The 115343-nt window shown below is 66.6% G+C and carries 104 protein-coding genes, 3 tRNA genes and 2 riboswitches (2 of these 109 only partly in view); of the genes, 59 read left to right on the forward strand and 48 right to left on the reverse strand.

What is annotated here, in order from left to right; all coding sequences use genetic code 11:
* The 7 genes in view from VFW04_07130 to VFW04_07160 are tightly spaced (at most 2 nt apart) and all read left to right on the forward strand, a layout consistent with a single transcriptional unit that may run on beyond the window.
* A protein-coding gene (locus tag VFW04_07130; protein HEX5179085.1) for an NUDIX domain-containing protein crosses the window boundary here: on the forward strand, positions 1 to 292 show its 3' portion. It extends 170 nt beyond the left edge of the window; only the last 292 of its 462 coding nucleotides appear in the window; the start codon falls outside the window, past its left edge; its stop codon occupies positions 290 to 292.
* Positions 293 to 294: 2 nt separating this feature from the next.
* On the forward strand, positions 295 to 1983 hold the full coding sequence (locus VFW04_07135) for a phospholipid carrier-dependent glycosyltransferase (GenBank protein ID HEX5179086.1): 1689 nt from the start codon (positions 295 to 297) through the stop codon (positions 1981 to 1983).
* Positions 1980 to 3182 carry a DegT/DnrJ/EryC1/StrS family aminotransferase gene (locus tag VFW04_07140; protein ID HEX5179087.1) on the forward strand — a complete coding sequence of 401 codons (1203 nt, stop codon included), beginning with the start codon at positions 1980 to 1982 and terminating at the stop codon, positions 3180 to 3182. Before VFW04_07135 ends, VFW04_07140 begins: the two co-directional genes overlap by 4 nt.
* The gene (locus VFW04_07145; protein ID HEX5179088.1) at positions 3179 to 4183 is read left to right on the forward strand and encodes a glycosyltransferase; all 1005 of its coding nucleotides are present in this window, start codon (positions 3179 to 3181) and stop codon (positions 4181 to 4183) included. The genes VFW04_07140 and VFW04_07145 overlap by 4 nt, the downstream gene beginning before the upstream one ends.
* Complete coding sequence (locus tag VFW04_07150) at positions 4180 to 5127, forward strand: formyltransferase (protein HEX5179089.1); 948 nt, start codon at positions 4180 to 4182, stop codon at positions 5125 to 5127. Before VFW04_07145 ends, VFW04_07150 begins: the two co-directional genes overlap by 4 nt.
* On the forward strand, positions 5124 to 6158 hold the full coding sequence (locus tag VFW04_07155) for a bifunctional UDP-4-keto-pentose/UDP-xylose synthase (protein HEX5179090.1): 1035 nt from the start codon (positions 5124 to 5126) through the stop codon (positions 6156 to 6158). The genes VFW04_07150 and VFW04_07155 overlap by 4 nt, the downstream gene beginning before the upstream one ends.
* The gene (locus tag VFW04_07160) at positions 6155 to 7084 is read left to right on the forward strand and encodes a polysaccharide deacetylase family protein (GenBank protein ID HEX5179091.1); all 930 of its coding nucleotides are present in this window, start codon (positions 6155 to 6157) and stop codon (positions 7082 to 7084) included. Before VFW04_07155 ends, VFW04_07160 begins: the two co-directional genes overlap by 4 nt.
* Positions 7085 to 7092: 8 nt before the next feature.
* Here VFW04_07160 and VFW04_07165 read toward each other — a convergent pair whose 3' ends face one another.
* The 8 genes from VFW04_07165 to VFW04_07200 form a co-directional block, all read right to left on the reverse strand.
* Positions 7093 to 7551 (reverse strand): hypothetical protein, encoded by a 459-nt coding sequence (locus VFW04_07165; GenBank protein HEX5179092.1) that lies wholly within the window; start codon positions 7549 to 7551, stop codon positions 7093 to 7095.
* Positions 7548 to 8405: an acyltransferase gene (locus VFW04_07170; GenBank protein HEX5179093.1), complete on the reverse strand. Its 858-nt coding sequence runs from the start codon at positions 8403 to 8405 to the stop codon at positions 7548 to 7550. Before VFW04_07170 ends, VFW04_07165 begins: the two co-directional genes overlap by 4 nt.
* 81 nt (positions 8406 to 8486) lie before the next feature.
* Positions 8487 to 9146 carry a ribosome biogenesis GTP-binding protein YihA/YsxC gene (gene yihA, locus VFW04_07175; protein HEX5179094.1) on the reverse strand — a complete coding sequence of 220 codons (660 nt, stop codon included), beginning with the start codon at positions 9144 to 9146 and terminating at the stop codon, positions 8487 to 8489.
* Positions 9133 to 11523, reverse strand: coding sequence for an endopeptidase La (lon, locus tag VFW04_07180; protein ID HEX5179095.1), 2391 nt, complete (start codon positions 11521 to 11523; stop codon positions 9133 to 9135). Before lon (VFW04_07180) ends, yihA begins: the two co-directional genes overlap by 14 nt.
* Before the next feature lie 160 nt (positions 11524 to 11683).
* On the reverse strand, positions 11684 to 12934 hold the full coding sequence (clpX, locus tag VFW04_07185) for an ATP-dependent Clp protease ATP-binding subunit ClpX (protein ID HEX5179096.1): 1251 nt from the start codon (positions 12932 to 12934) through the stop codon (positions 11684 to 11686).
* A 134-nt stretch (positions 12935 to 13068) separates the two neighbouring features.
* On the reverse strand, positions 13069 to 13692 hold the full coding sequence (gene clpP / locus VFW04_07190) for an ATP-dependent Clp endopeptidase proteolytic subunit ClpP (GenBank protein HEX5179097.1): 624 nt from the start codon (positions 13690 to 13692) through the stop codon (positions 13069 to 13071).
* A 56-nt stretch (positions 13693 to 13748) separates the two neighbouring features.
* Complete coding sequence (gene tig, locus VFW04_07195; protein HEX5179098.1) at positions 13749 to 14993, reverse strand: trigger factor; 1245 nt, start codon at positions 14991 to 14993, stop codon at positions 13749 to 13751.
* Between the two features lie 94 nt (positions 14994 to 15087).
* Positions 15088 to 17007, reverse strand: coding sequence for a M1 family metallopeptidase (locus VFW04_07200; protein ID HEX5179099.1), 1920 nt, complete (start codon positions 17005 to 17007; stop codon positions 15088 to 15090).
* A 359-nt stretch (positions 17008 to 17366) separates the two neighbouring features.
* On the opposite strand from VFW04_07200, the gene VFW04_07205 reads away from it, so the two are divergent.
* The 6 genes from VFW04_07205 to VFW04_07230 all read left to right on the forward strand — a co-directional run bounded on the left by VFW04_07205 (position 17367) and on the right by VFW04_07230 (position 21758).
* The gene (locus VFW04_07205) at positions 17367 to 18206 is read left to right on the forward strand and encodes a hypothetical protein (protein HEX5179100.1); all 840 of its coding nucleotides are present in this window, start codon (positions 17367 to 17369) and stop codon (positions 18204 to 18206) included.
* A 33-nt stretch (positions 18207 to 18239) separates the two neighbouring features.
* Complete coding sequence (locus VFW04_07210) at positions 18240 to 18791, forward strand: hypothetical protein (protein ID HEX5179101.1); 552 nt, start codon at positions 18240 to 18242, stop codon at positions 18789 to 18791.
* Entirely contained in the window at positions 18773 to 19192 is a 420-nt protein-coding gene (locus tag VFW04_07215) for an energy transducer TonB (protein ID HEX5179102.1), read from the forward strand. Before VFW04_07210 ends, VFW04_07215 begins: the two co-directional genes overlap by 19 nt.
* Positions 19189 to 20175: a hypothetical protein gene (locus VFW04_07220; protein ID HEX5179103.1), complete on the forward strand. Its 987-nt coding sequence runs from the start codon at positions 19189 to 19191 to the stop codon at positions 20173 to 20175. The genes VFW04_07215 and VFW04_07220 overlap by 4 nt, the downstream gene beginning before the upstream one ends.
* Entirely contained in the window at positions 20172 to 21089 is a 918-nt protein-coding gene (locus tag VFW04_07225) for a hypothetical protein (protein ID HEX5179104.1), read from the forward strand. Before VFW04_07220 ends, VFW04_07225 begins: the two co-directional genes overlap by 4 nt.
* A gap of 246 nt (positions 21090 to 21335) precedes the next feature.
* The gene (locus tag VFW04_07230; GenBank protein ID HEX5179105.1) at positions 21336 to 21758 is read left to right on the forward strand and encodes a hypothetical protein; all 423 of its coding nucleotides are present in this window, start codon (positions 21336 to 21338) and stop codon (positions 21756 to 21758) included.
* 79 nt (positions 21759 to 21837) lie between these two features.
* On the opposite strand, the gene VFW04_07235 is transcribed toward VFW04_07230, so the two are convergent.
* The 5 genes from VFW04_07235 to dnaK form a co-directional block, all read right to left on the reverse strand.
* Positions 21838 to 22038 (reverse strand): efflux RND transporter permease subunit, encoded by a 201-nt coding sequence (locus VFW04_07235; GenBank protein ID HEX5179106.1) that lies wholly within the window; start codon positions 22036 to 22038, stop codon positions 21838 to 21840.
* Positions 22039 to 22090: 52 nt separating this feature from the next.
* Entirely contained in the window at positions 22091 to 22423 is a 333-nt protein-coding gene (locus tag VFW04_07240) for a response regulator (protein HEX5179107.1), read from the reverse strand.
* A 53-nt stretch (positions 22424 to 22476) separates the two neighbouring features.
* Positions 22477 to 22558: transfer RNA gene (locus VFW04_07245), tRNA-Leu, on the reverse strand.
* A 151-nt stretch (positions 22559 to 22709) separates the two neighbouring features.
* The gene (locus VFW04_07250) at positions 22710 to 24284 is read right to left on the reverse strand and encodes a Do family serine endopeptidase (GenBank protein ID HEX5179108.1); all 1575 of its coding nucleotides are present in this window, start codon (positions 24282 to 24284) and stop codon (positions 22710 to 22712) included.
* A gap of 233 nt (positions 24285 to 24517) precedes the next feature.
* The gene (gene dnaK / locus VFW04_07255; GenBank protein ID HEX5179109.1) at positions 24518 to 26461 is read right to left on the reverse strand and encodes a molecular chaperone DnaK; all 1944 of its coding nucleotides are present in this window, start codon (positions 26459 to 26461) and stop codon (positions 24518 to 24520) included.
* Positions 26462 to 26665: 204 nt separating this feature from the next.
* On the opposite strand from dnaK, the gene VFW04_07260 reads away from it, so the two are divergent.
* From VFW04_07260 to VFW04_07275, 4 genes are all read left to right on the forward strand, one after another.
* Entirely contained in the window at positions 26666 to 27421 is a 756-nt protein-coding gene (locus tag VFW04_07260) for a rhomboid family intramembrane serine protease (GenBank protein HEX5179110.1), read from the forward strand.
* A gap of 108 nt (positions 27422 to 27529) precedes the next feature.
* Complete coding sequence (gene deoC / locus VFW04_07265) at positions 27530 to 28285, forward strand: deoxyribose-phosphate aldolase (protein ID HEX5179111.1); 756 nt, start codon at positions 27530 to 27532, stop codon at positions 28283 to 28285.
* Positions 28286 to 28302: 17 nt separating this feature from the next.
* Positions 28303 to 28914: a DUF47 family protein gene (locus tag VFW04_07270; protein HEX5179112.1), complete on the forward strand. Its 612-nt coding sequence runs from the start codon at positions 28303 to 28305 to the stop codon at positions 28912 to 28914.
* 3 nt (positions 28915 to 28917) lie between these two features.
* Entirely contained in the window at positions 28918 to 29961 is a 1044-nt protein-coding gene (locus VFW04_07275) for an anion permease (GenBank protein ID HEX5179113.1), read from the forward strand.
* A gap of 94 nt (positions 29962 to 30055) precedes the next feature.
* Here VFW04_07275 and VFW04_07280 read toward each other — a convergent pair whose 3' ends face one another.
* Entirely contained in the window at positions 30056 to 30442 is a 387-nt protein-coding gene (locus VFW04_07280) for a metalloregulator ArsR/SmtB family transcription factor (protein HEX5179114.1), read from the reverse strand.
* A gap of 185 nt (positions 30443 to 30627) precedes the next feature.
* Here VFW04_07280 and ppk1 point away from each other — a divergent pair, with 185 nt between their 5' ends.
* Positions 30628 to 32865 (forward strand): polyphosphate kinase 1, encoded by a 2238-nt coding sequence (gene ppk1 / locus VFW04_07285; protein ID HEX5179115.1) that lies wholly within the window; start codon positions 30628 to 30630, stop codon positions 32863 to 32865.
* Here ppk1 and VFW04_07290 read toward each other — a convergent pair.
* The 12 genes from VFW04_07290 to udk form a co-directional block, all read right to left on the reverse strand.
* The gene (locus VFW04_07290; GenBank protein ID HEX5179116.1) at positions 32779 to 34257 is read right to left on the reverse strand and encodes a Ppx/GppA phosphatase family protein; all 1479 of its coding nucleotides are present in this window, start codon (positions 34255 to 34257) and stop codon (positions 32779 to 32781) included. The genes ppk1 and VFW04_07290 overlap by 87 nt on opposite strands.
* Positions 34258 to 34383: 126 nt before the next feature.
* Entirely contained in the window at positions 34384 to 35118 is a 735-nt protein-coding gene (gene phoU / locus VFW04_07295) for a phosphate signaling complex protein PhoU (GenBank protein ID HEX5179117.1), read from the reverse strand.
* On the reverse strand, positions 35115 to 35951 hold the full coding sequence (pstB, locus tag VFW04_07300) for a phosphate ABC transporter ATP-binding protein PstB (GenBank protein ID HEX5179118.1): 837 nt from the start codon (positions 35949 to 35951) through the stop codon (positions 35115 to 35117). Before pstB (VFW04_07300) ends, phoU begins: the two co-directional genes overlap by 4 nt.
* On the reverse strand, positions 35948 to 36775 hold the full coding sequence (gene pstB / locus VFW04_07305; GenBank protein ID HEX5179119.1) for a phosphate ABC transporter ATP-binding protein PstB: 828 nt from the start codon (positions 36773 to 36775) through the stop codon (positions 35948 to 35950). The genes pstB (VFW04_07300) and pstB (VFW04_07305) overlap by 4 nt, the downstream gene beginning before the upstream one ends.
* 1 nt (position 36776) lies before the next feature.
* Positions 36777 to 37643, reverse strand: coding sequence for a phosphate ABC transporter permease PstA (gene pstA, locus VFW04_07310; protein ID HEX5179120.1), 867 nt, complete (start codon positions 37641 to 37643; stop codon positions 36777 to 36779).
* A gap of 47 nt (positions 37644 to 37690) precedes the next feature.
* Positions 37691 to 38686, reverse strand: coding sequence for a phosphate ABC transporter permease subunit PstC (gene pstC, locus VFW04_07315; protein ID HEX5179121.1), 996 nt, complete (start codon positions 38684 to 38686; stop codon positions 37691 to 37693).
* Positions 38683 to 39759, reverse strand: coding sequence for a phosphate ABC transporter substrate-binding protein PstS (gene pstS / locus VFW04_07320; GenBank protein ID HEX5179122.1), 1077 nt, complete (start codon positions 39757 to 39759; stop codon positions 38683 to 38685). The genes pstC and pstS (VFW04_07320) overlap by 4 nt, the downstream gene beginning before the upstream one ends.
* A gap of 273 nt (positions 39760 to 40032) precedes the next feature.
* Entirely contained in the window at positions 40033 to 41211 is a 1179-nt protein-coding gene (locus VFW04_07325) for a hypothetical protein (protein ID HEX5179123.1), read from the reverse strand.
* 42 nt (positions 41212 to 41253) lie between these two features.
* Positions 41254 to 42300 (reverse strand): phosphate ABC transporter substrate-binding protein PstS, encoded by a 1047-nt coding sequence (gene pstS, locus VFW04_07330; protein ID HEX5179124.1) that lies wholly within the window; start codon positions 42298 to 42300, stop codon positions 41254 to 41256.
* Positions 42301 to 42533: 233 nt separating this feature from the next.
* Positions 42534 to 44312, reverse strand: a complete 1779-nt coding sequence (locus tag VFW04_07335; protein HEX5179125.1) for an ATP-binding protein — start codon at positions 44310 to 44312, stop codon at positions 42534 to 42536.
* A complete protein-coding gene (locus VFW04_07340; protein HEX5179126.1) occupies positions 44309 to 45034 on the reverse strand; it encodes a response regulator transcription factor in 726 nt (241 codons plus the stop codon). The genes VFW04_07335 and VFW04_07340 overlap by 4 nt, the downstream gene beginning before the upstream one ends.
* Positions 45031 to 45663, reverse strand: coding sequence for a uridine kinase (gene udk / locus VFW04_07345; protein HEX5179127.1), 633 nt, complete (start codon positions 45661 to 45663; stop codon positions 45031 to 45033). The genes VFW04_07340 and udk overlap by 4 nt, the downstream gene beginning before the upstream one ends.
* Before the next feature lie 156 nt (positions 45664 to 45819).
* Between udk and VFW04_07350 the strand changes: the two genes are divergently transcribed.
* Genes VFW04_07350 through VFW04_07365 form a run of 4 tightly spaced genes read left to right on the forward strand, consistent with a single transcriptional unit; the run spans position 45820 to position 49529 of the window.
* The gene (locus tag VFW04_07350) at positions 45820 to 47406 is read left to right on the forward strand and encodes a 5'-nucleotidase C-terminal domain-containing protein (GenBank protein ID HEX5179128.1); all 1587 of its coding nucleotides are present in this window, start codon (positions 45820 to 45822) and stop codon (positions 47404 to 47406) included.
* Complete coding sequence (locus VFW04_07355) at positions 47403 to 47648, forward strand: hypothetical protein (protein HEX5179129.1); 246 nt, start codon at positions 47403 to 47405, stop codon at positions 47646 to 47648. The genes VFW04_07350 and VFW04_07355 overlap by 4 nt, the downstream gene beginning before the upstream one ends.
* A gap of 1 nt (position 47649) precedes the next feature.
* Complete coding sequence (gene add, locus VFW04_07360) at positions 47650 to 48690, forward strand: adenosine deaminase (protein HEX5179130.1); 1041 nt, start codon at positions 47650 to 47652, stop codon at positions 48688 to 48690.
* Entirely contained in the window at positions 48681 to 49529 is an 849-nt protein-coding gene (locus VFW04_07365) for a purine-nucleoside phosphorylase (protein HEX5179131.1), read from the forward strand. The genes add and VFW04_07365 overlap by 10 nt, the downstream gene beginning before the upstream one ends.
* Here the strand turns inward: VFW04_07365 and thiD are convergent.
* Positions 49526 to 50308, reverse strand: coding sequence for a bifunctional hydroxymethylpyrimidine kinase/phosphomethylpyrimidine kinase (thiD, locus tag VFW04_07370; protein HEX5179132.1), 783 nt, complete (start codon positions 50306 to 50308; stop codon positions 49526 to 49528). The two genes, VFW04_07365 and thiD, sit on opposite strands and share 4 nt — an antisense overlap.
* A gap of 123 nt (positions 50309 to 50431) precedes the next feature.
* Here thiD and VFW04_07375 point away from each other — a divergent pair, with 123 nt between their 5' ends.
* Positions 50432 to 51331 carry a diguanylate cyclase gene (locus VFW04_07375; GenBank protein ID HEX5179133.1) on the forward strand — a complete coding sequence of 300 codons (900 nt, stop codon included), beginning with the start codon at positions 50432 to 50434 and terminating at the stop codon, positions 51329 to 51331.
* Here the strand turns inward: VFW04_07375 and VFW04_07380 are convergent.
* Positions 51328 to 52083: a M48 family metallopeptidase gene (locus VFW04_07380; GenBank protein ID HEX5179134.1), complete on the reverse strand. Its 756-nt coding sequence runs from the start codon at positions 52081 to 52083 to the stop codon at positions 51328 to 51330. The two genes, VFW04_07375 and VFW04_07380, sit on opposite strands and share 4 nt — an antisense overlap.
* 101 nt (positions 52084 to 52184) lie before the next feature.
* Here VFW04_07380 and VFW04_07385 point away from each other — a divergent pair, with 101 nt between their 5' ends.
* From VFW04_07385 to VFW04_07400, 4 genes are read left to right on the forward strand one after another with little or no spacing between them, the layout of a single operon-like run.
* The gene (locus tag VFW04_07385; GenBank protein ID HEX5179135.1) at positions 52185 to 52943 is read left to right on the forward strand and encodes an RNA methyltransferase; all 759 of its coding nucleotides are present in this window, start codon (positions 52185 to 52187) and stop codon (positions 52941 to 52943) included.
* Positions 52940 to 53785, forward strand: a complete 846-nt coding sequence (locus VFW04_07390; protein ID HEX5179136.1) for a prepilin peptidase — start codon at positions 52940 to 52942, stop codon at positions 53783 to 53785. Before VFW04_07385 ends, VFW04_07390 begins: the two co-directional genes overlap by 4 nt.
* Before the next feature lie 11 nt (positions 53786 to 53796).
* A complete protein-coding gene (locus tag VFW04_07395) occupies positions 53797 to 55008 on the forward strand; it encodes an AAA family ATPase (GenBank protein HEX5179137.1) in 1212 nt (403 codons plus the stop codon).
* Positions 54996 to 56309, forward strand: coding sequence for a hypothetical protein (locus VFW04_07400; protein HEX5179138.1), 1314 nt, complete (start codon positions 54996 to 54998; stop codon positions 56307 to 56309). The genes VFW04_07395 and VFW04_07400 overlap by 13 nt, the downstream gene beginning before the upstream one ends.
* Before the next feature lie 7 nt (positions 56310 to 56316).
* Here VFW04_07400 and lon (VFW04_07405) read toward each other — a convergent pair whose 3' ends face one another.
* Positions 56317 to 58797 (reverse strand): endopeptidase La, encoded by a 2481-nt coding sequence (gene lon, locus VFW04_07405; protein HEX5179139.1) that lies wholly within the window; start codon positions 58795 to 58797, stop codon positions 56317 to 56319.
* Positions 58798 to 58940: 143 nt separating this feature from the next.
* On the opposite strand from lon (VFW04_07405), the gene ffh reads away from it, so the two are divergent.
* The 10 genes from ffh (at position 58941) to VFW04_07455 (ending at position 68602) form a co-directional block, all read left to right on the forward strand.
* Positions 58941 to 60263, forward strand: coding sequence for a signal recognition particle protein (gene ffh / locus VFW04_07410; protein ID HEX5179140.1), 1323 nt, complete (start codon positions 58941 to 58943; stop codon positions 60261 to 60263).
* Positions 60264 to 60350: 87 nt separating this feature from the next.
* Positions 60351 to 60662, forward strand: coding sequence for a 30S ribosomal protein S16 (rpsP, locus tag VFW04_07415; protein ID HEX5179141.1), 312 nt, complete (start codon positions 60351 to 60353; stop codon positions 60660 to 60662).
* Between the two features lies 1 nt (position 60663).
* Positions 60664 to 61203: a ribosome maturation factor RimM gene (rimM, locus tag VFW04_07420; protein ID HEX5179142.1), complete on the forward strand. Its 540-nt coding sequence runs from the start codon at positions 60664 to 60666 to the stop codon at positions 61201 to 61203.
* A complete protein-coding gene (gene trmD / locus VFW04_07425; GenBank protein ID HEX5179143.1) occupies positions 61200 to 61907 on the forward strand; it encodes a tRNA (guanosine(37)-N1)-methyltransferase TrmD in 708 nt (235 codons plus the stop codon). The genes rimM and trmD overlap by 4 nt, the downstream gene beginning before the upstream one ends.
* A gap of 41 nt (positions 61908 to 61948) precedes the next feature.
* The gene (locus VFW04_07430) at positions 61949 to 63310 is read left to right on the forward strand and encodes an NAD-dependent succinate-semialdehyde dehydrogenase (protein ID HEX5179144.1); all 1362 of its coding nucleotides are present in this window, start codon (positions 61949 to 61951) and stop codon (positions 63308 to 63310) included.
* A 219-nt stretch (positions 63311 to 63529) separates the two neighbouring features.
* Positions 63530 to 63621: riboswitch (cyclic di-GMP riboswitch) on the forward strand.
* A gap of 27 nt (positions 63622 to 63648) precedes the next feature.
* Positions 63649 to 65385, forward strand: coding sequence for a S8 family serine peptidase (locus tag VFW04_07435; GenBank protein ID HEX5179145.1), 1737 nt, complete (start codon positions 63649 to 63651; stop codon positions 65383 to 65385).
* Between the two features lie 448 nt (positions 65386 to 65833).
* Positions 65834 to 66202: a 50S ribosomal protein L19 gene (gene rplS / locus VFW04_07440; protein ID HEX5179146.1), complete on the forward strand. Its 369-nt coding sequence runs from the start codon at positions 65834 to 65836 to the stop codon at positions 66200 to 66202.
* A 5-nt stretch (positions 66203 to 66207) separates the two neighbouring features.
* Positions 66208 to 66969 carry a ribonuclease HII gene (locus VFW04_07445; protein ID HEX5179147.1) on the forward strand — a complete coding sequence of 254 codons (762 nt, stop codon included), beginning with the start codon at positions 66208 to 66210 and terminating at the stop codon, positions 66967 to 66969.
* Entirely contained in the window at positions 66966 to 67802 is an 837-nt protein-coding gene (locus VFW04_07450; protein ID HEX5179148.1) for an SDR family oxidoreductase, read from the forward strand. Before VFW04_07445 ends, VFW04_07450 begins: the two co-directional genes overlap by 4 nt.
* A gap of 155 nt (positions 67803 to 67957) precedes the next feature.
* On the forward strand, positions 67958 to 68602 hold the full coding sequence (locus VFW04_07455; protein ID HEX5179149.1) for an OmpA family protein: 645 nt from the start codon (positions 67958 to 67960) through the stop codon (positions 68600 to 68602).
* Positions 68603 to 68679: 77 nt separating this feature from the next.
* On the opposite strand, the gene VFW04_07460 is transcribed toward VFW04_07455, so the two are convergent.
* Positions 68680 to 69693: a lysylphosphatidylglycerol synthase transmembrane domain-containing protein gene (locus VFW04_07460; GenBank protein ID HEX5179150.1), complete on the reverse strand. Its 1014-nt coding sequence runs from the start codon at positions 69691 to 69693 to the stop codon at positions 68680 to 68682.
* 203 nt (positions 69694 to 69896) lie between these two features.
* On the opposite strand from VFW04_07460, the gene VFW04_07465 reads away from it, so the two are divergent.
* From VFW04_07465 to VFW04_07480, 4 genes are all read left to right on the forward strand, one after another.
* Complete coding sequence (locus VFW04_07465; GenBank protein ID HEX5179151.1) at positions 69897 to 73574, forward strand: carboxypeptidase regulatory-like domain-containing protein; 3678 nt, start codon at positions 69897 to 69899, stop codon at positions 73572 to 73574.
* Between the two features lie 269 nt (positions 73575 to 73843).
* The gene (locus VFW04_07470; GenBank protein HEX5179152.1) at positions 73844 to 74476 is read left to right on the forward strand and encodes a ferritin-like domain-containing protein; all 633 of its coding nucleotides are present in this window, start codon (positions 73844 to 73846) and stop codon (positions 74474 to 74476) included.
* Positions 74477 to 74658: 182 nt separating this feature from the next.
* The gene (locus tag VFW04_07475; GenBank protein HEX5179153.1) at positions 74659 to 75426 is read left to right on the forward strand and encodes a hypothetical protein; all 768 of its coding nucleotides are present in this window, start codon (positions 74659 to 74661) and stop codon (positions 75424 to 75426) included.
* A 157-nt stretch (positions 75427 to 75583) separates the two neighbouring features.
* Positions 75584 to 77593 carry a CocE/NonD family hydrolase gene (locus VFW04_07480; GenBank protein HEX5179154.1) on the forward strand — a complete coding sequence of 670 codons (2010 nt, stop codon included), beginning with the start codon at positions 75584 to 75586 and terminating at the stop codon, positions 77591 to 77593.
* Between the two features lie 87 nt (positions 77594 to 77680).
* Here the strand turns inward: VFW04_07480 and VFW04_07485 are convergent, their stop codons facing one another.
* Positions 77681 to 78154 carry a nuclear transport factor 2 family protein gene (locus VFW04_07485; GenBank protein HEX5179155.1) on the reverse strand — a complete coding sequence of 158 codons (474 nt, stop codon included), beginning with the start codon at positions 78152 to 78154 and terminating at the stop codon, positions 77681 to 77683.
* Between the two features lie 235 nt (positions 78155 to 78389).
* Between VFW04_07485 and VFW04_07490 the strand changes: the two genes are divergently transcribed.
* Together VFW04_07490 and VFW04_07495 are read left to right on the forward strand one after the other, a co-directional pair.
* Positions 78390 to 78462 (forward strand) — tRNA-Lys (locus VFW04_07490).
* A gap of 414 nt (positions 78463 to 78876) precedes the next feature.
* Complete coding sequence (locus VFW04_07495) at positions 78877 to 79239, forward strand: hypothetical protein (GenBank protein ID HEX5179156.1); 363 nt, start codon at positions 78877 to 78879, stop codon at positions 79237 to 79239.
* Between the two features lie 67 nt (positions 79240 to 79306).
* On the opposite strand, the gene VFW04_07500 is transcribed toward VFW04_07495, so the two are convergent.
* Positions 79307 to 81949 (reverse strand): M1 family aminopeptidase, encoded by a 2643-nt coding sequence (locus VFW04_07500; GenBank protein HEX5179157.1) that lies wholly within the window; start codon positions 81947 to 81949, stop codon positions 79307 to 79309.
* Positions 81950 to 82308: 359 nt separating this feature from the next.
* Here VFW04_07500 and VFW04_07505 point away from each other — a divergent pair, with 359 nt between their 5' ends.
* The 4 genes from VFW04_07505 to VFW04_07520 all read left to right on the forward strand — a co-directional run bounded on the left by VFW04_07505 (position 82309) and on the right by VFW04_07520 (position 88531).
* Positions 82309 to 82638, forward strand: a complete 330-nt coding sequence (locus tag VFW04_07505; GenBank protein ID HEX5179158.1) for a helix-turn-helix transcriptional regulator — start codon at positions 82309 to 82311, stop codon at positions 82636 to 82638.
* On the forward strand, positions 82635 to 85358 hold the full coding sequence (locus VFW04_07510) for an ABC transporter permease (protein ID HEX5179159.1): 2724 nt from the start codon (positions 82635 to 82637) through the stop codon (positions 85356 to 85358). The genes VFW04_07505 and VFW04_07510 overlap by 4 nt, the downstream gene beginning before the upstream one ends.
* Positions 85359 to 85445: 87 nt before the next feature.
* Positions 85446 to 85787 (forward strand): PadR family transcriptional regulator, encoded by a 342-nt coding sequence (locus VFW04_07515; GenBank protein HEX5179160.1) that lies wholly within the window; start codon positions 85446 to 85448, stop codon positions 85785 to 85787.
* A gap of 11 nt (positions 85788 to 85798) precedes the next feature.
* The gene (locus VFW04_07520) at positions 85799 to 88531 is read left to right on the forward strand and encodes an ADOP family duplicated permease (GenBank protein HEX5179161.1); all 2733 of its coding nucleotides are present in this window, start codon (positions 85799 to 85801) and stop codon (positions 88529 to 88531) included.
* A gap of 295 nt (positions 88532 to 88826) precedes the next feature.
* Here the strand turns inward: VFW04_07520 and VFW04_07525 are convergent, their stop codons facing one another.
* The gene (locus tag VFW04_07525; protein ID HEX5179162.1) at positions 88827 to 89156 is read right to left on the reverse strand and encodes a PadR family transcriptional regulator; all 330 of its coding nucleotides are present in this window, start codon (positions 89154 to 89156) and stop codon (positions 88827 to 88829) included.
* Positions 89157 to 89391: 235 nt separating this feature from the next.
* Here VFW04_07525 and VFW04_07530 point away from each other — a divergent pair, with 235 nt between their 5' ends.
* Positions 89392 to 90291 carry a hypothetical protein gene (locus VFW04_07530; protein ID HEX5179163.1) on the forward strand — a complete coding sequence of 300 codons (900 nt, stop codon included), beginning with the start codon at positions 89392 to 89394 and terminating at the stop codon, positions 90289 to 90291.
* A gap of 74 nt (positions 90292 to 90365) precedes the next feature.
* On the opposite strand, the gene VFW04_07535 is transcribed toward VFW04_07530, so the two are convergent.
* The 4 genes from VFW04_07535 to VFW04_07550 form a co-directional block, all read right to left on the reverse strand.
* Positions 90366 to 91322: a GGDEF domain-containing response regulator gene (locus VFW04_07535; protein HEX5179164.1), complete on the reverse strand. Its 957-nt coding sequence runs from the start codon at positions 91320 to 91322 to the stop codon at positions 90366 to 90368.
* Between the two features lie 40 nt (positions 91323 to 91362).
* On the reverse strand, positions 91363 to 92526 hold the full coding sequence (locus tag VFW04_07540) for a sigma 54-interacting transcriptional regulator (GenBank protein HEX5179165.1): 1164 nt from the start codon (positions 92524 to 92526) through the stop codon (positions 91363 to 91365).
* Between the two features lie 90 nt (positions 92527 to 92616).
* Positions 92617 to 93696 carry a hypothetical protein gene (locus VFW04_07545; protein ID HEX5179166.1) on the reverse strand — a complete coding sequence of 360 codons (1080 nt, stop codon included), beginning with the start codon at positions 93694 to 93696 and terminating at the stop codon, positions 92617 to 92619.
* A gap of 258 nt (positions 93697 to 93954) precedes the next feature.
* Complete coding sequence (locus VFW04_07550) at positions 93955 to 94866, reverse strand: serine hydrolase (GenBank protein ID HEX5179167.1); 912 nt, start codon at positions 94864 to 94866, stop codon at positions 93955 to 93957.
* A gap of 120 nt (positions 94867 to 94986) precedes the next feature.
* Here VFW04_07550 and VFW04_07555 point away from each other — a divergent pair, with 120 nt between their 5' ends.
* Together VFW04_07555 and VFW04_07560 are read left to right on the forward strand one after the other, a co-directional pair.
* On the forward strand, positions 94987 to 95436 hold the full coding sequence (locus VFW04_07555; protein HEX5179168.1) for a hypothetical protein: 450 nt from the start codon (positions 94987 to 94989) through the stop codon (positions 95434 to 95436).
* A 25-nt stretch (positions 95437 to 95461) separates the two neighbouring features.
* Entirely contained in the window at positions 95462 to 97030 is a 1569-nt protein-coding gene (locus VFW04_07560; GenBank protein ID HEX5179169.1) for a transglycosylase SLT domain-containing protein, read from the forward strand.
* 79 nt (positions 97031 to 97109) lie between these two features.
* Here the strand turns inward: VFW04_07560 and VFW04_07565 are convergent, their stop codons facing one another.
* The 4 genes from VFW04_07565 to VFW04_07580 form a co-directional block, all read right to left on the reverse strand.
* Positions 97110 to 97799, reverse strand: a complete 690-nt coding sequence (locus VFW04_07565; protein HEX5179170.1) for a transglycosylase SLT domain-containing protein — start codon at positions 97797 to 97799, stop codon at positions 97110 to 97112.
* Between the two features lie 85 nt (positions 97800 to 97884).
* Positions 97885 to 98361, reverse strand: a complete 477-nt coding sequence (moaC, locus tag VFW04_07570; GenBank protein HEX5179171.1) for a cyclic pyranopterin monophosphate synthase MoaC — start codon at positions 98359 to 98361, stop codon at positions 97885 to 97887.
* On the reverse strand, positions 98358 to 99440 hold the full coding sequence (locus VFW04_07575; GenBank protein HEX5179172.1) for a hypothetical protein: 1083 nt from the start codon (positions 99438 to 99440) through the stop codon (positions 98358 to 98360). The genes moaC and VFW04_07575 overlap by 4 nt, the downstream gene beginning before the upstream one ends.
* A 54-nt stretch (positions 99441 to 99494) precedes the next feature.
* On the reverse strand, positions 99495 to 101504 hold the full coding sequence (locus VFW04_07580; GenBank protein HEX5179173.1) for a cation:proton antiporter: 2010 nt from the start codon (positions 101502 to 101504) through the stop codon (positions 99495 to 99497).
* A gap of 267 nt (positions 101505 to 101771) precedes the next feature.
* Here VFW04_07580 and VFW04_07585 point away from each other — a divergent pair, with 267 nt between their 5' ends.
* The 5 genes from VFW04_07585 (at position 101772) to VFW04_07605 (ending at position 104889) form a co-directional block, all read left to right on the forward strand.
* On the forward strand, positions 101772 to 102503 hold the full coding sequence (locus tag VFW04_07585; GenBank protein ID HEX5179174.1) for a cytochrome b/b6 domain-containing protein: 732 nt from the start codon (positions 101772 to 101774) through the stop codon (positions 102501 to 102503).
* A complete protein-coding gene (locus VFW04_07590; GenBank protein HEX5179175.1) occupies positions 102500 to 103201 on the forward strand; it encodes a molybdopterin-dependent oxidoreductase in 702 nt (233 codons plus the stop codon). Before VFW04_07585 ends, VFW04_07590 begins: the two co-directional genes overlap by 4 nt.
* 67 nt (positions 103202 to 103268) lie before the next feature.
* Complete coding sequence (locus tag VFW04_07595) at positions 103269 to 103631, forward strand: hypothetical protein (protein HEX5179176.1); 363 nt, start codon at positions 103269 to 103271, stop codon at positions 103629 to 103631.
* A gap of 63 nt (positions 103632 to 103694) precedes the next feature.
* Entirely contained in the window at positions 103695 to 104396 is a 702-nt protein-coding gene (locus VFW04_07600; GenBank protein ID HEX5179177.1) for an AcvB/VirJ family lysyl-phosphatidylglycerol hydrolase, read from the forward strand.
* A 10-nt stretch (positions 104397 to 104406) separates the two neighbouring features.
* Positions 104407 to 104889, forward strand: a complete 483-nt coding sequence (locus VFW04_07605) for a hotdog fold domain-containing protein (protein ID HEX5179178.1) — start codon at positions 104407 to 104409, stop codon at positions 104887 to 104889.
* Here the strand turns inward: VFW04_07605 and purK are convergent.
* Positions 104886 to 106052, reverse strand: coding sequence for a 5-(carboxyamino)imidazole ribonucleotide synthase (purK, locus tag VFW04_07610; protein ID HEX5179179.1), 1167 nt, complete (start codon positions 106050 to 106052; stop codon positions 104886 to 104888). The genes VFW04_07605 and purK overlap by 4 nt on opposite strands.
* Positions 106049 to 106567 carry a 5-(carboxyamino)imidazole ribonucleotide mutase gene (gene purE / locus VFW04_07615; GenBank protein HEX5179180.1) on the reverse strand — a complete coding sequence of 173 codons (519 nt, stop codon included), beginning with the start codon at positions 106565 to 106567 and terminating at the stop codon, positions 106049 to 106051. Before purE ends, purK begins: the two co-directional genes overlap by 4 nt.
* Before the next feature lie 219 nt (positions 106568 to 106786).
* Positions 106787 to 106874: riboswitch (cyclic di-GMP riboswitch) on the forward strand.
* A 24-nt stretch (positions 106875 to 106898) separates the two neighbouring features.
* On the opposite strand from purE, the gene VFW04_07620 reads away from it, so the two are divergent.
* Positions 106899 to 107090, forward strand: coding sequence for a hypothetical protein (locus VFW04_07620; protein HEX5179181.1), 192 nt, complete (start codon positions 106899 to 106901; stop codon positions 107088 to 107090).
* Between the two features lie 98 nt (positions 107091 to 107188).
* On the opposite strand, the gene VFW04_07625 is transcribed toward VFW04_07620, so the two are convergent.
* The 3 genes from VFW04_07625 to VFW04_07635 all read right to left on the reverse strand — a co-directional run bounded on the left by VFW04_07625 (position 107189) and on the right by VFW04_07635 (position 110487).
* Positions 107189 to 107260: transfer RNA gene (locus VFW04_07625), tRNA-Asn, on the reverse strand.
* Between the two features lie 70 nt (positions 107261 to 107330).
* Positions 107331 to 110264, reverse strand: a complete 2934-nt coding sequence (gene uvrA / locus VFW04_07630) for an excinuclease ABC subunit UvrA (protein ID HEX5179182.1) — start codon at positions 110262 to 110264, stop codon at positions 107331 to 107333.
* A complete protein-coding gene (locus VFW04_07635) occupies positions 110230 to 110487 on the reverse strand; it encodes a GlsB/YeaQ/YmgE family stress response membrane protein (GenBank protein HEX5179183.1) in 258 nt (85 codons plus the stop codon). The genes uvrA and VFW04_07635 overlap by 35 nt, the downstream gene beginning before the upstream one ends.
* 338 nt (positions 110488 to 110825) lie before the next feature.
* Here VFW04_07635 and VFW04_07640 point away from each other — a divergent pair, with 338 nt between their 5' ends.
* From VFW04_07640 to VFW04_07650, 3 genes are read left to right on the forward strand one after another with little or no spacing between them, the layout of a single operon-like run.
* Positions 110826 to 112034 carry an FHA domain-containing protein gene (locus tag VFW04_07640; GenBank protein HEX5179184.1) on the forward strand — a complete coding sequence of 403 codons (1209 nt, stop codon included), beginning with the start codon at positions 110826 to 110828 and terminating at the stop codon, positions 112032 to 112034.
* A gap of 46 nt (positions 112035 to 112080) precedes the next feature.
* Positions 112081 to 112830, forward strand: coding sequence for a Stp1/IreP family PP2C-type Ser/Thr phosphatase (locus tag VFW04_07645; GenBank protein ID HEX5179185.1), 750 nt, complete (start codon positions 112081 to 112083; stop codon positions 112828 to 112830).
* A 1-nt stretch (position 112831) separates the two neighbouring features.
* Positions 112832 to 113011: a hypothetical protein gene (locus VFW04_07650; protein HEX5179186.1), complete on the forward strand. Its 180-nt coding sequence runs from the start codon at positions 112832 to 112834 to the stop codon at positions 113009 to 113011.
* 1 nt (position 113012) lies between these two features.
* On the opposite strand, the gene VFW04_07655 is transcribed toward VFW04_07650, so the two are convergent.
* Complete coding sequence (locus tag VFW04_07655) at positions 113013 to 114224, reverse strand: HD domain-containing protein (protein HEX5179187.1); 1212 nt, start codon at positions 114222 to 114224, stop codon at positions 113013 to 113015.
* Positions 114225 to 114231: 7 nt separating this feature from the next.
* Positions 114232 to 115343: part of a phosphoenolpyruvate carboxykinase (ATP) coding region (pckA, locus tag VFW04_07660; GenBank protein HEX5179188.1), annotated on the reverse strand (this coding region is incomplete at its 5' end). Its footprint extends 519 nt past the window's final position; the window shows 1112 of its 1631 annotated nt.

The raw sequence follows: 115343 nt of genomic DNA on the forward strand, positions 1-115343 counted from the left end.
TGAAATCGCCGAGGAGACGGGTCTCATCGTGACGCACCTGTACAATGTCACGGTGCAGCCGTTCTACCTGCACACGTTGCACGTGGTCACGCTTGCGGTTGCGTTTGCCGGCATCGTGGGCGAGGGCAGTGTGCGATTGTCGGGCGAGCACGCGCGATCCGAGTGGGTGTCGATCGACGATGCGGTTCGGCGGTTCGCCTGGCCGCGCTCGGCGGTGGCGCTGCGGGAAGCCGCCTACTTGTTGCGCGGCGGGGATGGCGGCGCCGTGGACGACGTGCTGCGAGTGCGCTGAGCGTGACCGGCGCGGCCGGCCCTTTGCCTAACGGAGCGGCGGCGCGGGGCGAGCGGCGCGTGCTGCTCGTCCTGCTCTTCGTCTTCGCGGCACTGCTCATGCTCGAGCTGCCCGGGTCGTGGCTCATCGAGCCCGACGAGGCGCGCTATGCCGAAGTCCCGCGCGAGATGCTGGCGTCGCACGACTTCGTGACGCCGGAGTTGAACGGCGCGCACTACTTCGAAAAGCCTCCGCTCCTCTATTGGACGAACGCCCTGTCGATGCATGCGTTCGGGCTCACGGCCTACGCGGCGCGCTTGCCGACGCGCCTGGCTGCGTTGGGCACGGCCGCGCTGCTCGTCGTCGAGCTCGAGACGCCGGAGCTACCGGGGTGGGGCTTGTGGGCGGCGCTCATCCTTCTGTCGGCGCCGTTGAGCTTCGTGTTGGGCCGGTACAATCTCACCGACGGCATCCTGACGCTCGCGCTCACGGGGGCGTTCTTCGCGCTGCGGCGCTTTCTCGCTGCCGGCGAGCGAGGCGCCCGGGCCACCGGCGCCCTGGCTACGTTAGGCGCCTGCGTCGCCCTGGCGATGCTGGCCAAGGGACTCATCGGTATCGTGTTTCCGGGCCTCGTGCTGCTCGTATGGGCCGCCGTCACCGGCCGCTGGCGACGCGTCGGCGACGCGCTCTGGTCGCCCGCGCCAATCGTGTTTCTCGTCCTCGCCGCCCCCTGGTTCGTGCTCGTCCAACACGCCAACCCTGCCTTCGCCTCGATCTTTTTCGTACGGGAACATTTCGCACGCTTCGCCACCGGCGAGGCGAGACGGGCCGGCCCGATCTATTACTTTGTCGCCGCATTCATCGCCGGATTCGTCCCGTGGACGTTCGTCACGCCGCGTTCCGTTAGGCAGACGATGGACGCGTGGCGCGCCCGCGCCGCCGCGCACCCCGATGCGCTCTTCTTCTCCGTCTGGTTCTGCGTCGTCCTCGTGTTCTTTTCCCTGTCGCGCTCCAAGCTGCTCCCGTACATCCTCCCGGCCTTCCCGGCCGCTGCCGCGCTCGTCGCCCGCGCCGTGCTGACGCGCACCGAGAGCGTGAGGCGCGCGCTCGTCGTCCACGCCGTCACCGTGACCATCGTGGCGATCGGCGGCGTCGGGTATGGCCTGGCGAGCGGCGAGCTGCGCCGCTATCACGCCGTGGCGTTCGCGGTGTTGGGCGCGGCACTTCTCCTCGCCGGCGCCTGGATCGGAGTGTCACTCGCTCGCGCGCACGGTAGACGCGCGCTGCTGCCGGCCGTGTTGGGCTGGGGCGGCGTCTACCTCGCCATCATTCTCGCCCTGCCGCAGTTTGCCGACGACCTCTCCGCGCACAACCTCGCGCTCATCGCGGCGCGCACCACTGATGCGGAAGTCGTCTCGTATCGCTGCTACCCGCAGGAGTTCCCCTGGGTGCTTCGCCATCCGATCGCCGTCGCCGACTACGTGGACGAGCTCGGCTCCGACGGCGTGCGATCGCCCGAGTTGTATTGGTCGCGCGCAGAGTTCTGGAAACGATGGAACTCGCCCGAGCACCTGGTGGTCGTCATCAAGCGCCGCGCCCGCGCGGAGTTCGATGCCTCGCCGGCGCCGGGGACATCCCTCGGCGCAAATCGGAAGTATGTTGTATTGGCGAATTTTCCGGCACGAGCCGCGTCCCCGAACCCGACGAGATGACCGAATCCGCCCGCCCACCCGCGTTGCATCCCGCGGAGCGCACGACCTTCCTCCCGTTCTCGCGCCCAACGATCGGCGACGCGGAGATCGCCGAGGTGGTCGACAGCATGCGCTCGGGGTGGATCACGACCGGTCCCAAGGTGGAACGGTTCACGAACGAATTCGCCGCGTACGTCGGCGCGCGCCACGCGTCGGCGGTGTCGTCGGCCACCGCGGGCCTCCACCTCGCGCTTCTGGCGCACGGCATCGGGGTGGGGGATGAGGTCATCACGTCGCCCCTGACGTTCGTGGCAACGCTCAACGTCATCGAGCTCGTCGGCGCGACGCCGGTGCTCGCGGACATCGATCGGCACACGCTGCAGATTCGCGTCGACCACGTGGCGCGTCGCATCGGCCCGCGCACGCGCGCGATCATTCCCGTGCACTTCGTTGGGCAGCCCGTGGATCTCGACCCGCTGCTCGACCTCGCGCGCGCACACGATCTGGTGTTGATCGAAGATGCGGCGCACGCCGCGGGCACGGAATACAGAGGACGGCGCATCGGTTCGTTCCCGACCACGAGCGTGTTCTCGTTCCACCCGAACAAGAACATCACGACCGGCGAAGGCGGCATGGTGGTGTCGCACGACGAAGACGTGATGTCGCGCGTCACGCTGCTCAAGTTCCACGGATTGAGCCGCGATGCATGGAAGCGCTTCGACCGCGCCGGCTCGCCGCGGTACGATGTCGCGATCCCCGGCTTCAAGTACAACATGATGGACATGCAGGCAGCGTTAGGCATCCACCAGCTGCCGCAGCTCGACGCGTTCATCGAGGCGCGACGGCGCCTGGCCGAGCGGTATCAGGCGGCGTTCCGCGGGCTCGATGCGCTCCTCTTGCCCGAGCCGGTGCCATACCCGTCGCGCCACGCGTGGCACCTCTACACGCCGCTGCTCGATCTCGATGCGCTCACCATCGGTCGCGACGCGTTCATGGCCGAGCTCAAGGCGCGCAACATCGGTGTGGGATTGCACTACACGGCGGCGCACGAATTCTCGTACTATCGCGATCGCTACGGCTGGCGGCCGGATGATTTCCCGGATGCGCACTTCGTGTCCGACCGCATTCTCTCGCTGCCGCTGTATCCGACGCTCACCCACGCCGATCAGGATGACGTGATCGCCGCCGTGCGCGACATTGCCCAACGGAGCGCGCGATGAGCGGCGCGCCGCGGGCCAAGGTGTCGGTGGTGATCCCGGTCTACAACGAGGAAGCCAACATCCCCGAGCTGGTGCCGCGCGTGTTCGCGGTGCTCGACGCACTCGATCGGCCGTCGGAGGTGATCTGCGTGGACGACGGGAGCCGCGATCGATCGCTCGACCTGTTGCGGGACCTCGTGGATCGCTATCCCGACAGGCTCCGCGTCGTCGAGCTCAGTCGGAACTTCGGGCAGCACCCCGCCATCCTGGCCGGCTTTGCCATCGCCGGCGGCGATGTGGTGGTCACGCTGGATGCCGATCTCCAGAACCCGCCGGAGGAGATTCCGAAGTTGCTCGCGCTCTCCGACCAGGGATTCGATGTGGTGGGCGGCGTGCGCGAAGTGAGGCGGGACAGTTTGTTCCGCCGCGTCGCATCGCACGTCGTGAATCGTGTCACGACGGCCATCACCGGCATCCGCATGACCGACTACGGGTGCATGCTGCGCGCGTATTCGCGCGAGGTGATCGATCTCATCAATCGGTGCGAGGAGTCGTCCACGTTCATCCCGGCGCTCGCGCAAACGTTCTCGCGGCGGCCGGCCGAAGTGGCCGTCCGCCACGCCGAGCGACGCGCCGGCGCCTCCAAATATTCGCTCTATCGGCTGTTCCGCCTCAACTTCGATTTGATGACGGGATTCTCGGTCGTGCCGCTGCAGGTCTTCACCTTGTTCGGATTCCTCACGGCGAGCGGCGGCCTCGTGTTGGGCATATATCTCCTGATCCGCCGGTTCGTGCTGCTGCGGGCCTCGGAGGCCGACGGCGTGTTCACGTTGTTTGCGCTCGCGTTCGTGGTGATGGGCGTGCTCATGGCAGGGTTAGGCATCGTGGGGGAATACGTCGGACGCATCTATCAGGAGGTGCGCGGCCGTCCGCGCTATCTCGTGCGGCGCGTCTACGGCGCGACGGGTGCGCTAATGCGCCTCGAGGACGGCGGGGTCGAAGGATCGGTGCCCCGCCCATGAAAGGGCCGCGCATCGCGCTCTTCGCCTACGCCGACGTCGGTCACGCTTGTCTCTCGATGCTGCTGGAGCGGGACGCGCACATCGCCGTCGTGTACACGCACGCCGATGCGCCGGGCGAGTCTACGTGGTTTCCGTCGGTGGCGTCGCTCGCGGTGCGCAACGGGATCCCGGTGCGGCTCGACGCGCGCCTCGACGAACACGCCCAACTGGCCGGTCTGCGGTCGGCCGCGCCGGACCTGGTGCTCTCGTGCTACTACCGGTCGATGCTGCCCTTGGCCGCGCTCGCCGTGGCGCCGTTAGGCAACTTCAACGTGCACGGCTCGCTCCTGCCGCGCTACCGCGGACGCGCCCCCGTCAATTGGGCCGTGCTCAACGGGGAAACGGAGACCGGCGCCACACTCCACGTGATGACCGCGCGCGCCGACGCCGGCGATATCGTCGATCAGGAAGCCGTCCCGATCGGTCCCGACGACACGGCGTGCGAGGTCCAGGCGCGCGTGCGCGACGCCGCCGTGCGAATCCTCGATCGCCAACTCGACGCACTCGCGGCCGGATGCGCACCCCGCCGGCCCCAGGATGCCACGCGCGCCACCACGTTCGGCAAGCGCCGGCCCGAAGATGGCGCCTTCGTGTGGACGCAGAGCGCCACCGCGATCCATAATCTGGTGCGTGCGGTGTCGCACCCGTATCCCGGCGCCTTCACGCCGCACGCGAGACGAACGCTGTATCTCTGGCGAACGCGGAATGGCGGCTGGAGCGCGCAGGGCGCGCATCCGGGCGAGATGCGGATGATCGACGACCGGCTCTACGTCGCGTGCGGGTCCGCCGACCCCCAATGGCTCGAGATCGTGCGCGCGCAGATCGATGGCGATATCGAGCGCGATGGCGCAGACCTCGCGCGCCACCTCGCGCTCCACGCGCCTAACACTCAACCCGCCACATGAAAGTCCTCATCCTCGGCGTCAACGGCTTCATCGGCAACGCGCTGACCGAACGCATTCTCACCACCACGGATTGGGAAGTGTTCGGCCTCGACATGTCTGCCGAGAAGATCGAGCCATTCCTGGAGAACAAGCGCTTCCGCTTCCTCGAGGGTGACATCGCGATCAACAAGGAATGGATCGAGTACCACATCAAGCGGTGCGATGTCGTGCTGCCGCTCGTCGCGATCGCCACGCCGGCGACGTACGTGCGCGATCCGCTCTCGGTCTTCGAGCTCGACTTCGAGGAAAATCTGCGCATCGTCAAACAATGCGTGCGCTACACGAAGCGCGTCGTGTTCCCGTCCACGTCGGAAGTGTACGGCATGTGCCCGGACGCCGAGTTCGATGAGTATCGCTCGACGCTCGTGTACGGTCCGATCCACAAGCAGCGCTGGATTTATTCGACGAGCAAGCAGCTGCTCGATCGCGTGATCTTCGCCTACGGCCAGCAGGCCGGCTTGAAGTTCACGCTGTTCCGGCCGTTCAACTGGATCGGTCCGCATCTCGACAACGTGGACTCGCCCAAAGAGGGCTCGTCGCGCGTGCTGACGCAGTTCCTCCACAACATCCTGTACGGCGAGCCGATCAAGCTCGTGGATGGCGGGCGGCAGCGTCGATCGTTCACGCACATCCGGGACGGCATCGACTGCTTGATGCGCATCCTGGTGAACGAGAACGGCGTGGCCGACGGCGAGATCTTCAACATCGGCAATCCGGCCAACGACGTCTCGATCCGTGAGCTGGCCGAGCGCCTGCTCGCGGGAGTCGCGCGCTACCCGGGCTACGAGGATGCCGCCCAACGCACCTCCATCGTCGAGGTGCGCTCGGAGTCCTACTACGGCGACGGCTATCAGGACATTCCGACCCGCGTCCCGTCCGTCGCGCACGCCGCCGCGAAGTTAGGCTGGGCGCCCCGCATCGGGTTCGACGACGCCATTCGGTTGACGCTCGACTTCTACCTGGGGTCGCGCAAGCGCCCGTTGGTCCCGTGACGCATCCGGCGCCGGCGGCGCCGTCCGGCCGGCGCATTGCGCTCAAGGTGGACTGCGATACGTATCTCGGCACCCGCGCCGGCGTACCGAATCTGCTGCGCGTGCTCGGCGCGCGCGGCATCCGCGCGACGTTCTTCTTTACGTTAGGCCCGGATCGCTCGGGGCGGGCCGTGGCGCGGCTGTTCACGCGAAAGGGGTTTCTGCGCAAGATGCTCCGCTCGCGCGCGCTGTCGATGTACGGTCCCCGGACGGCGCTCTACGGGACGCTGCTCCCGGCGCCGCTGATCGGCAGGCGGTTGGCGTCGGACATCCGCCTGGTGGCCGACGGCCACGAGGTGGGCGTGCACGCGTGGGATCACGTGCGCTGGCACGACAAACTCGGCCGCCTAACGGAAGCGCAGATCGCCGCCGACTACAGTCGAGCGCACGACGCGTTCGCCGAGATCTTCGGCCGGCGCGCGCGGGCGTCGGCGGCGCCCGGCTGGCACGCCACGGCCCGGTCGCTTGCCGTCCAGGACCGCTACGACCTCGCGTACGCCTCGGATACACGCGGCGGCCCGCCGTTCTACCCCGAGGCCGGCGGAACGCGCTTTCGCACCATCCAGCTGCCGACCACGCTCCCGACGTGGGACGAGACGTACAACTCGCGGGAGACGCCGGATGATGCGTCGCTCATCGCGTTTTATCGGCGGGCGGTCTCCGGCACCGAGATCCACTCGATCCACACCGAAGTGGAAGGCACGGCGCTGCTCGGGCTGTTCGAGCGCCAGCTCGACGCATGGCTGGCCGATGGGGTCGCGTTCGTGGCCCTGGAGACGATCGCCGCCGAGTGCCTAACGCAACCCGGCCGCGTGCCGGTGCGCCGCATCGTCCGCGCCGAGCTGCCGGGACGCGCCGGGCAGATCACCGCGAGCGTGCCGCTCTGATGCGCCGATCAACCGGCCGCCGCGGCTCCCGAGCAGCGGTCCAGCAGCGCCTTCCCTGACTGCTGCACGGCCTGCGACGCCGGACGGCCGTCTTCGACCCAGCCCGAGCGCGTGTAGTGGCGGAGCACCGTCTCGGTGCGCACCTCGATCGTCGACCCGCGCTCGCCGTTGGCCTTCGTCTGCACGACCAGCTTGTCCACCTGCTGCTGCTCCTCGGGCAGCTGGCCCGACGCGTCCCGATTGATGCGTTGGGCATCGATCGAACCCTCGCGCTCGTTCCACGTGCGCGGCGTGTAGCCGAGCTCCTTGAGCTGGTCCATCGAGCACGTGAACGCGTCGCCGCGCGTATGCGCGCTCGTACCACTCAGCGTCGGCCAGTACGTGGCGCAGGCCGCAGTCATCGCGGCCAGAGCGACGCCGCCGAGCAGCCGGCGTGCGACACTCGCGAACCTGGAGCGATCCATCACGCGCGTCCGCCTCCTCCGGTAGACCGCTGCCGCGCCGTCGGCAGACACTCGTCGAGCTTGGCCGGCGCGTTCGGCTTGACGCGCACGCTCTTGGCCGGGATGCCAACGTTCACGTGGTGGGGCCGCACATCTTTGGTCGCCACCGCGACCGCGCCGACCATGGCGTCGCACCCGACGTGCACGCCCGCCAGCACCGTGGCGTGGTACGTGATGCGCACGCCGTCGTCGATGCGCGTGGTCGCGTTGGTCACGTCGCGCTGATCGACGATGCTGTGCGTGTGGCTGTACACGTTGGCGTAGTCGGAGATGGAGACCTTGTTGCCTAACACAATGCCGCCACGGTCGTCCAGCAGCACGTGGCGGTGGATCACGACGTCGTCGCCCACCTCCATGTTGTAGCCGAACGAAAATTCGACGTGTTGGAACGCCTTGAAATTCTCGCCGCAGCGCTTGAAGATGCGCGACGCGAGGAGCCGGCGCAGCCGCACCCCGATGTCCACGTTCTGACCGCCTAACGGAGACCGGTCGAAGCTGTACCAGAGCCAGAGCAGCGGTTTCACGCGCTGGTAGCGCGCCTGGTCGCAGTCCGCGTAGTACTCGGGCTCGAGGGTCACGTTGCGCGGATCGAGCGCCAGCAGTGCCGCCCGCGTGGCCAGGGGCAGCGCCTCGTCCTCGACCGCGCTGTCCCAATTGCGCGCGAACCCCGGATACCAGATCTCGCACAGCGCCCGGCGACACAGCGTGTTGCGATCGCCGTCCTCGTGCGAGAGGCCATCAGCGATCTGCTCGAGCCAGGCGTCGGCGACCTGCGCGCCCGGAGCGGGGGACAGCTTCTTGAGGGGCAGAAGAGCCATGTGGTACCGTAACACAAAAGCGTCGCAGGGGGAACGGACCGATCTGGATCTGCGACACGCCAGGTTGCATGCGGGCTCGCGCTACGGCTGCCGCCACGATGGCGCCGCGATGAGATCTTCGATGGCGCTCGCCAGCTCGTCGCGGCCCGCTCTCGTCACGGCGCTGAACGGAATCACCTGATCGGCCTCGAGCCCGAGTGCCGCCGTGATCTCGCGAACCCGCGCCGCCGCCTGCGCCCGCGACAACTTGTCCACCTTCGTGACGGTGACAATCGTCGGCGCGCCGAGCTCGGCGATGAACTCCAGCATCTGACGGTCGTCCGGCGACGGATCGCGCCGCACATCCAGAAGTTGGACGATACCGCGAAGCTGCACGCTCGACTCGAGGTAGGCGTTGATGAGCGGCCGCCATTTCGCGCGCTCTTCCTGCGATACACGCGCGTAGCCGTAGCCGGGCAAGTCCACGAGCACCAGCGCGTCGTTCACCGAAAAGAAGTTGATCTCGCGCGTCTTCCCGGGCTGCTGGCTGACCCGCGCCAACGAGTGGTGCCTCACGAGCGTGTTGAGCAGCGACGATTTCCCCACGTTGGATCGCCCGCTGAAGGCGACTTCGGGCAACCCGGCGTCCGGACGCCAACCATCGGGTGAGGCTTGTCCGCCCAGAAATTCCAGGCGTCGAATGACGAGCGCTTCCGATCGCGATCCGGACTGCGGTTCCTCGCTGCCGTCAGTGCGCGACATCGGACACCGCCATGCCGGTATCGACGTGGCGGTCCGCGCGCAGCGCGAGTGACAACACCTCGTCCATCGTCGACACCGGATGGAACGTCAGCCCCTCGCGAATGTCGGGCGCGATCTCGTCCAGCTCGCGTGCGTTGGCCGCCGGCATGATGATGTGCGCGACGCCCGCCCGCCGGGCCGCGACGAGCTTCTCCTTGAGTCCGCCGATGGGCAGCACGCGTCCGCGGAGGGTGACCTCGCCGGTCATCGCCGTGTCGCCGCGCACGGCCGCGCCGGTGAGCGCGCTCACGAGCGCGGTCGCGATCGCGATGCCGGCGGACGGGCCATCCTTGGGCGTCGCGCCGGCGGGAATGTGCACGTGGATGTCGCGGCCGCGGGCAAAATCCGCGTCGATGCCCAACAAGCTGGCGCGCGACCGCGCGTAGCTTAGCGCCGCGCCGGCGGATTCCTTGAGCACGTCGCCTAACGTACCCGTCAATTGCAGGCGGCCCCGCCCGCGCACCACCGCCACCTCGATCTCGAGCAGATCGCCGCCGACCGACGTGAACGCGAGGCCCGTGGCCACCCCCACCCGATCCTCGAGCTGCGTCCGATCGTCGTCATACGGCCGCACGCCCAGCAAGCCGACGAGATCCTGGGGCGCGATGGTGATCGGCGTCGCGGTCACGGCGGGGTTGGCGGCCGCGCGCCGGGCCAGCTTGCGGGCGATGCGCGCGATGCGGCGCTCGAGCTCGCGCACGCCGGCTTCGCGCGTGTAGCCCCGCGCGATTTCCGTGAGCGTATCCGGCTGGATGGTCACCAGGGCCGGGTCGATCCCGTGGGTCCGCAGCTGCCGCGGGACCAGGTACTGCCGCGCGATGGCGTGTTTCTCGTGGTCCACGTAGCCCGGGAGCCGGATGATCTCCATGCGGTCGCGCAGCGGCTCCGGAACCTGGCCTAACGAATTGGCCGTCGTGATGAACAGCACCTGCGACAGGTCGTATTCGACATCGAGGTAGTGATCGCTGAACGCGCGGTTCTGCTCGGGGTCGAGGACTTCGAGCAGCGCCGCCGCCGGGTCGCCGCGCCAATCCTGTCCCATCTTGTCGACCTCATCGAGCAGAATCACCGGGTTGACGACGCCGGCGCGCCGCATCGCCTGGAGCACGCGGCCGGGCAGCGACCCGATGTACGTGCGGCGATGCCCGCGGATCTCGGCTTCGTCGCGCACGCCGCCCAACGACATGCGGGCGAAGCGCCTGCCTAACGCACGGGCGATCGACCTGCCCAACGACGTCTTGCCGACCCCGGGCGGGCCGACCAGGCACAGGATCGGCCCCTCGAGCTTCCCGACCAACGCCAGCACCGCGATGTAGTCGAGGATCCGCTCCTTCACGTCCTGCAGCCCGAAGTGATCCTCGTCGAGCACCGCCTGCGCGCGCGACACGTCCAGCAAATCGTCCGTGCGCTCCGTCCACGGGAGCCCCAACAGCCAGTCGAGATAGTTGCGCCCAACGGTCGACTCGGGCGACAGCGGCGGCGTACGGCGCAGCTTTCTCAGCTCGCGCTCGGCTCGCTCCCGCGCGTGCTCGGGCAGCCCTTTCGACGCGATCGCCGACTCCAGCTCGTCGAAATCGTCGCTGTCTTCCTGGCCCAGCTCGCGGTGAATCGCCTTGAGCTGCTCCTGCAGGTAGAACTCGCGCTGATTCTGAAACAGCGAGCCCCGCACGTCGTTCTCGATCTTGCGCTCGAGCCGCAGGATCTCGATCTCGGCTGTGAGCACCGCCGCCAGCCGCTCGGTGAGCGACGCGAACGACGGCGACTCCAGGAGATTCTGCCGCACCATATGCCGCACCTGCAGATGCGCCGCGATCGCGTAGGCGAGCCGCTCGCGCGATTCGCTGCCCTGTACGAGCGACAACACTTCGGCCGGAAGCCGCCGGTGCAGCCCGACGTATTCCTCGAACAGGCTGGCCGCCCGCCGCGACATGGCGTCGTCCGAGGCCGCGGTCGACTCCGCCCGCAGCGGGTCCGCGGTCACCGCGGCCCGCAAGAGAGCGCCGCCCGGCGTGTATCGCGCCGCACGTGCGCGCGCGACGCCTTCCAGCAACACCTTCGTCGTCCCGTTGGCCAGCCGCGAGACCTGCAGTACCCGCCCAACGACGCCGGTGCGGTACAGAGTGGACGCGTGCGGTTCCTGCACGTCGCCGTCGCGTTGGGCAACCAGGAAAATCCAGCGGTCGCCGGCTATCGCCTGCTCGATGGCCGCGAGCGATCCCGGCCGCCCTACGAGCAGCGGGATGACCATGTACGGAAACACCACCACGTCCCGCAGCGGCATCACCGGCAGGCGGTCAGGAACGTCGAAGGTTTCGTCGCCGCGGACGATGGTGAGCATGGGAGGAATATAGGAACAGCGCCTCGCGTACGGCGCGCCACCGAACCGGATCAGGCGGGTCGCAGTCGCCTGGGCGAGCGAACTCGAGCACGGCCCCGGGTGCTGCCGTCGATTTCCTATTCCCAAAGCGTCGCGGCTACGCCGCGCGCTTGCCAGGTTTTCAGGCCTCTTTCTTCTGGCGCTTTGCCGAGAGCTCGAGCAATGGCGGCGTTCCGTTCAGCACGCACGACTCCGTGATCTTCACTTCGGTGATGTCGTCGCGGCTCGGCAGGTCGAACATCACGTCCGTCATGATCTCTTCGAGAATGGCGCGCAACCCGCGCGCGCCGGTGCCGCGCTTGAGCGCCTTTCCGGCGACGGCGCGCAATGCACTCTCGTCGAACGTGATTTTCACTTCCTCCAGCTCAAAGAGCTTGGTGTACTGCTTGGTGAGCGCGTTCTTGGGCTCCTTGAGGATGCGCACGAGCGCCTCGTCATCGAGCGCTTCGAGCGCGACGCACACCGGGAGACGCCCAACAAGCTCCGGAATCAGGCCGTAGCGGAGCAGGTCGTCCGGCTCGACCTCGGCGAACGGATTCTTCGCCAGATCCTGCACCTTGCCGTTCTGCACCTCTTCCTTGGTGAATCCGATTTGCCGGCGGCCGATGCGCGATTCGATGATCTTCTCGAGCCCGTCAAACGCGCCGCCGCAGATGAAGAGGATGTCCTTCGTGTTGATCTGGATGTATTCCTGCTGCGGATGCTTGCGTCCGCCCTGGGGCGGGACGGAGGCGACGGTGCCTTCCAGGATCTTGAGCAGCGCTTGCTGCACGCCCTCGCCCGACACGTCGCGCGTGATGCTCGGGTTCTCGCTCTTGCGCGCGATCTTGTCGATCTCGTCGATGTACACGATGCCGCGTTCGCATTCGGCGACGTTGAATTCGCCGGCTTGCAGGAGCCTAACGAGAATGTTCTCGACGTCTTCGCCGACGTAGCCTGCTTCGGTGAGCGTCGTGGCATCGGCGATGGTGAAGGGAACGTCGAGGATGCGCGCGAGCGTCTGGGCCAGGAGCGTCTTGCCGACTCCCGTTGGGCCGATGAGCAGGATATTGGACTTGTCGAGCTCGACGTCGTCCTCGCGTCCGCTCGCGGAATTGATGCGCTTGTAGTGGTTGTAGACGGCGACGGCGAGCGCCTTCTTGGCTTTTTCCTGCCCGATCACGTACTGGTCGAGGACTTCTTTGATTTCCTGCGGTGTGGGGACTTGCGTGATCGCTTCGGCGACCTCGCGCTCTTCATCCTCGGCGAGAATTTCGTTGCAGAGCGCGATGCACTCGTTGCAGATGTAGACGGAAGGACCGGAGATGAACTTCCGAACGGAATCCTTCGACTTGCCGCAGAACGAGCAACGCAAGTTTTTGTCGTGCGACATAGGGGTCCGCGGGAACAGGTGAAGCGGGCATCAGCTTGCTCCCCCATTGACGGGGGGTGCGGTGGGGTGGCGATACTTAACACCCCCAAAAATGACGGTCAAGCGTCGTCGTCGACACGTTCATGTGAACTAATTCACAAGGTCGCCTTCCGCTCCGTTGTCGCCAGCGCCCGGGCCTGTACGATCACGTTGTCGATCAGCCCGTACTGCTTGGCCTCGTCGGACGACATGAACCGGTCGCGGTCCACGTCGCGCTCGATCTGTTCTACCGTGCGGCCGGTGTGCTTCGCCATGAGCTCGTTCATCTTGGACCGCAAATACAGGATCTCTTTCGCCTGGATCTCGATGTCCGCCGCCGTACCTTGGGCGCCACCGGAAGGCTGGTGGATCATGATCCTGGCGTGCGGCAGCGCCGATCGCTTGCCCGAGGTCCCGGCCGCGAGCAGGAAGGCGCCCATGCTCGCCGCCATTCCCATGCAGATGGTCCGGATTGGCGAGTTCATGAACTGCATCGTGTCGTAAATCGCCATGCCCGCCGAAACGCTGCCGCCCGGCGAGTTGATGTAGAGATTCACGTCCCGTTCTGGATTATCGGCGTCGAGAAAGAGAAGCTGAGCGATGACGATGTTCGCGACGTCGTCGTTGATCGGCGTCCCCAGGAACACGATCCGGTCCATGAGCAAGCGCGAAAAGATGTCGTAGGTGCGCTCGCCGCGGCTCGACCGCTCGATGACGTACGGGGGATAAATGGTCGACATGGTGCTCCAGCTCCTTGATCGTGTGACCTGCAATGCCTGCCCGATGCCTTACGGACTCACCCTTCTTCGATCGTGTTCTTCTCTTTGAGCCACGAGAACACTTTGTCTTCCGTGATCGACCGCTCCAGTTCTTTGATTCTACCTGCCTTCTGTAACGACGCGTAGACCTGGCCAGGATCAACGCCGCGCTTGGACGCCATGTCCGCTACACGGTCATCGATGTCGGCTTCCGTCGCCTCGAGCTTCTCATTCTTGGCGATCGTGTCGACGACGAGGTCGCGCCGCACCTGGCGCTCGGCCATGGGGCGAAACTCGCGTTCGAAGCGCTCCTTCTCGCCCTCGGGGATCTGGTAGGCTTCCGCGTACGCCTGCATCAGCTGGCTGACCCAGCTGGGCGGGATCTCGAACGGGTTGGCGCCGATCACCTCATCCACGAGCTTCTGGCGCACCTGCGCGTCGGCCTCACGGTCGGCGTCCTTCTGGAGGTCTTCGCGAACCGTCTTGTTGAGTGCCGCGAGCGAATCGAAGTCGCCGACTTCCCGCGCGAATGCATCGTCGAGCGCGGGCAACGACTTTCGCTTCACGTCTTTGACGGTGACTCTGACCTGCTTCGTGGCTCCCCGCTGCGCCTCGTCGGGGAAATCCTCGGGCCACTTCACCGCGCGCTCCAGGGTGGCGCCCGTCGGCGTCTCCATGATCAGCTCTTCGATGCCGGGAATGGCCTGGCCCCCGCCTAACACAATCCTGTATTCGCTGCCGTCGCCCATCGCGCCCGACTCGTCGGCCGTTGCCAGCTGCACGGTGACCATGTCGCCGGGCTGGCCGCGCTCCTCGACTGGCGCCCATGCCGCTTTCTGCTCGCGCATTGAATCGATCTGCTCGCGTACGTGATCGTCGGTGACAACGCGCGGCGTGCGGGTGACGCGGAAGCCCACGGTGCGGGGCAGCTCGATGGACGGACGGATTTCGAGGTGCAGCTCGAAGGTGAGGGGCTGTCCATCGATGAATTTGAGCTCGTGCACGTGCGGCTGCGTCGCCAGCTCCACCTTCTCGCGCTCGAGCACTTCCTTGAACGCGTCTTGCACGGCGGACTCGATGGCTTCCTGACGAATCGCGACAGCGAACTTCTTGCGCACCATCGCGGCCGGTGCCTTACCGGGGCGAAAGCCGGCCAGCCTGACCTGCGACGCATAGCGTTTTGCCGCACGGTCCTCGCGCTCGCGCACTTCTTCGATCGGCACCGACACCTCGAGCAGGCGCTCGAGTCCCTCGGTCTTTTTCGGCGTGATGGCGATGTTCATGGGCGAAAAATAGGCGACGGGAGGGTCCGAGTGCAGAGGGGAGGGCCGCCCGAGTCCCTCTGGCGCGACGCGCTAGACGGGATCCGGCGCACGGTCACCCGTGCGTCCAACGATTGTCCTGCGGCTTGAGGTCCTGAAATCGATTTTCCGGATCGAGCTGTACTGAGCGAACCGCCTTACCCGACGACGGGACCGCGATCGTGAGCGTCGTGTCGCCGGCAAACCAGACGCTCGCGGGGCGGACCACCGTTTGCGAGGAGCCGTCGGACCACGTGATGCGCGCGATGACCGGCATGGCCATGGTGCCGTGGTCCGCCAAATCGATCACGACCTGGCCGTGTTGCTCGTGCACGCCGGTGATCGCCTGGTCGAACGTCTCGCTATTGAACCACCATGCATTCCAGAACCAGCCGAGGTCCTGTCCGAGCTCATGGTCCATGAACATGAAGAAATCCCAGGGCGCGGGATGCTTGAACGCCCAGGCGTGCGCGTACGCGGCGAACGCGTTCTTGACCGCCGAATCGCCCACCACGCCGCCTAACGCATACAGCGCGACCGGCGCCTTGGCGTACGCCTGCTCTTCGTAATACGGGCCGGCGTAATCCGACGGCCACATGAGCGTCGGCTCGAGATCCTGACCCGCGACGGCGCGATAGGCCTGGATCCATTCGCTGAAGGTCGGTGGTTGCTTTTCGTACGCGGCGTCGGAAAACAGATCGATGTAGTCGTTGAAGCCTTCATCCTGCCAGCCGTACCGCGTTTCGTCGGAGCTCACGGTCATCGGGAACCACTCGTGTCCCAGCTCGTGGGTGATCGTGCTCAGGTCGGCGCTGCAGAACACGATCATCGGATACTCCATGCCGCCTTCGGGTCCGTCGGCCACCGAGGCCTGCGGGAACGAGTACGGCATGACCATCTTCGAGTGGTGCTCGAGCGCGAAGCGCGCGTACTGGGCCGACCGGCGATAATCCGTGTGTTCGGGCAGATAGAACACCTGCACGAGCGTCGGCGCCGGCGTGTTCGCGTGCGTCGCATCCAACACGTAGTCCTTGGATGTCGCGAACGCGAAGTCGTTGACGCGCGGGGCGGTGAAGTGCCACGTGAGCGACGTCCCGCTCGCCGTTGCCGATCCCGCGCCGCGGCCGGCGGCGTCGACGACGTGCACGGTGGTATCGGCGTGCATGGCCAGCGCGAGCCGGTCGCGCGCGGCCGGCGACAGGACGTCGGCTGCGTTAGTCAGCGTGCCGGTGGCGCCGACCAGCCAGCCGGCCGGCACCGTGATCTTCACGTCGAAGCGGCCGAACTGGTTGTAGAACTCGCCGAGTCCGAGGTACTGATCGGTGTCCCATCCGCGGAGGTCGTCGTACATGGCCACCTGCGGGTACCATTGCGCCACCTGATACAGCGACGTGCCCCAGCGGCCCATGCGTTCGGCGCGTTGGTCCAACGGGACGTTAGGCACCTCGAAATGCCAAGCTGCGTCGATCGTCGCCGACGCGCCGGGCGCGATGGGACGGTCGAGCCGGATCGCGGCCACGGTGCCGTGCACGGCGAAGGCGTGGGGATCGGCGAGCGACACCGCGTCGCCGTTCACGCTCAGCCGCTCCATCACATCGCCCTGCGTGATGTCGGTGACGTAGTCGTCGCGCGATTCCATGGCCGTGTTGTAGTTCTGCAGCAGCCTGAGCACGATCGCGTGGAGCGTGTCGGGCGACGTATTGTGCAGCGTGACGTGCTCGGTACCGTGCAGCACCGCGCTGTCCACGTCGAGCCGCGCGTCGATATCGTAGTCCACGCTTTGCTGCCAGTAGGTCTTGCCGGGCGACCCGGTGGAGTCGCGGGTGCCGGCGCGGTAGGCGCGCTCGATTTCCGGGCCGAGGGGGATGGTGCGCTGGACGGGCCGCGCGGGCCAGCGCCCGGACTGCGCGGTCGACATGCCGGGGAAGGCAATGGTTAGGCACGCCGCCGCCGCCGCCAGGCGGCCAGTGGGCAACGAAATGCGTCGAGTGGTCATTCGGGAGGGCGAGTGCAGGGTGGTATGCGAACCGCATTGGACGCGAGCCTACGGACGCGTTCCGGCTTGACTAACGCATCCCGGGCCGCATATTGGGGCCGGCACGAATGCATCCCGCAGCGCACCCCGCCGGTCCGTCGTCACGTATCGATCCGTTGAATCATAGCATCCGCCCTTGCGCGGCGGGTTGTCAGGAGAGAGTCATGACACGCAGTGCGCCTCGCTGCAGTGGTGGGGTAGTCGCCGGTTCACGCGGGCGGTCTCTCGTTTTGGAGATCGCGCTGCTGCTGGTCCCGCTGTCCGGTAGTGCGGCGCAGGCTCCGCGGACCGATCCTGCCACGGGCGGCCCGGCGGCTTCGGTGAGCGCGCCCGACTCGACCTGGCTGGTCCAGGATTCTGTGGCAAGGGCGTGTCTGGACACGCTGTCTGACGGAAGTCTGCGCCCGGTCACCGTGTACCAGGTCGCGGCCGCCTCGGATACAAGCCGCGTCGTGCTGGACCAGGTCGCGCTCATGTCCGAGCGCATCGGCGAGCGCGTGCGTGCTACGTTAGGCGGCGACTCGAGTGCTGTGCCGAACGCCGACACGCTGGTGGCGTGGCGCCGCCTCGCCGGGAGTGTGCCGGTCAGAATGGTCGTGCACCGAGAAGCGGCCACAACCTGGACCACCGACAGCGGCGCCGACGCGGCCAAAGCCAAGCTTGCGACGCTCTACTCCACCGTGCTGCGGACCATCCCGAACGATGCACTAGGCATCGTCTGGCCGGACCGCCTGACGTCGGACTCGATAGTCGTCTCGTTTACGCTCACCAGCAGCCTGTCGTCGACACCACCGCTTACGCGGCCGGGCTATCCAATGGTGACGGTGTTCCGGACCACCGGTGTCGGATTCACGCCTGCCATTGCGCGGCGGACCAACCCGGTGCCGGAGTACCCGATGGACGCGATGCAGCGGCGGATCGGCGCGGACGTGATGGTGAGCGTGGTCGTTAGGCCCAACGGCCGTGCTGACGCGCAGGGGAGGACGGTCGTCATCTCATCGCCCGATCCGATCGACATCGGAACGCGCGGCCATTTTGAGCGCGAGTTCAGCTCGGTCGTCGAAGGTGTCGTGCGGAATATGCAATTCGAGCCGGCCCGCGTCGGTGGCTGCGTTGTGCCGCAGCAAGCGGACTTCCCCTTCACGTTCCGCCGTGGGTAAGGCCGACCGCGCCGGTGTTCACTTGGGTCCTCCATGCGTGTTGAGCAGTTCGGTCAACCGTCCGTGAGCCCGTCCCGGCGCCCGTTAGGCGTCGCCGCGCTGATGTTGCTGCTGGCCGTGCCGGTCGCAGCCTCCGCGCAAGCCGCATCGAGCGGCGTGATGGCCGACGACCGGGCCGGCCGCGCCTGCCTGGACACGTTGTCGGACGCCAACCTGACTCGCGTGACGGTGTCGCAGCGTGCGATCCTCATGGAAACCAATCCGGCGGTGCTGGCGCAGGCGGCGCTGATCTCGCAGCGCATCGCGGCGACGGCGCGCGCTGCGTTAGGCGGCGTCGGCGATTCGCTGCCCGCCGCCAACGCGCTCGGCGTCTGGCGGCAAGCGATCGAGCACCTCCCGTTGGTCATCGCGCTGCACCGGGACGGACCGTTTTCGTGGCATCGCGACCGCGGCGATGGATCGGCCACGGCCAAACTGGTTGCGTTCTACGAGCGCGTCCTGCGCTCGATTCCCGCCGACTGCTCTGGATCGTCTGGCCTGACGGCTACGCGCCCGACTCGGTCGCCATGCGCCTCGACGTTCTGAGCGACGATCCATTCGAGAATGCGCCGTCGATGCGCGCCACGCTGTTCCCCGTCTTCACAGCCGACGGTTTGGCTCGCACCTCGGCGGCGGTCGATGTGCGCGTCGATCCGGCGTATCCCCAGGACGCGATCGCTGACTCGATCACCGGCCGCGTATCGATGCAGGTCGTCATCGGCACCGATGGCAAAGCCGACTCGAGCACGATACACATTGTCGAGCCATCGCCAGCGCAATTGGCGACATCGCCTATGGCGCACTTCTACCGCGAATTCATCGATGCATCACGGGCCGTCGTGACGCGCGAGACCTTTCGCCCGGCCAGGATCGCGGGATGCGTCATCCGGCAAGTCGTGAACCTGAGCTTCGACTATCTGCCGCGAAAGAAGCCGGCGGCGCAATGACCGAGCATCGCATTCACCGGGCGTCAACGGAGACGGCCGTCGACCGGCTCCCGTGGACGCCCGTGCGCAGACAACGTTGGGCATGGGTGTTGGTCGCCGCGCTCGGACTGCCGGCGGCGAGCGCGCGACCGCAGTCTCCAGCCGCGCCCGCTTCGCCGGCGCGGGCCGTCGACGCAACGGCGTCGTGCCGACTCCCTCTCGAGAGTTGGGTCGGTGCGTTCGATCTCGTCGGTCAATCGCTCACCGCCGCCGACACCGCCAGCGTGGTGACCGGCGAGCTGCCGCGGCTCAACCGCCGCATCGCCGAGGCGGCGCGCGAGGCGTTAGGCGGCTCCGAAGCGGCGGTGCCGCGCGCCGACACGTTAGGCGGGCTCGACGGCGAGGTCGCGGTGCCGCTGCTGATCGTGCTGCATCGCGACGCACCGGCCACCTGGCACATCGCGCCGTCGGCCGACAGCGCCGGCGCGCGTATCGCCAAATTCTACAACGTGGTGCTCGGCGGCATGGCGCCTAACGACCAACGGATGCCGTGGCCGACGACCGCCCGCAGCGATTCGGCAGTGGTCCGGGTGTGGTTGAGCACCCAGCACTTCGGCCAACTCGATCTCGAACGGCCCGCGCCCAATGCTGTCCTGATCTTCAAGGCGCTGCATCCGATGGACCCGAACGGGCCGCCCGTGGTGGCGCATGGCGGATCGTTCCTGCCGTCATCGCACGTCATGGACGCGGGGATTGCGTGGCGGGTGGTGATGGAAGGGACCATTGATCCCGATGGCAAGCTCGAAAAGCACACCATCCAGGACATCCGGTCGTTGGCGACGGCCTCTGACTCGGCGCACTTCAAGGACTATTACAAGCAGGTGGTCGACGCCGCGCGCGACGCGATGCTGCACAGCATCTATGAACCCGCGCACCGCGGCGGGTGCGCCGTCGAACAGGTCATCCGTCAGTCGTTCTTCGTGAATTCCACCGGCAAACGATGACACGCCGAACGAGCGGTGCTGCAAGGGGCCGATGGGTCGCCGCGGCGGCGATTCTTGCATCGATTGCCTGTCCCGCTGCCGCCGCGTCGCAAGTCGCGGCGTTGGACATGAGCACGCTGGCGCACAACGCGTGCGCGGACACGGTGACGCCGCAGCGATTTGTCACGACGACGATTTTTCAGTCGGCGGTCTCGGCCGACACGCTGTCTGCGCTCACGGCGCAGCTCGACCTGATCTCGCAGCAGGTTGCCGAACGTGCGCGCGCAGCGTTGGGCGCCGCGCCGAACATGGTCCCCGAGGACGATACGCTGGCCAACTGGCGTCACCTCAGCGGCACCCTGCCGCTCGAGGTCGTGTTCTACCGCGACAGACCGTCCGTCTGGCGTGTGGACAGCGCCGCTGACACGTCGAGAGCGAGGCTCCTCGCGGTATACAGTGACGTGCTGCGCCAGATGTCACCCAACGACCTGTGGGTCGTGTGGCCGCCCGGCTTTGCGTCGGACTCGGTCGTGCTCCGCTTTGCGTTAGGACCTAACGGTCCGCCCCGGGCGACGCATCAGCCGCGGTTTGCCGTTTTCTCCCTGCCCATGGGCGCCGTTGCACAGTCGCACGCGCTGCCGAACCACGTCGCGCACCCCCAGTACCCGTACGACGCCGAGTTCCGCCGGGTGATCGCAACGCTGACAATGGATTTTGTGATCGATACGACGGGCCACCCGGATTCTACGACGCTCAAGGATGAAACACCGCCGCCCAAGGTGTTCGACTTCCCGCGGGCCGAGATGTATTACCGCGAATTCGTCGCCGCCGCGCGCAAGGCGATCCTCGCCAGCACCTTTCACCCGGCTCGCTACGGCGGTTGCGCGGTGCGCGAGCTCGTGCGGGCGCCGTACGCGTTTCGCTTTCGCCCATGAGGTGTAGGACAGTGAGATGCTTCCTCGTGACGTTAGTCGCGGTCCTCACTCAGTTGGTCGTTCCGTCACCGGCCCGTGCGCAGACGGCCGCCGTGCGTCCGGCGTGCCGACACCCGGTCACTGCCGCCGACGCCACCTATGACTTCGTCATGCAATCGCTCACGCCGGCCGACTCGGTGAAGGGAGCCGCAGGCGAGGTGTCGCTTCTCGACCAACGCATCGCCCACGCGATGCGCGGGTCGATCGGTGCTGCAGCTGAGTCTTCACGCCATTACACGAGGCCGGCCCGATTTCTTCCAGGTGACGAATACCTCGATGTTGGTGTTTGCGGCGCGGCACCCGGCCGACGCGGAGGCGCCGCCTATCTTCGAGCAAGAGGGTCGCTTCATTCCATCGTACAAAGTCATGGAGAGGGGCGTGGCGTGGCGGGTGGCGATGCAGGCGACGATCGACGATGAGGGTCGCGTGGAGAAGAGCACCGTGCACGACATCCGTGCGATGGCTTCGACGTCCGATTCGTCGCACTTCGAGGACTATTCCAGCAAGATCGTCGACGCGGCGCGTCAGGCGATGCTGGACAGCCGATTCGTTCCGGCGCATCGCGACGGTTGTAACGTCGAGCAGATCGTTCGGCAGGCGTATTACGTGAACCCGGCCGGCTATCGATGACCGCCTGAAAGTGGAAGGACGCGCCTATGCGGGTGAGGACCTGCGACCCGATTACTCAGACGTGAATCGGGGTGCGCGATCAGAGGGGTTCCGGAGCGGACACATCGCCGAATCGACCGAACTTGAGCGCGAGCGTCGGCAGCACGAAGAGACTGAGGGCCGTCGATGTCACCAGACCGCCCAGGATCACGACGGCGAGCGGCCCTTCTATCTCCCGCCCCGGATCGCCGCTGCCGATGGCGAGCGGCAGAAGCCCCAATCCAGTTGCCAGCGCCGTCATGGGTGTCAGATCGACTCGGCGCCCTGAGCGCTCGACGTGCCGCGTGCGGGGGTCACAGACGAGATCGCCGATTCGGAAGACGTCGGGTGCGCGCGCCGCCTGCGTCGAGGCCGCGCACACGGTCATCAACTGCATTCCTGGCGGTCAAGAAGAGAATCGGAGTTGTACATCCAGCGCGGCGGAGCTCTCCGGCGACCGAGAACCCGTCTCGCCCAGGGAGCATCACGTCGCAGACGACGAGATCGTACGCCGATCGTCGCGCCGCATCGAGACCCGAATCGCCGTCGAGCGCGGCGTCGACGACGTATCCCGCTTCCGCCAGTCCCTGGCGAAGGTACGCCGCGGCTTTGCGTTCATCCTCGATTACCAAGATCTTAATCGGCACGCCCGTTTCTCATGCCGCGGGTGATTCTGCCTAACGCCTGTGGATTCCGCGGATGCGAAGGGGGGGACTCGAACCCCCACGGATTGCTCCACTGGATCCTAAATCCAGCGCGTCTACCAGTTCCGCCACCCTCGCGACTTCGTCAGAACCTAACGGGCTCCAAATCACCGTGCCACCGCGCCCGTGGCCGTCTCCAGCCGTGTCCGTCGTGTCCGGTCTTGTCCGCCTTACAAGAACGGCCCGGTTGCACCGCAACCGGGCCGCTCCCTGCCTCGTCGCGGGTTGCCTACTGGCCAACCTGCAGATTCACCACCCGCGTCCCCTTGGCCTGCGGATTGTACACCAGCAAGCTGATGGCGTCGCCATCCTTCATCTTCGACAACACGTCGTTCAAATCGGCCACCGATGTCACCGCACGCTCCGGCCGCGGATACAGAATGCGCGTGATGACGTCCGCGTCGGGCTGCAACTGCTGATACGCGACGCTTCCCGCCTTCACGTCCGTCACCGCCAACCCGTGCTGCGATGCCGGCAAGCCGACCCGCGTCGCTTCTTCCTGACTCAACGGCTGCACCGCAATCCCCAACTTGTCGTAACTCGCGCCGCCGTTGTCGGGCGTCGACCCGCTGTCGGTGCTCGCCACTTGTTGATCGTTAGGCGCCTGCGCCAGCTTCACCTTGAAGTCCATCCGCTTGCCGTACCGCATGACCGTGACGTCGACGGTCTGCCCCGGCTCGTGCGTCCGGATGATCCGCTGGAGCGTCGCCACGTGATCGATCGGCTGGCCATCGACGGCCACGATCACGTCGCCGTGCTCGATGCCGGCGTCAGCCGCCGGGCTCGGACCATCGGGCGTCTTGCCGCCGACGAGCGCGCCATGGATGTCCTTGAGTCCTGCCACTTGCGCCGTCGTCGGGCTCACCTCGGTGATCGACACGCCGAGCACGGCTTGTCGGACGTGGCCGTACTTGATGATGTCATCCATCACGCTCTTGGCGAGCGTGATCGGAATCGCGAATCCATAGCCCGAGTAGTAGCCGGTCTGGCTCGCGATCGCGCTGTTGATGCCGATCACGTTCCCGTTGATGTCGACTAACGGACCGCCCGAGTTGCCCGGGTTGATCGCCGCATCGGTCTGGATGTAGTCGACCACGGCGTACTGCGACGCATAGAGATTGCGCAAGTTTCCGCTGCGGCCCTTGGCGCTGATGATGCCGGCCGTCACCGTGAAGTCGAGCGACAGCGGATTGCCGATCGCCAGCACCCATTGCCCCACCTGCGCCTTGCTGTCGTCGCCTAACGTCACCGTCGGCAGGTTCGTCGCGGCGATCTTGATCACCGCCACGTCCGTCGTCGGATCGCGGCCGACCACCTTCGCCGGATACACGTGGCCGTCGAACAGCTTCACCTTGAGCTTGTCGGCGTCCGCAACGACGTGGTTGTTCGTGAGAATGTATCCGTCAGGCGACACGATGAAGCCGGAGCCGAGCCCTTCCTCGGGCCGTGACTGCTGGGGGCCGAACTGCCGGAAGAAATCTTCCATGCCCGGCGGCAACTGCCCCTGCGGGATCCGCTGCACCCGCGCTTCACGCTCCGTGGTGATGGACACCACGGCCGGCCGCACGTGATCGACAATCGAGACGAATCCGTTGCTCAGATCCGCAACGGGCGCCATCGCCGCAGTATTCACCGTTGCCGATGTCAACCGTGCCGGCGTCGATTTCTGTTGTTGTGCAAAGCCGAACGGTGTCAGGTTGAGCCCGCCGGCCAGTATGAGACCGCCCGCAAAGGCGATGATGGCGACGATGGCAACGATGCCAAACGCGCCCAGCCGCGGACGGCGAGAATCATGAGGCGTCATACGTTGGTTCCGCTGTTTGAGCTATGAGAACGATACACCATGGCGTGGTTGCAAGTTTCACGCGCTCGCCACGTTGCTGTGCGCGACACTTCGGTCGAGTACCCACTCGCCCTCGCATCGCGTTGGTCACAAGAATCCATCCAGAAGTTGCCGGCCTGTCAAGCACAACGAGCGCCGGGCAGTGCCCGACGCTCGTTGGTTCGTCCATCAGATTCCACACCCTCGGGCCTCCCCTACTTCTTGTCTTCCTCGACGATCTCGTAGTCGGCCTCAACTACGTCTTCCTTGCGGTCGGTCCCCTTCGGATTGTCGGCGGCGCTTTCCTGCGCGGCGTGACTGGTTGCAGTCTCACCTTGCGCCTGCTGTCCCTGTGCATACAACGATTGGCCCGCCTCGCTGTAAGCACGCGTCAGTTCCTCGTGCGCCGACTTGATCTCGTTCATGTCCTCGCCACGCAGCGCCTTGCGCGCGCGCTCCACCGCGCCCTCGAGCTTGGACTTGAGGTCCGCCGACAGACGGTCCGACCACTCCTTGGAATTCTTTTCGACTTCGTAGGCCAGACTGTCGAGACGGTTGCGCGTGTCGATTTCGTCGCGCCGCTGCTTGTCCTCGCTCGCATGCGACTCGGCGTCCTTCACCATACGCTGGATCTCGCTCTCCGAGAGCCCGCTGGACGCTTCGATGCGGATCTTCTGCTCCTTCCCCGTGGCCTTGTCCTTCGCGGTCACGTGCAGGATGCCGTTGGCATCGATGTCGAACGTCACCTCGACCTGCGGCATGCCGCGCGGTGCCGGCGGAATACCGGTGAGCTGGAATTTGCCGATCGTTTTGTTGTAGACCGCAAGCTCGCGCTCGCCCTGCAGCACGTGGATCTCCACCTGCGTCTGGTTGTCCTCGGCGGTCGAGAACGTTTCCGACTTCTTGGTCGGAATCGTCGTGTTGCGCGGAATGAGCACGGTGGTCACGCCGCCCAACGTCTCGATGCCTAACGACAGCGGGGTGACGTCGAGCAGCAGCACGTCTTTCTGCTCGCCCGTGAGCACCGCGCCCTGAATCGCCGCGCCGATCGCCACGACCTCGTCCGGATTCACACCCTTGTGCGGATCCTTCTTGAAGAAATCCTTGACGATCTGCTGCACCTTGGGCATGCGCGTCGAGCCGCCGACCAGGATCACCTCGTCGATCTCTTCCGGCTTGAGCCCCGCATCCTTGAGCGCCTGCTGCATCGGCGGAATCGTGCGCTGTACCAGATCGTCGCACAGCTGCTCGAGCTTGGCGCGCGTCAGCGAGTAGTTGAGATGCTTGGGCCCCGATTGATCCGCCGTGATGAACGGCAAATTGATATCGGTCTGCTGCGTCGACGACAATTCCATCTTCGCCTTCTCGGCGGCTTCCTTGAGCCGCTGCAGCGCCATCGGGTCCTTCGACAGATCGATGCCCTGATCGCGCTTGAATTCCGCGACGAGCCAGTCGATCACACGCTGGTCGAAGTCGTCGCCGCCCAGGTGCGTGTCGCCGTTCGTCGACTTCACCTCGAACTGACGCGAACCTTCCACGTCGTACAGCTCGAGGACCGAGATGTCGTACGTGCCGCCGCCCAGATCGAACACAGCAACCTTCTCATCCTTCTTCTTGTCGAGACCGTACGCCAGCGCAGCCGCCGTCGGCTCATTGATGATGCGCAGCACGTCGAGACCCGCGATGCGGCCGGCATCTTTGGTAGCCTGGCGCTGCGAGTCGTTGAAGTACGCCGGCACCGTGATCACCGCCTTCTCGACCTTGTGCCCCAAGTAGTCCTCGGCGGTCTGCTTCATCTTTTGCAGGATCATCGCGGAGATCTCGGGCGGCGTATAGCGCTTCCCCTGAATCTCTACCACCGCCAGCTCGTTCTGTCCGCCGATCACCTTGTACGGGACGCGTTTGATCTCCTCGGTTATCTCGGACATCTTGCGTCCCATGAACCGCTTGATGGAGAAAACCGTGTTCTGCGGATTGGTTACTGCCTGACGCTTGGCCACCTGGCCGACCAAACGCTCTCCGTCCTTCGTAAACCCGACCACAGACGGAGTGACACGTCCGCCCTCGGCGTTCGGGATGACCACAGGATCGCCGCCTTCCATCACGGCGACAACCGAGTTCGTTGTTCCCAGGTCGATACCGATTACTTTTTCGGCCATAGTTTCCTCGATGTACGTTGATGCGCGCGTCGCCACGACAGAGTGGCGCCCGAATTCTTATGTCCGCAGTCCGGCCCAAGGTTCTCGCAAACTTGAGGCCCGATAATCGCGCCACATTGACAGCATATTCGTGGCGTCATGCGCGAGACTGGCAGAAGAGAATATCAGGTTTCCCGAGCGGTTGCCTCGAACGGAGATGAGTGAATGATCCCACTCGGTGATGACCTGCCACGCCTCTCGCGGCCGCGCATGACGTACATGATCCTGGCGGCGACCTGGGCCGTTTGGCTGCTCGTCGAGAAAGGCGGACTGGACCCGTACGCCCTCGCCAAGAGTATCTGCGACTACGGGATGGTTCCGGGCGAGCTCACGCACAAAGCCGCGCTCGGTACAGCGGTGCCGATCGGACCTGGAATGGTCTGCGCCGTCGACAATTCGCCGATCAACATCCTAACTCCGCTCCTGTCGATCTTCTTGCACGGCGGTTGGGAGCACATCCTCGGCAACTCGCTGTTCTTCTGGGTGTTCGGTCGAAGCGTCGAGGACAGCATGGGCTCCGGCCGATTCCTCGTGTTCTATCTCGTCTGCGGGCTTGCGGCAGCTGCTCTGTACATCGCTACCAGCCCAGCCTCGCCAGTGCCCACGGTCGGCGCATCGGGCGCCATCTCGGGAATCATGGGAGCGTATCTGCTCCTCTACCCGAAAGCGCGCGTGAACATGTTCTTCTTCATCTTCGTGCTGCCGATTCGTGCCTGGTTGGTGCTGCTGTACTGGTTCGGCCTCCAGGTGCTCGAAGGCCTGCCGCAACTCGGCCAGCAGATGAACCCGCAGGTCTCAGGCGGCGTGGCGGTGTGGGCGCACGTCGGTGGGTTCCTCACAGGATTGCTCCTCGTGTCGCTCTTCGCCGACCCGCAACTGGTCCGACGACATCGCACCGTGTTCGGCGGCTATTACGGCTGATCGCCGAAGTGGTTCCGGCGGCATGTCGGTACGTGTAACTTCTGCTGTGCCTTGCCGCGGTCCGCGCCGTCGGGGCCCGGGTCATCCGCTTCTCATCGAACATCGGTCGTGCGAGCCCCAACCGTAGCGCGCATCGCGGCACTCATCGACCATACGCTCCTCAAGGCCGAAGCGACGCGTAGCGACATCGAGGCCTTGTGCGATGAAGCAAGCGAGCACGACTTCGCCGCCGTGTGCGTCAATCCGGTGTGGGTGCGCCTCTGCAGAGCATCGCTCGGGAGCCACCGCACCAAGGTAGCAACGGTCATCGCCTTTCCGTTGGGCGCGTCCGAATCGGACACCAAAGTCGGCGAAGCAGAGCTCGCCGAGAAGCAAGGGGCCCACGAGCTCGACATGGTGGCGGCGATCGGACACATCAAGTCCGGCGATTGGACACACGTCTCGCGGGACATCGCCGCGGTGGTCTCTGCCGCGGCGGGACGGACAGTCAAGGTGATCATCGAGACAGCCGTGCTCACCGACGCGGAGATCACGAGAGCGAGCACCATCGCACGCGACGCCGGCGCCGCGTTCGTCAAAACGAGCACCGGATTCCACCCGGCCGGCGGCGCGACGGCGCACGCCGTGTCGACCATTCGCGGCGCCGTCGGCGACGACATCGGTGTCAAAGCGTCAGGCGGCATTCGCGACTGCGATGCCGCGCTGCGCATGCTGGCGGCTGGCGCCTCCCGCATCGGCACGTCGAGCGGCGTGAACATCGTGCAGTGTCTCGATGCCGACCCGACGCCGTTCGCTGAGCTCATCCGGCACCCCGAGCGACACGCCGGATGCACCACCTCGCGCCCACCCCGCGCGTTCGCCTAACAGGAGCGACTGGTCCCGTGCGTCTCATTCCGAGAGACACCGCGTTCTTCTCGATGTTCGCGCAGCTGTCCAAGCGCCTGACGGCGGCCGCACGCTTGCTGGCCGGCCTATTCGCCGATCCATCGCGTCTCGATCACTTCACCTCGGCGATCAAGCTGGTGGAGCACGAGGCCGATACGATCACGCACGACATCATCGCGCGCATCGACCAGACGTTCGTGACACCATTCGACCGCGAAGACATCCACCTGCTCGCGTCGCGCCTGGACAACGTCGTGGATCTGGTCGATGGGACAGCGCGGCGCGCGGCGATGTTCCACGTGACAGACGTGCACGAAGCAGCAAAGAAGATCTGCGCGGTGCTCATTCAGGCGACCGACGCGATCGAAGCCGCCGTGGCTCACATGAAGGACGTCCGCTTCATTGTCGACAAAGGCCGCGAGATCAAGATGCGCGAAGAAGAAGGCGACGCGCTCTATCACGAGGCCGTCGGCGAGTTGTTCCGCGGCACCCCCGACCCACTCGAAGTGATCAAGTGGAAGGAACTGTACGACACGCTCGAGCGCGCGCTCGACCAGTGCGAGGACGTGGCCAACGTTCTCGAGAGCATCGCTCTCAAACACGCCTGATCGGTGGTCACGTACGTCGTCGCGATCATCGTGATCGCGTTCCTGTTCGACTTCAGCAACGGCTTCCACGACTCGGCGAATTCCATCGCCACCGTCGTCGGTACGCGGGTCCTCAAGCCGCTGCCCGCGGTTCTCTGGGCCGCGTTCTTCAACTTCCTCGCCGCATTCACCGTCGGAACGGCAGTCGCGCGGACGATGGGCCAAGGCATGATCCATGTCTCCATCGTCGATCCGAACGTCATCCTCGGCGCACTGCTCGGCGCCATCGCGTGGAACATCATCACCTGGTATTTCGGGCTGCCATCCAGCTCGTCCCACGCGCTCATCGGCGGCTACGGAGGAGCGGCCGTCGCGAAAGCGGGTTTCTCGGCCATCATTCCGGCCGGGTGGACCAAGACACTGGTATTCATCGTCCTGTCGCCCATCATCGGCATGATCCTGGGCTTCGTCCTCATGGTCGCGGTGTACTGGATTTTCAAACGCACACCGCCTGGACGGGTCGATCGCATTTTTCGGGTCGCCCAGCTCGCCAGCTCCGGCTTCTTCTCGCTCTCACATGGAGCGAATGACGCGCAGAAGACGATGGGTATTATCGTCGGGCTGCTCGTTTCGACACAGGGTTACTTCGCGCACCAACCAGGATTGCTCGGACACTTGTACCTCACCCGGGGCGATGTCATTCCGCACTGGGTCGAGATCGCCGCCTACACCGCCATCGCCCTCGGCACTGCGTTAGGCGGATGGCGCATCGTGCACACCATGGGCTCCCGGATCACGCGGCTGAGACCCGTGGGCGGCTTCTGCGCAGAGACCGGAGGCGCGCTCAGCATCTTGCTGGCAACGAAGTTCGGAATCCCGGTGAGCACCACGCATACCATCACCGGATCCATCGTCGGTGTCGGCGCCACACAGCGCCTTTCTGCTGTGCGGTGGGGCGTCGCGGGCCGAATCGTTTGGGGATGGATTCTCACGATCCCCGCGGCCGCGGCGATGTCCGCAATATTCTGGCTATTGTTGAGTCGGGTGATCATTACCGCCGCGGCCTAGTGAACCGCGTCTGAGTCTAGAGTAGCGTCTGCTTCTGGTACTTGCGCGTCGTCATGAGCCGACGAGCGGAGACCTGTGTCCAATCACTGTGGCGTTAGGCAGTCGGGTTCTCGCTGACTCGGGCGACCTCGTCCGGTTCGCCGTCGGCCAGATGGCGCAACTGCTCGAAAGCGTGATGCCAGAAGCGATCGTATTTCCGGAGCCAGGGCGCGAGTGCCGCATTCATTGCTGCGGCGTCGAGCGCATAGATCTGCTGACGCCCGTCACGGCTGGCCTGCACCAGTCCAGCGGAGCGAAGCCCCATCAAGTGCTTGGAAATGCCTGACGGGACCAGATCGGGAAACTCAACCGACAGTCCGGTCACGTTGAGCGGACCCCGTTCGGCGAGAAGATCGAGGATGCGCCGGCGGGTGGGATCGGCCAGCATCCGAAACAGAGTGTCGGTCGCGTCCTCCGTCTGACGGTCAGCTTTCGCTCGCATTCACCCGCCCAGCGAGCTCGTGCGGATAACCTGAGGCATGGCCGTCATTATATTACTACTTAGTAATGTGTCAAGCGGCACGCCTTGAGCTTCGTTGTAATCCCGTGACCAAACCATGATCTTTCTCGAGGTGGCGGCCAACATAGTGAAACCCTCCCACCTCGCCGTCGCCACCCACGCGGACCATGCCTGAACTCGTCTTATCGCCTTCGCTGTTCATCAATCGTGAGCTCAGCTGGCTGGATTTCAACCAGCGGGTGCTTCACGAGGCATTCGACGAGCGCAATCCGCTGCTCGAGCGGCTCAAGTTCCTGGCGATTTTCAGCACCAACCTGGACGAGTTCTACATGGTGCGTGTCGCTGGCCTGCGCCGGCAGGTGGCGGCGAACGTGACCGCAACCGGCGCCGACGGCATGTCGCCGCAGGAGCAGCTCGATGCGATTCGCACGCGCGTCGACGAACAGCTGATGATGAGCCAGCGTTGTTTGCACGACGAGCTGCTGCCGGCGCTGATGCAGCGAGGGGTGGGATTCCTCAGCATGAAAGATCTCGATCGCGACGAGCGCGCGTCGCTCGATGCGCGATTCGACGCCACGATCTTTCCGGTGCTCACGCCTCTCGCCGTCGATCCCGGGCATCCCTTCCCATACATCTCGAATCTGTCGTTGTCGCTGGCGGTGGAGGTGCGCGACCCGCAGACCGGTGTCGAGCACTTCGCCCGCGTGAAGGTTCCGCGAAGTCTCCCGCGTTGGGTGCCGACGCGAAAGCCCAACTGGTTCGTGCCGCTCGAGCGGGTGATAGGTGCGCACCTGGACAAGCTTTTCCCTGGGATGGAGGTGCGGAACTGGAACGTCTTCCGGATCACGCGCAATTCGGACATCGAGCTCGCGCCGTACGAGGAAGCGGAAGACCTGCTCGCATCCATCGAGGAGCAGGTTTTTCGGCGTCGGTTCGGCGAAGTGATCCGGCTCGAGGTGGAAGAGGGCACGCCCGAGGAAGTGCGCGCACTGCTGCTGGAGGAGCTGCGCGAGGATCGCCTTCCGCCGAGTGCGTCGCTCACCGAGCGCGACGTGTATGAGGTGGGGCGCCTGCTCGAGTTGGGCCAGCTCATGGATCTGGCCACCCTCGACATTCCCGACCTTCGCGATCCCCCGTTAGTCCCGGTGACGCCGCGGCCGTTCCGCGAATCGAACGGCGCCGTATTCGACGCGTTCCGCCAACACAGCGTGCTCGTGCACCATCCGTTCGAGAGCTTCGCCACCACCGTGGAGCACTTTCTCGAGCGCGCGGCCGAAGATCCGGAGGTGCTGGCGATCAAGATGACCTTGTACCGCATGTCGGGCGACACGCCGATCGTGCGCGCCTTGATCGACGCGGCCGAGCGCGGCAAGCAGGTGGCGGTGCTGGTGGAGCTCAAGGCGCGGTTCGACGAGGCGAACAACATCGAGTGGGCGCGACAGCTCGAGAACGCGGGCGTCCACGTGGCATACGGCCTCGTGGGACTCAAGACGCACGCGAAAATCGCGTTAGTCGTTAGGCGGGAAGCGGACGGCATTCGCCGCTACGTGCACGTCGGCACCGGCAACTACAACTCCCGCACGGCTCGCGTGTACACCGACCTCGGGTTCTTCACCACCGATCCGCGCATCGGCGCTGACATGACCGATCTGTTCAACGTCCTCACCGGATTCTCGCGCCAGAAGACGTTCCGGTCGCTGATCGTCGCGCCGTACGGGCTCCGCGAGCGGTTCCTCGAATTGATCGCGCGCGAGTCAGAGCACGCGCGGGCCGGGCGTCCGGCGCGCATCGTCGCGAAGATGAACGCGATCACGGACGCGGAGGTCATCGCCGCGTTGTATCGTGCGTCGCGTGCCGGCGTGGACATCGACTTGATCGTCCGGGGGATTTGCTGCCTGCGGCCCGGGCTTCCCGATGTCAGCGAACGCATCCGCGTGATCAGCATCGTCGGCCGGTTCCTCGAGCATTCGCGGGTGTGGCACTTCCTGAACGGTGGCGCCGAGGAGTTCTATATCGGCTCGGCCGACTGGATGCCCCGAAATTTCGACGGTCGTGTGGAAGCTATCGTGCCCATCGAAGATCCCGCGCTCCACACGTCTCTGCGGACGCTGCTCGCGACGCTGCTTGCCGACAACCGCCAAGCATGGGATCTGGACGCGGACGGCAAGTATCGTCAGCGGCGTCCCGCGCCTGGCGAGCCGGAACGCGGATCGCACCGCTTGTTCTTGATCGATCCGTGGGGCGCGGCGGCGCCCGCGCAATCGACGCCCGCCCCGGCAGTCGAAGCCGTGTCGCCTAACGACGACACGTCCGACGATTCAGGCGCCGACGATCTGGACGGGCACGCCCGTCACCCGTTCAAGAAGCGCCCGCTTCCGCGTCGCGCCCCACAATTCGAGTCGTAGCGGCTGTCCCGCCGTGCGCGGGACGGCGGTAATGCGGATGCCCGCGCGCGACCAACGTACCTTCACGCGGTCGACGGCACCGGTGTGTCCACGATCCAATCCATCGGCCACGCGCAGGACGGCCGCGAGTCGCCTCACCTGTCGGCGGAGCGAACGATCGAGCGCGGCGAGCGTCTCGTGCGACCGGCGCGGCGTCGCGCCGCGGTGATATCGCGCCACGTTGGCGATCACGAGCTGCTCGGCCGGTGACAAGCCAAGCAGCTCCGCATGCGCGATGAGGTAAAACGAGTGCTTGTGGTGCTTGTCGTAGCTGATGTAGTAACCGATGTCGTGCAGACGCGCGGCCGCGGCCAGGACGTCGCGCTCGCCGTGTTCGCAGCCCAGTCGCTCACGCAGCGCATCGAACAGCTGTAGCGCCAGACGCTGAACCTGCACGGCGTGGCGATCTTCCACGTCGCAGGCTTCGGCGAGTCGCTCGATCGATCGCTGGCGTGCATCGCCCGGACTCGCGGCGTGTGGTTTCACGCGTGCCGTCTCGAGCAGCAGCCCTTCGCGAATGCCGTACGCCGAGACGACGATGCTCGGCGCGTCGAGGCGCGCGAGCACTTCGGCGATCACGGCCAGACCCGCGACGATGATGTCGGCGCGACCCGCGTTGAGCCCCGGGACGGCGAGGCGTTCGGCGAGCGTCATGTCCTGGAGCGCGTCGAGGATGTGTTCGAGCTCAATGCGGGTGACGCGCGTGCCGTGCACCGTGCGCGCGGGGTGCAGGCCCTGCCGGGCCAGGGCCATGCCGGCGAGGTTGGTGAACGTGCCGCCGGAGCCCACGATGCGCGCGTTGCGCCACTCGCGCGCCGGCAGGTGCGAGCGGAGCTCGGCGCGAACATCGCGGCGGAGCGCCTTGACGGCGCGACGGCTCGAGCCCCGGTCGAAATATTCTTCCGTTAGGCGCAGGGCGCCGAACGGCAGCGAGACCAGACGGTCGACGAGGCCGGCGGCGCAGAGCACGAGCTCGAGCGAGCCGCCGCCGATGTCCGTCACCACCGTGCGGCCGCTGCCGAGGTCGAAGTGCGCGAGGGCGCTGCGATAGCTGAGGAGCGCCTCCGCGCGTCCATCGAGGACGCGCACGGGCAGGTGCGCGCCGCGCTGCACCATGTCGACGAATTCGCGCGCGTTGGATGCTTCGCGCACCGCGCTCGTGGCAACGGCCACGATGCGGTTGGCGCTGCGCTGCCGCGCGAGCGTGGCCATGCGGGAGATGGCCTCGCTGGCGCGCTCCATGGCGTGCGGCGCGAGCTGCCGCGATTCTCCAACGCCGGCGCCTAACCGCGGCGCCGCTTTCATTTCATCGACCACCCGGATATGGCCGCCGGGCGTCACGTCCGCGATCAACTGGCGGATGGAGTTGGACCCGATGTCGATGGCCGCGACGCGCTCGCTCCGCCCGTTAGGCGAACGCGGCGCGGCGCGGCGCGAGCGCGAACGGCCGGCGGCCGGCCGGCTCGTCAGAATTCCCCCTCAGGCGACCGACGGTGCGCCGAGCGCACCGCCGTTCACCGAACGCTCTTCGAGATGGTGCTTGATCGATTTGCCCTCGGCCAGGTACACCGCGTCTTCGGCGATGTTGGTCGCCAGATCCGCCACCCGCTCCAAGTTGCGACTCACCAGAAACAACTCCAATGCGGCCGAGATGGTCGTCGGATCCTCGAGCATGTGGGTGAGCAAGATGCGGAACACCGAATCGTGCAGCGCATCGACGTGATCGTCCCGCTTGCACACATCGCGCCCCAGCGCGCCGTCGGACCGGACGAATGCGTCCAGCGCATCGCTCAACATGGCGCGCGCGCGACGGGCCATGTCCTCGATTTCCGGGTCCGGCGTAATGATCGACCGCATGTCCGAAAGACGCAAGGCCGACTGCGCGATGTTCACGGCGTGATCGCCCACGCGCTCGAGATCGTTCGAGATCTTGATCGCGCCAATGATGAAACGGAGGTCGCGTGCCATCGGTTGCTGGAGCGCGAGCAGCGAGATGGCGAGTTGTTCGATCTCGATCTCGAGCGCATCGAGCTCGCGATCGCCGCTGAGCACGACGTCGGCCTTTCCGATGTCGCGGCGGAGCAGCGCGTCGACGGCGGCGTCGACCAGCGCTTCGGCGCGCTCCGACATGTCGAGCAGCCGTTGTTTGAGCAGGTCGAGCTGCTCGTGGAAATGGCGGAACCCCGTCGTGCTCTCGAGTGGTGAGGGACTCATCCGAATCTCCCGGTGATATACGCCTCGGTGCGCGGCTGGCGAGGCGTGGTGAAGATCTGGTCGGTCGGCCCTGCTTCCACGAGCTCGCCGAGATAGAAGAATGCAGTCGTGTCGGAGACGCGCGCTGCTTGCTGCATGTTGTGCGTCACGATCACAATAGTCAGCTGCCGCTTGAGCTCGTACAGCAGCTCTTCGACGTGCTGCGTCGCAATCGGGTCGAGCGCCGAGGCAGGTTCGTCGAGCAGCAAGACTTCGGGATCGTTGGCCAGCGCGCGCGCGATGCAGAGGCGCTGCTGCTGGCCGCCCGACAATCCGAGCGCGCTCGAGTGGAGGCGATCCCGTACTTCGTCCCATAGGGCGGCGCGTCTGAGTGAGCTCTCGACCAACTCGTCGAGCTCGCTGCGGCGCGCGAGACCGTTGATGCGCGGACCGAACGCCACATTGTCGTAGATCGACTTGGGAAACGGATTCCAGCGTTGGAACACCATCCCCACGCGTTGCCTGAGGGTGACGATGTCGGTCTCGGCGCTGTGGATGTCTGTGCCGTCGAGCAGGATCTCGCCCTCGTGACGCGCGCCGGGGATGAGTGCGTTGAGACGGTTGATCGATCGGAGCAGCGTCGATTTCCCGCATCCCGAGGGGCCGATGAACGCGATGATCGTGCGCGGCCCGATCCGGAGCGAGATAGTGGTCAGCGCGCGCTTGGCGCCGTAGTAGAACGAGAAGTCGCGAATGTCGATCAGCCCGGTCAGGCCGGCGGCGGGCGCGGGCGCAGCAGAGGGCGCACGCTCTGGCGCCGGCGTTAGGCGCGGCGCCGCGATGGTGTGGCTCATCCAAACCGTCCCGTGATGTAGGCCTCGGTGCGCGGATCCGACGGCGACGTGAACAGCGTGCGGGTGGGCGCCATCTCGACCACGTCGCCGGCCAGAAAGAATGCGGTGCGATCCGAAATGCGGGCGGCTTGTTGCATGTTGTGCGTCACGATGATGATCGTGACTTCGCCGCGCAGCTCGCGCACCAGTTGCTCGACGCGCTGCGTGCTGGCCGGATCGAGCGACGCCGTCGGCTCGTCGAGCAACAAGACGCGCGGACTCGTTGCGAGCGCCCGGGCGATGCAGAGCCGTTGCTGTTGGCCGCCGGACAAGGCGAGCGCGCTCGCACCCAGGCGATCCTTGACTTCGTCCCACAGCGCCGCGCGTGTGAGTGCGCGCTCGACGATGGCATCTCGTTCGCGGCGCGAGACTCGCGCATCCATCACCCGGAGTCCCGCGGCGACGTTGTCGCGGATGGACATGGTGGGGAAGGGCGTCGGGCGCTGGAACACCATGCCGATGTGCATGCGCACGGCGATCGCGTTGACGCCCCGGTCGTAGATGTCGCGTCCATCGAGCAGCACGCGGCCGGAGACGCGTCCGTTAGGCATCGTCTCGTGCATGCGGTTGAGGCAGCGCAGAAACGTCGATTTGCCGCAGCCCGATGGGCCGATGATCGCCGTCACGCCGCCCTCGAGCACCGGCAGCGTGATGCCGTGCACGGCGTGAATCGGGCCGAACCACGCATCCAGCGACTGAGCGACGAGGCGCGTGCGCTCCGGCGCGGCCGCCGGGGCGTCGCTCGCGGGTCGCGCATCCGCCAAGCCGGCGATCTGGCGTCTCACGTCAATCGCCGCTTCCGGTGTCGAAGCGTGCCCGGGTGGCAACGCGGGCGATGAGACTGATGACGAGGATGAGCGCGATGAGGACCAGGGCGCCCGCCCAGGCGAGCCGGTGCCAGTCGTCGTAGGGGCTGATCGCATAGTTGAAGATCTGGAGGGGTAGCGCCGCGATCGGCTGCGTGACCGATGTGGACCAGAACTGATTGCCGAACGCCGTGAAGAGCAGCGGCGCGGTTTCGCCGGCAACGCGGGCCAGGGCAACGAGCACACCGGTCACGATGCCGGCGCTCGCGGTGCGCAGGACGATGGTGACGCCGGTGCGCCAGTGCGCGTAGCCCAACGCGAGCGCGGCTTCGCGCAGCGATGGTGGAACGGTGCGCACCATCTCTTCGGTGGTCCGCGCGATCATCGGGATCATCATTGCGCCTAACGCCACGCCGCCGGACAACGCCGAGAAGTGGCCCACCGGCCGCACGAGGAATTGCCAGGCGAAGATCCCCATCACGATCGACGGGAGCCCGTTGAGCACATCGGACAGGAATCGCACGCCGTTGGCGAGCCACATCCCGCGATGCTCGGCGAGATACAGCCCCGCGCCCACGCCAACCGGGAGGCCGCACGCCAACGCGAGTCCGATGACGATGAGCGTACCGGCGATCGCATTTGCCATCCCGCCGCCCGCTTCGCCCACGGGCTCGGGCATGTGCGTGAAGAACGCCGGATTCAGCGACGAGGCGCCCTTGGCGACGAGATGAACCAGGATGAAGAGGAGCGGCAGCACGGTGACCACCGCCGCAGTCGCGAGCACGGCGAGCATGATCGCGTTCACCGCGCGCCGCCGCGCGAGTCTGCCGCGTGCGCGGGCGCTCACGGCCCGCTGCCGCGCGCTCGGCCGTTGGGTGTGAATTAGGCCGGCGGTCACAGCGGTTTCGAGGCGGCGCCGCCGCCGACACGCCACACCAGCCACCGGGCGACTGCGTTGACGATGATCGTGATCACGAGCAGCGTGAAGCCGACGGCCATCAGCGCTGACAGGTGTGCGTCGCTGCTCGCCTCGCTGAACTCGTTGGCGATGAGCGACGCCATCGTGTACCCGGGCGCGAGGAGCGACGCCGAGATCTGCTGGCGGTTGCCGATGAGCATCGTCACGGCCATGGTCTCGCCTAACGCTCTACCCAGCCCGAGGATGATCCCGCCGATGATGCCGGACCTGGCATAGGGCACGACGGCGCGCCAGATGGTCTCCCATCGCGTCGCGCCTAACGCCAGCGCCGCTTCGCGCTGCGCGCGGGGCACCGCGAGCAGCACCTCGCGCGACACCGAGGCGATGTACGGCAGCACCATGATCGCCAGGATGAGCCCGGCCGCCAGCATGCTCGGTCCGTACGCCGGGCCGCTGAAGAACGGTGTCTTCCCCAGGCCGAGCGTGTCGCGCAGGAACGGCATGACGGGATCGCGGAGCAGCGGCAACAGGACGAAGATGCCCCAGAGGCCGTACACGACGCTCGGGATCGCCGCCAGCAGATCGACGAGAAAGCCGACCGGCTGCCGCATCCACCGCGGAGCCAACTCCGACAGGAACACCGACACCCCCACGGCGAGCGGCGTCGCAATGACTAACGCAATGGCGGACGAGACGAGCGTGCCGCAGATCGCCGGCGCCGCCCCGAAGCGCTCTTTGACCGGATCCCAGTCGCTCGACGTGAGGAACGAGAGACCGAAGTGCCGGAACGTAGGCCAGCCCGCCACCGCGATTTCCCAGCCGACCAGCGCCACCAGCAACGGCACGCACACCGCGGAGAACGTGATCGTTCCTCGGTACACGCGATCACCCACCTGACGGCCGTGGATTCGGACCACCGTACCCGGTCCCTCGGCCATCAGCACCGCTGGCGACATCGGGGCGGCGCTCATGTGCCGCCGCCTATGGAGTCGACGCGCGCATCGAGCCGCTTCCGCATCGCATCCGGAAGCGGTGCATAGTCGAGCGACGACGCGCTGCCTTCCCCGGAGTGCAGATACCAGTGCAGGAAATCTTTCAGTTTTTTTGCCTTCGTCGCGTCCCGCTGCGTGCGGTACACGAGCAGCCACGTGAACGACGCGATCGGATACGCGCCCGCACCCGGCGCATTGACGATGGAGATGCGGTAGTCGGTGTTGTTAGGCAGGTGTTCTTGGACGCCCGCCGCGGCGGCGGTGGCCGACTCCATCGACGGCGCCACGAACGCGCCGGAGACGTTCTCGATCCGAGCCGTCGGCAGATGGTTCTGCTCGGCGTAGGCGAGCTCGACGTAGGCGATGGCGCCCGGTGTCTGCTTCACCTGGCCCGCCACGCCTTCGTTTCCCTTTGCACCGATGCCAACCGGCCAGGACAGCTCTTTGCCTTTGCCCGGCGCGCGCGCCCACTCCGGACTAACGGCCGACAGATAATCGGAGAAGATGTACGTCGTACCGCTGGCCTCGGCGCGGTGGACGACCAGCACGTCGGTGGCCGGCAGCGCGATGCCGGGATTCGCTGCTCTGATCCGGCTGTCGTTCCATGTGGTGATATGCCCGAAAAACATGTCGGCGAGGATGTCGGCGGTGAGGCGGATCGGCGTCGCCATCGACGGCAGGTTGTACGTCACCGCAACCGCGCCGATCACCGTCGGAAAGTGCATCACGGGCGATTTGGCCCTGGCCAGCTCGTCGCCCGACATTGGCGCGTCGGATGCGCCGAAATCGACCGTCCCTTCGCTCAGCTGGCGGATACCGCCGCCCGAGCCGATCGATTGGTAGTTGATCCGGACGCCGGTCTCGTGCGCGTAGTCGGAGAACCACTTGCTGTAAATCGGATAGGGGAAGGTTGCACCGGCGCCGGTGAGATCGACGGCGCCGGCCGTTGCGTTAGGCGCGTTGTCCGAGGCGGCGCGGCTTGGCGACCCGCCGCCGCACGCGCACAGCGCCATGGCGACGAACGGAATTGTGCCTGTCCTGCGGAGGGTCACGATGTCAGCGCTCCTGGAAACCGGTGCCGGGTGAAGTGCACGAGAGAAAGCTGCGCGGCGCCCTCGCGCGGTTCAGCACACGGGCTGTAACGACATCGTCACGGACGCGTCGAGCGCGCTCCGCATCGCGCGTCTGGAGGGCACACACGAACCGGCCGCTGCGCCGACCAGCAGGAACTCGACGTTCCCGCGCTGAGGCCCCGCAGCGGCCCGTCTCGTGATTCCGGATCACGTACGGGCGCCTAACGGCGGCGCGCGTGTCGCTCCGACGAGCTAGAACAGCACCTGCCAGTGGATGAACCACAGCTCCGTCGGATTCCCGGACAGGCCGCCCTTCGGCGTGGTCTTCTGGTAGTCGAGCGAGAACGAAGTCTTGGGCGTCGTGTCCCAGAAAATGCCGCCGACCCAGAACTCCTGATATCCGCTCGCCGCCGTGCTGGGCGTGAAATGGTCATAGCGGGCCAGAATGCCGATCGACGGAACCGGGCCGTGATGGCTGCCCCACTCCAAGGGCCGGAGCACGGCGAAGCCATCGTACAACCGGCCGGTGGTCGTGGTCACGATCTGATCCAGCGCGTCGGGGCTCCCGGCATCCGAATCATCCTTCTTCTCCGCCCATTCCCCGCCTAACTGAGCCCGCCGGTCCTTGATGCCGACGAACACGCCGTAGCGGTTCTTTGCCAGGCCGCTCGAGATCGGATTCGTCGGGTCGTTCACGAACGAGCTCGCGTTGTTCCCGAAGTAGCCCCAGGGAGAGATCGTCAGCGTCTGGAAGTAGCTGTGTGACTGGCCGAACGGCGTGAGCGACACGCGCAGGGCGAAGTCCTTGAAGCTGTTCGCCTCGGGCGCCTGATAGCCTGCGCCGTTGGTGATCGTGCCGTAGACTTCGCCTAACTTGTGCGGCAGCGTCAGCTGCGTCGCCGCGCCGAGGTCCGCCGAGGAGAAAAAGCTCAGCCGGTCGAGCGACGTCTTCGAGACCCAGCGGGGCCAGAAGCCTTCCTCGTGGTCGATCACGACGGTGTGCAGCATGCCGAATCGCGCCAGCGCCGAGAATCCGTTCGAGTCGGGCAGCGCGTACTCCCACTGCAGATAGCCGTATTTGAGCCGCACGAACCAGCCCTGGTACGCGTTCGGATCGCCCTGGCCCTGTTGGATGTCCGTCGTGATGCGAACGCTCATCCGCTTCCCGGCTGGCATCTTGAAGGTGAGGTACGCCCGTTCGATGTCGAACTTGTTGGCGTGGCTGCCGCCGTTGGCCTTCTGCGACGCATCATCGGTTTCGACCTGGTAGTTGCCGAAGAGCCACCCCGAGAAATCGAGCGCCGGCGTCTTCGGCTTCGTGGCGGCGGTGTCGGCCTTCGTGGAATCCTTCGCATACTGTTGGGCGCGTGCGTGAGGCACAGCGAGGAGCATCGCCGCGGCCGCGGCGAGCAACGGGCGGAACGTGGGCATGGATTGTCGTCGACAGTGAAGGTGCGGGGATCGAAGTGAGTGCTACTTGGACGCGACGTTGACCTCGTTCAGCCGCTTGTCGAGCATGGCCACCATCGACGGCGGCAGCGGCGAATTGTCGAGCGACGGCGCTTCCCGTTCGCCGTCGTGAATTGCCCAACGGAGGAAGTCGACCAGCTGTTTACCCTTCTTTGGGTCGACCGGGCGCTTGTACAGCAGCACCCACGTGAACGAGGAAATCGGATAGGCGGCGCGCCCGGGCGCGTTCACGATCGAGATCCGGAAATCGGTGTTGGGCGGAAGCTTCGCCGCAGCGCCCGCGGCGGCTTCCGTCACCCCCTCGATGGTCGGCGCAACCCACTGGCCGGCGGCGTTCCTGATCAGCGCCGTCGGCAGATGATTCTCTTTCGCATACGACAGCTCGACGTATCCGATCGCGCCCGGCGTCTGTTTCACCTGGCCGGTGACGCCCTCGCTGCCCTTGCCGCCTAACCCAACCGGCCAGTTGATCGACTGCGCCCTGCCCGGGCCGCTCGCCCACGCCGGATTCACGGCCGACAGATAGTCGGTGAAGATGTACGACGTGCCGCTGCCGTCGGAACGGTGCACAACTACGATGTCCGAGCCGGGCAGCTTCACGCCTGGATTGAGCGAGGTGATCGACGCGTCGTTCCACTTCGTGACCTCGCCGAGATAGATGTCGCCGAGCACGTGGCCGGTTAGGCGCAAGGGCTGTTGGATGTCGGGCAGGTTGTACGTGATCGCCACCGCGCCCAGCACCGTCGGAATGTGCAGGATCGGGCCGCCCTTGGCCTTCGACATCTGCTCATCGGTCATCGGCCCATCCGATGCGCCGAAGTCGACGGTTTCATCGGACAGCTGGCGAATGCCGCCACTCGACCCGATCGACTGATAATTGATTTTCACTCCGGTCTTCTCGGCGTAGATCGACGCCCATCTCGAGTAGATCGGATAAGCGAAGCTGCTGCCGGCCCCGGTCAGGTCGGCGCCCTGCGCGATGGCGGTCGCAGCGGCGATCGAAACGGCAGTGAGGCCCAGGGCTGCGGCACGCGTGAACCTGTCAGTCACGAAACACTCCTCTCGAGTTGTTGGGTGGAACGGTGCGTCCGCGGCGTAACGCAACGATCGTGACCGTGTCACGGTCGGGTCACGGCGTGCTCGCTCGCGTGCGTCGCGCACGTGGCAGAGGGAATGCTCGGGACTGGATTGTGCCGCGCCGCTGCGCGCTCAGCATCCATTCACTCCGATTTCGGCTCGTGAATGCAGGCGGGGTACGAATCACCCTCGCGACGTCGCTCCAGTCACGGGCGCGTCACAGCGAGGCGGCGTGGATCGCGCGCCGCGTCGGACTCACCAGCGTGGGCGGGGCCGGCGGGGAACAGCGCGCGGACCGTCGTGCCGCGACCCGGCGCACTCTCCGCTTCCACGCGCCCGGCATGCGCTTCGACCAGATGCCGCACGATGGCCAGGCCTAACCCTGTGCCGCCCGCGTCCCGCGACCGGCCCGGGTCCACGCGATAGAAACGTTCGAAGATTCGCGGCAGATGCTCGGGCGCGATGCCGATTCCCGAGTCGCGCACGCCGACCCAGGTGCCCGCTCCGCCATTCGCCGGCGTCGTGAACACGGTGACAGAACCGCCGGCGGGCGTGTAGCGGACCGCGTTCTCGACGAGGTTGGCGACGATCTGGTGCAGGGCAGTGGGATCGGCGTACACCGTCGGCGCACGCGGATCGATGGCCGCATCGAGTGCGACCGCGTGGTCGGTATGTGTGCGGCGGGTCGCGTGGAAGATGTCGTCGGCGATCGCGGCGACGTCGACGGGGGTCGGGTTCGGCCGCCATCCGCCGGATTCGATGCGCGACAGATCGAGCAGGTCATCGACGATGCGCCGCATGCGCTCGGCGTTGGCGCGAATCGCTTCGGCGAACTGCGCGCGCTGCTCGGCCGGCAGGTCATCGGTGACGATGGTTTCGGCGAACCCGCCGATGACGGTCAGCGGCGTCTTGAGCTCGTGCGACACGTTGGCGACGAAATCGCGGCGCACCGATTCCAGCCGCCGGGTGGCGGTGAGGTCGAGCAGCGCGAGCACGGCCCCGCCGTCGCCTAACGGGCGAGCCGTGATCGAGAGCGTCCGCTCGTAGACCACCGTTTCGCTGGGGCCGCTCGGCTCCCCGCCTAACGCAGCGCCCAACGCTTCGCGCAACAGCGCGTCCCGCGGCAGGAGGTCCACCGAGAACGGCACCGGCCGATCCGCGCGCAGCAGGCGCCGGGCGCTGTCGTTGAGCCGCACCACCCGGCGCTGCGCATCCACCGCCAGCAGGCCTTCGTGCAGCGACTCGATGGCCGCGGCGAGCAGCTCCTGCTCCGCCTGCAGCTCGCGCAGCCGCGCAGCCAGTTGCTCGGCCATGCGGTGCATCGCCGTGCCCAACTCACCGACTTCGCCCGGCGCGCTCAACGACGGCCGCCGCGCCAGATCCCCGGCGGCGAGCGAGCGCGCCACGTCGCGCAGCTCGACGATCGGCTGCGTCACGGCGCGCGAGAACGCGAAGGTGAGCGCCAGCGCGGCGCCCAGCGCGATGAGGGCCGAGAGCACCACGTCGTCGCGCGCGCTCGCCACGATGTCGCCTAACTGTGCCGTGCTCACCGACACGCGCGCGACGCCCACCGGTGCCGCCACCGCCACGTAAAGCTCCGAGTCGCCGCGCGATGGGCTCGCGCGCGTCGCCACCCCGGTCCCCCGTTCGCGCGCCGCCGCGACCTCGGGCCGCGCCGCGTGATTCTCGAGATGCGGCAGCGCGTCGTCGGCGAACTCCGAGTCGCCGATCACCCGGCCGTCGGGCGCGATCAGCGTGACGCGATGGCCGAGCGCGGCGCCCGCCGTGTGCGCCATCGTTTCCTGATCCGCGGATGGCTGCGCGGCCCACTCCGCCGCCACCAGCTGCGCTTCCCGCCGCAGTTGGTCGGTTTCCCGCGCCGTGAGCTCTCGCGCCAGGCGCTGGCCGCTGATCACGACCACGAGAATCGCGAGCACCGTGATCACGAGCGCGAAGCCCGCGAACAAACGGCGCGCGAGTCTCACGTGATCGCGCGGGGTGTGCGCAACCGATACCCGAAGCCGCGCACCGTCTCGATCAGATCCGACGCCGCGCCAAGCTTCGCCCGCAGCCGTTGAACGTGCATGTCGACGGTGCGCGTCTGGATGTCTGGCGCCGCATCCCACACCGTTTCGAGGAGGTGCGAGCGGCCCTGCACGCGTCCGCGCCGCTCGGCGAGCGTGAGGAGCAGGCGATACTCCGTGGGCGTCAACTCGACGTCCTGCGCATCCACGCTCACGCGGTGCGCCGCACGATCGATCGCGATCGGGCCGATCACCAGCCGGTCCGCCGCCGGATTGCCGGCAGCCGACACGCGGCGCAGAATCGCGCCGACCCGCAACACCAATTCCTGCGGGCTGAACGGCTTGGTGAGATAGTCGTCTGCGCCTAACAGAAGACCGCGGATGCGGTCCGCCTCCTCGCGGCGCGCCGTGAGCAGCAACACCGCCACGTGCCGTGTGCTCTCCGATGCCCGCAGCTCCTCCAGCACCTCGAACCCCGACATCCCGGGCAGCATCAGGTCAAGCACGATCAGCGCCGGATGCTCGTCTCGCGCCATGCTGAGCGCATCGGCGCCCGTCGATGCCGTCGACACGCGGTACCCCGTCTTGGCGAGATGATACGCGACGAGTCCAACGATGTCCGGCTCGTCGTCCACGACGAGCACGCGTTCACCCGAGGCGGGTGTGACGGCGGCGGCGGTCATTGCACCGCATCCTCCGTCCGGAGGCACTCCTGGATCTTGGCCACGATCATCTCCACCGCGAGAACGTTGTCACGTGCGTGTGGCACGATCAGGTCGGCGTAGCGCTTGGACGGTTCCACGAATTCCTCGTGCATCGGGCGCACCGTCGTCTCGTATTGCTCGAGAATCTCATCGATCGGCCGCCCCCGTTCGTGCATGTCGCGGCGGATACGGCGAATGAGACGCACATCCGCGTCGGCATCGACGAAGACCTTGACATCACACCGCTCGCGAATGCGCGAGTCAGCCAGCAGCAGAATGCCATCGATGATGATCGCGGGCGCCGGATGTACGGCGACGGTCTCGCGCTTGCGGAGGTGCCTCACGAAATCATACACCGGTTTGTCGATGCTGCGCCCCACCGCGAGATCTCCGATATGCCGCGCCAGCAGCTCGAGATCGAACGCATCCGGGTGGTCCCAGTTGAGGCGCCGCCGTTCCTCATCCGACAGATGCGTGAAGTTGCGGTAGTAGGCATCCATGTCCAGCATGACGACCCGCACCGGCGACATCGCCGCGGCGACGTGCCGCGCCAGCGTGGATTTCCCGGAGCCGGAGCCGCCCGCAATTCCAACGACCAACGAGTTCATCGTTCGCTCGACTTGAATGCTGGTCGACGCGCGGGCCGGCGAAAAGTGGCCGCTGTGTCACGGAGATGTATCGAAGAATCGTTGGATTGCTCGCGGCGCGCCAGATCGGTCGCGGCAGGTGTCGTGCGGTCGGGGTCGCTCGTTAAGTTCAACGCCATGCGGGCGTTACTCGAGAGTGGCCTCGTGCTGCTTGCGCTGACCTGGCCTGTCGCCGTGCGGGCCCAACGGCCTGGCGCGCGACGCGTTCCGGCCGGCATCGCACTGACGGCGGATTCGATCCCGCGATACGTGCGCCTCCGTGTGATCGCAACCAACGATTTCCACGGGGCGCTCGATCCGATCTCGGTGTCCGGCGGCGCCCTGCGCGGCGGCGCCGACGCCATGGCGGCAACGATCGCACGCGCGGCGCGCGGTTGTGCACCGCCTAACTGCGCCACGCTGCTGGTCGATGCGGGCGATCTGTTCCAGGGCTCGGCGGCGTCCAATCTCGCCCACGGCGCGCCGGTCGTGGCCCTGTACAACGCGCTCGGCTATGCCGCGACGGCCGTCGGCAACCACGAGTTCGATTGGGGCATCGACACCCTGCGAGCTCGAATGCGCGAGGCGAGGTTCGGGATCCTCGCCGCCAATGTGCGTGATCGTCGCGGCCGCCTTCCGTCGTGGGCGCGGGACGATACCATTCTCGATCGCGGTGGGCTGCGCATCGGCATTATCGGCGTGATCGGCCCCGAGACCTATCACAGCATCATGTCCTCGCGGGTGCGCGGCCTGCGTTTCGACGACCCGGCGCCGATCATCGACTCGCTCGCGCGGTCGCTGCGTGCGCGCGGCGTGGATGCCGTGATCGTACTCGCGCACAGCGGCGCCTTCTGCGACGACGGAACCTGCCACGGCCCGGCCATCGACCTGGCCAAGCGCCTAACGGAGCCGGTGAACGCCATCATCTCCGGCCACACACACACGCTGGTCGACACCCGCGTGGACCGCGTGCCCATCGTGCAGGCGCGGGCGTCGGGCCGCGCCGTGGCCGTGCTCGATCTCGCCATCGCGCCGACCGCCGCGCGCGACTCGGTGCTGTCGCAGGCGGTGCTCGAGTCGGCGACGGATGGCGACCCGCCGCCGATCGACTCCATCGTCCGCGCGGCGGACGCCCGCGTGGCCGGCCTCGAGCGCCGCAGGGTCGCGCGATTCGCCCGCGCCCTCGAGCGCGCCGGCCCGCAATATCCGTTAGGCAACCTCATCGCCGATGCCCAACGGTGGGCCGGGAAGGCGGATGTCGCGGCCGTCAACAACGGCGGGATACGCCAGCGCGTCGCCGCCGGCGACGCCACGTGGGGCGCGCTCTTTGCCGTCCAGCCGTTCGCCAACGCGCTGCGCCGCCTGACCGTCCCCGGTCGCGCGCTCCGCGCCTACCTCGCGACCATCGTCGGCACGGACGGGGTACCCACCGCTCACGTGTCCGGCATCGCGCTGGCCTTCGACCGCTCGCGCGCCGACCGTGCGCCGCGCCTCGTGTCCGCGCGCCTCAGCGGCGGCGGCGAGTTGCGCGACGACGCGCCATACACGATCGTCCTCAACGACTTCATGGCCACCGGCGCCGAGGGACGAATCCTGACGGAGGCGGCAACCGGCGACGAGACGCTCTCGGTCGATGACCTCGACGCGCTGGTGGCCTACCTGCGATCGCGCACCCAACCCGTCGTCGCGCCTAACGATAGGCGCATCACGATCTCGCAACCATGACCGACCGCTTCACCGTCTTCGTCAACGGCGCCAAATTGGATGTCGCTGCCCCGGCCGCCGCCCTCGATGCGGTGCGGGCATGGGACTCCGACGCTGCCGCCGCCATCGAGCAGGGCACGCGCGCCCTCACCGACAGCCGCGGTCTCGCCCTTCCGCCCGGGTCGCCCCTCTACGCGGGCGCCATTCTCCGCGTCGTTGCCGTGCGCGATCGCGACGACGACGATGCGGACCTGCTCCACTGACGTGCCGGCCATAACCAGCGACCTGCTTCGAGCACTGCCCAAGGCGGAGCTGCATTGTCACCTCGATGGCAGCATCAGGCCATCGACGCTCCTCGAATTGGGCCGAGAATACAAGCAGCCGATGCCGGCCGCGGGCGCAGACGCGTTGGCCGAACACATGGTGGTGCGCGATGCGCACAACCTGGAGGATTATCTGGCGCGGTTCGGCACCACGCTCTCCGTGTTGCAGCACGCGGACGCGCTCGAGCGCGTCGCCTACGAGCTCGTCGAAGACGCGGCGCGCGACGGCGTCCGCTACATCGAGATGCGGTACGCGCCGGTGCTCAACACGCGCGCCGGCCTGTCGTTAGGCGAAACGGTAGACGCCACCCTGCGCGGCATCGCGCGCGGCGAGCGCGACCACGGCACGCGCGGCCGCATCATCATTTGCGGCCTGCGCCAGCTCTCGCCCGACGTGTCGCTCGAGCTGGCACGACTCGCGGTGGCCTACCGCGATCGCGGCGTGGTGGGCTTCGACCTCGCCGGCGCCGAGCGCGACCACCCGGCTCGCGACCACGCCGCGGCCTTCGCGCTGGCGCGCGAGCACGGCCTCGCGTGCACCGTGCACGCCGGCGAGGGTGACGGTCCGGGCTCCGTAAGGCAAGCGGTGCACGACTGCGGCGCCGACCGGCTCGGTCACGCCACCCGCCTCATCGAAGATGAAGGCCTCACGCGCGTCGTAAACGAGCGGCGCATCGCGCTCGAAGTGTGCATCACGAGCAACGTCCAGACGCGCGCCGTGGAGAGCTACGATGCGCATCCGGTCCGACAGTACTTCGACCGCGGCCTCCTCGTGGTGCTCAACACCGACAACCGTCTCATGAGCGGCACCACACTCACCGACGAATACATGCACGCGGCGCGGCATCTCGACTTCACCTTCGCCGAGCTCGCGGCCATCGCGCGCAACGGGTTCGCGAGCGCGTTCATGCCGGCGGCCGAACGGGACGCAATGCTCGCCGACGCCGATCGCGAGATCGCGCGGCTGGCGGCGTGTCCGTGACATCCCCGGCCGGCGCCGCCGCCGCAGTCGACCGCGCTGCCGCCGCGTTAGGCGCCGGCCTCGGCGATTTCGCGCCCAGGCTCGCGCTCATTCTTGGTTCCGGCCTCGGCGGGCTCGCGCGCCGGATCGATGCGGTCTTCGACCTGCCCGTCGGAGACGTGCCGGGGTTTCCATCGGCCCGCGTCGAGGGGCACGACGGCCGCATCATCGCCGGCTCGCTCGACGGCGTGCAGGTGCTCGCGTTCGCGGGGCGCTCGCACCTGTACGAAGGCCACGAGCCGGCCGTGGCCGCGCTGCCGGTGCGCATCGCCTATGCGTTAGGCGCGCGGTCGCTCTTCGTGAGCAACGCCGCGGGCGGCATCCGCCCCGCGCTCCGGCCGGGCCACCTGATGATCATCCGCGATCACATCAATCTCATGTGCCGCAACCCGCTCGCCGGTCCCGTGGCCCGGCACGAAACGCGGTTCCCCGACATGTCTGCGCCGTACGACGCGGAGTTCGTCGCGGTGCTGCGCGGCGCGGCCGCACACGCGCGCATCGCGGTCGTCGAAGGCGTGTACGCCGCGGTGCTCGGCCCATCGTACGAGACGCCCGCCGAAATCCGCATGCTCGAGTGGATGGGCGCCGACGCCGTCGGCATGTCCACCGTCCCGGAGGTGATCGCGGCCCGCGCCCTCGGCATGCGCGTGGCGGGCGTTTCGCTCATCACCAACCTCGCGGCGGGACGCGGCGGCGCGCCGCTCGACCACGACGAGGTTTTATCCGCCGCCGCCCGCGCCGCGGGCGATGTCGAACGCCTCGTCCGCGCCTTCGTCGTCCGGGCGGCGGCCAGCCGTTAGGCGAAGTGGTTGAGCGGCCCCCGTCCGGCGCCGAGGCCGGGCGCGCCGGCAATCGCGCGGTGCACGAAGTCGAGCGACGTCTCCACCGCCCGCTCGAGCGGCACGCCTAACGCAAGGTGCGCGGCGATGGCCGCCGACAACGTGCAGCCGGTCCCGTGGGTGTGCCGCGAATCGATCCGCCGGTGGCGGAACACACGCACGACACCCCGCGCGCCGTCGAACAACACGTCCGCCACCTCGGCGCCGGCGGCATGGCCCCCCTTCACCAGCGCGGCCGGCGCGCCTTCCTCCACCAGCCGGCGCGCCGCCCGCTCCTGGTCGGACACGCTCGCCACCCCCTCGCCCGTCAGCACCATTGCCTCTTCTATGTTAGGCGTGATGAGATCGCAGACCGGCAGCAACGCCGACCGCAGCACGCCGACGGCGTCCCGCTCGAGCAGCGCGTCGCCGGAGGATGCCACCATCACCGGATCGAGCACGTAAGGGTGCAGCGCATGCGCCGTGATCGACGCGGCCGCTGCCGCGATCACGGCCGCCGTGCCTAACATCCCGCTCTTGACCGCATCCGGACGCAGGTCCGTCGCCACCGCCTCGATCTGCGCCGCAACCAGCGCCGCCGGCAGCGCCATCCACTCCCGTACGCCCTCGGTGTTCTGCGCCGTCACCGCGGTGATGGCCGACGTCCCGAAAACGCCGAACCGGTGAAAGGTCTTGAGGTCCGCCTGAATGCCGGCCCCGCCGCCCGAGTCCGAGCCCGCTATCGTGAGCACGATCCGCATGGCGTATGATGCGCCGCGCCCGGACACCCAACAACCGGCCGCGTGACGATGCCTCCCGCTCGACCGTCAACCAGATCAGGCAGTTACTCGTCGTCCTAACCACGGCACGCCACCGAGTTCGCCATGAATACGCCCCGCACCAACGTCCTGATCATCGCCGACCGGCTCGACGGAGCACAGGCGCTGACGCAGCGCCTCGAGCCGGCCGATTCGCTCACGCCTGGATTCGAGGTGCTCCAACCGCCTCTCGCGCCGGCGGAGGGTATCTCCAGATTGGCGCGCGGCGGAGTCGACGTGCTCGTCCTCGATGTCACCGGATCCGAAGACGCCGGTCTCGACACCGTACGCCGGGCGCGCTTCGAGGCGCCGGACATCCCCGTGGTGATGCTCGCGCCTCCCGGCACCTCCAGCGAATCGATCGGCCTGCGGGCTGCCGAAGCCGGAGCGCAGGATGTTGTCACCCGCGACCAACTCGATGCCGGCGACCTCCGCCGCGTTCTCCGCTACGCCATCGAGCGGCATCGCCTGCAAGCCACGCTGCGCCAGCTCGCATTGAGCGACGAGCTGACCGGCCTCTACAATCGGCGCGGCTTTCTCGCGCTCTGCGAGCACCATCTCAAGCTCGCCCACCGCATGCGTGGGCTCATGCTGGCTGTCGTCGACATCGATCGGCTGCGCGATATCAACGAGCGATTCGGCCGCGATGAGGGCGACCGCGCGATCGTCGCCGCGGCGAGTGCGCTGCGCAGCACGTTTCGCGCATCGGATGTGGTGTGCCGCCTGGCGGGCGATGACTTCGCGACGCTCGTGCTCGATGCCACCGACGACGCGCTGCACGCCGTCGCGCCCCGCCTCCGGGCCTGCGTCGGGCGCCAGAACGCCGCCCAACGGGATCGTGCCTACGCGCTGTCGCTCACCATGGGCGTCGTGCGATTCGAGCCGCATGCCGTGCCGCCCATCGAGGAGCTCCTGGTGCGCGCCGGCGAAGCGCTCGCGACGCGCAAGGCGGCGCGCGTGGTCTAAGGCTTGGGCAGTCCCTTCACCCGGTTCTGAAAATCGTGGAACGCCTGCGTGTCTTGCGTTAGGCCTTTGAGCACCGAGGGATCGATTTTGTCGATGAGCCGCTGGGTATCCGCGATGCGGCTCTGGTCGCTCGGGTGATCCGCGAACCAGTTTTCCACGGCCGACGGATTCGACTTCTGCTCCGACAGCATCTTCTGAAACATCTCCGGCAGCCCATGCGGATCGATGCCCGCACGCGTCACGTACGTCACGGCGCTCTCGTCTGCCTGCTGCTCGTCTTCCCGGCTGAACTTTGCGAACACCGCGGTTCCGGCGACGTTGATCGCCGCGCCCGTCGTCGGATCCTTGCAGACGTTGGTCAGGATGCAGCCCACGGCCAATCCAACGCTGGCGCCTTCCTCCTTCTGCATTAGCTTCACCGAGTGACGGTGAATCACGTGGCCGATCTCATGGCCCAATACCCCTGCCAGCTCGTCCATCTTGTCCGCCTGCTCGATCAGTCCCCTGTTCACGTAGATGTACCCGCCGGGAACGGCGAACGCGTTCACTTCCGGGCTATTCACCACGTAGAAATGCCACTCCAGGTTCCGATTGTCCGATAGCTTCGCAATGGAATCGCCGAGCGTATTCACATACCGGTTGACCTCGGCGTCCTGGATGATCGGGAGCTGTTTGTTGATCTCCGCCGACTGCTGCTGGCCCATCTGAACTTCCTGCTGCGTCGACATCGTCGCGCAACCGCAGAGCAGCACACACAATCCGCCGCGTATCACTCGCCGCATGGCATGCCCCCAATTCGAATCCATCCGGTGCCTGGGCAAGAGCCGTTCCGCCCGCTTCACAAGTCACGAAGGTGAAGCTGCTTAGCATCGCGCGGGACCTGAAGCGCCGTCGGGCGCGCGAGCGCCAAACGCGGTTTGTCGCCGAGGGCATCCGAAGCGTCGAGGAATTATTGCGCTCACCTCTCACGGTGGACGGTGCGCTCGTCTCGCCGGCACTCGGCGCGACGCCGCGCGGTGCCGCGCTCCTCGAGTCGATGCGCGCCGCGAGCGTGACAATCCTCGACGTCAGCCAAACGGACTTTGCGAGCGCATCCAGCACCGATGCTCCTCAAGGCGTCCTCGCCATTGGCCAGATTCCCGAGCGCGATGTGTCAGCGCTGACGTTCACCCACCGCCCTCGCGTGCTGGTCCTGGATGGCGTACAGGATCCCGGCAACGTCGGCACCCTGCTCCGAACCGCTGCCGCGTTCGGCGTCGACGCCACGCTCGCCATGCCTGACACGGTTGACCTGTGGAATGCCAAAGTCGTCCGTAGCGCAATGGGCGCGCTGTTCAGGCACCAGGCGCTCGCGTGCGACTGGGACGCATTCGACGCCTTACGGACCACGCAACACCTGCAATGTTGGGCCGCGGATGCTTCGGGTGAGCCCGTCGATCAGGTACGGGGCGAGCGCGCGATGGCGCTTGTCGTCGGCAACGAAGGCGCGGGTCTCTCGAACCAGACGCGCGCGCGCGCCGACCGGCGCGTCGCCATTCCGATTTCCGCGGACGTCGAGTCGCTCAACGTTGCCGTCGCAGCGGGCATTCTCCTCTACCAACTCCGTCCGTGATTCAAGGCTCCGCCGCCGGTGTTTCGGTCTTGTCGGGCGTTTCCGCCTTCGTGCTTGGCGCCATCTTCGGCTCCTTCCTCAACGTGTGCGTCGCGAGGTGGCCGAAAGAGCTGTCGGTGGTGAGTCCGCGCTCCCGCTGTCCGCGGTGCGGGCACCAGATCACGTGGTGGGAAAACATTCCGATAGTGAGCTGGCTGCTGCTGCGGGCAAAGTGCCGCGGCTGCAAGCAACCGATCTCCGCCGTGTATCCGTTGGTCGAGCTGGTGGTTGCGTTGGGCTGGCTGGCCGCGCTGCTCGAATTCGGCCCCACGCTCACGGCGCTTCGCGTCGCGGTATTCGGCACGATCCTGCTCGGCATCATGCTCACCGATGCGACGGCGTATGTCATCCCCGATGGGTTCACGGCGTTCGGGGTGGTCTGGGCGCTGGTGATGGCCATTGCAGCCGCCGTGATGCGCGAAACTTCGGTGTTCGCCAACCTGTATGATTCAGCGATAGGGGCGTGTGTCGGCGCGGGCGTGATCGCCATCGCCGGATGGCTGGGCGAGATGGCGTTCAAGAAGGAAGCGATGGGATTTGGCGACGTGACGCTCATGGCAATGGTGGGTGCGCATTTGGGCATCGGGCGCACGTTCCTCACGGTATTTTTCGGTGCCGCGCTGGGCGCGGTCATTTTCTTGTTGGTGGTGTTTCCGATCGGGTACGTGCGCAGCCGGCGTGCCGGTGTGGAGTTCGACGCGCCGCTCGTTCCATTCGGCGTGTTTCTGGCCCCGGCGGCCATGATCGCGCTTTTGTGGGGCGGTCCGCTCATCAACTGGTATCGAGGACTCACGGGACTCTAATGCTCGGCGACGTGCTCGGCTCTGATGATCAGGCGCTCGCGCGCACCACACGCGATTTGACGGCGGAGGCTCGTGCCGGCCGCCTCGAGACCGTGCGCTGCCGCGACGACGAAATCGCGCGCGTCATCGACATCCTGTTGCGCCAGAGCAAGAACAACCCAGCGTTAGTCGGGCCGGCCGGCGTCGGCAAGACCGCCATCGCCGAGGGGCTCGCCCAACGGATTGCATCGGGCGACGTGCCGCTCGCGCTGCGCCAGGTCAAACTGCTCGCGCTCGATCACGTCGCGCTGCTCGCCGGTACGATGTATCGGGGCCAATACGAGGAGCGCTTGCGCGACATCGTCAGTGCGGCGTCGTCCGATCCGAACATCATTCTGTTCATCGATGAATTGCACAACCTGATCGGGCAGGGCACCGCGATGGGCGCGGCGATGGATGCGGCGAACATGCTCAAGCCGGCGCTCGTCCGCGGCGAGTTTCGCGTGATCGGCGCGACCACACAGGACGAGTACGATCACTGGGTGCGCGGCGATCCGGCGCTCGAGCGGCGCTTCCAGAAAATCACGGTGCGCGAGCTGTCGGTGGAGCAGACGCTCGAAGTGCTGCACGCGCGCAAAGAGCGGCTCGAGCGGCACCACAATGTGGCGATCGCCGAAGAAGCGCTCATGGCAAGCGTGGCGCTCACGGACAGGTACATCACCGATCGCGCGCGCCCCGACCGTGCGATCGACGCGCTCGATGAAGCCTGCGCGCACACGCAAGCCATCGCGCGCTATCCCACCGATCTCGAGGCGATGATCGTGGAGCGCCGCCACCTGGTGCGGCTGGCCGAGCGCGATGTGGTCGCGGCGCCGCGTCCGGCGCCGAGCCCGGTGATGGAGGATGGCACGCCGGTAGACGACCCGATCGAGCGGATGGCGCGCGGCGGCATCGCCGCGCTCGAGCGCTTCGGCGCGGAGCTCGAGGCCGCATTCACTGGGCAGCGCGCCGCGACGCCTGCGCCGGCGGCCGCCGGCGCGTCGGCGCAGCAGCCGCCTAACGGACAGTCCGCGCCGGCGCCGGAGCGCGGGCCGCGCGTCGTCCCGGCGGCGCGCTCGCGGCTCGCCGCGCTCGAGACCGAGCTCCAGCGCCGTCTGATCGACGCCGGCCTCGTCGTGCGCGGACACGACGTCGCGCGCGTGGTCGCCGTGGCCACCGGACTCGACGTGCAATGGACGCCCTGACGGCGGCGCGCTCGACGCTGGCGGCGGCCCTCGTGATCGCCGCCGGCGCCTGCTCGCACAGCGACGCGGCATCGACGAACGGGCCGTACGCGCGCCAGGTGGCAGAGGACATCCCCATCATCGAGCGCGGCACCGGACTCAAATTCAAGCGGCCGCCGGTGCTCGAGACGCGCACCAGAGCGCAGGTTCGCGACTTCCTCGAGGCGCAGTTCACGTCCGACGAGAGCGCTCAGGAGCTGGCCGGCAAGCAGGCGTTCTACAGCCGGTTAGGCCTCATTCCCGACACGCTCGATCTCAAGTCGCTATTCATCAATCTGCTGACGGAGCAGGTCGAAGGGTTTTACGATCCGCACACCAAGGTGCTCTACGTCGTCGACAGCGCGCCGCCCGAATTCCTCGGCGTCACGATCCAGCACGAGCTGGTGCACGCGCTGCAAGACCAGTACATGAACCTGGATTCGATCAACCAGGTCAAGCGTCAGAACGATCGCAGCCAGGCGGCAAAGGCGGTGATCGAGGGTCAGGCGATGCTCGTGCCCATTCAGGCGGCGCTCGGTCCGGGCGCCGGGCTCCCGGGTGGATGGGATCGCGTGCGCGACATGATTCGCGACAGTCGCATGCAAGGCATGGCCGAAATGCGCGCCGCGCCGGAGATCGTCCAGGAGACGTTGATCTTTCCGTATTTGAGCGGCGCCGAATTCGTGCGGCAGTTCGAGCTGCACATGGCCGGCAAGCAGCCGTACGGTGCGAACATGCCGACGTCCACGTCGGAGATTCTGCACACCGGCTCGTTCTTTTCTCCGCGGCGCCAGGCGCCGCTGAACATCGCCTTCGCGGCGCCAGCCGCGGGCAAGGTCACGTACGACGACAACCTCGGCGAATTCGAGACGCGGATCTACCTGATGCAGTTCCTGCAGGATCAGAATTCGTCGATGCGGGTGGCCGCCGGTTGGGCAGGGGACCGCTACGAGGTGATCAAGTTCCCCTCGGGGGTCGGCGTGGCATGGCTCACGCTCTGGAACACGACCTTTCAAGCGGGAGAATTCGGCAGCGACGCCGAGGCCATCATCGCCCGCCGTTTCAAGAACCCGGCCGGCAAGGACACTCCGTTAGGCAAGGTGTTCGAGCTGCCTGGCGACCGCACGGTGACGATCTGGGGCGGGACGGTGGCCGGCCATGCGGCCGTGCTGTACACCGATTTCCCCGCCGGCGAGTCCCCGAACGTCGTGCGCGCCGCCCAGGCGCACGTGAGCGTCTGCCCGGCGACGGGGCCGTGTCCGGCCGCCGATTCGACGCGCTGACTGTCCGTTAGGCGCGCGCCGCGCCCACCGCCGGCCGCTCGACCGCCACCGTCCGCTCAGCCGCTTCGCGCTCCGATGACGCCGCCACCGGCTGAGCCGCCGGCTGATCCGCCGGCTGCGCCGAGGCGGGCTCGAGCAGCGCCAGCCGGAACACCTCATCCATGGTCGAGACGAACGTGAACGCCATGTTCGTGCGCATCTCGTTCGGGACATCCCGCAGGTCCTTCTCGTTCAGTTTCGGCAGGATCACTTCGCGCAGGCCCGCACGATAGGCGGCCATCATTTTTTCCTTCACGCCGCCGATCTCGAGCACCTTGCCGCGGAGCGTCACCTCGCCGGTCATCGCCAGGTCGCGCCGCACAGGACGGTCCGACAGCGCGCTCGCGATGGCCAGCGTCACCGTGATGCCCGCGCTCGGCCCGTCTTTGGGCACCGCGCCGGCGGGCAGATGGATGTGCAGATCGAATTCGCGGAACATCTTCTCATCGATGTCGAGCTGCTTGGCGCGCGACCGCACGTACGAATACGCCGCGTCCACGGACTCGCGCATCACGTCGCCTAACTGGCCGGTCACGATCAACCGGCCCGTGCCCGGCATCTTGAGCGCCTCGATGGTCATGAGATCGCCGCCGGTGGCCGTCCATGCGAGACCCGTCACCGTGCCCACTTCCGGCTCCTTCTCCGCCTCTTCGCGCGCGTACCGCGGCACGCCCAACAGCTCCTCGACCTTCCCCGTGTCCACCACCCACGCGCCTTCCTCGCCCTCGGCCTTCCGTAAGGCGCGCTTGCGCATGATCGCCGAGATGTTGCGCGAGAAGCCGCGCAGCCCCGCCTCGCGCGAGTAGCCGCTCGAGATGAACCCCAGCACTTCGTCGGTGAACTGCAGCTCCTTGTCGCTGATGCCGTGCTCCTCGAACAGCTTCGGCAGCAGATAGCGCCACGCGATCTCGACCTTCTCCTCGATCGTGTAGCCCGCGATCCGGATGACCTCCATGCGGTCGCGCAGCGGCGCCGGAATGTCGAACAGGTTGTTCGCCGTGCAGATGAACAACACGGAGGAAAGATCGAACGGCAGGTTGACGTAATGGTCTACGAACCCGTGATTCTGCGACGGATCCAGTACCTCGAGCATCGCCGCCGTCGGATCGCCGGCCATGCCGCCCGACGTCATCTTGTCGATCTCGTCGATCATGAGGACGGGGTCGCGCACGGCCACGCGGCGCAGCGCCTGGATCAGCAGGCCGGGCATCGCGCCCACGTACGTGCGCCGGTGTCCGCGAATCTCCGCTTCGTCGCGCACACCGCCCACCGAAATCCGGTAGAAGGCGCGGCCGATGGATGACGCGATCGCTTCGCCTAACGACGTCTTGCCCGTACCCGGCGGCCCGACGAAGCAGAGAATCGGACCGTGCGGATCGCCGCCCCGCAGCTGCCGCACGGCGAGGTATTCGCGGATGCGCTCCTTGGCTTCGCTCAACCCGTAGTGCTTGGCATCCAGTGCCTCCTGCACCTTCTGCAGGGTGATCGTGTCGGCGCCCGACGTCACGGTCCACGGCAGCGAGAGCAGCCAGTCGAGGTACGTCCGGATCACCTGATACTCGCTCGATGCCGGCGACAACATGCGCAGGCGCTCGGTCTCGCGCCGCGCCTCGTGCGCCGCCTTCTCGGGAAGTTGGGCGTCTTCGATTTTCTTGAGGATGTCGATCGCATCTTTCTCGCCCGGGTCGGCTTCGCCCAACTCCGCCTGGATCGCGCGCAGCTGCTGGCGCAGGTAGAACTCGCGCTGGTGCTGCTCGATCTTCACCTCGGTCTGCCGCTTGATGTCCTCCATCACGCGCGCCCGGGCGACTTCGCGCTCGAGACGGCCTAACACGAACCGGATGCGGTCGCCGATGTCCAGCCGCTGCAACACCTCGTCCTTCTCCGAGATGCGCAGATTCATGTTCGTCGCTGCGAGGTCGGCGAACCGCCCCGGGTCGGACATGTTCATCTTGAGAATCGCCGGCACCTCGTCCGGGATGCGATCCACCAGCTCGGCCAGCGTCTCGGCCGCGGCCACGAGGCGCGCCATCAGCTCCTCGCCCTCGATCGGATCCAGCGGCGTTTCCTTGGCCGGCTTGATCACGGCCACCGGATACGGCTCGCGCGACACCACCGACTCGACCACGATGCGCCGGAGTCCCTGAAGGGTGATTTGAATCGTGTCGCCGGGCAGATTGATGCGCTCGTGCACGCGCGCCGCGACGCCCACCCGGCCGACGAATGCGTCGGCGTTGATCGGTTCGTCGTGATCGCCCGTCGCCACGAGCAGTCCCACGATGAGTCCGGGCTCATCGTTGGACCGGATGATGGACAGGTTCTCCGGCGCGCCCATCTGCACGGCGATGGTGCCCAGCGGATAGACGATCGTCGACCGAAGCGCCATGAGCGGCAACGTCGGCGGGAGCTCCGAGCGAAGAATCTCTTCCTTACGCTGTGCGCGAGCCATTTCGGTGGAGTGAGGGGGAAACGGCGAAGAAAACGACGAGTGCTTGCCGGGATCCGGCCGGCGCCGCGGTGGGGCACGATCCAGGGCCTCGATCATCGCGGCGTCGTTGAACTCAATGATACGTCGATCTATCTTTCACGGCTATGTTTGACGAGCTAAGTGACAAGCTGGACGCCGTGTTCACGCGCCTGCGCGGCCGCGGCGTCCTGTCGGAAGCCGACATCAAGGAAGGTCTGCGCGAGATCCGCCGCGTCCTCCTCGAAGCCGACGTCAACTTCCAACTCACCCGCGAATTCCTCGAGCGCGTCGAGCAGAAAGCCGTCGGCGTCTCTGCCCTCCGCACTGTCTCGCCCGGACAGCAACTCGTCAAGATCGTCCACGACGAGCTGACCGCAATGTTGGGCGAACAGCGCGAAGGCCTCCGCATGAGCACCGTGCCGCCCACCGTCGTGCTCATGGTCGGGCTGCAAGGCTCCGGAAAAACGACCACCGCCGCCAAGCTCGCCCGCCGCCTCGCCGGCGAAGGCCGCCCAACCCGGTTGGTCGCCGCCGACGTTTATCGGCCGGCCGCCATCGACCAGCTCGAGACCCTGGCCGCGCAGATCGGTGCGCCTGTCACCGTCGACCGCTCGACCAACGACGTCGTCAAGATCGCCAAGAAAGGCGTCGACGACGCCCGCCGCGCGCGCGAACGCGTGGTCATCATCGACACCGCCGGCCGCCTGCAGATCGACGACGACATGATGCGCGAGCTGTCGCGCCTCAAAGATGCGCTGCACCCGGATGAGATTCTCCTCGTCGCCGACGGCATGACAGGTCAGGACGCCGTCCGCATCGCCAAAGGGTTCAATGACACGCTCGGTATCACCGGCGTCGTGCTCACGAAGATGGACGGCGACGCGCGCGGCGGCGCGGCACTGTCCATCTTCGGCGTCATCAAGAAGCCCATCAAATTCATCGGGCTCGGCGAAAAAACGGACGCGCTCGAGGACTTCTACCCCGACCGCATGGCCGGGCGCATCCTCCAGATGGGCGACATCGTTACCTTCGTCGAGAAGGCGCAGGAGTCCTTCGATGCCGAAGAAGCGAAGCGCCTCGAGAAGAAAGTGCGCCGGGAAGGCTTCGATCTCGAGGACTTTCTCGCCAGCATGAAGCAGATTCAGCGTCTCGGACCTCTGGAAGGGCTGCTCAAGCTGCTGCCGGGGGTCAACGCGAAAATGCTCAAGCAGGCAAAGCTCGATCCCAAGCGGCTCAAGCACGCCGAAGCGATCGTGCTCTCGATGACGAAAGCCGAGCGCAAGACACCCGGGATCATCAACGGCTCGCGGCGCGCGCGCATCGCCAAGGGCGCCGGCCGGCCGATCAGCGAAGTGAACCGCTTGCTGGACCAGTTCCGCGACATGCAGAAGGCGATGAAGCGGATGCAGAAGGAAGGCCGGCCGCCAGGCATGGCGTTCGGTCGTTAGGCGTTAGGCCCCGGGTGCGGTCCGGATCTGCCGGACACGCGATGAGCCCGGTGGAGTGATCACCCAAGTCTCGAAGGAGCAGGCACCATGGCCGTCAGGATTCGCCTCCGCCGCGTTGGGCGGAAAAAACAACCCGTGTACCGGATCGTCGTCACCGACTCGCGCAGCCCGCGCGACGGCCGCTTCATCGAGATGATCGGCAGCTACAACCCGCGCCAGAGCGAGTCGCCGCTGCAGCTGCAGACCGAGCGTGCCGACTACTGGTTAGGCGTAGGCGCCCTGCCCAGCGACACCGTGCGCTCGCTGCTGCGCAAGGCCGGCCTGCTCAAGGCGCGCCACGAAAAACGTGTCGCTGCCCGGCGCCAGGGCAGCGCCGTGCCGGTGCCCGAGACGGAGTGACGTGGGCGCGCCCGCTCCCGAGCTCCTCGTGGTCGGGCGGCTGCGCAAGGCACACGGCATTCGCGGGGCCCTGGTCGTCGAGCCCATGACCGACGCGCCGGACGCGGTGTTCGCGGCCGGCCGTCGGCTCGTCGTCGGCACGCCTAACGGAGATCCCGACCCCGCCGGCCGCACCCTCACCGTCCACACCGTGCGCCCCCAGCCGGACGGATCCCTCATCGTCCAGTTCGACGGCATCGCCGACCGCAGCGAAGCCGAGCGCTGGCGCGACCGCTACCTGCTCGCCGACGCCCGCGACCTCGAGCCGCCCGGCGCCGGCCAGGTCTACGTCCACGAGCTGCCCGGCATGCGCGTCGAGCTGCCGTCCGGCGAGTCGTTAGGCACCGTGGCCGGCGTCCTCGAGCTGCCCCAGGGCCTGGCCCTCGAGATCACCGACGGCGCGCGGAGCGCGCTGCTGCCGTTCCACGCCGAGTTCGTCCGCCACGTCGACCGCGCCGCGCGCCGCATCGTCGCCGTCCCGCCCACCGGATTGTTCGAATGACGCTCCAGGTCAACATCGTCACCATCTTTCCGGAGTTCTTCGCCGCACCGTTAGGCCTGAGCATCCCCGCCCGCGCCGCCGCCGCCGGTGCCGCCGCCTACCGCCTCATCGACCTCCGCGACTTCACCCACGATCGCCACCGCACCGTCGACGACTACCCCTTCGGCGGCGGACCCGGCATGGTCATGAAACCGGAGCCGTTCTTCGAGGCCGTCGAATCGCTCGACGCCACCGGACCCGTCGTCCTCGTCTCCGCCCGCGGCCGCGCCTTCACGCACGCCGATGCCGTACGCTACGCCGCCGGCGACACCCTCACGATCCTCTGCGGCCACTACAAGGACGTCGACCAACGCGTCGCCGACCATCTCGCCACCGAAGAAATCTCCATCGGCGACTACGTCCTGAGCGGCGGTGAGCCCGCCGCCCTCGTCATCGTCGATGCAACCGTCCGACTCCTCGAAGGCGCGATGTCGGACATGGACAGCGCACGCACCGACTCCCACTGGACCGGTGGCTTGAGCGCGCCAAGTTACACGCGACCCGCCATCTTTCGCGGCTTCGCCGTGCCCGACGTCCTCATGTCCGGCGACCATAAGCGCATTGAAGCGTGGCGCCGCCACGCAAGCGAACGCTTGACGCGCGACCGACTCGCCGGCAGCGAGACCGCCGGAACGCCTCATGCGGATGATCCGCCGCAGCCGTGAGACCCGCTCGCGACCTTTCGACGCACCACCACGCGCCCACCATGAAATCGATCAACCCTGCCACCGGACAAACGCTCGACGAGTTCGACGAGCTCACCGACGCCGAGCTCGATGCCTGTCTCGAGCGTGCCGCACGAGCCTTCGAGCACCACCGCCTGACCAGCTTCGCCGAACGAGCGCGCCGCATGACGCGCGCTGCCGAAATCCTCGAGAGCGAAAAGAATGACCTCGGCGCCGTCATGACGCTCGAGATGGGCAAACCGCTGCGCAGCGCGGCCGAGGAAGCCGCCAAGTGCGCGTGGGTCTGCCGCCACTATGCCGAGCACGCCCAGGCGCTGCTCGCCGACGAAGACGTGAAAACCGAGGCGTCACGCAGCTACATCGCCTGTCAACCGTTAGGCGCCGTGCTCGCGGTCATGCCGTGGAATTTTCCGTTCTGGCAGGTGTTCCGCTTTGCCGCGCCGGCGCTCATGGCCGGCAATGTCGCGGTGCTCAAACATGCCTCCAACGTGCCGCGCTGCGCGCTCGCCATCGCAGACGTGCTGCGCCGCGCCGGCTTCGACTGCGACGAATTCCAAACGCTGCTCATCGCGTCCTCGCGCGTCGGCGATGTCATCCGTGATCCGCGCATCGCCGCCGTCACGCTCACCGGCAGCGAGCAGGCGGGCAGTGAAGTCGCCAGCGTCGCCGGAAAGATGATCAAGAAGACGGTGCTCGAATTGGGCGGCAGCGATCCCTTCATCGTGATGCCGTCGGCCGATCTCGACAAAGCAGCGAAAGTCGCCGTCAAGGCGCGCATGGTGAACAACGGCGAATCCTGCATCGCGGCCAAGCGCTTCATCGTGCATCGGGACATCGCCGCCGAATTCGAGCACCGCTTCGTCGCCGGGATGCAAGCGCTCGTGATCGGCGACCCGATGGATCCCAAAACCGACGTCGGTCCGCTCGCGACGCCGAAAATCCGCGACGATGTCGCGATGCAAGTGGACCGGAGCGTCGCCGCCGGCGCACGCCTAGTCATGGGCGGCAAACGCATTGATGGGCCCGGCAATTACTATGCGCCCACCGTGCTGGCCGACATTCCGCGCGACGCGCCTGCGTATCGCGAAGAGGTGTTCGGCCCCGTCGCGTCGCTCTTTCGCGTCGAGAGCGCGCGCGACGCGATCACGCTCGCCAACGACACCACCTTCGGACTCGGCGCATCCGTCTGGACACGCGACTCCGCCGAGCGCGATGCATTCGTGCGCGACGTGCAAAGTGGAGCAGTGTTCGTGAATGCTCAGGTCGTTTCGGACCCGCGGCTGCCGTTCGGTGGCGTAAAACGTTCCGGCTACGGGCGCGAGTTATCGCGCGACGGCATTCGAGAATTCGTGAATGTGAAGACGATTTTAATCGCAGAGTGAACAAAATCCCCTGCGATGCGGCGCTGCTTGACTGACCACACAGTCAAGCAGCGTTTCATTTTGTGTGTGATCTAACGCGGGCTCACTCGCGCTCATACCTTGTGTGCCCACGTCGCTTCTTTGGACGTTGCCGCTGGATGACCTCGAACGTCTTCGGTTCGCACCGCACGCTCGCATTCATTCATCACAACTCGCACGGTTGCTAACGCCTCACCGGCGTAGTAACGAGGGCAAAGCCGCCGAAAGGCGGTGACGCAAAGCTACGAGGCTAAAGCGAGCTGACGCTCCGCCATGCCAGTCGAGCCGTCGCGCGGACAACCCAATACGGGAGTCCCACGATGAAACGTCTCCTCGCCGGCGCCCTGGTGGCCATGTCGCTTGCTGCATGCAGCGACGCCACGGGCCCGGAAGCATCCCCCGCATCCCCCCTCGCCAAGGCGCCTTCGACGCAGCCGGACGTCCGCGCCGATCACTACATCGTCGTCTACCGCGACAATGTCACTCGCACACCGACGGCTGCGAGCCGCATGATCACGAGCGGTCGCATAAGCGTCGAGCACACATACACTGCGGCGCTCAACGGCTTCGCGGCCAAGCTCGACTCGGGCCAGGTCGCTGCACTGCGCTCGGATCCCGATGTCGCCATCGTCGAGCCGGACATCATCGTGCACGCGTTTGGCACCGAGTCCAGTCCCGATTGGGGACTCGATCGCCTCGACCAGCGCTCGCTCCCGTTGAGCAATACGTATTCGTACGGCAGCACCGGTGCAGGCGTGAACGCGTACATCCTCGACACCGGCATTCGCTACTCGCACACGGATTTGGGCGGCCGCGCGCATTTCGCCTACGACGCGTTCGGCGGCAACGGCTCCGATTGCTTTGGTCACGGCACGCACGTCTCGGGCACGGTCGGCGGCATCAAGTACGGCGTGGCCAAGGATGTCACCCTCTGGTCGGTTCGCGTGCTGCAGTGTGATGGGAGCGCGCCGCTCTCCAACATCATTGCCGGCATCGATTGGGTGACGGCGCACCACAGGAGCCCGGCCGTCGCCAACATGAGCCTCGGCGCCACTCTGGCACCCGCGCTCGACTCGGCCGTGGCCAAGTCAATTGAATCCGGCGTCACGTACGTCGTCGCTGCCGGCAACTACACCGAGAATGCCTGCCAGATCTATCCGGCGAACCTGCCCACCGCGATCGATGTCGCGGCGTCCGACAATACGGATCACAGGTGGGCGTATTCGGACTACGGGTCGTGTGTGTCCCTGTTCGCGCCCGGTGTCAACATCACGTCCGATGACTATTTGAGCGACATCGCGACGGTAACGTGGTCGGGCACGTCGATGGCGTCGCCGCACGTGGCGGGAATCGCGGCGTTGTACCTGGGCGCGCACCCCACGGCGACGCCGGCGCAGGTGAAGCAGGCGATTCTGGCCAACGCGACGTCGGGACACATCCTCAACCTGAGCGGCTCGCCTAACTTGCTCGCCTACAGCGCGTTCGTCGGCGGCACGTCCTCGCCCACCGCCGCGCCGGCGCCGAGCTCGTCCTTCACCGCGGCATTCTCGGCGACGTGCGGCACCACCAACAGCTGCGGCTTCGACGCGAGCGCGTCGAGCCTGCCTAACGGAGCGTCGTCGTACAACTGGTGGTTCGGCGACGGCAAGGCCGCCGGGTCGACGAGCCCGACGATCACGCACCCCTACGCGAAGGCGGGCACCTATTCGGTGAAGCTCTTGATCGACGACAAGAGCGGCAACAAGACGACCATCACGAAGAGCATTACGGTCGGCGCCACCGCCCAGTCGTCGCCCACGACGACGTCGTCGACCTATGTGAAGCCCGTGATCGACGTCTCGTGCAGCACGGTGTATTGCGCCTTCAACGGCATCGATTCGAGCGTTCCGGACGGCGTGTCGTCGTACAGCTGGGCGTTCGGCGACGGCCGCACCGGCTCGGGTCTCAAACTGCAACACGAGTACTCGAAGTCCGGCACCTACACTGTGCAGCTCACCATCGTAGACAAGCTGGGCCACAAAGGCACCACGACCCGGTCGGTCACGGTTAAAGCCTAACGGTAGCCGCCGGCGGTGGAGCCCGGATCGAAAGAGGCGTCCCAAGGGACGCCTCTTTCCCGTTCCGGCCGTGGTCGACGCAGCATCGATGGGATGCCGCTCCTTCATGGCTTGCATCTACGTGCATGAAGACGCGGACACAGCAGGACACAACGGACAAAGCACTGACAAAAAATCAACGCCTTGGTGTTGCTCGTGTCGTATCCGTTGCGTCCTGCTTGGTCCGCGTCTTCATGAGCGTAGCACTTTGCCCGACCGGCCTGCCTCACGATCCACCTTCTATTGTTCGTTTATAAGTTCGTTCGATTTTTCCTCCCGGCCACGCTTCCGGGAAATGCCGGCGGAGCAGCCGTCGGTGCTGGTCGCGCTAGCGTCGAACTCGGGCATCGGTTAAGTTCATCAGTCTGTAGAAGCGACCCCCGGGCACGACCCCAGCCCCGAGCGATATATGCACGCGTTCATCGAAACCCAAAAAGAATTCATGCGCTCCGACATCCCCCCGTTTCGTCCTGGGGATACGCTGCGCGTTGCTGTTCGCGTGAAAGAAGGCGACAAGGAACGGCTGCAGGCCTTTGAAGGCATCTGCATTGCCCGCCGCGGGAGCGGCGTCAGCGAAACGTTCGTCATGCGCAAGGTCTCCAACGGCGTCGGCGTCGAGCGCATCTTCCCCGTGCACAGCCCGATGATCGGCACCGTCACCGTCGTCCGCCGTGGACGCGTGCGTCGCGCCAAGCTTTACTACCTGCGCAACGCAAGCGGCAAGCAAGGCCGCATCCGCGAGCGGAAGACGCACCTCGGGCAAGCCGCCGAGGAGTAACACCCATGGGCGGACGGCGCGGCGCGGACTCGCCTCGGCGCGCCGGCGTACACCGCCTACGCTGGACCACCATCGAACGGGACCTGCGCCGCCAAGGCGCGTCGTTGATTGCCGGCGTCGATGAAGTCGGGCGCGGCTGCCTCGCCGGCCCCGTGGTCGCCTGTGCCGTCATCATGCCGCCCGAGGCGCGCGCGCTGCCCGGCGTCGACGACTCCAAGATGCTCCCCGCGGCCCGACGCCGCATCCTCGCCGCCCGCATCGCCGAGCGCGCCGTGTCGTTTGCGTTAGGCGCCGCGTCGGTGCTCGAGATCGAGCGCTTCAACATCTACCACGCGTCCGCGCTCGCCATGCGCCGCGCCCTCCGCCGCCTCCGCGCCGCGCCCGACCGCATCCTCGTCGACGGCCGCCCGATTCGATCGTTAGGCATCGAGCACACCGCCATCGTCGACGGCGACGATAAGTGCTACAGCATCGCGTGCGCGTCGATCATCGCCAAGGTGACCCGCGACCGCTTGATGACGTACCTCGCAAAGCGCCACCCCGCCTATAGCTGGGAACGGAACTGCGGGTACGCCACGCCCATCCACATTCAAGCGCTCCGCGACACCGGCTCCAGCCGGCACCACCGCAAAGCGTTCGTCGACACCGCGCTCTACGGGCCCCCGCAGCTCGAGCTGTCGCTCGATGATGCAAACGTCCCGGACAGCGTTGCCACGCTCATCGCCGACACGTTTCAAACCCTGCCGCCCGAGCAACCCACCCTGTGACGACACCGCAGCCGCCGGTTCCGGTCTTCCGACCCGGGCTCTTCGACGGCCAAATCGCGCTCGTCACGGGTGGCGGCACCGGCATCGGATTCGGCGTTGCCCAACTGCTCGCCGAGCTCGGCGCGACGGTCGTGCTCGCCAGCCGCAACCAGGCGCATCTCGATCCCGCCGTCGAACAGCTGCGCTCCGTTGGGCGGAAGGCAGCGTCGTTGGTCCTCGATGTCCGCGATGCCGATGGCGTCAAAGCCGCCGTTCGCTCGGTCGCCGACGCGCACGGCCGAATCGATGTGCTCGTCAACAACGCGGCGGGAAATTTCTACGTCCCGTCGGAATCGATGAGCGCCAACGCCTGGCGCTCGGTGCTCGAAATCGACCTCTCCGGCACGTTCTTCTGCTCGCAAGCAGTGATGCCGGTAATGCGCGATCGGGGCGGCGGGCGCATCGTCAACATCTCCATGACGCTGCACTACCGCGGATGGCCGCTCATGGCGCACGCGACGGCGGCAAAAGCCGGGATCGACGCACTCACCCGCACGCTGGCGCTCGAATGGGCTCGCCACGGCATTCGTGTGAATGCCGTCGCGCCTGGACCGATCCCTACCGAGGGCGTGAAAAAAGCGTTCGCGGCGCTGCCCGGCCAACCACAGGACGTGTTTTCCGCCGAGCGCGCCATGGACGACTACGCGCGACGAGCGATTCCTCTCGCGCGCATGGGTTCACCGCGCGACATCGCGAACATGGTCGCCTTTCTTGCATCGCCGGCCGGCGACTGGATCACCGGCGCCATCATGGTGGTCGACGGCGGTGAATGGTTGCGGAAGAGTCCGAATTGAAGGATTCTCATGCTGGATGCAGCAATGTCGCCCTACGGAGCGAGTTTTTTTCGCCTGAGTGACTCACGTCACACGCGTTTTGCGGGGCACATTTTTAGCATGATCGCAACGTGTCCCAGTAGACCTCACTCGAGTGGAACAACCCGGAGCAACCCATGAAACACCAGCTCAAGACCATCGCGGTAGTTGCGCTTGTCGCACCAGTGATGGCTGCCTGTGCCTCCAAGGGCTTCGTCAGACAGAATCTGGCGTCAGGCCTCGCGGCGCAGAAGGCGTACACTGACTCGTCGGTCTCGAATGAGCGCACGGCGCGCATGGCCGCCGACAGCTCACTCTCCAATGACGTGGCCTCGTTGCGCAAGGATCTCGACAGCCTTCGCACCGAATTCGGCGCGAAGATCACCGCGCTCGAGAGCGGGCTCCAGTTCGCACTGCCTGTGCACTTCGCCTTCGACGACGCCACCGTTCGTGACGAAGATCACGACGCGCTCGATCGCTTCGCGAAGATCGCGCAGAAGTATTATCCCGGCTCGACCATCACGGTCGAAGGCTTTGCCGATCCGGCCGGCTCGCAGCGCTACAACGTGAAGCTCTCCGAGCGTCGCGCTGAGGCGGTCAAGGCGTATCTGGCGTCGCAGGGACTGACGGACCAGGTCAACACGGTCGGCTACGGCAAGACGCGCCTCGTGGTGCCGGGCGCCGAAAAGGATGCACCGGGAGCGGAGAAGAATCGCCGCGTCGTGTTCGTCATCGAGAGCAAGGGCGACTCGACCGCGACCACCGCGTCCACCATGCAGTGAGCTGACATAGCAAAACGAAAACTGGTGATGCGGGAACGGCGCGTCCTTCGGGGCGCGCCGTTCTTGCATCGCGACCACTACGTCGCGCTCCCTTCGGCGCCGTCCGCCGGCGCCCCCGCACCGGCCGCCTTTCGCTTCCGCGCCGAGAGCACCAGATCCGGCGCCAACGCCGCGCCTAACACAGTCACCGGACCGTTCTGCACGACTTGCAACAGCAACGCGACGCCCACAGCGGCATCCTTGGACAGCCCCATCGCCTGGGCAGTGGCCGCATACACGAATTGAAAGAAGCCGACGTTGCCTGGCGTCGCACGCGCCAGAAATCCGACGTTCACCAACAGCATCGCGGTGATGCTCCCGGCAATCGAAATGGGAAAGTGCGCCGCAACCGCCGTCAGATGATATGACGCGATCTGCGTCCCCCAGTTCACCAACGTGAGCACGAGCGCCGCCCCCATGCGCCGCAGCGTGACGATGTGCGCAAGACGCTCGATGAATCGCTCGAAGCCCGCACGCATCCGCGCGACCGTCCCCGTGATTTCTTGACCCGCCGGAGGCGGATGCGGCGCGTGCGCAAGCAACGCAATCAGCACGACGACGATCGCGCCGAGCACCCCGACGGCTTCGGGTCGCCACCGCGCAACGCTCTCCGGCAGCGGCAGCAGAAACGCCGCGCCGATGAGCACGAGCACGTAGCCGATGAAATCGAAAAGCCGTTCGAGCGCCAGCGCCGCCACCACGCCCGTCCCCGACGCCGCCGAGCTGCGCGTCACCAGCACCGCGCGCGCCGCTTCGCCGCTGTTCGCAATGAGCAGATTGTTGATCCCCGCGCCTGCCGCCGTCGCACGCATCGCCAGGCCCAACGACGGCGCGCCCACCGGCCTCAGGAATATCCACCACACCACTGCTTTGGCAGCCACCGTGGCGAGGTTCGCAAGCGCAGCCAGGAACAGCAGCCACGGCGACGCCGAGCGGATCGCGCGCCACGATGCATCCCAATGGACCGTTCGCGCGTAATACACGACGAGCGCCACCATGCCCAACGTCAGGGCACCGTGCAGCCATCGGTTCTTGCTCAGTCGACCGGCCATGACATCCGAGAACGCGTGAGGAAAGAGAGCGCTGAACGCTAGCAGAACATCGCCGCATTGTCATTCGTTTGCCGGCAGTTTGTCGACCCGCTCGGTCCACGTTTGGCCAGCTCCCACCCAACATCGCCGGATCGACCCGGGTACTAGATGTCGCTCACGGGACGTTCGACGCCGCCCCCCAACTGGATAGCTGACCCATCGTAATGATCCTCCACCCTGGGTGCACCAAGCGCTTGATTCGCCTGGCGTCGGCGGCGCTTGCCCTTGCCGCCGCCGGGATGTCCGTCCACGTGTCCGCCGCCGCACAGGTCGGAACGACCACCGACATCCTAACGGGAATGGTCACCGATCCCCTCGGGCACCCGATCGAGGGCGCCGATGTCGAGGCGATGTCGTTGGAAACGGAGATCTCGCGGCACGCGCACACCAACGACAAGGGACGATACACGATCGTCTTCCCGGATGGCGGCGGCCAGTATCGCGTCACGGTCCGCTTCATTGGCATGGCGCCGTCGGTCGTTTCGGTCGCGCGCCAGGCAGACGAAGATCGACTGGTGAGCGACATCCACATGTCGCCGACGGCCCAGCGTCTGGCCACCGTCACAGTGAACGCCCGGCGCAACAATCGCCGCGGAAACCAGCGCACGCCGGGATCCACCGAACGCGACATCACGTCCGAAATGGCCGCACGTCTGCCGGTGGACGCAAGCGACCTCAACGCGCTGGCGACGCTCGCGCCCGGCGTCGTCGGTCTCGATGGCACGGACTCCACCGATGCAGCGTTCTCCGTTGCCGGTCTTCGCCCAACGGCAAACTCCCTGACGCTCGACGGCCTCAGCTTTGGTTCGGGCAATGGCGCCGTGCCGCAGGATGCCGTCCGCTCGACGCAGGTCATAACCAGCACCTACAATGTTGCGCGCGGAGAGTTTAGCGGCGGCCTCGTAGCGTCCACGACGCGCGGTGGGACCAACGTCCCCGAGGGCTCCTTCACCTACACCCTGCGCGATCAGGCCCTCGCGTGGGGCGCGGGTGATTCATCGCTCTCGGCCGCCTACACGCAGAACCAGCTCGGCGGCGGCTTCGGCGGCCCGATCGTGAAGGACAAGCTGTTCGTGTTCGGCGCGGTGCAGGGCCGGTGGCGCGACAACTCGCTGGCGTCGCTGCTCAACGTGAACCCCGCCGTGCTGCAGCGGTTAGGCGTGAACGCCGATTCGCTCGACCGCTTCCTCTCGCTCGTCGGCGCGGCGGGCGTTCGGCCCGATCTCCCCGACATCCCGCCCACGCGCAGCGCCGGCAATACGTTAGGCCTGGTGCGCGCCGACTGGCTCATCTCGGACAACCAGACGCTCATGATTCGCGGCGACTGGCGCGACATCACGCAGAATCCCACGCGCGTGAGCCAGTTCGCGCTGCCGCAAACCGGCGGTGTGTCGGACGAAACCGGTGGCGGAGTGATGGGCGTGCTCACGTCGTACTTCGGCGGCAGCTTCATCAACGAGCTGCGCGCATACTGGTCGCGCGACCATCGCGCTGCCGATCCGTTCATGGACCTGCCGGACGGCCGGGTGCAGGTCGCCTCGCAGCTGGCCGACAGTCTCAACGGAATCTCGGCCCTCGCGTTCGGCGGCAGCATTGGACTGCCCCAGCGCACGAACAACACGAGCTTCGAGTCCACGGAAGAATTGTCGTGGCTCCCGGGGAGCGGCACGCACCGCATCAAGGCGGGACTCTACTACGACCGCACGCGCTACGACCAGGATGTCACGACCAACGAGTTCGGCACCTACTTCTATTCGTCGCTGCAGCAGCTGGCCGACAACCAGCCGGCGGAATTCACACGCACGCTTGCGCCTAACGTGCGGGCCGGCGCCAGCGAGAACGCGGCGTTCTACCTGGGAGACATCTGGCGCATTGGCCGCGTGCTCCAGCTCACGTACGGCGCGCGCATGGAAGGCGCCACGGAGTCCGGCGCCCCGGCATTCAACCCCCTCGTCGATTCGCTGTTCGGCCGCCGCACCGACCGGTTCCCCACCGAGTTGAGCGTCAGCCCGCGACTCGGCTTCACGGCGCTGTTAGGCGGCGCGGGAGGCTTCGCCTCGACCATCATCCGCGGCGGCGTCGGCGAATTCCGCAGCCCGACGCCGACCGGCCTCTTCGCCGCGGCGCAGGGCGCCACCGGCCTCCCGGGCACCGAATCCCAGCTCGTGTGCATCGGCGAGCAGGTGCCGGTCCCCGACTGGACATCGTTCGCGCTCGACCCCTCGACGATTCCGACCCAGTGCGTCGGTGGCGCCGGCACGACGTTCAATCAGCTGCAGCCCAACGTCGTCGTGTTCGACCCGAATTTCACGTCGCCGCGCGCCTGGCGCGCGTCGTTAGGCGTGCAGCGCCGCGTCTTCGACCGGATCGGCCTCAATGTCGATGCCAATTGGACGCGCGGCGTCAGCCAGTACGGCTTCTCCGATCTGAATCTCGACACGCTGCCAAAGTTTCGCCTGGCCGACGAGGGCAACCGGCCGGTGTACGTGTCGCCCGCCGACATCGACCCGGTGAGCGGCGTCGTGAACAGCGCCGCCTCGCGGCTCCATCCCGAGCTGGGGGACGTCATTCAGGTGCAGTCGAATCTCGCCTCCGAGTCGGGGCAGGTGACCTTTGGCCTCAACGGATTCACGGACGCCGGCGCGGTGTATTCGATTTCGTACACGTTCACCAAAGCGCGCGACCAATCGTCGTTCTCCTGCTGCTCGGCCACCGCGGGCTTTGGTTCACCGACCACCGCCGGCAATCCGAATCGGCCGGAATGGTCCAACAGCAACTTTCAGCGCGAGCACTCGTTCATCGGCACGTTCACGGTGCCCGTCAATCCCGCCATCGAGATCACGAGCATCGCGCGGCTCTCGTCCGGCGCGCCGTTCACGCCGCTCGTCGCGTCCGACATCAACGGCGACGGCGCGCGCAACGACCGCGCGTTCATCTTCGATCCGGCCGCCACGGCCGACACCGCGGTCGCCAACGCGATGCGGCGCGTGCTGGCCTCTGCCTCGCCGTCCGTTCGCGACTGCCTGCTCGAGCAACTCGGCGCGGTGGCCGCGCGCAACAGCTGCCAGGGCCCGTGGCAGCCGGCGTTCGACTTGCAGCTCAACATCCGGCCCAACATCCTCGGCCTCGATCGCCGCCTAACGCTCTCGATCGTGACGACGAACCTGATCTCGGGCATCGACGAGCTGCTGCACGGCGCCAACGGCGCGCACGGATGGGGCGCGGTCCGCCTGCCCGATCCGACGCTCCTCTTCGTGCGCGGGTTCGACCAGTCGACGAACAGCTTCGTCTACTCGGTCAACGAGCGCTTCGGCTCCACGGCGGCGTCGGCCGCTGCCTTCCGCGTGCCGTTCCAGATCGGATTCCAGGGACACTTTGCGTTAGGCCCGGACCGCATGCGCGACCGGCTGCGCGCAGCGTTCGGCGGCGGGCGCGGCGGGCGCGGCGGTGGCAACCAGCCGCAGACCGGGCCCGGCACCGCGTCGGACTTCGCATCGCGCATGGGACGCGGGTTCACCAACCCGGTGGCCGGCATCATCTCGCTCGAGGATTCGCTGCACCTCACCGCCGACCAGGTCGCGAAGCTCACGCCGATCGCGGCGGCGCTCGAGGCGAAGAACGACAGCGTCCAGGCGGCGATACGGAAGCGGATCGATGATGCCGGCAGCAACGCCGACCCGCGCGCGCTGGTGCTGTCGCTCCGGCCGCGTCTCGCCGAAGCGCGTGACGCGCGCCAGCACGCACTCGACGCCGCCAAAAAGGTCCTGACACCAGCGCAATGGAATAGTCTGCCGGACGAGCTCAAGTCCACGGGCCGCGGCGCACCGGCGCGTCGGCCCTGATCCCGGCGCATCGACGCGCCCCAGCGGCCTCAGGCGCCCCCTGGAGCCAAACCGCCGCCGCTGCCTAACGGAAATGCCCCCGGACCGTGGCCGCGGCACGCCTGAGCGATGTCCGACGTGCAGCGCCGCGTGTGGTACGGTGAATGCGACGCGATCCCGTGCGCGAAGTCGGCGGGTCCGGATCGATATCGCCAATAGCTCGCCCGCCGGCGTTCGCGCGCCACCCGCATTCCGTCGCACGCGTACCCCCCCACGCATCGGAGGGCACCATGTCTCTTCACGACCTCGGCGAACTGTACCTGGATCAGATCCGGGACCTCTACAGTGCCGAAACGCAGATCGTCGACGCACTTCCCAAAATGGTCGAGGCCGCGTCGCACGCTCAACTCAAGGCTGGCTTCCAGCTCCACCTCGATCAGACGCGGGAACATGTGCGCCGCCTCGAGCAAATCGCGCGGCGCTTCAACGAAGATCCCGACGGCAAGACGTGTCAGGGCATGAAGGGATTGCTGAAGGAAGGAAAGGAAACGATGAAAGAGCGCGCCGATTCCGACGTGCTCGACGCCGCACTCATTGCCGATGCGCAACGCGTGGAGCATTACGAGATCGCGGCCTACGGCTGCGCGCGCACCTATGCCGAGGCGCTCGATCGGATGGAGGATGCGCGTCTGCTGCAGCAAACTCTCGATGAGGAAGCCGAGACGGATCGCAAGCTGACGGCCATCGCCGAAAGCGTCGTCAATCCGGACGCGGGAGCGCGGCCGACGTCGACTGCGCGCTTGTCGGACCGCGACGTCACGCCATCCGCAGCCCGCGACATTGAGCCGCGCGCCGCCGCTCCATCGCGTCGCGACATCGACGAGGGCGACACGCCGTACTCGCCGGAAGCCGATCTGCGATAAGGCCCGTGCTGCCGCGCATGGCGCGCTGGTGAAGCACGCCTCGAGGGCGCGCGCGTGTCGGCGCGCGCCCTTGTGCTGGACATCTTCCCAACGCTCGCGCGCCGCCAACCGTAGGGTTGTCGACTGCACAGCGAGCGGAGCACGCGATGACCGGCGCGCGGTACCCTCTACGGTTGAGCCTGATGATGTGCGCGGCGGTTGCTTTCGCCGCGCCTCGCGTTGGGGCGCAGACCGATGAGATCCAGGTCTACACGGCCGAGATCGCCGCGCCCGGCGTCTTCAATCTGACGTGGCACAACAACTTCACGCCCGACGGCCTGCGCGACCCTGCGTTCGGGGGCGGGTTCTCGCCTAACCACACCTTCAACGGCGTCACCGAATGGGCGTACGGCGTCGCACCCTGGTTCGAGGCCGGCCTCTACCTGCCGCTCTACAGCATCACCGGCGACGGCAGTCCGATGTTCAACGGGTTCAAGCTGCGCACTCTCTTCGTCCTGCCTAACGCAGCCGAGCGGTCGTTCTTTTACGGGATCAACTTCGAGTTCAGTTGGAACGCCGGTCACTGGGATCCGCATCGGTACAGCTCCGAGATCCGTCCGATCATCGGTTGGCGGTCGGGTCCCGTGGATCTGATCGTCAATCCGATCCTGGACAACTCGTGGACGACGTTCTCGCGCCTCGACTTCGCGCCCGCATCGCGCCTCGCGTACAACGTCTCGAAGACCTGGGCGCTGGCCGCCGAGGAGTACGATGATTTCGGCGAATTACGCGGGTTCTTGCCGTCGAGGCAGCAGGCGCATCAGCTCTACGCGGTGGTGGACCGCAACGGCGAGCCGATGGACATCGAGGTCGGCGCCGGCTTCGGCCTCACGTCGGCCACCGATCATCTGGTGCTCAAGCTCATCCTGTCGCGCGATCTCAATCCGCACCGAGACGCATCGTCGCCGTGAAGGGTGCGCGCGCCGGTGTCGCGTTAGGCAGCCGCTGCGCACCTGGCCGGTCTCGCGTCCACCGCGGGAAGCGGGCCGTTCGCCTCGCGGAGATTGCTTGACACCCGCTGTTCCCGCACATAGCCTCGCAACACGACAACTATGCAGGAGAGGTGACATGGTTCGTACTCCAGGACGCGGCACCGGCGTCCGCGGCTCGGCCTGGCTCGCGCTGGCGTTGGTGCTCTCCGTCCCCGTGGGCCTTGCCGCGCAAGGTCCGGATCCGCATGCCGTCCTCGTCGCCCAGCGGAACGCCATCGAGCAGCAGCTCGAATCCGAGGCGGTCATCGATCGCAGCGTCATGGTCACGATGCGCGACGGCAAGCGCATGCTGGCCGATGTCTACCGGCCCAAGAATGCCTCGGGCAAGGTCCCGATCGTGTTTGTCCGCACGCCCTACAACTTCAACTGGTGGGACGTGAAGAACGGCGCCCCGCGCGACATGAGCCGCGAGCTCGAGGCCGTCAGGCACGGCTATGCGTACGTCGAGATGAACGAGCGCGGGCACTTCTACTCCGAGGGCAACTACGATATCCTGGGTCCGCCGCGCACGGACGGCTACGATGCCATCAAATGGATGGCCACGCAGCCGTGGTCCAACGGCAAGGTTGGCCTAACGGGTTGCTCGTCGACCGCCGAATGGCAGCTGGGCGTCGTGACCGAGGACAACCCGGGGCTCGCGACGTTCAACGTGCAGGGCTTCGGCGCCGGCGTGGGCCGCGTCGGTCCGTACTACGAGCAGGGCAACTGGTATCGCGGCGGCGCCGTGCAGATGCTGTTCATCGACTGGCTCTACGGCGAACAGAATCAGGTCCGCCCGATGCTTGCGCCCAACACGTCGCAGGCCGACATCACGCTCGCGCGCAAGATGTTCGATCTGGCGCCGCAGATGCCGCCCATCGATTGGTCGGCGCAGCTCTGGCACCTGCCCGAGGACAGCATCATCAGCTCGATCGGCGGCCCGCCGGGCATCTTCGACACCAAGATGCCGGTGGCCACGGGCGGCGACATGATCGCGCGTGCGCCCAACGATCCGGCGTGGTACAAGGGCGGCCTGTGGAACGACAGTATGTCGATCAACAAGCCCGGACTCTGGTTCATGAGCTGGTACGACGTGTCCGTTTCGCCCAACCTGGCCGCGTACAACTGGGTGCGGCAGCACGCGCAGGGCGACGTGGCCAACGAGCAGTACGCCATCATCGCGCCGGTGCTGCACTGCGCGTACACGCGTGCGACGGCGCAGACGATGATCGGCGACCTCGACGTGGGCGATGCCCGGTTTCCGTACGACTCGCTCATGTATGCGTGGTTCGACCACTTCATGAAGGGCGAGGACAACGGCATTCTCGAGAAGCAGCCCAAGGTCCAGTACTACGTGATCGGGCTCAACCAGTGGAAGTCGTCACCCACCTGGCCGCCCCCGGGCGCCAAGCCGATGACGTTCTTCCTGCACAGTGAAGGGAAGGCCAACACGCTCTACGGCGACGGTTCGTTAGGCGACACGCCGCAGCCCGGCGCCGACCGGCCCGACGGTTTCGCATACGACCCGGCGAATCCGGTCCAGACGTATGGCGGCGGCGGATGCTGCGAAGGGAACGCCGTACACTTCGGCTCATTCGACCAGCGGCCCGTCGAAGCGCGGAACGACGTGCTGGTGTACACGACCGAGCCGTTCAAGGACGGCGTGGAGATGAGCGGCCCGATCACGGTGACGCTCTACGTCTCGTCTAACCGAAAGGACACGGACTTCACCTGGCGCGTCGACGACGTGTACCCCGACGGTCGCGCGTTCAATCTGATCGAGAACATCCAGCGCATGCGCTATCGGGATGGGTACGACAAGCCCGAGGTCTGGATGCAGCCGGGGAAGGTGTACAAGGTGACGTTTCAGCCGATCGATTTCTCCAACTACTTCAAGCCCGGGCATCGGCTGCGGCTGGAGATTTCGAGCAGCAACTTCCCGCGGTTCGATCGCAACATGAACACGGGCGGCAACAACTACGACGAGAAGGTAGGGCTCGTCGCGCAGAACGCGGTGCACCACGACAAGCAGTATCCGTCGGCGGTCACGATCACGGTGGTGCCGTCCGGCGGCGGCGCGGTGCGGGCGGGAGGAAGCCAGAAGTAGCCGGAACATCTGCTGTACGCAGGTCTAACGCAGCACGTGCCCCATGCCGCGCGGAAGCGCGCGCATGGGGCATTTCGTGCGTGCAGGTCAATGTTTCGCCCAGGCCCAGCCGGTGATGCGCCATCCCGTCGCCTCGCGGTGCAGCGTCAGCGTGATGATCGACCCAACCTCTTTGACCGGCTTCCCGTTCGCCTTGTAGGCATAGTTCGCGGGTTGAACGACGTACGCCTGATCTCCGGTGATGTCGACGTGTGTCGGTTTGCCGACTGTGACCACGGGATCGGTGATATCGTGTGCTTTGGCGTCGGTATCGAAGTCGTGTGCCCACTTGGCGCAGACGCCGGCGCCGTGCCATTCGTGCGGCGGGAACTCATCGATGATGGCGCCTTCGTTCGCACACGCCGCCGACATTGCGTTGACGTCCCCCTTGTTGAACGCGTCGACGAACTGCTGCACTTTCGCCATCACCTCGCTGCGTGGCGACACAGACGTTTGTGCACTCGGAGCCAACGGAAGCCCGAGGATCAGAACTGAAACGAGTGTTGCGATACGCCCTGGCATTGGCGTGCTCCTCGGTGAAGGGCAGCGGTTTCGAGGTCCGGCTCGAGGATCATCTGCATGCGTTGCGCCCTGAGGGCAGGTGATCGGGGTGCGGGACAATACCGGGAACCAGTGACTGGCACAAATGGGGAGCGGGTATCGGCGTGCGCTATGCGGCGCGAGGATTCCTGAACTTGGACAGATTTTGGACAGGCCCTAGATTGCTGAATCGATAAGCCATTGTCTTCCACAGTCAGACCCGGTAGCTCAGTTGGTAGAGCAACGGACTTTTAATCCGTAGGTCGCGGGTTCGAGACCCGCCCGGGTCACTCCTGCAGCAGAACCGGTTAGGCAGTAGCGCTCGTCGGACCACCGGCGCCCGACGACGCAGTCGCAGCCGAGGCGTCGCGGGATCGACATCATCCAATCCGCCTTCCCTCGAACGCGCCACCAGCCCACCGCGCGATTTTGCCGCCCGCGCGGCGCTTCTCATTGCGTCAGTTTCATCTCCACTCGACCGACATCGAGTAGCTTGCGTCAGGAGCGATTCGGGCTAGAGACACCGGGCAGTCATACTTGGCGTAGCTGAGTGCCACAGGCACCGGCCAGCCTCCATCCCACGCGACGACTCACCCGCCTGACGCTCTACGACCCTCCATGACAGTCCCGCGAGTCCGCTTATTGCTTGGTTGGCTGCCATCCTCCACAAGAACGCTGCGAACTCAACCAATGGGAGACCGCCAATGAATGACATCCCACTGCGGGACGAACTCGAGACCACCTTGAAGAAGGTCGCGAAGGAGATCAGAAAGCGGGTCCATCGCGTCAAACCACCCAAGAGCCTTGAGACGCCGCTCAAACAGTCGATCGAAGCGGTACATAACGCCGTCGTGTTTGGAAAGGAGATAGTCGCGAAGAAGAGCGGCCGGAAGAAGAAGCGCACCAGAAAGACGAGCACGAAGAAGCCGAGCGCGAAGAAGGCGAACGCCAGGAAGACGAGCGCGAAGACGAGCGCCAGGAAGACAACCGCGACGAAGCCCGGCACGAAGCAGCGTAGCTCCAAGAAGAGGAGCCGGACGAAGAGTGTCGCCAAACAGTTCGCGTGATCGGCGCGCTCGCACCGCGGACGGGTATGTCGCCGAGCGGCGCGCCGACCTTTTGGACTGCGCCAGGCTACGGACCTGTGTAGGAATTATCGCGAGAGGCCTGTGCCAGCGATCGGTCGATCTCCGTCAACACGAGCGCGTCAATTTCGACGGCTTTTCGCGCCTCGAGCGCGGCAATCGCTGCGGGCCCGTTCACAACTGCCAGATCGCGCGCTGCTGCTACCCGCATGCTCGGATCATCGGATGCGAGCAACGGTTCCACGAGCCTAACGAACTCGTCGCGTGACGCGCCCGCTTTCCAGTAATGCATCGACGCGGCGATGGCAAGTTGGCGCATCGCCGCCTGCTTGACCGCGCGGCTCGAGGCGGAGTCGGTCAGCAGTCGCCGCCCGACGTCCCATCCGTTAGGCATCTGGTCGGCCTGCTGCAGCATCTCCAACCTGCTTCGTTCGCCCGCGCTGTCGAGGGCTGACTCGTCGATCCCAGGCGATGGTGCGCGTCGCGATGCACTCATCCGCTGGGATTCCTTCGCCGTCTCTCGGACGCCTTCGTCGGGGTCCGACGAAGCGAGCTCCCTGAGCCGCGCCCGGGCCTCGGCACTCGGCACCGCGAACAGAGAAAGGGCCGCGCTCGCGCGCACCGACGGCGAAGAGTCATGCGTCGCCTCCATCAATGCGGCCTGTGACGGCGCATCGAACGCGCCGGCCAGCGCCTCCACAATGCCCGCTCGAACGTGCACCGACGGGTCCGAGTGCGCCGCACGCACGACCGGCCCCATTGCCGCAGTGTCGGCGAGCGGCATCGTCGGCGTTGGTCCGTGCGAGCTGAAGAGAATGCCGATCTCCCCCCCGGTTCCGCGTGCACGGTCAACGAGGCCCCGGGCCGCCTCAATGCGCCCGTGCGAATGTGGGTCGTGCTCCAGTTGCCCGATCAACAATGCCGTCGAGCGCCGGAACGTCACCTCGCTCTGCAGCACACCAGCTGGGTCCCAGTCCACGTACGTTGGTGGCGCGGGAAGTTCCGTGCGAAACCTGGTCACTTCGCCGCTCATCGGCACCGTCACGGTCCGCGGACCGTCGCGCGTCCCGATTTCCACCGTGACCGGTGCGTCGAAGAACCCGGTAAGCGAATCGCGGCGCTGCACCTGCCTAACGGTGAGCGCGAGCTGGCGCCGCGCCGTATCATAGTCTTCCGTGATGTCGAGGAAGGGATACCCGGCGCCGTAAACCCACTGCCTGAAAAACGCGGTCAGGTCTCGGCCTGATACCTCTTCCATGACGTTCTCGAAATCGTCAGTGCCGGCGGCGTGACCGGCGTAGCGCGAGACGAATTGGCGCATGCCGGTCCAGAACACCGAGTCTCCAAGTGCCGCTTGCAGCATGCGCAACACCACCGCTCCCTTTTGCCCCGCGTGCTCCGTGTCGAGCAGTTCGATCGGCCCATACATCCACCTGTCGTAGACGAGGGGTCGTCGTTGGTCGCGGTCGGCGGCAAACGCCGACACATGCGACCAGTTCCGGATCTCGGCGACGCTGCTGTCACCATGGGCGCTCGCATACACGGCGTGCGCGATGAAATTGCCGAAGCCTTCCGCGAGCCATACATCTGACCAGTGCTTCGGCGCCACCGACATGCCGAACCACTCTTGCGCGAGCCGCCTGGTCACCGCCATCTCCGCCGACTCGCCCGGCCAACCCCGCTCGTGGTCGACGATCAGGCGGTCGTCCAACGCAGTGGTCGTGATGACCGGCCGCCAACCGTCCAGCTGCGTCCAGAATGGGAACTGTGGGACGACGAAGAGACTAACGCTGCCATGCCGCGGTCGGGGCCCGAGGAGTCGCTCGAGCGTCGTGAGAGTCTGCGTCGCAGTCGCGAATCCCGCGCGCGCCGAATCCCGCGTATCGCGCAATGCCCACCGTTCGAGGGAGGGTTGACTAACGGAGTCGGCAGGCGCGTCGAGCAAGCGTACGTATCGACCGACTGCGATCACGAGATACCGGATCGGCGTCGGATCCGATTCGACCCACCTCCACACGGCCTGGCCTTCTACAGCGCCGGACACGTCGAGATGACCGGTTGCGACGGCTTGTTCGCCTATCGGGCACCGCACTTCGACCATCCACGTTGGCCGGCTGTCCACGTCATCGATCGTCGGTAGCCAATACCGCGTGTCACGCATCATCCCCTGCGTCCACACCACCCGCGGCGCCGCCACGAAAATGACGCCGGCGCGCGGCTGCTCCACCGAATACCGAATGCTCACGGTGCCCGACGCGCGGGGCGCTAGCGTTGCCGGGAGCGCGATCCGAATCGTGCGCTCGTCGTAGTGGTACACGAGCGGCTGACCCCGAGAGTCGCTCACGGCGGCGATCTTCATGTTCATCGCGTCGACGTCAACCACCGACACCGGCGCGTCGCCGGCGACGATCTCGAGACTGGTCGTGCCGGACACGCGTTTGAGGTCGGCGTCGAATCGCACGCGGAGCTCCTGGTGGCGGAGCGAATACCCACGCTCGCGCCGGGGATGCGCCTCGCCCGGCGGCGCGGGTCCCCACGGGAAGTCCTGGCCGCCGGTAGTGTCGCTACCCGAAATCCTGAGCGTGCCCGACGCCATGGTGGGCGATGGTTTGTCGACGTGCTGCCCACGCGCGCTTCCGGGCACCACGATGCAACCGGCCGTTGCCAGCACGATCCGCCATCGGCGCGCCATCCGTGCGCGGCGCTCTGCACGCGTCCGACTCCGGTCCTGCCAAGCGCCTAACGAAAGGCTCGTTCGCTGAGTGTTGGGCGTAGGGTGGGGGCGCATGGCCTTCTACGATACGGGCATCCGTCGCCTCGCGCAATGCAGCCCGAAACGCGACAGCACGCGCCCAACCCAGTTAGGGCTCCGGATCGCCCCTCGGCGTGCGATCGGGATCGCGATCGCGGGCACCGCGATAGCCGCCCGTCCCGGCGCCTCGACGCGCCGTGTTCCCTTCCGCTCCAGGCCCTTGCGCGCGTACGCACTCCGCCCCATGATATGGCAGATACCCCAAGATACTTTCCCAAGTAAGTTGGAGGTACGACGGCATGGCCCTGCTCAAAGGCACTCTCGACGTCCTCGTCCTCAAGACCCTCTCCTGGGGACCCATGCACGGCGTCGAGATCACCACCTGGCTCGAGTCCCGCTCCGACGGGAAAATCGACGTCACCGATGCCGCCCTCCTCCAAGCCCTCCACCGGCTCGAAGAACGCGAGCTCATCGCCGCCGAGTGGGCCATCACCGATCACGGCCGCCGCGCGCGGTACTACCGCCTAACGTCCGCCGGCCGGGCCCGCCTGCGCGCCGAGTCGACGGCGTTGATCGACCACGTCAAGACCCTCACCGCAATCCTCACCGCGCGGAGCGCCGAGACATGAGCCCTCAGCGCGACCGCGACCGCGACGCATTCCGCGCCGGCGTCCGCCGGCTCTTCAAACTCCCGCTGTTTACCCGCGCCGCCGCTCGCGCCGATGCCGACGCCGAGCTCGATGCCTTCCTCGCCGAGCGCATCGACCGCCTCGTGCTAAGCGGCCTAACGCCCGCCGACGCTCGCGCGGAAGCGCTCCGCCGCCTGGGCTCCCCGGAAGGCGACGCGCGCCTCGTGCTTCGCCGCTCCGCCCAACGACGCCAACGCCACCAATGGCTCCGGCAGGCCGCCGCCGACCTCCGCGAAGATCTGCGAATTGCCGTCCGTCGCTTCGCCCACAGCCCGGCCTTCACCGCCACCGCCCTCTTGACGCTGGCCTTCGGCATCGGGGCCAACACGGCCATCTTCAGTGCCGTGCACGGATTGCTGCTCGCGCCGCTCGCCTTCCCGAACGGCAACCGCATCGTCATGCCGATGCAGGAGAACGATCGCTATCGAGGCGACAGCCGCTTCGAACGCCGCAACATGGCCGGTGCGCTCATCGAGGCGTGGCAGCAGCGGACGCACACCGTCGAGGACATTGCCGCCGCATCCGAGGACATGTTCTCGCTCGACGCCGATGGCACGATCGACACGCTCACCAGCGCCGTCGTGACCGTCAACTTCCTCCCAATGCTCGGCGTCGAGCCGCTCGTTGGGCGAGGATTCTCTCCGGGCGACGTGGTGCGTCACGGCCCGCCTAACGTTGCCGTGATCAGCGAGGCGCTGTGGCGGCAGAGCTACGCCGGCCGCAGCGACATCGTCGGCCGCACCGTCACGCTCGATGGACGCCCGCTTGCGATCATCGGCGTCGCGCCGGCCGGCCTCAATATTCCGTTGTCGCACAAAACGCCCCCGGACATGTGGGTGCCCGGAGCCCTGACCGATGCCGTCGACGGCGGCACGGGCAGTTTGGACATCAGCCCCTCCGTCTTCGCGCTCCTGCGTCCGGGTGTCTCCGTGGACGTGGCCTCGCGCGAGCTCGAATCGATCGCCGCGGGCGTGCCCCACGCCGCTGGACTCGGCGGCCGGCTGCGCGTGATGCGCGCACAGGATTTCGTCAACGCGGGCGAGACCCGCGCCCTCGAGGTGCTCTTCGCCGCCGTCGGCGCACTGCTGCTCACCGCGTGTGCGACCGTCGCCAACCTGTTGCTCGCGCGTGCGTGGACCCGGCAGCGTGAATTCGCCATCCGCGGTGCGTTAGGCGCCGGCCGCCGTCGCCTCGCGCGGCAGGTGCTCACCGAGAGCATGTCGCTCGCCCTCGCCGGCGGACTCCTCGGCATCGGCGTAGCCGGGCTCACGCTTCGCGTCATCGTCGCACTCAGGCCGCCCGGACTCGACCGTCTGGCCGATGTCCACATCGAGCCGGCGGTGCTGCTGTGGACGCTCGTCGTGTCGGTGCTCACCGGCCTGTCGTTCGGATGCGCGCCGGCGTTCTTTGCCGGTTTGCATCCCGTTGGTGACGTGCTCCGCCGCGAGATGCGCGGCGGATCCGCGGGCGTCATCTCACGCCGCGTGCGATCGACACTCGTCGTCCTGCAGATCGCCGCATCGCTCGCGCTGCTCGTTGCGTCGGGCCTGCTCGTGCGCTCGTTCGCCGCGCTCCAGCGCATGCCACTCGGCTTCGAACCGCGGGGACTGCTCTATGCCGACGTGCTCATCGCCGGCACGCGCGAGCAGCGCGGCACGATCCGCGATGAAATCATTCGCCACCTTCAATCGCTCCGCGATGTCACCGGCGTCTCGATTGGCGTGATGCCCGGCAAAGGATGGCTCGGCGGCGGCGTCGAGGCCGAAATCGATCCGGAAGGTCACACGGCCGATGTACCGGCGTTGGGCACCATCATGATGTCGCCCGGTTACTTGCGCGTGGCGCGCATCCCGCTCCTGGCCGGTCGGCTCCCCGACTCGACCTCGTTCTCGTCGTTAGGCCCAGCCGGCTGGTCTTCCGAAGTGCTCGTGAACCGCGCGCTCGCTCGGCGTCTCTGGCCCGCGGGACGCGCGATCGGCGCGCACCTCCGCGAAAAACCGTTCCCGGGTCGCCCTCCGGCCCCGTGGTCGACCGTCGTCGGCGTAACGAGCGATACACGAATTCCGGGCGAGAGCGGCGATGTTGCCGCATACCAGGTCTACACGATCGACCGGCTGGTCAGCGAGGTCCCGTTCGTCGTTCGCACGACCATGTCGGGTGACGATGCTGCGCCGATCGTCAAGCGCGCGATCACGGCGGTCGATCCGCACATCTTCGCGCGCCCGATTCTTTCGGGGGACACGTATCTGCGCGACGGTCTCGCGCCGACGCGGTTTGCCATGTCGCTGCTCACAGCCTTCGGGGTCGTCGCCCTCGCACTCGCAGCGATCGGATTGTCGGGCGTGATCGCGTACAGCGTGAGCCAGCGGACGCGCGAGATCGGCATTCGCCTCGCGTTGGGCGCCGATCCGAGTCGAGTAGTGCGGCACGTCGTCAGCGGCGGCCTCGGCCTCGTCGCGTTGGGCATCGCCCTCGGCGCCGCTGCCGCGCTGGCCGCGACGCGGGCCCTGTCGAGCATGCTCTACGGCGTCGGCGCGGCCGACCCGCCCACGTTCGTCGCGATTGCGCTGCTCGTCGGCGCGATCGCGTTGGTGGCGTCGTACGTCCCTGCGCGCCGCGCGTTGCGCATCGATCCCGCAGAAACGCTACGCGCGGACTGAAGGCCACCGCGACGTGCGTCTTGACGACGCCGCCCGGCGGCCGCACATTTCGCTTACCTTAGAACGCACGGGGAACGTACTGTAGCTATGGACGACGGCCTTCCGTTGCTCAAAGGCACCCTCGACCTTCTGGTCCTAAAGACCCTGAGCTGGGGTCCCCTGCACGGCTACGCCATCGCGACCTGGCTCGAGGAGCGTTCCGAGGGCACACTCGGCGTCGACGACAGCGCGCTGTACCAAGCCCTCCAGCGTATGGAAGGTCGAGGGTTGCTCGCCGCAGAGTGGGGAACGACGGACAACAACCGCCGGGCCCGGTATTACAAACTCACGGCAGCCGGCCGGCGCCGCCTCCGCGAAGAATCCGCCACCTGGATGCGCTATACCCAATCGGTGAGCAGCATTCTCTCTCTCGCGAGTCGCACCGTCTAACGGAGCAATCCATGCGCGACGCACCGAAGTACCGCCGCCTGTTCGAGCTCCGACTCGGTGGTGCCCGCCGCAGCGCTCTCGAAATGGATCTCGAGATCGAAAGCCACATCGCGATGCGCATCGCCGATCTCGTGCGACAGGGATTGACACCGGAAGCCGCACGAATTGCGGCGCTCGCTCGATTCGGGAACTTCGACGCCGCACGCGCCCGTCTGCAGGCCGGCGCATACCAACGCGACAGGATGCTGAGCCAGCGCGACCGGCTCGGTGTCGTTCTCGCCGACCTTCGGTACGCCGTTCGCCAAGCGCGGCGCACTCCCGGCTTCGTCGCCGCCGTCGTCGTCACGTTGGCGTTAGGGATCGGTGCGAACACGGCAATGTTCTCCATCGTCGACCGGCTGCTCTTCCGCGCACCGACGATGCTGCGTCACCCCTCGCTCAGCCATCGCATCTATCTGGCAGACGCGTATCGCGGTCAAACGTCCTACAGCGCGTACATTCCCTACGCCCGCTACATCGACTTCACGAAGTCGACCACGGCGTTCAGCCGCTTCGCTCAAGTGAACGAAATCGGCATGGCGATCGGCGCCGGCGCCGATACACGCCAGGTGCAAGTGGGTGTCGTCACCGCCAGCTTCTTCGACTTCTTCGACGCGCCCCCTGCGCTCGGCCGCTATTATACGCCGACGGAAGACCGCCCGCCTAACGGAGCGCCGGTTGTGGTGCTCTCCTACGGCCTGTGGCAAACCGCGTATGGCGGCGCGCGTGATGTGCTGGGCGCCCCCATCCAGATCGGCGCCACCACGTACTCGATCATCGGCGTTGCACCTCGCGGTTTCGTGGGGCTCTGGCCGGACAGCCCGCCTGCTGCATTCGTACCGCTTGCCGCCTACGCACCCGAGATCAGCGCCCGCATGCTCGGCAGCGGCGATCGCTGGTGGACCACCTACAATTTCACGTGGGCGAAGGTGATCGCCGAGCGCAAGCCGAATGTGAGTGTGGCCACAGCCGCGGCCGATCTGAGCCGGGCCTATGAGCGCAGCTACCAGGAGGCGATGAGCACGGCCGCCGGCAGGCAGCCGCTCTCCGTCGACCGGCCCGGCGCCATCGTCGCCTCGATCATCAGCGAGCGCGGGCCGAACGAGTCGAGCACCGCGAAGGTGGCCACCTGGATTAGCGGTGTTGCCGTCATAGTCTGGCTCATTGCCTGCGCCAATGTTGCCAATCTGCTCCTGGCGCGCGCACTCCGCCGCCGCCGCGAAATCGCAGTGCGGCTCGCCCTCGGCGTGAGCCGCGCGCGCCTCGCGTCGCAGCTCCTCACCGAGAGCCTGCTGCTGTCGTTAGGCGGCGGCGTGATCGGCGTCGCGGTCGCACAGTGGGGAGGCGTTCTGCTACGCTCACACTTCCTCTCGAGCAGCGCCCGACCCGCCGTGGCGACCGATGGACCCACGCTGCTCTATGCCGGAGCCGCTGCGCTCCTCGCGGGTCTCCTCGCGGACTTGGCGCCAATGCTGCAAACGCGGCGCGCCGACCTCGTGGACCCCCTCAAGGCCGGCGTGCGGGAGGGCACGTGCCAGCGGTCGCGCCTCCGCGGCGCGCTGCTTGTGTTCCAGGGAGCGCTGTCGGTCGTGCTGCTGGTCGGTGCCGGATTGTTCGTGCGCAGTCTCCGCGCAGTGAACGAGGTACCGCTCGGCTACGACGCGACCCACCTGCTCACGGTCGACCTCTCCATGCGCGGCGTATCGCTCGATAGCGCGCAAAATATCGCGCTCCGTCAGCGTCTGATCGAGGCGGCGGAGTCGCATCCCGATGTCACCAGCGCCACGCGGCAGCTGTCGGTTCCGTTTTTGAGCCACTGGGCCGTGCAGTTGTACGTGCCCGGCATCGACTCGGTCGCGCGGTTAGGCCAGTTCGAGCTGAACGCGGTGTCGTCCGAATACTTCAAGACGATGGGCACGCGCATCCTCGCCGGCCGCGCCATCGGCCCCGCGGATCGCGACGGCTCGCCGCAGGTCATGGTCGTGAGTCAAGCGATGGCCAAGATGCTCTGGCCGGGTCGCAACCCGATTGGCCAATGCGTCAGAGTTCAAGCGGACACGCTGCCGTGCACCTACGTGGTCGGAGTTGCGGAAGACATCAAAGTACGCGAGCTCGACAACGATCCCGGCCTCTTCTATTACCTGTCGGCGGCACAATTCCATCCCGACGCCGGCGGCCTGTTCGTTAGGACGCGCCGCCCAGCCAACGAGGTTCAAGCGGACATCCGGACGCACCTGCAACGTGTGATGCCCGGCACGTCCTACGTGGAGGTGTGGCCCATGAGCGAGTTGGTGGGCGAACAGAGCCGGTCGTGGCGGCTTGGCGCAACCATGTTCGTCGTCTTCGGAGCGCTCGCGCTGCTGATCGCGGCCATCGGTCTCTACAGCGCTGTCGCCTACAATGTTGCCCAACGGACCCACGAGCTCGGTGTTCGCGCTGCGTTAGGCGCGCGGATGCAGGACCTGACGCGACTGGTCGTACGCGAGACGATGCAGGTCACGCTCCTCGGCGTTGCGCTCGGGACCGCGATCGCACTGGTCGCGGCCCCTTGGGTCGCGCCGCTCCTGTTTCGCGAATCGCCGCGCGATCCGTGGGTGTTCGGCGTCGTCGCGGGTGTGGTGTTCGTCGTCGCGGCGATTGCCAGCGTCCTCCCCGCCCAACGCGCCGCGCGGGCCGATCCCATGTGGGCACTTCGCTCGGACTGATGCGACGAGCTCACCGCTCGCTCGTGAGCGCCACCGCCGGCGCTCCCGCCTGGCCGCGGAGCGGCGCAAGCGGTCGCGCAGCTCGTGGCCCGGGGCGTCGCCTAACCGACGCAGCGCCTCGGCGCGCGCGTCGCCCCGTGTCATCCCCCGCGCCACGCGATCGTCCGATCGCGCGTCGAGAAAACTCGACAACTCGTCGTCGGCGTCCGCTTGCGCGTCCCGGCCGGGCTGCGCGTCGAGTCGGAACAATCGGCGCACCCGCGCCGGCAACCGTGGGTCGGTCATGATCCGTTCCTCAGGCGTGCAACGTTCGACTGTTCAACACCGACGTCAGCGCGTCCACGTACTCGCTGAGCCGCTTGGTCTCGGTGCGCAGGTGGGCGCGCCCGGCGGCCGTTAGGCGGTAGTACCGCGCGCGACGCCCGTTCTCCGTCTGCCCCCACTCGGCCTCGAGCAGATGGCGCTCCTCCATGCGATGGAGGGCCTGCATGAGCGCGGCGTCTTCCACGCTCAGCCGTCCGCCCGACCGCTCCTCCAACCATTTCGCGATCTCGAACGCGTGCATCGGCGTCCACGACAGCGTCTTGAGCACCAGGACGTCGAGCGTCCCTTTCACCAGCGCCATGATCCGCGCCTCCACAGGACAGTGTCTACCCCAACACTCTACCCCTACAGGTCCGTTGGCGCAAGTGTGGCGCGGCTCGAGTCGCGATGCGACGCCCGGCCTTTGTGACCGACCTCACAGGTGGTGACAGTTAGATTTGTTGGTCGTACTCGACGTATCGAGACTCGCAGCTCGGTCTCCGACGCTGCCGCCGCCCAACGACGGGCCGCGGCTCCACCACTTCCGGGAGTTCTAGATGCGACGCGTTCTTACGCTGCTGGTCGTTTTCACCCTGGCCGCCTGCGATCGCTCCGGATTCGGCACTGCCGGCCACGCCTCCGCCATCGATTCGGTCCATGCATTGAACACCCAGCTCGCGCAGGCACATACCGTGGCCGCGCAGCAGGACTCGCTCATGCAGGGCTTCACCGAAACCACCAAGCTCCTCGATTCGATCGACAGCGAGATCTCGCACGTGAAGGGACTCAAGTCCCACGTGCCCCTCGCGGTGCAGGGCGACTCGGCGCAAGATCCCAAGGCCGCCTACCGCGCGAATCTGCTGGGCAAGGTCAAAGACGTGACCGCGCTCCTCAGCGCCAGCCGTGCACGGGTGCGCCGCTTCGCCGCCAACAACAGCGCGCTCAAGACCCAGATCGATCAGTACCAGCAGACCATCACGTCGCTCCAGGCGATGGTCGATCGTCAGAAACAGGACATTCTCGTCCTAACGGGACGCGTCGACAGCCTCACCACGGCCAACACGCAACTCGCCGCCGGCGAAGCCGCGGTGACCGACACGATGCACACGCTGCGTCGTGAGAACAACACGGTGTACTACATCATCGGCACGAAGGATGACCTCGAGAAGCGCGGCATCGTGGTCGAGGAAGGCTCCAAGTTCCTCTTCTTCGGACACAAGGCGCTCGTGCCGGCGCGCAAACTCGACCCGACGGTCTTCACGGCCATCGACAAGTTTACGACCACGACCATTACGATTCCGAATCCCGACAAGGGCTACAAGATCATCTCGCGCCAGGACCCGTCGTTGGTCGACCAGCCGTTGACTTCCGCCGGCAAGCCGAGCGGCGAGCTGCACATCTCCGATCCGACGAATTTCTGGTCGGCATCCAAGTACCTCATCATCGTTGCCGGCTGACCACCCGCCGCCCAACGCAAACGGGGCGCGGTGCCGTGCGGCACCGCGCCCCGTTTGCGTTGGCCCTCACTCGGTTAGTCCGCCCGCGGCGCGACGCCGCGAACTCCCGACGCGCTGAAGCGCGTCGGCATCGCCGGCGTCCCCGGCGACGACGGCCGTTTCGTCCGCTTCTGCTCGTACATGAGCGCGTCCGCACGGTCCAGCAAATCGTCCAACGGACACGGGAAGTCCGGATCGTAGTATGCGATCCCCATGCTCAGCGATAATCGGTAGCGCCGCTCGGGCCGCTCGTTCCGCCGCGCCAGGTTCTCCTGGAGTCGCGTGACCCAGTGCTCCTGCGCTAACCCGACGGTTTCGAGCGCCAGCACCACGAACTCGTCGCCGCCAATGCGAGCGATGATGTCCGATTCCCGAAATGTCTCTTTCAGGAGATCCGCGGCCTCGATCAAGGCCAGATCGCCTTCGCGATGCCCGAGCGAATCGTTGATCTCCTTCAGCCCGTCGAGATCCACGAAGATGTGCGACACGCGCTTGCGCATCCGGTCCGCCATCTTCATGTGCTGTCGCGCCAGCGTCTGAAAGCCGCGGCGGTTGTACAGACCGGTGAGATCATCCACCAGCGCCATCGCCCGAAGGGCCATCTGCAACTGGTGTCGCTCGATGGCGTAGCGGATGGCCCGCACGAGCATCGCGCCGTTGCGATCACCGCCGATGCATTCCTCGGCGCCGGCCTTGATGGCGCGGACGGCGACCGCGTCGTCCTCGTGCGGCGCCAACACCACGACCGGCACGTCGGGCGCATGATCACGCACGCGCGCAATCAGCTCGAATCCGTTCTCGTCGTCGGAGCGGAGCGACACGAGCATCGCGTCGAAGCGGTCTTCGGAGAGATGGCGCAGGGCGTCCGTAGATTCCGCCGCATGCAGAAGATCGACGGCCGACAGACCGCCGTCGTGCAACGCCGAGATGAGCTCCGGCACTTCCGGCTCGCGTTCCGCAACGAGCAGAATTTTGGTCGTGCTGACGCTCATCGTGTCCGCTCCTCTCCACCGCACCGCCCCCGGACCGGCATCACTCGCCGGCGGCTCCGGGCGGATGGTGGATTCCATACTCGCGCATCTTCCTCGCGAGCGTTGGACGCGAGATGCCGAGAATGCGGGACGCGGCGCTGCGATTTCCACGCGTGATTTGCAGCGTCATCTGCACCGCCTCTTTCTCGATGGCATCGAGCGCTTTGCCTTCAGGCGGAATTCGGATTTCACGAACGGGTCCCGTCGCGCGCGTCGCCGGCAGCGTCGTACGCTGCTGGATCATGAGGTGCTCGGCGTGGATGGCGCTTCCATCGCTCAAGATGGCCGCATGCTCGATGACGTTCTTGAGCTCGCGGATGTTCCCGGGCCAGGTATGCGCGCGCAGCGCGGCGATGGCGTCGGGCTCGAGCGTTTTCGTCTCGAGCTGCTGCTGACGTGCGAGGTCCGCCAGGAAATGACGGGCCAATATCTCGACGTCTCCCTCGCGCTCGCGGAGCGGCGGGAGCGCGATGCGGAACACGTTCAGCCGGTAGTACAGGTCCTCCCGAAATTCCAATCTGGTGACGGCGTCGTGCAGGGCCGTGTTGGCCGCGGCGATGATCCGGCAGCTGATCTCGATTTCCTGCAATCCACCCAGCCGGCGCACGCGACGCTCTTCGAGCGCGCGCAGCAATTTCGGCTGCAAGCGGGGCGGCATCTCGCCGATTTCATCGAGGAACAGCGTGCCCGTCGACGCCAGCTCCATGAGACCGCGCTTCTGCGCACGCGCATCGGTGAACGCGCCGCGCTCGTGTCCGAACAGCTCGGACTCGAGCAACGTCTCGGGGATGGCCGCGCAATTCACGGCCACGAAAGGCTCGCCTCGCGTCGGACCCGCGTAGTGGATGCCGCGCGCGAACAGCTCTTTGCCCGTGCCGGTTTCGCCGACGATGAGCACGGTGGTCAGGCGGCTTCCGGCGACCTTGCGGGCCCGGTCCAGCGCATCGCCTAACGCAGTACTCGAGCCGACGATGCTCTCGAGGCCGAGCGGCGGACTCTGGCGGGACCCGCCATCGGTAGAGCTGGCCGATGGGAAGCTCGCGCCTAACGCAGGCACGATGCGCGGCGGCGACGCGTTCGTCGCTTTGGCCGCTGTTTCGCGACTCGCGCCCTGGGCGATCGGGCCGTTGGATCTCGAGGAGTCGTCGGACGGAAAATCCGGCATGGGATTCGGGACGGGGTCAGTGCGCGGAAACGAACCGGCGCACGCTGGATGCACTCTGCATCGACGATCGAGGCAGGTGGCCGGTCTCGCTCACGCGGGCGGCGAAAGTCGCCTAGCTACCGCGAGTGCTTCGGGTGGCATTCCGAGTCGCGCGTACGCGGCTGCGGCCTCTTCCCACGCCGTGCGCGCACGCAGCAGTTCGCCTCGTGCGGCGAGCGCGTCGCCATACTCGACAAGCACGCGCGCCCCCATGAGCAAGTCTTCACCTTGCGCGGCGAGCGCGCGCGCGTTTTCGAGCGAGGCGATGGCTTTTTGGGTGGCGCCGCGCCGCGCTTCGACGCGGGCGCGAAGTCGCAGCGCGTGTGCTCGACCGAGCCGATCGCCGCGTCTGGACGCGATGCCCAGGGCGCGATTGCTTGCGGCGTCGCACTCGTCCGCGTCGCCAGCGGTGCACGCAATTTCTGCCGCCGTCGTGGCGAGACGCTGCCTGAGCAGCGCGACTCCCAACCGGTCGGCGATCGCGAGTCCCTCCGACACGGCGGCGCGTGCATCGTCCAATCGACCGCGCTGCGCGTGCAATTGGGCGATGTGGTCGAGAGCGCAGGCGACTCCGGCATCGTCGCCGGCTTCGCTCAGCGCCCGCATGCTCAGCCGAAAGCGCTGGCTCGCATCCTCTGCATCTCCCATGACGGCCGAGATGGAGCCGAGATCCAGCTCCACGTGCGCAAAGAGCGCATGATCGCCGGACGCGACGGCGTTGAGCGATGCATCATCGTACTGTCGGCGTGCGGCGGCGAAGTCGCCACGTCGTTGGGCCACGCGTGCGAGACATGCTTGCGCCCGGGCGATGCCGATCGCATAGCGAATGAACTGCGATGTCTCGAGCCCGCGCCGAAAGAACGCTTCCGCCTCGCTGGTCGAACCGATGTCGAAGAGGAGGGCGCCGTGCCAACGATGCAAATCGGAATGGAGCGGGGAAGTCGGAGCGCCATCGATGAGCGCCAGCGCCATCTCGAACGCCACACACGCCTCGGCGACACTCCCGGTACGTTGGTGCTCGCGCGCTCGAGACACGAGCTCGCGCGCTTCCTGGGCGTGGCTCCCGGGACGCGAGGCCGGAAACCCGTGAGGGGGCTTCGACTCGCGAAAGTGCGTCCCGTGATGACTCACGAGATGCACCCGGCTGAACTATGGATGGGAATGGCTGCAGCTGAGTACCACATGCGCGCTGCCTCGATCGCGACCGGGATGGAGCTCCCGCTGCAGCGCGATTTTGCAACCGGCATGCCCAGTTCAAGTCATTGTCACCCTCGCTCTTATGAATTGCGCATCGCGCGATCCGAGCACTCTGTTGCGAGAGATCGTTGCGGGCTGTAACAAATTGTATCGCCACACAGCCCGGGCTTCGACGCCCCGGGGTCTCCGTTCTCAGTGCGAGTCGGCGCTCGCGCTCGGCTCGGAAGCAGCCACGTGTGCGTACACGTCGCGCGAGATGTCCACGATCAGCGATCGCGCGACATTTTGGTCGGGAATGCCTCGCGTTAGGACAACGAGGATGTAGGCCGGCGCCTGGCGCGGGTAGACGATCGCCGCGTCGTGCAGATGGCCGGTGATCCACCCGGTTTTATGGGCGACCGGTGTGCCTGGCGGCAGTCCCGCAGGGATCTCGGCGCTGAATTCCTGGTGCAGCAGGATGTCGCGCATCATGGCGCAGCTCTTCGCCGACGCGGCGCGATTCGTTTGGATCGCGTATAGAATCGTCGCCAGATCGCGCGCTGAAATCTTGTTGTTGAGGCCGCGCTCGAAGGCCTTGTCGTCTTCGACGCCGCGAAGCACGTGCGTGTGCGTGGCGCCGAGCTGTCGCATCTCATCGGTCGTGCGATCTGCGCCCGCGAGGGCGATCAGCGTGTTCGTCGCCAGGTTGCTCGACCGTTCGATCATGTGATCCATCAAATCACGAACGCTGACGCGCGTGCCCACCAGCTTGTACATCGCGCTGTCCGAGTCGTCACCCGGATCGAGCGTGTACGTCGAGCTGTCGACGATCGACTTGAATTGGTTTTCGACGAGAATCGGCGTGTCGAGCGAGAGGCTGCCGTGGTCGATCTGCCGAAACAGCTCGATCATGACCGGAACCTTCATGGTACTTGCGGCGTGGAACTCGCTATCGGCCTCGATGTACAGCGAGTCGGTGCCATCAAGGCGTCTGAACGCGAGGCCCACTTCAGCACCCGGCACTTGGGCGATGCGCGCGCGAATGATCGCCGAGATGGAATCAGTCGGCGACTGCGTCAGTATGCGCGGCAGCGCGAGCGCCAACGCGATGAGAAGCGAGTGCATGCGGCGAATATACGACTGCGCATCGAGCGGGGAAGCGCTGGGTTGCCTTCGCAGAGTTGACTCGTATTGCGTTATGCCAGCACGCCGGTCACCTTGGGGCAACCCCTTGCCTTTCGCCACATGACGCAGAGCCAAAGCGAGAGCGGCGCGGACGCTCCACCGATTCACGGCAAGCGGGAGCGGCTGCGCTTTACCGACTTCCGCTTCCGGCGCGCGACCGACGGCCGATGCTCGGCCGAGGTCGAGCTCGAATGGATCGAAGGTCACAAGGTGCGCGGCACGGCGTCTGGTCAGTCCAGTGCGACCGTCGATCTTCGCGTGGCCGCTGAAGCCGGCCTTCGCGCGATCGAGAGTTTTTCGGACGGTGGCCTCGCGTTCGAGTTGATCGGTGTGAAGTCCATTCGCGTATTCGATGCGAATGTCGTCATCGTCTCGATCGCCAATCGCCACGATGGCCCGCAGAAGCTGCTCGGCTCCTGCTTGGTCGAAGATGACCCGGTGCGCGGTGCCGTGGTCGCAGTATTGAACGCCACGAATCGCGTCCTCGGCAACTTCATCGCGACGCGTTAGGAGCCACCGTCTTGCGGACCAACGAGTGCCCAACGACATAACCGCCGCTGGCCGGCGTCGGACCGCGGCGATCCTCATCGCCGTGCTCGTCCTCCCGGCGTGTCACTCTTCACATCCGGCGACCGCGCCGGTTCCCGCTGCGGAGACGGCGCAGGCCGCCGATACGACGCAGCCTGCCCTCGGATCGGACAGCGCGGGCGACACCTCGAAGGTTGCGTCTCCCGCCGTGACTGGCGAAGCGCTTCAACTGTTCGGCGATACGCTCGCCAAGCCCGCGCCCGCGATGACGGCGGATTCGGTGGTGGCGCCTGTGGACTCGGCGCCCGAGTGGGACATCGACGTCCGATCGTTCGAGACCCGATCGCGCGTCGCGTTCTTCGTCGACCGCTTTCAGAATGGAGCGCACACCCGGTTCGGCGAGATGCTGGCGCGCGGCGGTCGATACGACAAGATGATTCGCGGAAAGCTCAAGGCGGCCGGGCTTCCGCAGGATCTCACGTACCTCGCACTGATCGAGAGCGGGTACGATCCGCAAGCGTATTCGAGCGCGGCGGCAGTCGGGCTGTGGCAGCTCATGTCGAGCACGGCGCGAGGCGCGGGACTGCGCGTCGATTGGTGGGTGGACGAGCGCCGGGATCCCGTGCGATCGACTGATGCCGCGATCAAGTTTCTGGGCTGGCTCAACGATCAATTCGGCTCCCTCTACCTCGCGGCCGCGGCGTACGACGGCGGACCGGGGCGCATTGCTCGCGGATTGTCGCGCTACGCCGACGAGCTCGAGGGTCAGTCGGGCGACGAAGCCTTTTTTGCGCTCGCGGAGAAGGATTATCTTCGAGCGGAGACGCGCGATTACGTACCGAAGCTGATCGCGGCGGCGCTCATCGCGAAGGACCCCACGCGGTACGGCTTCGACATCACATACGATTCCGCGTTCGTGTACGACTCGGTGCGCGTCGGGCCGGCGACGCCGTTGGCCGCTGTCGCGAGGGCCGCGAACACGCCGACGGCAACGATTCTCGATCTCAATCCCGAGATTCTGCGCGGCATGACGCCGCCCAAGGACTCGTTCACCGTGCGCATTCCGTTAGGCACGGTGGGCTTTGATTCCAGCTTCGCCGCCTTGCCGGCGGCGGCGCGCAAGGCGTACACGCGGTCGGTCTCGCGCCGCGGCGACACGATGGTGCGGCTCGCGGCTCGCGCCGGCATCTCGGTCAAGCAACTCGAGTGGTACAATCCCAAGCTCAAGGCATCGCGCCACGGCCACGTGGCAGCAGGGGAGACGGTGCTCTTTCCAACGGCGGCGACGGCCGCGGCGGCGCGGGACGTTCCCGATCCGTCGATCGAGCGGTATGGGTCGTCGGGCCGGTCGATCACGCACGTAGTGCGGAAGGGCGAGTCGTTAGGCTTGATCGCCAAGCACTATCACACGACGGTCGCATCCCTCATGCGGATCAACGGGCTGCGCAAGAGCATCATCTTCCCCGGCGAAGTCCTGTTCGTGAAGGGGACGCGCCGGGCGCGCCACCGGTCCACGCACGCGGCGCGCACGTCATCGACACACGAGAAGGTGGCGGAGTCGGGCAGCCATCGCTGACCCCGCAGCCGCCCGTGCCGAACGAAAACGGGGAAGCGCTCGCGCGCTTCCCCGTCGTTCATCCGGCTCCCGGCGACCTTCAGTTCACCAGGCCGTTGCCGGTGTATCCCTTCATGACCAGGTCATCGTAACCGTTGCGCGGGTCGACGCCCAACGCGCGGAGCGTCTCGACCGCTTGCGGGCCGCGGTTGTACACCAGCAGCGCGAGCCGCAGGTCGCCGTGGTACTGGTCGATCAGCGAGCGCAGGTAGCGGAAGCCTAACCGAAGATTCGTGCGCGGATCGTATAGCTTCTCCCTGGTGATCGAATGATCGAACCAGCGTGCCGTGGCCGGCATCAGCTGCGTGAGTCCGATCGCGCCGACGCTGCTCACCGCGTGCGGGTTGAATTCGCTCTCCACGTTGACCACGCGGAAGCCGAGGTCCGCGTCGATGCCTTCTGCCTGGGCGATGTCGTACACGTCGCCCGCCAGGCTGGCGTCCACCTTGTACTTCGCCGAGTAGCCAAGGATGGCGTTCGCGCGGTCGAGGCGTGCCCGGGTCAGCTCCAGCTCGCCGCGGGCGGCGTCCAACTGCGAGCGCAGATCCTTCGATTCGTGACTCCCGAACGAGAAGCTCGAAAACGCGGACGCTTCGGCGGAGCGCGTCCGTTCATGAGGAATCAAGGCAACCGAGACTCCCAAACCAGCAACGAGGAGCAGCCGTTTGATCCGTTCGTTGCGGCGAGCTCGATCACCGCGATAGACGTAACTCTGCTGTCTGCCGTGCACGTGAATTCTCCTGTTGGAGATTTGTGCGAGCGGTACCACCAAACCACGCCTACTCGATCGCCCTGGTAGGGCAACGGACGTGCCGTCAGGGGCTGACCCAATGTCCCGAGCGCCCACCGTCTTTCTCTAATAAACGAATGTCTCCAATCGTTACGCCGCGATCTACCGACTTAACCATGTCATAGACGGTTGTGAGGCTGACGACCACGGCCGTTATGGCCTCCATTTCGACTCCGGTTCGGTCAGTGGTCTTGGTGGTCGCCTCACACGTGACGCCGGGCAAACTTTCATCCAACTCGAGGGCTACTTGAACATCGGTGAGGGAAATCGGGTGGCAGAGCGGGATTAGCTCAGCGGTCCGCTTGGCAGCCATTATTCCGGCAATTCTTGCCACACCAAGCACATCGCCCTTGACCAAGGCGTTTTGCTGAATTGCTTTGAGCGTGTCGGGCTTCATTCGGATCGAACCCGTGGCGCGGGCGATACGCTCAGAGACGGGTTTGGCGCCGACGTCCACCATGCGAGCTTGTCCGCTGCCGTCGACGTGTGAGAGCTTTTTCATGAGAGCCGGCCCGTAAGCTCGCGGACGAGATGAGACGCCAGGAGTTGCGGACTCACGTTGCCGTTCGCGCGCAGTCGCGCCTCCAGTACGACTTCGATCGCACGCGAGGCGGCGAGTGCGCTAGGAGCATCGCCGCGTCCGAGCGCGCCACGTGCGCGCTCGCGGAGCATCGCGGACAGGGCGTCGAGTGCATCGGTGAAGGGTCCTCGAGAGCGCGACGCGCCAAGGCTCATCACGGCTTTCACGCGGTCGGGTGGTGAGAGCGAGCCGTCCGCGGCCTGCAGCAGGGCGGCCGCGGTCGACATCGCATCGCGCCGCGTTTGCGCGCCAAGGAGCAGGCCTGGAGCGCCGGCGGCGAGGCGCACGCGTTCCCGCACCGAATGCGGAAGATCGGTCTGATCCAGGGCGGCCGAGAACTTCGGCATTTCGATGAGCTCGCGGACGTCGTTTTCGGGCATGAGCGGCACACGAACCGACACGACGCGAGATCGGATCGTTGGCAGCAGCGCGCCGGGCTCGCTCGTCGTGAGAATGATGGCGGTATCTGCCGGTGGTTCTTCCAGCAGCTTGAGAAACGCATTGGCTGCGAACTCGGAGCCTTCCTGCGGCACCATCCGCTCGGCATCGCCGACGATGAAAATCTTTCGGTTGGCCATGGCTGGTGTTTGCGCCGCGAGATGCACCAGGGCGCGCACGCTCGCAACGAAGATGCCTTCAGTCCCGGATGGCGGAGGATAGAGCCCTTCGCTCGCGAGTCGCTCGCTGAGCCCCTCGCCGAGGTCATCGAGGACATCCGAAACGCTTGCGTCAGACTCGGTGCGGGGGCGCGGGAAGAACCAGCGGAGATCCGGATGCGCCAGAGCCTCGGCGAACCGGCAGTGCTCGCATCGGCCGCACGGGCGCGGGTCCTCGGCCGGAGCGGTACACAGCAAGTACTGGCCTAACCAGAGAGCGAGGCGCTGTTTGCCGACGCCGCGCGGGCCGTGCAAGAGGAGGCTGGCGGGCAGACTGCCGCGCGAGACGGCATCGATCAGCTGGCGACGCAGCTCGCGGTGTCCGACCAGAGGGATGAGTGGCACGACGCAATATACAGAAAGCCGGCGCGCCGTTCACGCGGCAGCGGTTCAACGGGGTCATGGCTGATCGCTCGGAACATGGGCGACGCGTTGGCGGAGAAGCGTCGCGGCGCGCTCGAGCTGATCGGTGCGTCCCATCACGAGAACCGTGTCGCCGGCTCGCAGGGTGTCGTCGCCGCTGGGGCTGGCGACGAGTCCGCCGCCGTCGCGCTGGATTGCGACGACGGTTGCGCCGCTGCGCTCGCGGAAGCGAACCTCGGACAGCGGAGCGTTTGCGGCCGGGGCCTCCTGCTCGACGCGCATGACGACGAGCGTGACGTCGGTGAGGAAGCGGCTGAGGTCCTGGACGCGGACGCCGACGTGGGGGAGCGGGCGGAACATCTCGTCGTATTCGGTGCGCACGGCGTGGACTTCGCGCTCGATGACATCGCGCGGGACCAGATAGCGGCGGAGGACGCGGGTGAACACTTCGATGGCGGTCTCGAACTCTTCAGGGACGACCTCGGCGCCGCCTAACTGGGTTAGGGAGACGATCTCGCGCATATATCTCGTGCGGACGATCACGTGGACGTGCGGGTTGAGGCGCCGAACGGTCGCGACGGTGGTGCGGGTCGCCGCGGCGTCCGAGATGGCGACGACGAGGACGCGCGCGCGCTCGACGCCGGCGTGGTGCAGGACTTCGGCGCTCGAGGCGTCCCCGTACAACACCGGCTCGCCGCGCCGGCGTTCGTGGCGGGCGACTCTCGCGTTGGAGTCGACGATGCGGTAGGCGATGCCGACGTCGCGCAGGACGCGCGCGAGGTTGCGGCCGTTGAATCCGAATCCGACGATGATCACATGGTCGGCGATCGGCGCGCCGGTATGCTCGGCTGCCGCGGACGGGGCGCGGCGCAGGCGGTTAGGCACGTGTCGCTCGAGCCACGCGCCGGCGCGCGGGGCGACGGCAATGAGCGACGGCGTGAGCGCCATGGTTCCGACGGCAACGGCAAGAAAGAGTTGATCCAGGCGCTCATCGAGGAGGCCGGCGGCCATGCCGGCCGCTGACAATACGAACGAGAACTCGCCGATCTGCGCCAACCCCAGCCCGGTGGCGAGCGCCGGGCGCAGCGACTGGCCGAGCACGAGGGAGGCGCCGCCGGTCACGACCGCCTTGATGATGATCACGCCGGCAATGGCGCACGCGATGAGCAGCGGCGATCTGCCTAACGTGCGAACATCGAACAGCATTCCGATCGAGATGAAGAACAGGCTGTTGAACACTTCGCGGAGCGGAATGATGTCGCTCAGGGCCTGCTGGCTGTACTCGGAATCGGCGATCACGATGCCGGCGATGAATGCGCCTAACGCAAGCGAGAGGCCGACGCGTGCCGACGCCCACGCGGTGCCGAGGCAGAAGAGCACGATCGTGAGCAGGAAGACTTCACGCCGCCGCGTCGCGGCGACCAGGTGGAGGACGCGCGGAACGACCAGGCGCGCCGCGACCACCGTGGCCGCGATGAAGAGCGCCGCCTCGAGGAGGGTGATAGCGAGGTGGGTCGCGTTCCGTCCGCCGCCGGCGAGCGCCGGCGTCAGCAGCATCATCGGGACGACGCACAGATCCTGAAAAATCAGGATACCGACGGCCGCCTTCCCGAACGGCGTATCGAGCTCCGCGCGTTCCGCGTAGAGACGCAGCGTGATCGCGGTGCTGCTCAGCGCGACGAGCATGCCGAGGAACACGGCGACGGGCCACGCAACGGCCAGCAGGCGGGCGACGGCCGCTGTGACGGCGATGGTCACTCCCACCTGCAGAGCGCCGCCGATGAACAAGAATCGCCGCAGGCGCGCCAGGTGCTGCAACGAGAACTCGAGCCCGACCGTGAACAGCAGGAGAACGACGCCGATTTCGGCGAGGGATTCGACGTCCGCGACGTTTCGGATGAGACCGAATCCGTACGGGCCCGAAATGACGCCGGTGATGAGAAAGCCGACGATCGGCGGAAGTCTGAGGCGATGAAAAGCCAGCGCCGCAGCGACGCTGAGCGCAAACAGAATCAGCAGGTCGGACAGCAAGCCCGGCTCGGACATGGTGCAATATGTCTCATCAGGGCGGGCTCAGGGAGAATCCGCGCCCGGACGACGCGTGCATCGTGTGGCCAGCGGTGTATGAGTGGACGTGGACACCGCGGCGGCGATGGTGAGCGGCGGGAGCGCAATCGCGCGACATCGAGCGGGCGCGATCGAGTGTCTTTCACCGCTCGCGTGGCGTGGCTTTCATGTCGCGGGCCGTTCGCATAGGTTGGCTGCGGCGAACTGTTCGTTGGGCATATGGAGGCAATGGTGCGAGGAGGTTTGGTGAAGCGGCATCACTGGGTCGTGCGTGTCACGCACTGGGTGAACGTGGTTGCGCTGGCGATCATGGTGGGAAGCGGCCTGCGCATCTTCAACGCGTACCCGGCGTTCGCCAGGCGCGGCGACACGTTCTGCTGCTATCCATTCGCGCACAAGGCGATTCCGGCGTGGCTCACCTTTGGCGGCTGGCTGGCCGGCGCGCGCAACTGGCATTTTGCGGCGATGTGGGTATTGGTCGTGAACGGGCTCGTGTACCTGGGATTCATCTATCTGCACGGCGAGTGGCGGGACCTGGTGCCTCGTCGCGGCGAGATTCGCGACGCGTGGGAGATGTTCAAGTTCTACGCGTTCGCGCGGCCCGACCACCCGCGGCAGGGGAAGCACAATGCATTGCAGCGGGCAACCTACTTTGCGCTGCCGATCGTGGGCGTGGTGTCGGTGATCACGGGGCTGGCGATCTGGAAGCCGGTTCAGTTAGGCCTGCTGACCGACTTGTTAGGCGGCTTCGTGTGGGCGCGCTACTGGCATTTTCTCGCCATGCTGCTCCTGGTGGCGCTCGCCTTTGTGCACATTTTTATGATCTTCGCGGTGGATCCGTATTCACTGCCGTCGATGATCACGGGCAACTATGACGAACGGCTGTCGCCGGAGGAGCGCAACGCGCGACCGTTCTGGCATCTGCTGCCTCCGCGGCGAACGGCATCCGCGAAGGCGTCGGCGGAGAAGCAGCCGTGAGGCGGCGGCGGTTCATCGAAGTGTCGGCGTTGTCGTTGGCGTCGGCGCTACTGCTGGCGTGTGATTCCGAGGGGCCGAAGCGCGCGCGGCCCGTGCTGCTTGCAGCCGAGCGTTGGAACGAGAAAGTGGAGCGCGCGCTGTTTCGGCATCGCTCGATGGACTACGGCACGGCGGTGCTCGCTGGCGCGGCGTATCCCAAGTACTTCGTGTCCGATCGCGTGCCGATCTGGGACGAGGCGAAGCGCGGGCCGTGGTCGCTGGAGGTGACGGGGCTCGTCGACCAACCACTGAAGCTTTCGTTGGCCGAGTTGCAGGCGCTCCCATCGCTGACCCAACGTGTGAACCACTATTGTGTCGAAGGGTGGACAGCTGTGGTCGAGTATACGGGCGTTCGCGTCAGTGAGCTGGCACGTCGGGTCGGGATCAAACCCGAGGTGCAGTACGTTGATTTTGCGTCGTTTGACTCGGACTATCATGAAAGCTGGGACCTGGCCAGCGCTTTGCATCCGCAGACGTTGGTCGCGTATGGGTTAGACGGACATTTTCTGGGCCCGGGGCACGGCGCGCCGGCGCGACTGCACTCGCCAATCAAGCTCGGCTACAAGTGTACGAAGTATCTGACTCGCGTGGAGTTCATGGCCGAGCGGAACGGCGGGTACTGGAGTGATCGCGGATACGAGTGGTACGCTGGCACGTGAGGCGGTGTCCAGCAAGGGATGCCGGCACGCAGCGCAATGCGGCAAGGCTCATGGCCGGGAGGGGACTGTGCGAAGCACATGGCAGGTCTTGGCGGGGTTGGGGCTGGCACTCTCGTTGTGGGCGTGCGCGCATCATCTGCCGCCGGCGGCGAACGGCCCGCAGCCTGATACCTACGTGTACGTGGACAATCAGGGGTTCACGGACATGGACATCTATGTGCTCTCGGGCGGGCAGCGCGTCCGGTTAGGCACGGCGGTGGGCGTGAAGAAGAGCCGGTTCAAGCTGCCGGGGTTTCTGGTCAGCGGGTCGCAGCAGGTGCGGTTCCTGGCGCGGCCGATTGCCGGCAACCACTCGCCGGTGAGCGAACAGATCACGATCACACCCGGGGAGGATGTGACATTGACCATTCCTCCCACCTCATCGCCGTGACGGCTGGATGGCCGGCGGCCTAACTCAGTTGGGCTGCCGGCGAGCGGCGGGGCACTCATCCTGGTGAGCGCGGCGCTGGCGGCATTGGCCATCGCGCTGGCGGCGCGCGGTGCGCGCCCGCAGGCGACGGTACGTGACACCACGCAGCTGCCGCTGCACGAAGTGGCCGCGCGCGGCGCACGTTCGCATACCATGGCGGTCATCCTGTCCGGCGATGGCGGATGGGCCGCGATCGACAGGGAATTGTCCGACTCGCTCGCCGCGCACGGCATTCCGGTGGTCGGACTGGACTCGCGCTCCTATTTCTCGACGCAGCGCGACCCCAACGGGGCGTCGCGCGATCTGGCCTGGATGGCGCGGCATTATCTCGCCGAGTTCGGCGCGGACAGTCTCATTCTCGTGGGATACTCGCGGGGCGCGGACGTATTGCCGTTCATGGCGACCCGGCTGCCGCCCGACCTCGAGGCGCGGACCCGGCTCGTCGCCTTGCTCGGCGCTGCGCCCAACGCAAACTTCAAGTTTCATCTCATCGATCTCATCTCCAACAAGAAGCGCAAGGACGATCTGAAAACGGTGCCGGAGATCGAGGAGCTGGCGAACGCGGGTGTGCGCGTCTGGTGCGTCTACGGCACCGGCGAGTCGGAGAGCGCGTGCCCCGCGCTCTCCGGCGTGCGCGGCGTGACGGTGACTGCGATGCCCGGCGGGCATCACTTCGACAAAGCATACGGCGTCATCGCGTCGCATCTGCTGGACGCCGCTCGCTAACGGAGTTGCCATGGCGACCTCTCCTGGCGTGCGCCTGCGCACACTGTGGGAGCAGTTGAGCGGAAAACCCGGCGGCAAATGGATGTTCGCCACGATTCTGGGCGGGATGGTGCCGTACACCGGCACGATCCATCCCCGCGTCGAAGCCTTGCGGCCTGGGTATGCGCGCGTGGTGATGCGCGATCGCCGGGCGGTGCGCAACCATCTGCGGTCGGTGCACGCGGTGGCGCTCATGAATCTCGCCGAGGTGACGTCGGGGCTGGCAATGATCGTCGGGCTGCCCGACGGCGCGCGGGGAATCGTCACGAATCTCTCGATCGATTTTCTCAAGAAAGCGCGGGGGACGCTCACCGCGGAATGCCACGCGCCCGACGTCGACGCGACGGAGGAGTGCGAGCACGAATTCGTCGCCGAGATCCGCGACGCGGACGGCAGCCTCGTGGCGCGCGGATGCGCGCGGTGGCTGATCGGTCCGGCGCGTCGCGATCGTTAGGCGGCCGGCGCGGCGCCGGCGGCGCGGGTGGCGTCCCGGACGCGGCGCCGCGCTTCGACAGCCAGGGCGACCGCGGCGTCCGGCGTGTCGCCGACGGCGCCGAGGTGTCCCATCTTCCGGCCCGGGCGCGGCGATTTGCCATAGAGATGAACGCGCACATTCGGCATTGCGAGCGCGGCGTCCCAGCGCGGCGTGGCGCCGCCGAGCCACATATCGCCGAAAAGATTCGCAATGGCAGCGGGTTTCACCACTTCCGGAGAGCCAAGGGGCAGGTCGCACACGGCGCGCACGGCCTGTTCGAACTGGCTGGTGATGACCGTGAGCTCGGTGTGGTGAAAGCTGTTGTGCGGGCGCGGAGCGAGCTCGTTGACGGTGATGGTGCCGTCGCCTAACACGAACATCTCGGTGACGAGCAGCCCGACGACGTCGAGCGATGCGGCGATCCCCGCGCCGATCGCGGACGCTCGTGCCGCGATGTCGGCGCCGATGGGCGCAGGGATCACGGACCAATCGAGCACGCCTTCGTGATGGTGGTTCCACGCGGGCGGATAGACCACGGTCTCGCCGCCCGGACGCCGGGCGACGAGGACGGAGATTTCGCGCTCCAGCGGGAGGGCGCGTTCGACCACGCACGGGCGGCTGCCTAACTGACGCCAGGCTTCGGCCGCGGCGGCCGGGCCGGCGAGGCGGAGCTGGCCGCGGCCGTCGTATCCGCCGGTCGTCGATTTGACGAAGGCATGCGGGCCGGCGAGCTCCGACGCAGCGGCGAGCTCGCTGGCCGACTGGACGGTCCAATACGGGCCCACGGGGAAGCCATGCTCGTTCAACCAATCCTTCTGTCGAGCGCGGTCCTGGACCAGGTACAGCACGTGGGCGCCGGGCCGCACCGGCACGATACGCGCGGCCGCCTCGAGCGACGGGATGCCGATCTTCTCGATCTCGACCGTCACGACGTCAGACGCGCGCGCGAGCTCGGCGGCGGCATGCGCGTCGTCGAAGCGGGCCGCGATGACGCGATCGGCGACGGCGGAGGCGGCGCAGTGCGGATCCGGGTCGAGCACGATGACATGGTAGCCGAGGGTCCGGGCGGCCAGGGTGACCATTCTGCCTAACTGTCCGCCCCCCAGAATGCCCAACGTCGATCCCGGCAGCACACTCGTCACGCCTGCGGCTCCTGCTCGCGGACCTCGCGGGTGCGCGCGGCGCGCCAGGCGCGGAGCCGTTCGCGGACCTCGGCGTGCGTGCCGCCGACGATGGCGGCGGCGAGCAGTGCGGCGTTGGCGGCGCCCGGCTTTCCGATGGCGAGCGTGCCCACGGGGACGCCCTTGGGCATCTGCACGATGGAGAGCAGTGCATCGATGCCGTTCAAGACGGTGGCGGGAACCGGCACGCCTAACACCGGCAGAATCGTGTGCGCGGATACCATGCCCGGCAGGTGCGCCGCGCCGCCGGCGCCGGCGATGATCACCGAGAGGCCGCGCCGCTCCGCGGTGGCGGCGTATTCCGCCATCCACTCGGGCGTGCGGTGCGCCGACACGATGCGCACCTCGTGGGGAATCTGGAGCTCCGTTAGGAGGTCGACGGCGGGCTGCAGATGCTCGAGGTCGCTCTTGCTGCCCATGATCACACCGACCAACGGTGCGGGAGCGGCGCGGGAGGCATCACGCTTGGAAGCCATGTCGAGAAATATCTCCGCGCTCGCGCGCTCAGGTGGACACGGCCGCTCGACGTGCGAGCCATGCGCCGGTAAAAAGGACCGTAAACATATTTTCGGCGTCGAACGACGTCGAGATGTCTTCTGCGCGGCGACGCGAAACGCGGGCGCTCATCCGCTCGTCCCCCGAATGCAGCACCCACGTGTGGTGCCACACGGCATGATCGCGCGGCTCGACGGCCGCGGCGACAAAGGCAAACCCGGCGAAAGCCGGCGACGCAAAGCTACGAGGCTACGGCGCCTGATGCGCCACGCCAGTCGGGCCGCCGACCAACTCCCGTCACGGAGCGTCGACATGCGCGTCCCTCGCACCTTGCATACGGCGATGTTCGTCGTGCTCCCCCTTGTCGCGGCCGCATGCATGGGGGGATTCCCCACCGAGATTCCTCCCACGCCCGGAGCGACGCACGCCAACTACGTCGTGACCGGCGCCGGCTCGTCGAGCAGCGCTCAGGCGACGTCGACCCACAGCACCTCGATTCGCTGACTTCGCGTCCGCCTCCCTTCAGCGCCTCGGCGCACAGGACGTGATGACGAAGGCCGCCTGCAAGGGCGGCCTTCGTCGCACATTTATATCCGGACGAGCTCCCGAGGAGGGATTTGAACCCCCGACCCGCCGGTTAACAGCCGGCTGCTCTACCCCTGAGCTACTCGGGATCATGATTCGTGCGAAAACGAAAATTTCGCGCCGGCGGAGGGCGAAGTCAACGGCGTGAGCGCAACCAGACTACGAGGCCGCGTGATGCGCGAGCGACTGTTCTTCGCGTCGCGCCTGGGCGGGGACTCGGCCGGGCAGCACGGTGCGCAGCCATCGTCCGGTGTGCGACGCATCCAGCGCGGCAACCTCTTCGGGCCGGCCCATGGCGACGACGCGTCCACCGCGCTCGCCGGCTTCCGGTCCGAGGTCGATGATCCAGTCGGCAAGCTTGATGACATCGAGGTTGTGCTCGATGACGAGCAGCGTATGCCCGTTGTCGAGCAGCCGCTCGAAGACGCGCTGGAGCTTGCGGATGTCGTCGAGGTGGAGGCCGGTGGTGGGCTCGTCCATGATGTAGAGCTTTCGGCCGCCGGTGCGGCCTGCGTTAGTCAACTCGCGCGCGATCTTGATGCGCTGGGCTTCGCCGCCCGACAGCGTCGGCGCCGGCTGTCCCAGTCTGAGGTAGCCGAGTCCCACCTGCTGCAGCTGCCAGAGTGCCTGGCCGAGTTTCTCTTCTCGCGGAAAGAAGCGAATGGCTTCATCGACGGTGAGCTCGAGGACATCATGGATGTTCTTGCCGTTGACGCGGACATCCAGCACCTCGGGCTTGAAGCGACGGCCGCCGCAATCGTCACAGGGGACGTACACGTCGGCCATGAACAGCATTTCCACCTGGAGGTGGCCCGCGCCTTCGCAGGTTTCGCAGCGTCCGCCGCGAACGTTGAAGCTGAACGTCCCGGGCGTGTAGCGGCGTTTGCGGGCGAGGGGTTGCTCGGCGAAGATGCGGCGGATCTCGTCGAACGCTTTCACGTAGGTGACGGGGTTGGAGCGCGGCGTTTTGCCGATGGGACTCTGGTCGACGAGGACGACGTCGGCGAGGGCGTCCCAGCCGGTGATGGCGTCGAGCTCGCCGGCGCGCTCGCCCAGGTGGCGTTTGGCGCTGTCTTCGCCGCGGAGGCGGGCCTCGAGCGCGCGGTAGAGCACGTCGTGGACGAGCGTGCTCTTGCCGCTTCCCGACACGCCGGTGACCACGGTGAGGCAGCCTAACGGAATGCGCACCGACACGCCGTGCAGGTTGTGCTCGCGGGCGCCGGAGAGCGCGATCCACCTCGGGCCTAACGGACGACGCTCGGCGGGCACGGGGATGGCGCGGGTTCCGGTGAGATAGCCGCCCGTGAGCGGGCTGGCGGCGGCCCGCGCGAGGGGTCCGGCGAACACGACCTGCCCGCCGCGTTCGCCGCTGGCCGGTCCCAGCTCGACCATGTAGTCCGCGGCGCGGATCGCCTCGAGGTCGTGCTCGACGACGAGCACCGTGTTGCCGGCATCGCGTAGCCGCGCGAGGAGCGCGAGCAGCCTGCCGACGTCGCGCGGATGCAGGCCGATCGACGGTTCGTCGAGGACGTAGAGCGCGTCGACGAGGTGCGAGCCGAGGGAGTTGGCGAGCGCGATGCGTTGGGCCTCGCCGCCCGACAGTGTGCGCGCGGCGCGGTCTAACGACAGGTAGCCGAGCCCGACGTCGACGAGAAAGTGCGTGCGCGAGCTGGCCTCGGCGAGCACGCTGCTCGCGATCTGCCGCTCGAAATCGGACAGCGACAGATCATCGAGCCACGGGCCGAGCTGGTCGACGGGCAGCGCGCTCACCTGCGCAATCGTCTGGCCGGCGATGCGAACGTTGAGCGCCTCGGGCTGGAGCCGCGTGCCGTGGCAGGTTGGGCATTCGCGCGCCGTCTGATACTGCCTCAGGAACACGCGGATGTACTGCTTGTAGCGCTTCTCCTCGAGATCGCGGAGAAACGGGAAGATTCCCTTGTATCCGCGCTCGCTCGCCTCGAGCAGGAGATCGTGCTGCTCCGACGTCAGACTCGACCACGGGGCATCGGCATCGATCCGGTGCCGCTTTGCGAACTCGACTAACGCACGGCGCCGGCCGTCGTAGCGCGGCTTGGTCCAGGGGTCGATCGCTCCCTCGCGCAACGAGCGGTCGGGATGCGGAACGATGAGATCGATGTCGTACTCGAGCGTGGCGCCGAAGCCGTTGCACGTCGGGCATGCGCCGCGCGGGCTGTTGAACGAGAAAAGCTGTGGTGTGGGCGCCGGCGCGCACGTGCCGTCGTACGGACACTCGACGCGCGTGGTGAACTTGAGCACGGAGCCGTCGGGCGCAACGTCGCTCGGCGCGAGCGCGATGAAGCAGTCGCCGTCGCCTTCGGTGAAGGCGGTGCCAACCGCATCGGCGACGCGCCGTGCGGCGCTCGGCTCGGCCACGAGACGATCGACGACGACGAGCAACGTCCGCGCGGCCGCGAGGTCGACTGTCGTGGAGCTCTGCGGTGCGAGTTCGTCGAGGTGCAGCGCGATACCGTCGGCGACGACGCGCAAGAATCCCTGCTCGCGCAAGCCGGAGACGATCATCTCGTGCGTGACGTGTTCGCTCACGATGAGCGGAAAGGCGACAGCAAAGCGCGACCCAGGCGCGAGCGCGAGCACAGCGTCGGTAACGGACTGAACCGACGACGGCCGAATCTCGCGCCCGCACACCGGACAGAAGGTTCGACCGATCCGTGCCCAGAGGAGCCGCAGGTAGTCGTAGATCTCGGTCGCAGTGCCGACGGTCGAGCGCGAGGTCTTGGTCGGATTCTTCTGCTCGATCGCGACGGCCGGCGATAGTCCGTCGATGAAGTCGACGTTAGGCTTCTCCATCCGTTCGAGAAACTGGCGCGCGTACGCGGACAGCGACTCGACGTAGCGGCGCTGTCCCTCGGCGTAGATGGTGTCGAATGCCAGCGATGATTTCCCGGAGCCGGATGGTCCCGTGACGACCGTGATCGCGCGACGAGGAATCTCGAGATCGAAGCCCTTGAGGTTGTGTTGGCGCGCGCCGCGAATCGTGATGTGCGACTTCATCCGTGCCACCAGCGATTGGACGCCTTCATCGCGCACGCCGGGCGAATGATCGATAGACATTGAGGACCGTGACGGCGCCGACGATGGCGAGGATCACGCTCCACAGCGAGAGGCCGGCGTCGAGGCGACCGGCGAGCACGTTTCCGAGCCAGCCACCGATGAGTGCGCCTGCGACGGTGAACGACACGGTCGAGAGGGCGCTGCCGCGGTCCTCGCCCGGGACAAGCGAGATGGCGACTGCGCCTGACACGATCCCGATGACGAGCCAGATCAAGACGCCCATGTCGGCTCCGTCGGCATGTCGCGGTGTGTGAAACTCAGGCTGTTGCGTTCGGTGACCGGCGCGCGCATGTGCTCTGAATAATCTATCAGTCCCGGCGGCTTGCTTGCGTGGTTGGCCCGAAATAGTTTCGATCTGCCGAGTTGGGCTAAGGCTACGAGGTTCCTCGGAAAGAGCCGCTCGGTGAGCGATGTTTCCCTCCCGTGATTCTCTCCAGCTACTGAATGGCCTACCTCCAAGTCGGCGCTCGTCAGCACCCGCTCGTTCCGGGGGAAAATGGGATCGGGAGCGTGGAAGGATCCCGCATACCAGTCCCGGCCGCGCACGGTGATCCGAACGAAATGAGCGCGGTCGTCGTGGTCGAGGCGGATGGTAGCAGCATCATCAGGCGAACTGGAGCAGCGGATGTCACGGTGAACGGCGTGCAGCTCGGTGCGGAGCCGACGCCGCTGATTCACGGCGACAAGATCGATGTTGGGTCGACCGAGCTGTTCTTCGGGGACGACAGAAAGGCTGGAAACACGAGCTTTGTGGCTGCCGTAAAGAGGCCTGAGGCCGCTTCGGCGCCAGCAGCCAAGCGCCTGTGGGTAGTGGACTACGGATCAACTGGCGGCCGACTCGTGTCGTTGGTGGACGGCAGAGAGTACGTCGTGCCCGATGAAGGACTGGTCGTTGGTCGCGATCCGGCCTGTGACGTGGTGGTGCCAACGGGTGAGGTGTCACGCAAGCATGCGGTGATTGCGGCCGGGCCCGGCGGATACATGATCACCGATTTAAGCGCGAATGGGCTGTCGGTGAATGGGGAGCGTGTTGCATCATCATGCCGGCTCGGCCCCGGCGATGTGCTGAAGGTCGGGTCCGAGGAATTCCGTTTTCACTCCGATGTCGCACCGGCACGACCAGTGCTCGCGACGTTGGAAGTCAAAAGCAGCGGCGTGTTGAACGGTACGGTGTTCGAGATTCGTTCGCGGCTGACGCACATCGGGCGTGGTGCGCACAACGAGATCTCGTTGGCCGACGACAGCGTGTCGGACTCGCACGCGAAGCTGCAGCGGCGGGACGAGGGGTGGTATGTGGTCGACATGGGATCGACCAACGGGACCTATGTAGGTGGACGACGGATACTCGGCGAAGCGCTGCTCGAGGGAGCGCCGGACCTGCGCGTTGGCGGTCTCAAGTTCATGTTTCGGCCAACGGGTGTTGGAACGGAGTTTGGTGGTGGTGTGGGCGACGAGACATTGGGCGCAGAGACTGATCCTGGCGCCGGCGGCGCCGGTCAGACGCGCGCGATTGCGGCGCTCACGCCGGAGCAGCGCGCTCGATTGATCGCTGCTGGAGCAGAGGGCCGGCGGGCGGGAGGTCGAGAGGTTGGGCGTGAGCCTGGTGCGGGAGCAGGGTTTCCGCCAGGTGGGTTGGCGAAGGCGCAGGAGAAGGAGGCTGGCGTCGCCGGTGAGCGCGAATCGCGTGGCCGGCGTCGGCGGCCGTCGCTGCTGTTGTGGGTGGTGGTCGTCGTCGCAGTCGCGATTGCTGTGTTTCTTCTCTTTTTTTGATGGGGCGCGCGTGCAGCTTGAAGTAGGCCAGGGAACGCACACCGGAATGATTCGTACGGGGAACGAGGACAGTTACTTCTCGGACCTGCCGCGCGGATTGTTCGTGGTCGCCGATGGCATGGGCGGGCACGCGGCGGGGGAAGTCGCGAGCGACATGGCGGTGCGGATCCTGTCGGACGAGTTGCGGGACGCGAACGCGATGCCGGATGCCGAGGCGCGCGAACGAGTGCAGCGGTCGCTGCAGCGCGCGAACCTGGCCATCTATCAACGGACGCTGACCGAAGTCGACAAGCAGGGGATGGGCACGACGGTGTGCGTGCTGCTGTTGCACGACGCGCACTATCTGATCGGTCACGTTGGCGATTCGCGCGTGTACATGCTACGCGACGGGGCCTTACGGCAGCTGACGAAAGATCATTCGTACGTGCAGGAGCAGGTGGACGCCGGTGTCCTAACGCCTGAGCAGGCGCGCTACCATCCGTACAGCAACGTCATCACGCGGTGTGTCGGGGCCAATACCGACGTGCAGCCCGATCTGTACGCGGGCGAAGTGCGCCGCGGCGACACGTTCCTGGTGGCAAGCGATGGTCTCACCGGAATGGTGGATGACCGGCGGCTCGCGCAGCTATTGCAGTCGCGCGCGACGGCGCAGCGCGTGGTGGATGCATTGATCGCGGAGGCGAACGGCCGCGGCGGTCTGGACAACATCACGGCGATTGTCGTGCGGGTGGTGGCGGTGGACGAGGTCTCGGGTTCGGCGGGCGCGCCGGCGGCGGACGGCAAGAGCGGCGCCTGACATGCCGGACGGCACGGTCGGCGCGCTCGCGGAGTTGTACCTCGGCAACATCCTGTATGCGTTGGAGCTGGCGGCGTTGTCGCTCGAGCAACAGGAGCGACACGAAGATGCCGCGTTCTACCGCGGTATTGCTCGGCGACTGGCGGAGGCGCGCGGCGCGGAGCGATCGCGCGGGGGCTGAGTCAGCCGAGCAGGCTGCGGATCGCGTCTTCGCCTAACGAGACGGGCCGCGCGACGAAGACCCGCAGCACGCGCGCCGAGCGGTAGAGCTCGTCGGACAGCACGGGGAGATTGATCGACCCGCGCAGGCCTTCCCGCGTGAGCCGGTGCACCTGGCCGCCGCGGAGGCGCACCGGCAGATCCAGTCCCAGCATCTGCGGTTTTTCCGGGAAGTCGAGCAGCACTTCCCCGGACGCGAGGCCTAACCGGCGTGCCAGCGCGTCTTCGGTGGCGCGCACGCGGTCGAGCTCGACGGCGATCCAGTCGCCCGCTCCGTCGGGCAGGTCGCCGGCGGCGCACTCGAACGCACGCTTGTAGAGGCGGCGGGTACGCAGCGCATCGAGCAGCGGCGCGTTGCTCGCCGTGTCGAGCACGTGGAGCAGTCCTTCGTCGGTGAGCGATGACAGCGCGCTGTCGTCGAGCGCGCCATCTCGAATCGCATCATCTACGAGGCGCTTGTACATCGCGGTGGCGCTGCGTACGGCGTGGTGCCAGTAGACGTTCCGGTACATCTGGTATTTGGCGAACAGCAGCGACTCGAGCGCCGACAGTCCTTTTTCCAGCACGCCGATGGTGACGCGTCCCGCGTCGGGGACGACGGTGAGTGCGTTGATGAGCCGATCGACATCGATCTCGCCGTACGGCACGCCGCACATGAACGCGTCGCGTTTGAGGTATTCGATCTTGTCGAGGTCGAGCGAGCCGGAGATGAGGCCTTGGAGCGGACTCGCGCTCTGCCCGCGGATGAGCGCGTAGACGCGCTCCGGGGCATCGGGGGCGATCGACGCGCGCAACTCGTCGGCGATCGGGCCCTGTGTGATGAGCGGGCGCGCGGCGACTTCGTGGTGCTGGGCGCCGATTTCCTCGAGCGCGTGGGAGAACGGGTGGTGGCCGACGTCGTGGAGCAGCGCGGCGGCGATGACGACGCCGCGTTCATCGGGCGGGATGGCGTCGAGCTCGCGGCGGTCGTCGAGCACGCCGAGGGTGCGCCGGGCGAGATGGTACGCGCCTAACGCGTGCTCGAAGCGGGTGTGGGTGGCGCCGGGGTAGACGAGGTGCGCCAGGCCTAACTGTCGGACGTACCGCAAGCGCTGGAACACCGGCGTGTCGATGAGCCGCCGGGTGACCGCATCGACGACGATGGTGTTCCAGAGCGGGTCGCGGATCGACGTCACGCGTCGATCAGCCGCTCTTCGGACCTGCGCTTCTGACGCCGTCGGACACCGAGCCCGCGAACTGCTCGAAGTTCTTCGCGAACATCGCCGCGAGCTTCTTCGCCTGTGCGTCGTAGGCGGCGTGATCGGACCAGGTCCGGCGCGGGTTCATGACCTCCGAGGGGACGCCGCGCACGGACTGCGGGACGGCGAGTCCGAAGATGGGGTCGGTGGTGGTGGGCACTGCATCGAGCTCTCCCGAGAGCGCGGCGCGCACCATTGCCCGGGTGAAGCCGAGCTTCATGCGGGAGCCGACGCCGAAGGGTCCGCCGGTCCATCCCGTGTTGACGAGCCACACCTTCGACTTGTGCTGATCGAGTCGCGCGCCGAGCATCTCGGCGTATTTGGTGGGCGGCCAGACGAGGAAGACGGCGCCGAAGCAGGCGCTGAAGGTGGCCTGCGGCTCGGTGACGCCGCGCTCGGTGCCGGCGACCTTGGCAGTGTAGCCGGACAGGAAATAGTACAGCGCCTGGTCTCTCGTTAGGCGTGCGATGGGCGGCAGCACGCCGAACGCGTCGGCGGTGAGCAGGACGACATTCTTGGGGTGTCCGCCGCGTCCGCCGGGCACGTGGTTGCGGATGTAGGGCAGCGGATAGGAGACGCGTGTGTTTTCGGTGAGCGACGAATTGGTGAAATCCGGACGGCGGGAATTCGGATCGAGGACGACGTTCTCGAGGACGGTGCCGAACATCTGGGTGGTGCGATAGATATCGGGCTCGCTGTCTTCGCTGAGATTGATGGCCTTGGCGTAGCAGCCGCCTTCGAAATTGAACACGCCTTCGTCGCTCCAGCCGTGCTCGTCGTCGCCGATGAGCTGGCGTTCGGGATCCGCGGAGAGCGTCGTCTTGCCGGTGCCGGAGAGGCCGAAGAACAGCGCGCAGTCGCCCAGCTCGCCGATGTTGGCGGAGCAGTGCATGGAGAGCACGTTGGACTTGGGCATGAGGTAGTTCATCACCGTGAACATCGCTTTCTTGAGCTCGCCGGCGTAGCGGGTGCCGCCGATGAGGATCTGGCGGGACGCGAAGTCGAGGACGATGAAGGTACCGCTGCGGGTGCCGTGCTTGGCCGGGTCGGCCTGCA

This window comes from Gemmatimonadaceae bacterium, from assembly GCA_036273715.1.
Taxonomy (GTDB): domain Bacteria; phylum Gemmatimonadota; class Gemmatimonadetes; order Gemmatimonadales; family Gemmatimonadaceae; genus JADGGM01.

Excerpts from the sequence above, each read along its gene's own strand:
- VFW04_07140 (HEX5179087.1), top strand. The coding sequence starts at position 1,980 with ATGACCGAATCCGCCCGCCCACCCGCGTTGCATCCCGCGGAGCGCACG.
- VFW04_07145 (HEX5179088.1), top strand. The coding sequence starts at position 3,179 with ATGAGCGGCGCGCCGCGGGCCAAGGTGTCGGTGGTGATCCCGGTCTAC.
- VFW04_07150 (HEX5179089.1), top strand. The coding sequence starts at position 4,180 with ATGAAAGGGCCGCGCATCGCGCTCTTCGCCTACGCCGACGTCGGTCAC.
- VFW04_07155 (HEX5179090.1), top strand. The coding sequence starts at position 5,124 with ATGAAAGTCCTCATCCTCGGCGTCAACGGCTTCATCGGCAACGCGCTG.
- VFW04_07170 (HEX5179093.1), bottom strand. The coding sequence starts at position 8,405 with ATGGCTCTTCTGCCCCTCAAGAAGCTGTCCCCCGCTCCGGGCGCGCAG.
- yihA (HEX5179094.1), bottom strand. The coding sequence starts at position 9,146 with ATGTCGCGCACTGACGGCAGCGAGGAACCGCAGTCCGGATCGCGATCG.
- lon (HEX5179095.1), bottom strand. The coding sequence starts at position 11,523 with ATGCTCACCATCGTCCGCGGCGACGAAACCTTCGACGTTCCTGACCGC.
- clpX (HEX5179096.1), bottom strand. The coding sequence starts at position 12,934 with ATGTCGCACGACAAAAACTTGCGTTGCTCGTTCTGCGGCAAGTCGAAG.
- clpP (HEX5179097.1), bottom strand. The coding sequence starts at position 13,692 with ATGTCGACCATTTATCCCCCGTACGTCATCGAGCGGTCGAGCCGCGGC.
- tig (HEX5179098.1), bottom strand. The coding sequence starts at position 14,993 with ATGAACATCGCCATCACGCCGAAAAAGACCGAGGGACTCGAGCGCCTG.
- VFW04_07200 (HEX5179099.1), bottom strand. The coding sequence starts at position 17,007 with ATGACCACTCGACGCATTTCGTTGCCCACTGGCCGCCTGGCGGCGGCG.
- VFW04_07210 (HEX5179101.1), top strand. The coding sequence starts at position 18,240 with ATGCGTGTTGAGCAGTTCGGTCAACCGTCCGTGAGCCCGTCCCGGCGC.
- VFW04_07215 (HEX5179102.1), top strand. The coding sequence starts at position 18,773 with ATGCGCCTCGACGTTCTGAGCGACGATCCATTCGAGAATGCGCCGTCG.
- VFW04_07220 (HEX5179103.1), top strand. The coding sequence starts at position 19,189 with ATGACCGAGCATCGCATTCACCGGGCGTCAACGGAGACGGCCGTCGAC.
- VFW04_07225 (HEX5179104.1), top strand. The coding sequence starts at position 20,172 with ATGACACGCCGAACGAGCGGTGCTGCAAGGGGCCGATGGGTCGCCGCG.
- VFW04_07235 (HEX5179106.1), bottom strand. The coding sequence starts at position 22,038 with ATGACGGCGCTGGCAACTGGATTGGGGCTTCTGCCGCTCGCCATCGGC.
- VFW04_07250 (HEX5179108.1), bottom strand. The coding sequence starts at position 24,284 with ATGACGCCTCATGATTCTCGCCGTCCGCGGCTGGGCGCGTTTGGCATC.
- dnaK (HEX5179109.1), bottom strand. The coding sequence starts at position 26,461 with ATGGCCGAAAAAGTAATCGGTATCGACCTGGGAACAACGAACTCGGTT.
- VFW04_07260 (HEX5179110.1), top strand. The coding sequence starts at position 26,666 with ATGATCCCACTCGGTGATGACCTGCCACGCCTCTCGCGGCCGCGCATG.
- VFW04_07280 (HEX5179114.1), bottom strand. The coding sequence starts at position 30,442 with ATGCGAGCGAAAGCTGACCGTCAGACGGAGGACGCGACCGACACTCTG.
- ppk1 (HEX5179115.1), top strand. The coding sequence starts at position 30,628 with ATGCCTGAACTCGTCTTATCGCCTTCGCTGTTCATCAATCGTGAGCTC.
- phoU (HEX5179117.1), bottom strand. The coding sequence starts at position 35,118 with ATGAGTCCCTCACCACTCGAGAGCACGACGGGGTTCCGCCATTTCCAC.
- pstB (HEX5179118.1), bottom strand. The coding sequence starts at position 35,951 with ATGAGCCACACCATCGCGGCGCCGCGCCTAACGCCGGCGCCAGAGCGT.
- pstC (HEX5179121.1), bottom strand. The coding sequence starts at position 38,686 with ATGAGCGCCGCCCCGATGTCGCCAGCGGTGCTGATGGCCGAGGGACCG.
- VFW04_07325 (HEX5179123.1), bottom strand. The coding sequence starts at position 41,211 with ATGCCCACGTTCCGCCCGTTGCTCGCCGCGGCCGCGGCGATGCTCCTC.
- VFW04_07340 (HEX5179126.1), bottom strand. The coding sequence starts at position 45,034 with ATGACCGCCGCCGCCGTCACACCCGCCTCGGGTGAACGCGTGCTCGTC.
- udk (HEX5179127.1), bottom strand. The coding sequence starts at position 45,663 with ATGAACTCGTTGGTCGTTGGAATTGCGGGCGGCTCCGGCTCCGGGAAA.
- VFW04_07350 (HEX5179128.1), top strand. The coding sequence starts at position 45,820 with ATGCGGGCGTTACTCGAGAGTGGCCTCGTGCTGCTTGCGCTGACCTGG.
- VFW04_07355 (HEX5179129.1), top strand. The coding sequence starts at position 47,403 with ATGACCGACCGCTTCACCGTCTTCGTCAACGGCGCCAAATTGGATGTC.
- thiD (HEX5179132.1), bottom strand. The coding sequence starts at position 50,308 with ATGCGGATCGTGCTCACGATAGCGGGCTCGGACTCGGGCGGCGGGGCC.
- VFW04_07375 (HEX5179133.1), top strand. The coding sequence starts at position 50,432 with ATGAATACGCCCCGCACCAACGTCCTGATCATCGCCGACCGGCTCGAC.
- VFW04_07400 (HEX5179138.1), top strand. The coding sequence starts at position 54,996 with ATGGACGCCCTGACGGCGGCGCGCTCGACGCTGGCGGCGGCCCTCGTG.
- lon (HEX5179139.1), bottom strand. The coding sequence starts at position 58,797 with ATGGCTCGCGCACAGCGTAAGGAAGAGATTCTTCGCTCGGAGCTCCCG.
- ffh (HEX5179140.1), top strand. The coding sequence starts at position 58,941 with ATGTTTGACGAGCTAAGTGACAAGCTGGACGCCGTGTTCACGCGCCTG.
- rpsP (HEX5179141.1), top strand. The coding sequence starts at position 60,351 with ATGGCCGTCAGGATTCGCCTCCGCCGCGTTGGGCGGAAAAAACAACCC.
- trmD (HEX5179143.1), top strand. The coding sequence starts at position 61,200 with ATGACGCTCCAGGTCAACATCGTCACCATCTTTCCGGAGTTCTTCGCC.
- VFW04_07430 (HEX5179144.1), top strand. The coding sequence starts at position 61,949 with ATGAAATCGATCAACCCTGCCACCGGACAAACGCTCGACGAGTTCGAC.
- VFW04_07435 (HEX5179145.1), top strand. The coding sequence starts at position 63,649 with ATGAAACGTCTCCTCGCCGGCGCCCTGGTGGCCATGTCGCTTGCTGCA.
- rplS (HEX5179146.1), top strand. The coding sequence starts at position 65,834 with ATGCACGCGTTCATCGAAACCCAAAAAGAATTCATGCGCTCCGACATC.
- VFW04_07445 (HEX5179147.1), top strand. The coding sequence starts at position 66,208 with ATGGGCGGACGGCGCGGCGCGGACTCGCCTCGGCGCGCCGGCGTACAC.
- VFW04_07455 (HEX5179149.1), top strand. The coding sequence starts at position 67,958 with ATGAAACACCAGCTCAAGACCATCGCGGTAGTTGCGCTTGTCGCACCA.
- VFW04_07460 (HEX5179150.1), bottom strand. The coding sequence starts at position 69,693 with ATGGCCGGTCGACTGAGCAAGAACCGATGGCTGCACGGTGCCCTGACG.
- VFW04_07465 (HEX5179151.1), top strand. The coding sequence starts at position 69,897 with ATGATCCTCCACCCTGGGTGCACCAAGCGCTTGATTCGCCTGGCGTCG.
- VFW04_07470 (HEX5179152.1), top strand. The coding sequence starts at position 73,844 with ATGTCTCTTCACGACCTCGGCGAACTGTACCTGGATCAGATCCGGGAC.
- VFW04_07475 (HEX5179153.1), top strand. The coding sequence starts at position 74,659 with ATGATGTGCGCGGCGGTTGCTTTCGCCGCGCCTCGCGTTGGGGCGCAG.
- VFW04_07480 (HEX5179154.1), top strand. The coding sequence starts at position 75,584 with ATGGTTCGTACTCCAGGACGCGGCACCGGCGTCCGCGGCTCGGCCTGG.
- VFW04_07485 (HEX5179155.1), bottom strand. The coding sequence starts at position 78,154 with ATGCCAGGGCGTATCGCAACACTCGTTTCAGTTCTGATCCTCGGGCTT.
- VFW04_07495 (HEX5179156.1), top strand. The coding sequence starts at position 78,877 with ATGAATGACATCCCACTGCGGGACGAACTCGAGACCACCTTGAAGAAG.
- VFW04_07500 (HEX5179157.1), bottom strand. The coding sequence starts at position 81,949 with ATGGCGCGCCGATGGCGGATCGTGCTGGCAACGGCCGGTTGCATCGTG.
- VFW04_07505 (HEX5179158.1), top strand. The coding sequence starts at position 82,309 with ATGGCCCTGCTCAAAGGCACTCTCGACGTCCTCGTCCTCAAGACCCTC.
- VFW04_07510 (HEX5179159.1), top strand. The coding sequence starts at position 82,635 with ATGAGCCCTCAGCGCGACCGCGACCGCGACGCATTCCGCGCCGGCGTC.
- VFW04_07515 (HEX5179160.1), top strand. The coding sequence starts at position 85,446 with ATGGACGACGGCCTTCCGTTGCTCAAAGGCACCCTCGACCTTCTGGTC.
- VFW04_07520 (HEX5179161.1), top strand. The coding sequence starts at position 85,799 with ATGCGCGACGCACCGAAGTACCGCCGCCTGTTCGAGCTCCGACTCGGT.
- VFW04_07525 (HEX5179162.1), bottom strand. The coding sequence starts at position 89,156 with ATGGCGCTGGTGAAAGGGACGCTCGACGTCCTGGTGCTCAAGACGCTG.
- VFW04_07530 (HEX5179163.1), top strand. The coding sequence starts at position 89,392 with ATGCGACGCGTTCTTACGCTGCTGGTCGTTTTCACCCTGGCCGCCTGC.
- VFW04_07535 (HEX5179164.1), bottom strand. The coding sequence starts at position 91,322 with ATGAGCGTCAGCACGACCAAAATTCTGCTCGTTGCGGAACGCGAGCCG.
- VFW04_07540 (HEX5179165.1), bottom strand. The coding sequence starts at position 92,526 with ATGCCGGATTTTCCGTCCGACGACTCCTCGAGATCCAACGGCCCGATC.
- VFW04_07550 (HEX5179167.1), bottom strand. The coding sequence starts at position 94,866 with ATGCACTCGCTTCTCATCGCGTTGGCGCTCGCGCTGCCGCGCATACTG.
- VFW04_07555 (HEX5179168.1), top strand. The coding sequence starts at position 94,987 with ATGACGCAGAGCCAAAGCGAGAGCGGCGCGGACGCTCCACCGATTCAC.
- moaC (HEX5179171.1), bottom strand. The coding sequence starts at position 98,361 with ATGAAAAAGCTCTCACACGTCGACGGCAGCGGACAAGCTCGCATGGTG.
- VFW04_07580 (HEX5179173.1), bottom strand. The coding sequence starts at position 101,504 with ATGTCCGAGCCGGGCTTGCTGTCCGACCTGCTGATTCTGTTTGCGCTC.
- VFW04_07605 (HEX5179178.1), top strand. The coding sequence starts at position 104,407 with ATGGCGACCTCTCCTGGCGTGCGCCTGCGCACACTGTGGGAGCAGTTG.
- purE (HEX5179180.1), bottom strand. The coding sequence starts at position 106,567 with ATGGCTTCCAAGCGTGATGCCTCCCGCGCCGCTCCCGCACCGTTGGTC.
- VFW04_07620 (HEX5179181.1), top strand. The coding sequence starts at position 106,899 with ATGCGCGTCCCTCGCACCTTGCATACGGCGATGTTCGTCGTGCTCCCC.
- uvrA (HEX5179182.1), bottom strand. The coding sequence starts at position 110,264 with ATGTCTATCGATCATTCGCCCGGCGTGCGCGATGAAGGCGTCCAATCG.
- VFW04_07635 (HEX5179183.1), bottom strand. The coding sequence starts at position 110,487 with ATGGGCGTCTTGATCTGGCTCGTCATCGGGATCGTGTCAGGCGCAGTC.
- VFW04_07640 (HEX5179184.1), top strand. The coding sequence starts at position 110,826 with ATGAGCGCGGTCGTCGTGGTCGAGGCGGATGGTAGCAGCATCATCAGG.
- VFW04_07645 (HEX5179185.1), top strand. The coding sequence starts at position 112,081 with ATGATTCGTACGGGGAACGAGGACAGTTACTTCTCGGACCTGCCGCGC.
- VFW04_07650 (HEX5179186.1), top strand. The coding sequence starts at position 112,832 with ATGCCGGACGGCACGGTCGGCGCGCTCGCGGAGTTGTACCTCGGCAAC.